This window comes from Mesorhizobium sp. ISC11, from assembly GCF_037162595.1.
Lineage (GTDB): Bacteria > Pseudomonadota > Alphaproteobacteria > Rhizobiales > Rhizobiaceae > Mesorhizobium > Mesorhizobium ciceri.
Window position 1 is genome coordinate 444,123 of sequence record NZ_JAVSPW010000001.1, and the last position, 112,435, is coordinate 556,557.

The 112,435-nt window shown below is 64.1% G+C and carries 109 protein-coding genes (2 of these 109 only partly in view); 63 read left to right on the forward strand and 46 right to left on the reverse strand.

The genetic code is table 11. The annotated features are described in order from the left end of the window. A protein-coding gene (locus RPF88_RS02330) for a serine hydrolase (protein ID WP_013530657.1) crosses the window boundary here: on the forward strand, positions 1-124 show its final stretch. 1,433 nt of this gene lie to the left of the window's left edge; the window shows 124 of its 1,557 coding nt (coding positions 1,434-1,557); its start codon lies beyond the left edge, outside the window; it ends in the stop codon at positions 122-124. 28 nt (positions 125-152) lie between these two features. Here the strand turns inward: RPF88_RS02330 and RPF88_RS02335 are convergent, their stop codons facing one another. Next, positions 153-1,088: a hypothetical protein gene (locus tag RPF88_RS02335; protein ID WP_013530658.1), complete on the reverse strand. Its 936-nt coding sequence runs from the start codon at positions 1,086-1,088 to the stop codon at positions 153-155. 159 nt (positions 1,089-1,247) lie between these two features. On the opposite strand from RPF88_RS02335, the gene RPF88_RS02340 reads away from it, so the two are divergent. Beyond that, positions 1,248-2,360 carry a KamA family radical SAM protein gene (locus RPF88_RS02340; protein WP_013530659.1) on the forward strand — a complete coding sequence of 371 codons (1,113 nt, stop codon included), beginning with the start codon at positions 1,248-1,250 and terminating at the stop codon, positions 2,358-2,360. A gap of 9 nt (positions 2,361-2,369) precedes the next feature. Here RPF88_RS02340 and RPF88_RS02345 read toward each other — a convergent pair whose 3' ends face one another. From RPF88_RS02345 to RPF88_RS02355, 3 genes are read right to left on the reverse strand one after another with little or no spacing between them, the layout of a single operon-like run. Continuing rightward, on the reverse strand, positions 2,370-2,975 hold the full coding sequence (locus RPF88_RS02345) for a 4'-phosphopantetheinyl transferase family protein (RefSeq protein WP_224621825.1): 606 nt from the start codon (positions 2,973-2,975) through the stop codon (positions 2,370-2,372). Between the two features lie 47 nt (positions 2,976-3,022). Then, positions 3,023-3,472 carry a GNAT family N-acetyltransferase gene (locus tag RPF88_RS02350; RefSeq protein WP_337121629.1) on the reverse strand — a complete coding sequence of 150 codons (450 nt, stop codon included), beginning with the start codon at positions 3,470-3,472 and terminating at the stop codon, positions 3,023-3,025. Beyond that, positions 3,469-7,581, reverse strand: a complete 4,113-nt coding sequence (locus RPF88_RS02355; protein WP_337121630.1) for a Pls/PosA family non-ribosomal peptide synthetase — start codon at positions 7,579-7,581, stop codon at positions 3,469-3,471. The genes RPF88_RS02350 and RPF88_RS02355 overlap by 4 nt, the downstream gene beginning before the upstream one ends. 248 nt (positions 7,582-7,829) lie before the next feature. On the opposite strand from RPF88_RS02355, the gene RPF88_RS02360 reads away from it, so the two are divergent. The 3 genes from RPF88_RS02360 (at position 7,830) to RPF88_RS02370 (ending at position 9,671) form a co-directional block, all read left to right on the forward strand. After that, a complete protein-coding gene (locus RPF88_RS02360) occupies positions 7,830-8,435 on the forward strand; it encodes a BA14K family protein (protein WP_063172622.1) in 606 nt (201 codons plus the stop codon). Positions 8,436-8,531: 96 nt separating this feature from the next. Further along, on the forward strand, positions 8,532-8,876 hold the full coding sequence (locus RPF88_RS02365) for a DUF2934 domain-containing protein (RefSeq protein WP_337121631.1): 345 nt from the start codon (positions 8,532-8,534) through the stop codon (positions 8,874-8,876). 645 nt (positions 8,877-9,521) lie between these two features. Beyond that, on the forward strand, positions 9,522-9,671 hold the full coding sequence (locus tag RPF88_RS02370) for a hypothetical protein (protein ID WP_086081318.1): 150 nt from the start codon (positions 9,522-9,524) through the stop codon (positions 9,669-9,671). Positions 9,672-9,754: 83 nt separating this feature from the next. On the opposite strand, the gene RPF88_RS02375 is transcribed toward RPF88_RS02370, so the two are convergent. Continuing rightward, positions 9,755-10,702 (reverse strand): DMT family transporter, encoded by a 948-nt coding sequence (locus tag RPF88_RS02375; protein WP_337123842.1) that lies wholly within the window; start codon positions 10,700-10,702, stop codon positions 9,755-9,757. Between the two features lie 300 nt (positions 10,703-11,002). Continuing rightward, on the reverse strand, positions 11,003-14,635 hold the full coding sequence (locus RPF88_RS02380; RefSeq protein WP_337121632.1) for a tetratricopeptide repeat protein: 3,633 nt from the start codon (positions 14,633-14,635) through the stop codon (positions 11,003-11,005). A 456-nt stretch (positions 14,636-15,091) separates the two neighbouring features. Here RPF88_RS02380 and minC point away from each other — a divergent pair, with 456 nt between their 5' ends. The 4 genes from minC (at position 15,092) to RPF88_RS02400 (ending at position 18,880) form a co-directional block, all read left to right on the forward strand. Further along, complete coding sequence (gene minC, locus RPF88_RS02385; RefSeq protein ID WP_337121633.1) at positions 15,092-15,892, forward strand: septum site-determining protein MinC; 801 nt, start codon at positions 15,092-15,094, stop codon at positions 15,890-15,892. Between the two features lie 65 nt (positions 15,893-15,957). Further along, positions 15,958-16,773: a septum site-determining protein MinD gene (gene minD / locus RPF88_RS02390; RefSeq protein WP_013530671.1), complete on the forward strand. Its 816-nt coding sequence runs from the start codon at positions 15,958-15,960 to the stop codon at positions 16,771-16,773. Continuing rightward, positions 16,770-17,042: a cell division topological specificity factor MinE gene (minE, locus tag RPF88_RS02395; RefSeq protein ID WP_024501686.1), complete on the forward strand. Its 273-nt coding sequence runs from the start codon at positions 16,770-16,772 to the stop codon at positions 17,040-17,042. The genes minD and minE overlap by 4 nt, the downstream gene beginning before the upstream one ends. A 371-nt stretch (positions 17,043-17,413) precedes the next feature. Continuing rightward, a complete protein-coding gene (locus RPF88_RS02400) occupies positions 17,414-18,880 on the forward strand; it encodes a hypothetical protein (RefSeq protein WP_337121634.1) in 1,467 nt (488 codons plus the stop codon). 282 nt (positions 18,881-19,162) lie between these two features. Here RPF88_RS02400 and RPF88_RS02405 read toward each other — a convergent pair whose 3' ends face one another. The 6 genes from RPF88_RS02405 to RPF88_RS02430 all read right to left on the reverse strand — a co-directional run bounded on the left by RPF88_RS02405 (position 19,163) and on the right by RPF88_RS02430 (position 26,805). Beyond that, on the reverse strand, positions 19,163-20,947 hold the full coding sequence (locus RPF88_RS02405; RefSeq protein ID WP_337121635.1) for an ABC transporter ATP-binding protein: 1,785 nt from the start codon (positions 20,945-20,947) through the stop codon (positions 19,163-19,165). Positions 20,948-20,956: 9 nt separating this feature from the next. Beyond that, on the reverse strand, positions 20,957-21,991 hold the full coding sequence (locus RPF88_RS02410) for a glycosyltransferase family 2 protein (protein ID WP_337121636.1): 1,035 nt from the start codon (positions 21,989-21,991) through the stop codon (positions 20,957-20,959). 3 nt (positions 21,992-21,994) lie between these two features. Next, positions 21,995-23,101, reverse strand: coding sequence for a glycosyltransferase family 2 protein (locus RPF88_RS02415; protein ID WP_127369752.1), 1,107 nt, complete (start codon positions 23,099-23,101; stop codon positions 21,995-21,997). Next, a complete protein-coding gene (locus tag RPF88_RS02420; protein ID WP_024501681.1) occupies positions 23,098-24,267 on the reverse strand; it encodes an acyltransferase family protein in 1,170 nt (389 codons plus the stop codon). Before RPF88_RS02420 ends, RPF88_RS02415 begins: the two co-directional genes overlap by 4 nt. A gap of 571 nt (positions 24,268-24,838) precedes the next feature. Further along, on the reverse strand, positions 24,839-26,080 hold the full coding sequence (locus tag RPF88_RS02425; RefSeq protein ID WP_337121637.1) for an ATP-binding protein: 1,242 nt from the start codon (positions 26,078-26,080) through the stop codon (positions 24,839-24,841). Beyond that, positions 26,077-26,805: a response regulator gene (locus tag RPF88_RS02430; RefSeq protein WP_013530679.1), complete on the reverse strand. Its 729-nt coding sequence runs from the start codon at positions 26,803-26,805 to the stop codon at positions 26,077-26,079. The genes RPF88_RS02425 and RPF88_RS02430 overlap by 4 nt, the downstream gene beginning before the upstream one ends. Before the next feature lie 239 nt (positions 26,806-27,044). Between RPF88_RS02430 and RPF88_RS02435 the strand changes: the two genes are divergently transcribed. From RPF88_RS02435 to RPF88_RS02500, 14 genes are all read left to right on the forward strand, one after another. Next, a complete protein-coding gene (locus RPF88_RS02435) occupies positions 27,045-27,725 on the forward strand; it encodes a hypothetical protein (protein ID WP_337121638.1) in 681 nt (226 codons plus the stop codon). Between the two features lie 160 nt (positions 27,726-27,885). Then, positions 27,886-28,092 carry a hypothetical protein gene (locus RPF88_RS02440; RefSeq protein WP_013530681.1) on the forward strand — a complete coding sequence of 69 codons (207 nt, stop codon included), beginning with the start codon at positions 27,886-27,888 and terminating at the stop codon, positions 28,090-28,092. Positions 28,093-28,337: 245 nt separating this feature from the next. Next, positions 28,338-29,609, forward strand: a complete 1,272-nt coding sequence (locus RPF88_RS02445; protein WP_337121639.1) for an efflux RND transporter periplasmic adaptor subunit — start codon at positions 28,338-28,340, stop codon at positions 29,607-29,609. 3 nt (positions 29,610-29,612) lie between these two features. Next, positions 29,613-32,756, forward strand: a complete 3,144-nt coding sequence (locus tag RPF88_RS02450) for an efflux RND transporter permease subunit (RefSeq protein ID WP_337121640.1) — start codon at positions 29,613-29,615, stop codon at positions 32,754-32,756. 12 nt (positions 32,757-32,768) lie between these two features. Beyond that, positions 32,769-34,259: an efflux transporter outer membrane subunit gene (locus RPF88_RS02455; RefSeq protein ID WP_337121641.1), complete on the forward strand. Its 1,491-nt coding sequence runs from the start codon at positions 32,769-32,771 to the stop codon at positions 34,257-34,259. A gap of 132 nt (positions 34,260-34,391) precedes the next feature. Beyond that, positions 34,392-35,477, forward strand: coding sequence for a sensor histidine kinase (locus tag RPF88_RS02460; RefSeq protein ID WP_337121642.1), 1,086 nt, complete (start codon positions 34,392-34,394; stop codon positions 35,475-35,477). Between the two features lie 224 nt (positions 35,478-35,701). Beyond that, positions 35,702-36,832 (forward strand): ROK family transcriptional regulator, encoded by a 1,131-nt coding sequence (locus RPF88_RS02465; protein WP_027160785.1) that lies wholly within the window; start codon positions 35,702-35,704, stop codon positions 36,830-36,832. After that, on the forward strand, positions 36,829-37,632 hold the full coding sequence (locus RPF88_RS02470) for an ABC transporter permease (protein WP_082827448.1): 804 nt from the start codon (positions 36,829-36,831) through the stop codon (positions 37,630-37,632). The genes RPF88_RS02465 and RPF88_RS02470 overlap by 4 nt, the downstream gene beginning before the upstream one ends. Positions 37,633-37,643: 11 nt before the next feature. After that, positions 37,644-38,402, forward strand: coding sequence for an ABC transporter ATP-binding protein (locus RPF88_RS02475; RefSeq protein ID WP_337123843.1), 759 nt, complete (start codon positions 37,644-37,646; stop codon positions 38,400-38,402). 27 nt (positions 38,403-38,429) lie between these two features. Next, the gene (locus RPF88_RS02480; protein ID WP_395316700.1) at positions 38,430-39,398 is read left to right on the forward strand and encodes an aliphatic sulfonate ABC transporter substrate-binding protein; all 969 of its coding nucleotides are present in this window, start codon (positions 38,430-38,432) and stop codon (positions 39,396-39,398) included. 91 nt (positions 39,399-39,489) lie between these two features. Beyond that, the gene (locus RPF88_RS02485; protein ID WP_337121643.1) at positions 39,490-40,986 is read left to right on the forward strand and encodes a sulfatase; all 1,497 of its coding nucleotides are present in this window, start codon (positions 39,490-39,492) and stop codon (positions 40,984-40,986) included. 126 nt (positions 40,987-41,112) lie between these two features. Then, positions 41,113-41,994, forward strand: a complete 882-nt coding sequence (locus RPF88_RS02490; RefSeq protein ID WP_013530691.1) for an EamA family transporter — start codon at positions 41,113-41,115, stop codon at positions 41,992-41,994. Positions 41,995-42,199: 205 nt separating this feature from the next. After that, entirely contained in the window at positions 42,200-43,159 is a 960-nt protein-coding gene (locus RPF88_RS02495; protein WP_013530692.1) for an AraC family transcriptional regulator, read from the forward strand. A 214-nt stretch (positions 43,160-43,373) separates the two neighbouring features. After that, a complete protein-coding gene (locus RPF88_RS02500; protein ID WP_164754653.1) occupies positions 43,374-44,081 on the forward strand; it encodes an outer membrane protein in 708 nt (235 codons plus the stop codon). Between the two features lie 388 nt (positions 44,082-44,469). On the opposite strand, the gene RPF88_RS02505 is transcribed toward RPF88_RS02500, so the two are convergent. Genes RPF88_RS02505 through RPF88_RS02520 form a run of 4 tightly spaced genes read right to left on the reverse strand, consistent with a single transcriptional unit; the run spans position 44,470 to position 49,370 of the window. Continuing rightward, complete coding sequence (locus tag RPF88_RS02505) at positions 44,470-45,393, reverse strand: ABC transporter permease (RefSeq protein WP_013530694.1); 924 nt, start codon at positions 45,391-45,393, stop codon at positions 44,470-44,472. Positions 45,394-45,407: 14 nt separating this feature from the next. Continuing rightward, entirely contained in the window at positions 45,408-46,466 is a 1,059-nt protein-coding gene (locus tag RPF88_RS02510; protein WP_013530695.1) for an ABC transporter permease, read from the reverse strand. Then, positions 46,459-48,009, reverse strand: coding sequence for an ABC transporter ATP-binding protein (locus RPF88_RS02515; RefSeq protein WP_013530696.1), 1,551 nt, complete (start codon positions 48,007-48,009; stop codon positions 46,459-46,461). Before RPF88_RS02515 ends, RPF88_RS02510 begins: the two co-directional genes overlap by 8 nt. Then, positions 48,009-49,370 (reverse strand): BMP family ABC transporter substrate-binding protein, encoded by a 1,362-nt coding sequence (locus RPF88_RS02520; protein WP_164919906.1) that lies wholly within the window; start codon positions 49,368-49,370, stop codon positions 48,009-48,011. The genes RPF88_RS02515 and RPF88_RS02520 overlap by 1 nt, the downstream gene beginning before the upstream one ends. Between RPF88_RS02520 and RPF88_RS02525 the strand changes: the two genes are divergently transcribed. Together RPF88_RS02525 and RPF88_RS02530 are read left to right on the forward strand one after the other, a co-directional pair. Further along, the gene (locus tag RPF88_RS02525) at positions 49,346-50,305 is read left to right on the forward strand and encodes a LysR family transcriptional regulator (protein ID WP_013530698.1); all 960 of its coding nucleotides are present in this window, start codon (positions 49,346-49,348) and stop codon (positions 50,303-50,305) included. The genes RPF88_RS02520 and RPF88_RS02525 overlap by 25 nt on opposite strands. Beyond that, on the forward strand, positions 50,302-51,363 hold the full coding sequence (locus RPF88_RS02530) for an isopenicillin N synthase family dioxygenase (protein ID WP_164919907.1): 1,062 nt from the start codon (positions 50,302-50,304) through the stop codon (positions 51,361-51,363). Before RPF88_RS02525 ends, RPF88_RS02530 begins: the two co-directional genes overlap by 4 nt. Positions 51,364-51,433: 70 nt before the next feature. Here RPF88_RS02530 and RPF88_RS02535 read toward each other — a convergent pair whose 3' ends face one another. The 7 genes from RPF88_RS02535 to RPF88_RS02565 all read right to left on the reverse strand — a co-directional run bounded on the left by RPF88_RS02535 (position 51,434) and on the right by RPF88_RS02565 (position 59,679). Further along, complete coding sequence (locus tag RPF88_RS02535) at positions 51,434-51,769, reverse strand: hypothetical protein (RefSeq protein WP_127224178.1); 336 nt, start codon at positions 51,767-51,769, stop codon at positions 51,434-51,436. Between the two features lie 123 nt (positions 51,770-51,892). Beyond that, positions 51,893-54,190 carry a xanthine dehydrogenase family protein molybdopterin-binding subunit gene (locus RPF88_RS02540; protein WP_337121644.1) on the reverse strand — a complete coding sequence of 766 codons (2,298 nt, stop codon included), beginning with the start codon at positions 54,188-54,190 and terminating at the stop codon, positions 51,893-51,895. Then, the gene (locus RPF88_RS02545; protein ID WP_337121645.1) at positions 54,187-55,170 is read right to left on the reverse strand and encodes an FAD binding domain-containing protein; all 984 of its coding nucleotides are present in this window, start codon (positions 55,168-55,170) and stop codon (positions 54,187-54,189) included. The genes RPF88_RS02540 and RPF88_RS02545 overlap by 4 nt, the downstream gene beginning before the upstream one ends. Next, a complete protein-coding gene (locus RPF88_RS02550; RefSeq protein ID WP_013530702.1) occupies positions 55,167-55,646 on the reverse strand; it encodes a (2Fe-2S)-binding protein in 480 nt (159 codons plus the stop codon). The genes RPF88_RS02545 and RPF88_RS02550 overlap by 4 nt, the downstream gene beginning before the upstream one ends. Positions 55,647-55,878: 232 nt before the next feature. After that, on the reverse strand, positions 55,879-58,137 hold the full coding sequence (locus RPF88_RS02555) for a xanthine dehydrogenase family protein molybdopterin-binding subunit (protein WP_337121646.1): 2,259 nt from the start codon (positions 58,135-58,137) through the stop codon (positions 55,879-55,881). After that, entirely contained in the window at positions 58,127-59,185 is a 1,059-nt protein-coding gene (locus RPF88_RS02560; RefSeq protein WP_337121647.1) for an FAD binding domain-containing protein, read from the reverse strand. The genes RPF88_RS02555 and RPF88_RS02560 overlap by 11 nt, the downstream gene beginning before the upstream one ends. Then, positions 59,182-59,679, reverse strand: coding sequence for a (2Fe-2S)-binding protein (locus RPF88_RS02565; RefSeq protein WP_013530705.1), 498 nt, complete (start codon positions 59,677-59,679; stop codon positions 59,182-59,184). The genes RPF88_RS02560 and RPF88_RS02565 overlap by 4 nt, the downstream gene beginning before the upstream one ends. Positions 59,680-59,966: 287 nt before the next feature. Here RPF88_RS02565 and RPF88_RS02570 point away from each other — a divergent pair, with 287 nt between their 5' ends. Beyond that, positions 59,967-60,587: a TetR/AcrR family transcriptional regulator gene (locus tag RPF88_RS02570; RefSeq protein WP_337121648.1), complete on the forward strand. Its 621-nt coding sequence runs from the start codon at positions 59,967-59,969 to the stop codon at positions 60,585-60,587. Positions 60,588-60,643: 56 nt separating this feature from the next. Next, on the forward strand, positions 60,644-61,642 hold the full coding sequence (locus tag RPF88_RS02575) for a bestrophin family protein (RefSeq protein WP_063168584.1): 999 nt from the start codon (positions 60,644-60,646) through the stop codon (positions 61,640-61,642). 62 nt (positions 61,643-61,704) lie between these two features. Here the strand turns inward: RPF88_RS02575 and RPF88_RS02580 are convergent, their stop codons facing one another. The 3 genes from RPF88_RS02580 to RPF88_RS02590 all read right to left on the reverse strand — a co-directional run bounded on the left by RPF88_RS02580 (position 61,705) and on the right by RPF88_RS02590 (position 63,846). After that, positions 61,705-62,709 carry a zinc-dependent alcohol dehydrogenase family protein gene (locus tag RPF88_RS02580; protein ID WP_063172591.1) on the reverse strand — a complete coding sequence of 335 codons (1,005 nt, stop codon included), beginning with the start codon at positions 62,707-62,709 and terminating at the stop codon, positions 61,705-61,707. Between the two features lie 40 nt (positions 62,710-62,749). Further along, positions 62,750-63,010, reverse strand: coding sequence for a hypothetical protein (locus tag RPF88_RS02585; protein ID WP_013530709.1), 261 nt, complete (start codon positions 63,008-63,010; stop codon positions 62,750-62,752). An 83-nt stretch (positions 63,011-63,093) separates the two neighbouring features. Beyond that, a complete protein-coding gene (locus tag RPF88_RS02590; protein ID WP_013530710.1) occupies positions 63,094-63,846 on the reverse strand; it encodes a DUF899 domain-containing protein in 753 nt (250 codons plus the stop codon). A 300-nt stretch (positions 63,847-64,146) separates the two neighbouring features. Here RPF88_RS02590 and RPF88_RS02595 point away from each other — a divergent pair, with 300 nt between their 5' ends. The 3 genes from RPF88_RS02595 (at position 64,147) to RPF88_RS02605 (ending at position 67,025) form a co-directional block, all read left to right on the forward strand. After that, a complete protein-coding gene (locus RPF88_RS02595; RefSeq protein WP_337121649.1) occupies positions 64,147-65,367 on the forward strand; it encodes a helix-turn-helix domain-containing protein in 1,221 nt (406 codons plus the stop codon). A gap of 33 nt (positions 65,368-65,400) precedes the next feature. Beyond that, positions 65,401-66,033 (forward strand): Vgb family protein, encoded by a 633-nt coding sequence (locus RPF88_RS02600; RefSeq protein ID WP_337121650.1) that lies wholly within the window; start codon positions 65,401-65,403, stop codon positions 66,031-66,033. A gap of 143 nt (positions 66,034-66,176) precedes the next feature. Beyond that, positions 66,177-67,025 (forward strand): aldo/keto reductase, encoded by an 849-nt coding sequence (locus tag RPF88_RS02605; RefSeq protein ID WP_013530713.1) that lies wholly within the window; start codon positions 66,177-66,179, stop codon positions 67,023-67,025. Positions 67,026-67,121: 96 nt separating this feature from the next. On the opposite strand, the gene RPF88_RS02610 is transcribed toward RPF88_RS02605, so the two are convergent. Continuing rightward, a complete protein-coding gene (locus RPF88_RS02610; protein WP_013530714.1) occupies positions 67,122-67,427 on the reverse strand; it encodes a hypothetical protein in 306 nt (101 codons plus the stop codon). A 208-nt stretch (positions 67,428-67,635) separates the two neighbouring features. Between RPF88_RS02610 and RPF88_RS02615 the strand changes: the two genes are divergently transcribed. Then, on the forward strand, positions 67,636-69,138 hold the full coding sequence (locus RPF88_RS02615; RefSeq protein WP_013530715.1) for an ATP-binding protein: 1,503 nt from the start codon (positions 67,636-67,638) through the stop codon (positions 69,136-69,138). Positions 69,139-69,270: 132 nt separating this feature from the next. On the opposite strand, the gene RPF88_RS02620 is transcribed toward RPF88_RS02615, so the two are convergent. Together RPF88_RS02620 and RPF88_RS02625 are read right to left on the reverse strand one after the other, a co-directional pair. Further along, the gene (locus tag RPF88_RS02620) at positions 69,271-70,053 is read right to left on the reverse strand and encodes an SDR family oxidoreductase (RefSeq protein ID WP_224621184.1); all 783 of its coding nucleotides are present in this window, start codon (positions 70,051-70,053) and stop codon (positions 69,271-69,273) included. Between the two features lie 169 nt (positions 70,054-70,222). Continuing rightward, complete coding sequence (locus RPF88_RS02625) at positions 70,223-70,501, reverse strand: usg protein (protein ID WP_084015824.1); 279 nt, start codon at positions 70,499-70,501, stop codon at positions 70,223-70,225. A gap of 332 nt (positions 70,502-70,833) precedes the next feature. Here RPF88_RS02625 and groES point away from each other — a divergent pair, with 332 nt between their 5' ends. The 11 genes from groES to RPF88_RS02680 all read left to right on the forward strand — a co-directional run bounded on the left by groES (position 70,834) and on the right by RPF88_RS02680 (position 81,921). Continuing rightward, positions 70,834-71,148: a co-chaperone GroES gene (gene groES / locus RPF88_RS02630; protein WP_013530718.1), complete on the forward strand. Its 315-nt coding sequence runs from the start codon at positions 70,834-70,836 to the stop codon at positions 71,146-71,148. A 55-nt stretch (positions 71,149-71,203) separates the two neighbouring features. Then, entirely contained in the window at positions 71,204-72,835 is a 1,632-nt protein-coding gene (gene groL, locus RPF88_RS02635) for a chaperonin GroEL (RefSeq protein WP_013530719.1), read from the forward strand. 70 nt (positions 72,836-72,905) lie between these two features. Next, on the forward strand, positions 72,906-73,133 hold the full coding sequence (locus RPF88_RS02640; RefSeq protein WP_337121651.1) for a hypothetical protein: 228 nt from the start codon (positions 72,906-72,908) through the stop codon (positions 73,131-73,133). 98 nt (positions 73,134-73,231) lie between these two features. After that, a complete protein-coding gene (locus RPF88_RS02645) occupies positions 73,232-73,525 on the forward strand; it encodes a DUF982 domain-containing protein (protein WP_337121652.1) in 294 nt (97 codons plus the stop codon). A 336-nt stretch (positions 73,526-73,861) separates the two neighbouring features. After that, positions 73,862-74,746, forward strand: coding sequence for an AraC family transcriptional regulator (locus tag RPF88_RS02650; RefSeq protein ID WP_013530722.1), 885 nt, complete (start codon positions 73,862-73,864; stop codon positions 74,744-74,746). A gap of 248 nt (positions 74,747-74,994) precedes the next feature. Further along, a complete protein-coding gene (locus RPF88_RS02655) occupies positions 74,995-76,083 on the forward strand; it encodes an ABC transporter substrate-binding protein (RefSeq protein WP_013530723.1) in 1,089 nt (362 codons plus the stop codon). Positions 76,084-76,179: 96 nt separating this feature from the next. Then, complete coding sequence (locus RPF88_RS02660) at positions 76,180-77,001, forward strand: ATP-binding cassette domain-containing protein (RefSeq protein ID WP_013530724.1); 822 nt, start codon at positions 76,180-76,182, stop codon at positions 76,999-77,001. Beyond that, positions 76,998-78,254 carry a sugar ABC transporter permease gene (locus tag RPF88_RS02665; protein ID WP_013530725.1) on the forward strand — a complete coding sequence of 419 codons (1,257 nt, stop codon included), beginning with the start codon at positions 76,998-77,000 and terminating at the stop codon, positions 78,252-78,254. Before RPF88_RS02660 ends, RPF88_RS02665 begins: the two co-directional genes overlap by 4 nt. A 22-nt stretch (positions 78,255-78,276) precedes the next feature. Next, on the forward strand, positions 78,277-79,005 hold the full coding sequence (locus RPF88_RS02670; protein ID WP_024501651.1) for an SDR family oxidoreductase: 729 nt from the start codon (positions 78,277-78,279) through the stop codon (positions 79,003-79,005). Positions 79,006-79,146: 141 nt separating this feature from the next. Beyond that, the gene (locus RPF88_RS02675) at positions 79,147-80,748 is read left to right on the forward strand and encodes an FGGY-family carbohydrate kinase (protein ID WP_337121653.1); all 1,602 of its coding nucleotides are present in this window, start codon (positions 79,147-79,149) and stop codon (positions 80,746-80,748) included. Between the two features lie 141 nt (positions 80,749-80,889). Further along, the gene (locus tag RPF88_RS02680) at positions 80,890-81,921 is read left to right on the forward strand and encodes a cupin domain-containing protein (RefSeq protein WP_337121654.1); all 1,032 of its coding nucleotides are present in this window, start codon (positions 80,890-80,892) and stop codon (positions 81,919-81,921) included. Between the two features lie 9 nt (positions 81,922-81,930). On the opposite strand, the gene dinB is transcribed toward RPF88_RS02680, so the two are convergent. Continuing rightward, a complete protein-coding gene (dinB, locus tag RPF88_RS02685; protein WP_337121655.1) occupies positions 81,931-83,178 on the reverse strand; it encodes a DNA polymerase IV in 1,248 nt (415 codons plus the stop codon). 121 nt (positions 83,179-83,299) lie between these two features. Further along, entirely contained in the window at positions 83,300-83,716 is a 417-nt protein-coding gene (locus RPF88_RS02690) for a winged helix-turn-helix transcriptional regulator (RefSeq protein ID WP_024501648.1), read from the reverse strand. 103 nt (positions 83,717-83,819) lie between these two features. On the opposite strand from RPF88_RS02690, the gene RPF88_RS02695 reads away from it, so the two are divergent. Further along, a complete protein-coding gene (locus tag RPF88_RS02695; protein ID WP_337121656.1) occupies positions 83,820-84,419 on the forward strand; it encodes a dihydrofolate reductase family protein in 600 nt (199 codons plus the stop codon). Between the two features lie 23 nt (positions 84,420-84,442). Here the strand turns inward: RPF88_RS02695 and RPF88_RS02700 are convergent, their stop codons facing one another. The 4 genes from RPF88_RS02700 to ada form a co-directional block, all read right to left on the reverse strand. Then, on the reverse strand, positions 84,443-85,186 hold the full coding sequence (locus RPF88_RS02700; protein ID WP_127368858.1) for a 2OG-Fe(II) oxygenase: 744 nt from the start codon (positions 85,184-85,186) through the stop codon (positions 84,443-84,445). Further along, complete coding sequence (locus tag RPF88_RS02705; RefSeq protein WP_127368857.1) at positions 85,183-85,737, reverse strand: methylated-DNA--[protein]-cysteine S-methyltransferase; 555 nt, start codon at positions 85,735-85,737, stop codon at positions 85,183-85,185. The genes RPF88_RS02700 and RPF88_RS02705 overlap by 4 nt, the downstream gene beginning before the upstream one ends. A gap of 151 nt (positions 85,738-85,888) precedes the next feature. After that, positions 85,889-86,116 (reverse strand): hypothetical protein, encoded by a 228-nt coding sequence (locus tag RPF88_RS02710; protein WP_127367766.1) that lies wholly within the window; start codon positions 86,114-86,116, stop codon positions 85,889-85,891. Positions 86,117-86,128: 12 nt separating this feature from the next. After that, positions 86,129-87,241, reverse strand: a complete 1,113-nt coding sequence (gene ada, locus RPF88_RS02715; protein ID WP_164766125.1) for a bifunctional DNA-binding transcriptional regulator/O6-methylguanine-DNA methyltransferase Ada — start codon at positions 87,239-87,241, stop codon at positions 86,129-86,131. Between the two features lie 130 nt (positions 87,242-87,371). Here ada and RPF88_RS02720 point away from each other — a divergent pair, with 130 nt between their 5' ends. Both RPF88_RS02720 and RPF88_RS02725 read left to right on the forward strand, forming a co-directional pair. Next, complete coding sequence (locus RPF88_RS02720) at positions 87,372-87,668, forward strand: type II toxin-antitoxin system HigB family toxin (RefSeq protein ID WP_013530736.1); 297 nt, start codon at positions 87,372-87,374, stop codon at positions 87,666-87,668. Beyond that, complete coding sequence (locus tag RPF88_RS02725) at positions 87,668-88,066, forward strand: helix-turn-helix domain-containing protein (protein ID WP_127367261.1); 399 nt, start codon at positions 87,668-87,670, stop codon at positions 88,064-88,066. The genes RPF88_RS02720 and RPF88_RS02725 overlap by 1 nt, the downstream gene beginning before the upstream one ends. 15 nt (positions 88,067-88,081) lie before the next feature. Here RPF88_RS02725 and RPF88_RS02730 read toward each other — a convergent pair whose 3' ends face one another. Next, the gene (locus RPF88_RS02730) at positions 88,082-88,774 is read right to left on the reverse strand and encodes a winged helix-turn-helix transcriptional regulator (protein ID WP_024501641.1); all 693 of its coding nucleotides are present in this window, start codon (positions 88,772-88,774) and stop codon (positions 88,082-88,084) included. A 175-nt stretch (positions 88,775-88,949) separates the two neighbouring features. Between RPF88_RS02730 and RPF88_RS02735 the strand changes: the two genes are divergently transcribed. Continuing rightward, positions 88,950-89,276, forward strand: a complete 327-nt coding sequence (locus RPF88_RS02735; RefSeq protein WP_013530739.1) for a DUF1330 domain-containing protein — start codon at positions 88,950-88,952, stop codon at positions 89,274-89,276. 121 nt (positions 89,277-89,397) lie between these two features. Further along, a complete protein-coding gene (locus RPF88_RS02740) occupies positions 89,398-89,934 on the forward strand; it encodes a hypothetical protein (RefSeq protein ID WP_174299061.1) in 537 nt (178 codons plus the stop codon). 60 nt (positions 89,935-89,994) lie between these two features. Here the strand turns inward: RPF88_RS02740 and RPF88_RS02745 are convergent, their stop codons facing one another. Then, positions 89,995-90,444: an ester cyclase gene (locus RPF88_RS02745; protein ID WP_013530741.1), complete on the reverse strand. Its 450-nt coding sequence runs from the start codon at positions 90,442-90,444 to the stop codon at positions 89,995-89,997. 255 nt (positions 90,445-90,699) lie between these two features. Here RPF88_RS02745 and RPF88_RS02750 point away from each other — a divergent pair, with 255 nt between their 5' ends. Both RPF88_RS02750 and RPF88_RS02755 read left to right on the forward strand, forming a co-directional pair. Next, a complete protein-coding gene (locus RPF88_RS02750) occupies positions 90,700-90,801 on the forward strand; it encodes a hypothetical protein (protein WP_013530742.1) in 102 nt (33 codons plus the stop codon). 137 nt (positions 90,802-90,938) lie between these two features. Then, positions 90,939-93,056, forward strand: coding sequence for an EAL domain-containing protein (locus tag RPF88_RS02755; RefSeq protein ID WP_337121657.1), 2,118 nt, complete (start codon positions 90,939-90,941; stop codon positions 93,054-93,056). Between the two features lie 54 nt (positions 93,057-93,110). Here the strand turns inward: RPF88_RS02755 and RPF88_RS02760 are convergent, their stop codons facing one another. Continuing rightward, a complete protein-coding gene (locus RPF88_RS02760) occupies positions 93,111-93,305 on the reverse strand; it encodes a hypothetical protein (RefSeq protein ID WP_337121658.1) in 195 nt (64 codons plus the stop codon). A 207-nt stretch (positions 93,306-93,512) separates the two neighbouring features. On the opposite strand from RPF88_RS02760, the gene RPF88_RS02765 reads away from it, so the two are divergent. After that, the gene (locus RPF88_RS02765) at positions 93,513-94,244 is read left to right on the forward strand and encodes a 3-keto-5-aminohexanoate cleavage protein (RefSeq protein WP_337123844.1); all 732 of its coding nucleotides are present in this window, start codon (positions 93,513-93,515) and stop codon (positions 94,242-94,244) included. 35 nt (positions 94,245-94,279) lie between these two features. On the opposite strand, the gene gcvA is transcribed toward RPF88_RS02765, so the two are convergent. Further along, positions 94,280-95,182 (reverse strand): transcriptional regulator GcvA, encoded by a 903-nt coding sequence (gene gcvA, locus RPF88_RS02770; protein WP_337121659.1) that lies wholly within the window; start codon positions 95,180-95,182, stop codon positions 94,280-94,282. Between the two features lie 127 nt (positions 95,183-95,309). Here gcvA and RPF88_RS02775 point away from each other — a divergent pair, with 127 nt between their 5' ends. Both RPF88_RS02775 and RPF88_RS02780 read left to right on the forward strand, forming a co-directional pair. Continuing rightward, a complete protein-coding gene (locus RPF88_RS02775) occupies positions 95,310-96,014 on the forward strand; it encodes an SDR family oxidoreductase (RefSeq protein WP_024501629.1) in 705 nt (234 codons plus the stop codon). 49 nt (positions 96,015-96,063) lie between these two features. After that, positions 96,064-97,122 (forward strand): Gfo/Idh/MocA family protein, encoded by a 1,059-nt coding sequence (locus tag RPF88_RS02780; RefSeq protein ID WP_127366159.1) that lies wholly within the window; start codon positions 96,064-96,066, stop codon positions 97,120-97,122. 166 nt (positions 97,123-97,288) lie between these two features. Here the strand turns inward: RPF88_RS02780 and RPF88_RS02785 are convergent, their stop codons facing one another. Further along, positions 97,289-97,888 carry a DUF922 domain-containing Zn-dependent protease gene (locus RPF88_RS02785; protein ID WP_027160753.1) on the reverse strand — a complete coding sequence of 200 codons (600 nt, stop codon included), beginning with the start codon at positions 97,886-97,888 and terminating at the stop codon, positions 97,289-97,291. Positions 97,889-98,006: 118 nt separating this feature from the next. On the opposite strand from RPF88_RS02785, the gene RPF88_RS02790 reads away from it, so the two are divergent. Beyond that, entirely contained in the window at positions 98,007-98,501 is a 495-nt protein-coding gene (locus tag RPF88_RS02790; RefSeq protein ID WP_244506842.1) for a hypothetical protein, read from the forward strand. Positions 98,502-98,572: 71 nt separating this feature from the next. Here the strand turns inward: RPF88_RS02790 and pdxR are convergent, their stop codons facing one another. Continuing rightward, positions 98,573-100,009 carry a MocR-like pyridoxine biosynthesis transcription factor PdxR gene (gene pdxR / locus RPF88_RS02795; protein WP_337121660.1) on the reverse strand — a complete coding sequence of 479 codons (1,437 nt, stop codon included), beginning with the start codon at positions 100,007-100,009 and terminating at the stop codon, positions 98,573-98,575. 35 nt (positions 100,010-100,044) lie between these two features. Between pdxR and RPF88_RS02800 the strand changes: the two genes are divergently transcribed. The 3 genes from RPF88_RS02800 to RPF88_RS02810 all read left to right on the forward strand — a co-directional run bounded on the left by RPF88_RS02800 (position 100,045) and on the right by RPF88_RS02810 (position 102,690). Beyond that, positions 100,045-100,797, forward strand: coding sequence for a pyridoxamine 5'-phosphate oxidase family protein (locus RPF88_RS02800; protein WP_063168570.1), 753 nt, complete (start codon positions 100,045-100,047; stop codon positions 100,795-100,797). Between the two features lie 64 nt (positions 100,798-100,861). Continuing rightward, a complete protein-coding gene (locus RPF88_RS02805; RefSeq protein WP_337123845.1) occupies positions 100,862-101,314 on the forward strand; it encodes a GNAT family N-acetyltransferase in 453 nt (150 codons plus the stop codon). Positions 101,315-101,490: 176 nt separating this feature from the next. Continuing rightward, positions 101,491-102,690, forward strand: a complete 1,200-nt coding sequence (locus tag RPF88_RS02810) for an aminotransferase-like domain-containing protein (protein ID WP_032807972.1) — start codon at positions 101,491-101,493, stop codon at positions 102,688-102,690. On the opposite strand, the gene RPF88_RS02815 is transcribed toward RPF88_RS02810, so the two are convergent. Continuing rightward, complete coding sequence (locus RPF88_RS02815) at positions 102,667-102,969, reverse strand: hypothetical protein (protein ID WP_245268623.1); 303 nt, start codon at positions 102,967-102,969, stop codon at positions 102,667-102,669. The genes RPF88_RS02810 and RPF88_RS02815 overlap by 24 nt on opposite strands. Positions 102,970-103,286: 317 nt before the next feature. Between RPF88_RS02815 and RPF88_RS02820 the strand changes: the two genes are divergently transcribed. From RPF88_RS02820 to RPF88_RS02845, 6 genes are all read left to right on the forward strand, one after another. Continuing rightward, positions 103,287-103,715: a VOC family protein gene (locus RPF88_RS02820; protein WP_013530756.1), complete on the forward strand. Its 429-nt coding sequence runs from the start codon at positions 103,287-103,289 to the stop codon at positions 103,713-103,715. Positions 103,716-103,902: 187 nt separating this feature from the next. Beyond that, a complete protein-coding gene (locus RPF88_RS02825) occupies positions 103,903-104,418 on the forward strand; it encodes a hypothetical protein (RefSeq protein WP_013530757.1) in 516 nt (171 codons plus the stop codon). Positions 104,419-104,651: 233 nt separating this feature from the next. Further along, positions 104,652-105,269, forward strand: a complete 618-nt coding sequence (locus RPF88_RS02830; protein ID WP_013530758.1) for a C39 family peptidase — start codon at positions 104,652-104,654, stop codon at positions 105,267-105,269. Between the two features lie 24 nt (positions 105,270-105,293). Continuing rightward, entirely contained in the window at positions 105,294-106,382 is a 1,089-nt protein-coding gene (locus RPF88_RS02835; protein ID WP_337121661.1) for a D-alanine--D-alanine ligase family protein, read from the forward strand. A 152-nt stretch (positions 106,383-106,534) separates the two neighbouring features. Continuing rightward, positions 106,535-108,520: an AI-2E family transporter gene (locus tag RPF88_RS02840; RefSeq protein ID WP_337121662.1), complete on the forward strand. Its 1,986-nt coding sequence runs from the start codon at positions 106,535-106,537 to the stop codon at positions 108,518-108,520. A gap of 79 nt (positions 108,521-108,599) precedes the next feature. Beyond that, entirely contained in the window at positions 108,600-109,088 is a 489-nt protein-coding gene (locus tag RPF88_RS02845; RefSeq protein ID WP_027160744.1) for a GNAT family N-acetyltransferase, read from the forward strand. 57 nt (positions 109,089-109,145) lie between these two features. On the opposite strand, the gene RPF88_RS02850 is transcribed toward RPF88_RS02845, so the two are convergent. From RPF88_RS02850 to RPF88_RS02865, 4 genes are all read right to left on the reverse strand, one after another. Next, positions 109,146-110,147, reverse strand: coding sequence for an aldo/keto reductase (locus RPF88_RS02850; RefSeq protein ID WP_337121663.1), 1,002 nt, complete (start codon positions 110,145-110,147; stop codon positions 109,146-109,148). 79 nt (positions 110,148-110,226) lie between these two features. Then, complete coding sequence (locus RPF88_RS02855) at positions 110,227-110,472, reverse strand: DUF982 domain-containing protein (protein WP_013530762.1); 246 nt, start codon at positions 110,470-110,472, stop codon at positions 110,227-110,229. A gap of 130 nt (positions 110,473-110,602) precedes the next feature. Next, positions 110,603-110,782, reverse strand: coding sequence for a hypothetical protein (locus RPF88_RS02860; RefSeq protein ID WP_024501614.1), 180 nt, complete (start codon positions 110,780-110,782; stop codon positions 110,603-110,605). Positions 110,783-110,892: 110 nt separating this feature from the next. After that, complete coding sequence (locus tag RPF88_RS02865) at positions 110,893-111,777, reverse strand: LysR family transcriptional regulator (protein ID WP_013530764.1); 885 nt, start codon at positions 111,775-111,777, stop codon at positions 110,893-110,895. A 103-nt stretch (positions 111,778-111,880) separates the two neighbouring features. Between RPF88_RS02865 and RPF88_RS02870 the strand changes: the two genes are divergently transcribed. Next, positions 111,881-112,435 carry the 5' portion of an NmrA/HSCARG family protein gene (locus RPF88_RS02870; protein ID WP_027160742.1) on the forward strand. Its footprint extends 315 nt past the window's final position, so the window shows 555 of its 870 coding nt (coding positions 1-555); its start codon is at positions 111,881-111,883; its stop codon lies off the right edge, out of view.

Consider the following 112,435-nt stretch of genomic DNA (forward strand, 5'->3'; position numbering starts at 1 on the left):
GGAGACGCCGGACAGCCCCTCGGGTGTAAGTTTCGTGGTCGGCGCTGACGGTAAGGCGTCGGCCATGACTGTAGGTTTTCTCGACGACAATCATCTCGGCACGCTGCAACGTGTGGGGGACTGACTTCCAAATCGACCGGTCCCGCCGGGAGTCAGGATGCCGGGCCGTATCGGAGCAGTTTGAAGCAATCGCCGTTGCCCGATTTCGTCTGTGCCAGCGAGGGCTTCGATCTGTCGATCCATTCCTGATGTGACCTCGCGTCGGCTTCGATCGCGTCGACCGGTGCAAGACTGACAAAGCTGCGTCCGTGGCTGAGAAGCCAGCACGCACGGCCGAGAAATCGCCTGCTGCGCTGGCGCAAGAGGTCGGCATCGTAGAAGATGTCGAGCACCTCGTGCTTGATCTTGCGCTCGGTTTCAGGATTGGCGATCGCAACCTCGATCGGCTCGCCGCCGATCGCATCCTGCAGGTCCTTGTAGTCGAGGGTGAGTTGGGTGATGGCATATTTGATCTCGCTCTCGTCGCGCACGATGTCGAACCATAGCGTCGGATCGAGCTGGTTGACGACGAACGACGACTCGAAATCGCGCGACAGGTTGAGGATGTCGAAGTCCCGGATGTCGACGTCGCGCTCAACCAGCAGGATTTCGCGGATCTGCTTGCCAAGCTCCGCTCCCTGCGCGCCGATGGCGGCGTTGGTTCCACCAAGTTCGGGACTAACGTAGGCCCCGCCGTCATCCAGCAGCGCGTCGAATTCGCCAAGTGACTCGACGAGGGGAGCGCCGCGAGCGATGCGCGCCGCCAGCTTGGCCAGAACCTGCTGGAGATCCGTTTCGCGTCTGCGCTGGTCCTGGTAATTCTGCTGGAAAAAGAAGATGAACAGCGACACGCCGATGCCGATCAGGATCACGCCCAACTGCGAGAAGATGTTACGGTAGTATTCCAGCAGCTTTTCGCGATGACGCACGTCGTCGCGCACACTGTGGGCGACGCGCAGATTGACGATCAGCGACAGGATGAGCAGCCCAGTACCGACGAGGATGAGGCCGCCGATGAGCAGGTAACCATGGCCTGTGCTGAAGTCCATTCGTTTTCCCTGAAGCCCAGACTGCGCAGAATAGTGCCATTTTGGCTAAATACCTACGGATTTGCAGGCGGTGGATTTGATGGCGGCGACCACCCCAGAAGGTTGACCCGCCTGGCCATCCGGCCGATAGCTCCGCCAGAAACTGCCCCGAGAACCCTGATGACTTCAGACACGAACCTCCACGATGCACGCTCCGCCGATCCTGACACCGCCTGGCAGGCGGACGTCCGCGCCGGGGTGCGCCACGTCCGCGACCTTGACCGCCTCCCGCTGTCGTCAGCCGAGCGCGCAGCCGCCCAGGCCGCGGCGGCGAACCACAAGGTGCGCGCGCCCAAAGCCTATCTCGACCTGATCGACTGGAACGACCCGGCTGATCCGATCCGGGCGCAGGTCATCCCGTCTCCGCAAGAACTTGAGGAAGCGGAAGGCGAACTCGACGATCCGATCGCCGACCATGACTTCAGCCCGGTGCCGCGCTTGACGCATCGCCATGCCGACCGGGTGCTGTTGTTCCCGACCTACCAATGCGCGGTCTATTGCCGGTTCTGCTTCCGCAAGGAATCGCTGACCTCGATCGGCAGGGGTTATACGCGCGAGGCGCTGGAGCCGGCGCTGGCCTATATCGCGGATCACCCCGAAATCCGCGAGGTGATCCTGACCGGCGGCGATCCGCTGTCGCTGCCCGAGAAGGCGCTGGCCGAAATCCGCGCGCGCATCGAAGCGATCGCGCATGTGCGGCTGCTGCGCATCCACACGCGCGTTCCGGTGGCGCTGCCGTCGCGCATCACGCCGGGGCTGGTTGCGGCCCTGCAGGGCCGGCTGATGGTCACCATCGTCACCCATTTCAACCACGCGCGGGAAATCACTCAGGCCACGGAAACCGCCTGCCGCACGCTGCGGCAAGCCGGCTTCGTGCTGCTCAACCAGAGCGTTCTGCTCAAAGGCGTCAACGACAGCGTCGAGGCGCTGGAGGAGCTCTGCCGCGAGCTGATGTATCGCCTCGGCGTCAAACCCTATTACCTGCACCATGGCGACCTCGCGCGCGGCATGGCGCACCGGCGCACGACGATTGCGCAGGGGCAGGCGCTGGCTGAAGCGCTGCGCGCGCGGCTGTCGGGCATCTGCAACCCCGTCTATGTGCTCGACCTGCCGGAAGGCGGCGGCAAGGTGCCGATCGGGCCTTGCCATGTCGAGGGACGGGACGGCGAGAACTGGCGGCTGCGCGGGCTCGATGGCGAGGTGAGGGCGTATACCGAGATCGTTGGCGAATAGGGCTGCGCGCTAACCCCTGTCTTTCTCGATAAACGCCAGCACCACCACGCGCGGGACAACGCAGTAGGCGAGCCTGGCCTTGCGGCCTGTCTTCGTCGTCGCGCGGCCTGCGTTCAGGTCGACGGTGATGTCCTCATAGCCCAGCACCTCGCGATCGAGCGGATAGACGGCCTTGTAGACGGCTTCCTTGGCGGCAAAGAGGATGCGGCCGGCAAGATGCCGGTCGGCTGCGTCGGTGCGGTCCGCGGGTGTTGTCACGAGCGCCAAAATGTCATCCGGGAGAGGCTGCGCGGGCTCGACGTCGATGCCGAGCGAGGCGATATCGCCAACCGGTGCAACCGCCGCTACCGCCATGTCGTCGTCGTGCGCGAGCGAACCCATTATTCCCTCGGGCCAGACAGGCGCGCCGGACGGCGTGCGCAGGATGGCGGCGTCGCCGACGCCAAGCTCCGCCAGCAGTCCGTGCGCGATCCACCGGGCCGCGCCGCTGGCGCGCCGCATGCCAGGCTGGCGCGCGGGGATGGAATGCGCTTCCCCAGGCAGCAGATGGGCTTCATCGCCTTCGCGGATCAGGCGGCATCCGATCCGGACACCGCTCGGCGCGATCGCGGCCATCGCCTCCAGCAGGGTCGTTTCCGCCGATGAATTCGCAACGGGCGGCGTCAACGATCGACCATCGGCAGGACGGCGATCATTTCTCCGTCCTCGTCGATGCCTTGTTCCACGAAGCCGGCTGCGCGATAGAGGTGGCGTGCGGCCTCGTTCTCGGGCTCGTAGCAGATCGAAACCTCCCTGATATGGTCGAGATTGCCGATCTCGTCGAGCAAGGCGCGCAATGCGGCCTTGCCATAGCCTTTGCCCTGGTGGGCGCGGTCGATCATGAAGCGGTAGACCAGCGCCTCGTTGTCCGACGCATCGTACATCAGGAAACCGACGACACGGGTCCCGGCCATGATGGCGCGCGGCCGCGCGTCTTCGTCGGTTTCGGCTTCTTCGAGGGACTCCGAATTGCCGGCGACGAAATCCCTCTGCTCCGGAGCCAGTTCCAGGGCCGCGACCAGGGCGCGGTTGGCCCTGGTCACGGCAACGAGACGGATGTCCTCGGTGTTCAAGCCGATGCCTTGGCCGAGGACTCGGTGATCGGCTCGACGAAGCGATGCAGCTTGGCCGGGTTGCCGCGCCAGATCGAGTTGGGCTCCAGCTCTTCGCCCTTCATGACGAAGGAGTCGACATCGACCACCGAGCCTTCGCCCATGACGACGCCGTAGTGGACAAAGGCGGAGGGTCCGAGCGTGCAGCCCTTGCCGATGCGGATGAAGTCGGACTTGAAGGCGCCTTCCTCCAGCGAATGGGCCTGGATGACGCAGCCCTCGTTGAGGGTGGCGTCGTCGCCGATCTCCACCAGCGAGCGTTCGGTCAGATTGCTGCCGCCGTCATAGACACGGCTGCCGATCCTGACGCCCAGCATGCGCAGGATCATCGGCCGGAACGGCGTGCCGGCGAACAGCCGCACGATCGGCGAATCCGCCAGCTTCCAGTGGCGTTCATGACGCCAGAACGCGACGTCATAGATCGTCGTCATCTGCGGCTTCAGCCTGCCGAAACCAAGACTTGCCCGTTCCACGAAGATGTAGAACGGAATGGTGATCGCCGAGGTCAGCAGCACGGCGACGAACAGTGCGACTTCAGCCCATTCGGTGTAGTAGTTCAGCGCCCGGTCCCAGATCGCCAGCGTGGCGAACAGCATGACCCATTGCGTTGCCACGAACAGCAGGATCGTCACCAGATTGTGGCGGTTCTTCAACGGGATGCGCCGGCGCCGGTCGTCCTCGTCGATGCCGGCGATGAGTTCCTTGTCGCGGTTCACCATGCGCGGGATTTCAAAGGCAGGCGAACCCAGAAGCCCGACATTCTCGCGCAGCGGCCCGTCGATGGGGATCATCACCTTGGTGCCGAGCAGGACGTTGTCGCCGGTGCGGCCGTCCGGCGGATAGTAGATGTTGTTGCCGAGATAATTGCGCTCGCCGATTCTCGTCGGCTCGAGCCTGAAGGCGGCGGCGGATTTGTGCATGTTGATCATGAACAGCCCGTCCGACACCATGGTCTCGGTGCCGATCTCGCACAGAAGCGGGTTTTCGTGCTGCTGGTTGGAGCCGAAATTGGAGCCGGTCTGCACCACCTTGTTGAGGTTCCAGCCGATCGCTCGCATGTAGTGCACGATGGCAGAGCTGTCGCCGGCCAGCAGCCCGAGCACGCGCGAGTTGCTGGAGAATTCAGCGACGGTCTGCAGCCAGTAGCGGAAGCCGTACAGTGTGTAGGTGCGGCCTGGCTTCAACAGCAGGCTGACCAGGCGCGGCACCAGCGTCGCCGCCAGGAAGGATGCGGCCATGTAGCCGAACAGCGTCACCGTGGTGCCGATCGCGACGACGCCGATGGTTTCCTGGTAGTCGTCGCCGACATTTTCCCAATAGCTGTGGAACAGGAGCGGCAAGGGGGTGACGATGGCAAACAGGCCGATCAGCTGAACCGCTTCGAACAGGAAGCGCCGGATGTTGGACGGATCGACATTGCGCACCTTGCAATAGTCGGCCGTGGTTGGCACGGCCGGCGAGCCATGCCAGCGTTCGCCGTCGGGGATGCTTTGGCCGCGGTGCAGCGAGGACGAATGGCCGAGCTGGGCGCCGTCGCCGATCCTGGTGTCGATGTCGAGCGTCGAGCCGACGCCGACAAAGGCATCGCGGCCGATGGTCAGCGGCCCGGTGTGGATATAGCCGGACTGTGCCCGGAAGCCGAGGATCATCGATTCCTTGCGCAGGATGGTGTTGGCGCCGATCGAGATGAGATCCGTGCAGACGGGCACGGATTTCGATTCGATGACGGCGTTCTTGCCGAGCCTGGTGCCGAGAAGCTGCAGGTAGATGCTGTAGAGCGGGCTGCCGCGGAACAGCACGACGGGCGCGGTGCGGATCAACGTCTTGACCACCCAGAAGCGGAAGTAACGCACGCCCCAGATGGGAAACGCCTCCGCCTTCCAGCGGCCGACCAGCACCCATTTGGCGAGGACGGCAAAACCCGACATGCCGAAGAACACGGCGGCCGAAAGCGCCACGCACCTGATGTAGAGCTGCAGCGGATCGTCGAGCGCGTCGTACATCCAGTTGAGACCACCATTGATCGCCCACAGGGCGCCATAGCTGTAGAGCCCGTAGAACATCAGCTGTGCGGCGCCGCAGGTCCAATAGGCAAGATTGGAGGCCCGCCGCGTGAGGACGGGCTCGTTGGTGGCCGTCGTCATCTCGTCCGCTACGCCCAGATGCAGCGCCAGCCGCGCCACGGTCGGGTGGAGGTAGATGTCGCGCATCGACGCCGTCGCCCATTCCTTCCTGGTGCGCACACGGGCGCAGAAATGCGCCATCAGCAGCGAGTTGGCGCCGAGATCGTCGAAGAAATTGTCCTCGACGGACACTTCGTCGAATTTCAGCACCGCGGCCAGCGCGTCGGCCAGGAAACGCTCGTCGTCATTGCTGGGCGCGACCATGGCGCGATCGCCCGAAAGCCGCACGCTTGTCGGCTTCGGCAGCTGGCGCAAATCCACCTTGTTGGAAACGGTCATCGGGATCGCCGGCAGTTCCTCGAGATAGGAGGGCACCATGTAGTCCGGCAGCCGCCGCTTCATCGTCCTGGCGAGGTCCGCGCGCGAGATCGCCGTCTGGCCGGCCTTGGCTGCGAAATAGGCGACGAGTTCGACGCGGCCGGGCTCGATCTCCCAGGTGGTGACGGCGGCTTGCGCGATCTCGGGCTGGTCGAGCAGCACCGCCTCGATCTCGCCGAGCTCGATGCGGTAGCCGCGGATCTTCACCTGGGTGTCGATGCGGCCGTTATACTCGATCTCGCCTTGGTCGTTGATGCGGCCAAGGTCGCCGGTGCGGTAGATGCGCTTCGACGGGTTGTTCGGCAGGCCGACGAAATCGGCGATGAATTTCTGTTCGGTCAGGTCGGGCCTGTTGAGATAGCCGACCGCGAGCCCGATGCCGGCAATGCCGATCTCGCCCAGTTCGCCCGGCTCGGCAAGCTGCGGCAGCGAAGCGTCGAGAATGACGATCGAGTAGGTCGGCAGCGGCGCGCCGATGGTGACGGGACTGTCCGGCGTCAGCGCGCCCATGGTGGCGGTGACGGTCGCCTCGGTCGGGCCGTAGGTGTTCAGGATCTGCCGCCCCGGCTTCGACCAGCGCACCACCAGATTGTGCGGACAGGCCTCGCCGCCCACCAGCAACGTGCGCAGGCTGGGCACATCCGATGTCATCGACGACAGCAGCGTCGGGCTGCAGGCGATGCAGGTGATGTCATGGAGCCGCAGGAAATCGGCGAGTTCCTCGCCCACCAGCGGCATCTGGCCAGGAGCTGGCACCACCGTCGCGCCGGCGACGAACGGCACCCAGATTTCTTCGGAGGAAAAGTCGAAGGCGATCGTCATGCCCTGGTAGACGCGGTCGCCCGGCCGGTAGCCGTAGGAGGCGGCGGCGACGCGGATGAAATTGACGAAACTCTGGTGCTTGATGACGACGCCCTTGGGCTTGCCGGTGGTGCCCGACGTGTAGAGGATGTAGCAGGTGTCGTCCGCTGAAGCGGCCTTCGCATGCGGCTGCAGCGGCGCGTCGGACTGTTTGGTGATTTCGGCAGCAGTGCTGTCGATCAGCAGATGCGGGACCGGCAGTTGACCGGCCCGCGACGCATAGGCGGCGATGGTGACGATCAGGCTGACGCCGGCATCTTCGATGATGAGCGCCATCCGCTCCTCGGGGAATGCGGTCGCCAGCGGCACGAAGGCAGCGCCCGCCTTCATCACGGCGAGCAGCGCGACATAGGTCTCCGCCGAGCGGTCGAGGATGAGCCCGATGCGGTCGCCCGGCCGCACGCCGCGCTTGACCAGCAAGCGGGCGAACTGGTTGGCCCGCCTGTCCAGCTCACGATAGGTCCAGACACGCCCATCGGAGATCACCGCCGGCAGCGCTGCGAACATTTCGGCGAGCTGTTCGAAGACGGTGTCGAGCCGCTCGCCGGGCAGGCCATGGCGGGCAAAGTCGGCGCCCGTCAGGATTTGCCCGCGCCTGGCTGTCGCGGGAGCCGTTTTTACCAGCGCAGCGACACCTGCCGGGCCGCTTTCCAGCCCCGATCGTTCCGCGTCCAGTTCGGCGATATCGACACCGTGATCCATTTCCATACTTTCCCGTCCAGGCCGGGCATTGCCCGGCACGGCCATTTTTCCAGTTGTTGTGGGATGCTTATGCCATCCGATCTTTTCGGCAGTTTTTCCGAACTGTTGAATATTGTTTCTGAACTGTGTCTGGGCGGGGTTTGAGCCTCCCTTGGCGGCTGCGCCCGGCGGCAACGCCGGCGCGCGCGCCAGCGTTTTTCTGGAACCAGCCTTGAGGCCCCGCATTCTATGAGCAGGGACTGAAGGAGCGTGTCGTGAAAGCGGTTTTGGGACTGGTCTGCGGCTTCGTGCTGACCCTTGCGGTCTTCGGCAGCGGACTGGGCTTCGCCGCCTGGCTGCTTGCCGCAAAGCCGCCACGCCAGGCAACGGCCACCGTCAGCGTGGCGGAGCTGTGGACCAAGAAGGCGCGGCCGGTGAACAAAGCCGGGCAGGGCCTCGAACGCCTGCCGGCCGCCCAGCCGGCGCCGCCCGACATCCCCGCCAAACCGCAGGAAACACCGCCCGACCCGACGGTCACCGGCGCCATCGCGCCCAAGGCAACCGACCTGCCGCGTCCGCATCTCGCCTGGTGCGCCAGCCGCTATCGCTCCTACCATCCGGACGACAACAGTTATCTCTCCTACAGCGGGCAGCTGCGCCCCTGCATCTCGCCCTATCTCGAAGCCGCCGGTCAGGCCGGCCAGCCGGCCGCCGATGGCGGGGAAAACGGCGCTGGCCTTGGCGTCTACCTTGCCGACGATGACGGCGAAGCGCTTTCGGCCGACCATGTCGATTCCTGCTTCAGCCGTTACCGCTCCTACCGCCCGGAAGACAACTCCTACCAGCCCTATTCCGGCGGCCCGAGACGGCAATGCCAGTAGCCCCGCGCGCCGCCGGCATGGCGATCCGATCGCGCGGATTTTCCGGAGCGTCCGCATTGGCGCGGCGTTCAACCCTGACCCGAAGGAGGACTGACCATGAGCGACGACCGGGACGACAGAATTCGTGAGCGCGCCTACCAGATCTGGGAACGGGAAGGCCGCATGCAGGGCGACCCCGAGCGGCACTGGCACCAGGCCGAGGCCGAGATCGACCGCGAGGGAGCCCTGCCGCTGCTGACGGCGGACGATGCGCAAACCGGCGAGATCGCCAGCTCCGACGTGCTGGAGGTCGAGGCGCTGGCGGTGCGCACCGGCATCTCCGGCGACGAGGCACAGGAACTGCTCGACCGCCTGGGCAACGACCGCGCCGCGGTCGAGCAAGCCGCGCGCAGCCTGAAGGCCAAAGGGCGGCGAAACCCCGATGAGGGACTGGCGAAATAATCGGAGGACGAAAAATGCCGGCCAGGCTGCTACGGCTGATCGGCACGAAAAGCCCGCGCCTCTGGCGGAGGACGCGGGCCGATCGGAGGGCCGATCTTCGGCAGGCGATGGAGGGCACCACCTGCCGCATCCACTAACAATTAGCTTTGGCTAATGTTCCGTCAAGTTGGATCTGAATTTACTGCGTTGGAATGTCGGCTGCCACCGCAATTGCGCCGCTAACTTCGTGGCCGGGATGCATGTGTCCGGACAGGGAGCTTGTGTCGATGGGATAGGAATTTTTTCTTGACGGGGTGAGGGCAGCTATGCTACATTTTTGCCTATGGTGCTGATTTGCGCCAGTGACCCGCCACCCAGGCGGGTTTTTGCGTTTTGGCTGGCGCTCGCCGAATTTCGACGTTGCCAGAAAGCGCCGACGCCAAAGCTGCCAATCTCCCCACTTGTGGGGGAGATGGCCGGCAGGCCAGAGGGGGGCGCCGTAGAGTGCCGCCTTCGAACGGGTGGATCATTTGGATCGGAACGGCGTTGATCCCTGACACAACCGGGGGATGAGCATGGCGACAAGGCGCAGGCGCTGGTCGGCAGGCCGGGCCGCCCGGCAAGCGGAAACCTCGATCAGGGCCAATCCTAGCCAGGGAGAGCGAGATGATCCGAAAACTCAAGGACGGCAAATACCGGCTGTATTCGCGCAAGAAGGACGACAAGACCGGCAAGCGGCGCAACCTCGGAACGTTCGATACGCGCGAGGCGGCGGAGAAGCACGAGAAGGAGGTGCAGTATTTCAAGCGGCATTGAGAGGGGGCCTCTGGCTGTCGCGATGGTGACTCACCAAACGCCAATGCGGCCGGCGCTGAATATAGCCGTCACCCGCAAGATGTCTACGCCACGCGTGGTTGAGCTGGCCTGACCACGGTGGCAAGGACGATGCCGGCGACGATGAAGGCCGCACCGACCAGATCGTAATCGTGCAAGCCCTCGCCGAGCAGCAGATAGGCGAGCACGGCCACGAACACCGTCTGCAGGTAGAGCAGCATGCTTGCCCGGCTCGCACCCAGCGTTTGCACGCTTTTGTTGTAGAGGTAGTACATCAGGGCGCCGCCGGGGCCTGCCAGATAGGCGAGCGCGAGAAGGCTGTGGAGGTTCATGGCGGAGCGCTCGTCGTTGAACAATTCCCACAGATGGAAAGGCAGGGCGACCAGCGCACCGGCGCCGAGCAGCAGCACGACCATCGGCAGGAGTTCGATGCCGAATTTGGCACGGCGCAAAAGCACGGTGTAGAGGCCCCAGCAGAACGCGCTGCCGACGATCCACAGTTCGCCGGCGTTGACCTTGAGTTGCAGCAGCGCCGTCAGGTTGCCGTGGGCAACGATGAAAATCATCCCGGCAAGCGCAACCAGCGCGCCCAGCGACTTCCACAGCCCGAGCGGCTCGCCAAGCACGAAACGGGCAAGCACCATCGTCATGACAGGCGACAGCGCCATGATGATGCCGGCCGTGGTGGCGTCGGTGTGGTTGAGGCCATGGTAGATCATACCCTGGCAGAGCGTGAGGCCGATCGCCCCCACGGCGACGACCTCCACGGCGCGTGTTCGCAAAAGCTCGATCATCGCGCCGTGATGACGGTGCACGATCGGCAGCAGGATGGCGCAAGCCAGCGTCAGCCGCCAGAAGCAGAGCCCCCAGGGCGGCATTTCAGGCGCCACCCATTTGGCCGCGATGTAGACACCGGCCGAAAGCAGCCAGCACAGGACGGCTGCCGGATAGCCGGCCAGGGAAGAGCCGGCCACGGGTTGCGCGGCTTGATGCGCTATCGGCATTGCCTGCATGTCATGCCCCCCTTCGATGACCTCGGCCGGACGGGACAACATAACCTGTGTCGTTGGGTCGTGCATCCGTTTTGAAAGGGTGAGGAGGGATCTGGGCTCGGCCGTCTTATGTCTTCGATGGAGGCAAGAAGGACGAAAAGACCAGTAAGCGGCGGAATCTAGGGACGTTCGATACGCGTGCGGCGGCTGAGAAGCATGAGCGGGAGGTGCGGTATTTCAAGCGGCATTGAGGGGGAGGGCCCAGCCTGCTGCATCAAGCTTGCGGATGTATATGCCTGAGCCTATGTTGCGGCAATGACCTCAAGAAGCCGACTTGGCGCCAGGCAGGGGTTCTGTGGAATGCAAAAAGTGACCTCGCTTCCAGCGGGCCACATATTCGTTAAACCGAGATCTACTAACTTCGATCATAAGTCGGGCGAGTATTCCGTTCGAATCCCGATCGCGAAATCTGGTAATATTTTCTAGCAGCAAGCCCGTAGCAGATGTCTCCGGCAGGCCAATTTTGGAGCGACTCCAAATCGACTGAAGGAATTTTGCCGAAACACCTATGTGAGATTCAAAATCAGCATCTTTTGTTCCGAGATAATCAGCAAGTTTTTCGTATAGCGTACCCGAAATAGTATCTCCCGTAGGAAGCAAGGCTTCTAGTGAAAGCGGCTCAACCGATACAAACCCGTGCCGTCGTTCTGCCAACTTGGCAGAGAGTTCCGAATATCTCTCCATATTAATCAACCCTCGCCGCTGGGCATACATGAAGACTGGCTGCAACCATGTTGTTGGAGTCTTGAAATACTCGTATGCCAACGTACGGTAGGCTAAGTCGTCCGACAAAAGGATCATGCCGTTTTCAGCTGCAACCGCCGCGCTTCCAACAAGATCGATTCCTAGTTGCGCTAGGCGTTCTTCAATTGCCGCTGGTAAATTTGAAGGGAGGCGTACCGCTGAAACCCGTATTTCATTCCGGATAACACTTTCGCGTTCTTCTAATAGGGTCCGTCGCTTTTCAATAATCTCAGGCGTATTTTCAACTAGATAGAATTCCCCATTGTAAAAAGTCGCTGACCCAGTTTTTCTGTCAGCATCTGGTAAATAATCTTCTTTCAGCTCTCCGATATCATCGACTGAGCTTCTTGCTAGCACCAATTCCCCAAAAACAGATTTGAGAACGTCTATCGCGTTAATGTCAACGACCGTCCAAAACGTGAGAGTGTCGAGCACTACGCCGCGGGACTCACTTCTAGCAATCCAGCAAAGAGCGCTCTCCCGCTCCGGTGACGTGCCTCTGCAACTTTTAATCTCACCGCCGGTTGCTCTTACCGCCTCCATGAATGCGATGACGTTCCCGCCACCCGTTTCAGCCATCAACTGTATGGGAAGTAAACCCTTTTTGTAGGCTTCGAGGGTCCGGTCGCGACGTTCTCCGTGCTTGCGCGTCACGTCCAAAAATTGGGACACGTCACCATCACGGGTCGTGATGGTCCAAAATCCAGGATGATCTGGGAAGCGCTCGTTGAATTTCGCGGTGATATCGTGAAACGCATGAAGGTAGCGGCTTTTGATCTGGGAGACTTGCCATACTTGGTCTCCAGCAGGGTGGCTCACGACTATCTCGTCGCCCACAGCTTTCCCTAGTGTTTGTTGCGCATAGCGATGGGAGAGCCCGTAAATGCGCTCTACCGGTCGATCTGGACCTTCCTCAATCAGAAATGAGTTAACTTGCTGATCTGGACCGGTTATCTCCACCCAAGCGCCATTGCCTGCCGTACCTGGAGAGCGCAATACGTCAGCTGTCTCAGCGATAAGAATTAGACCTACATAGTGAAGATTGGTGGAGGGATCGTTGCGCCCTTCTTTGAGCACTTCGTATCCGAATCTTATCGCCTCGTTAGTTCGCCCCATTCGAAGTATCAGTTGCGCAACGCGCATCTTGTCGAGCGGGGAGCCTTCAAGAATTCCGGTTGACAACGACTCTATAAGGTCAGCTATCGACTGGTAGCTGCCTGATTTACGTCCCGTTGTTTGAGCTAGTAGGATCAACGCGCGGCAATCGTTGGGTGCTAGCTCCAAGTAAGAGCGAAAGCACGTCTCCGCCTCATCCAAATCTCCGCTATGATAGTGGTATATTCCTTCTAGAGGCAGGTATCGTTTTGCCCTTCTGAGAGAAGGTTCTAGTGATTCGAAGAACTTTCCTCCGCTTGCACGCGATGGAATTGCATAGGCATGTGCGTTAGCCAGCATCCGAAGTTCTGAGTTGTCTTGACTTAAGTCGACGCGACCGTCGAGCATCCTGATAACGATGCCGTACAGGTCCTTCGCCATGGCGTAGTGTGCAATCATAGCTCGGGAAGAGAAATCGGCGCTGTCGTTTGCCGCACTGATGGCGTTCTGGAATGCCTGGGTTTCCAAGTTCTCGGCGTCGAGATCTCGTGCCAATCCTGCTGCAATAATACTGGCTCTCGGATTGTTTTCCGTTTCCGCAACCAAGTCCGTGGCCATTGTCCACGCGGCTGCACTATCGACGTTCTTTGCGTGCGCGCACTTGATTAGTGCTGCAACGACATCCCTTTCGGTCTCTGGCAGCGTCTCGGTTTCGGTAAGTGTTACGCTGCGAAGGAAGGCCCAGTCGGATCTGCGTGCCGCGATCTGGGTTGCCAGCAGGAGCGAATTCCCAGAGCGCTCTAACTTTGGGAATGACACATCAAGGAGATTGGTATCATTTACTTCGAAGCCGATTTGGGCGCCTAAGGCCAGCAAGTTCTGATCGGTAGGCGCAATCCTTAGCGCCTCTTGAATGACCGTGCTGGCCTTCTCCATGGCCCCCATTGTGTGCAGGGACACAAGATAGTTGGTAATGTACGCTAGGTGGTCCCGTCTTGCTGGAACGTCATGTTGTCGAATGCTCTCATACTGCTCTTCGAGCACTTTGGACGCGGCCATTGCCTCTGCGCGTTCATCGTCGCTCAGTCGAACCCAGTCTCGGACCTTTCTGGTTAACCTGTCGACGGTGGCATCAGCCGAATTAAGTCTTAACTGTCGGCTTTCAGGAAAACTGATCGCAGATGCATGAGCCACTTCCCACCATTCCGGCACTTGTTCACGGTACCTCAGATGGTCGATGTAGGTGATGGCAACCTGCTCCGTAGAGCGTAATTTTTCCGGCAACAGATCAAGCGGTGAGCCCTTCAATGGGCGATCCCTGCAAGCCTGGATCAGATAAGCTCCTACCAATTCCGAGTCAGGAAATTTTTCCAGTGACGAACTTGCGAATTCAAATGCCTCCGGAAACTGCCCCTTAAGCGATAGCGCGAGAATTTTGTTCGCTACCGATTTTTCATCCTCCGGCCAATAGTCGGCCGCATTCAAAAGATCATCTGCACCTTGTTGCTCGTCGCCGAGTTGGACACGGCAATGCCCTATATTGGCTTTGACTCGAAACCGAATTCGACCAGTTGTTTGTTCTCCTAAATCCTTCCAAAGACCTTCTAATAGCTTCAACGCGTTACGTGGATTGCCTTCGTCGATCATTTTTCGATATCGATCGATCTCACGATCGAGCGGGGCTTCCAGCGCGGTGTCCGTGGCGGAGGGATCGGCTGGTAGTCGCGCCAATACCGCGTCGATGCGGATACTTAGGCGTTCAAATCCTTGCTGCGTTTCACGGTTGCCTGCTTCCACGGCATCGCGGGTTCCTTCGGCAAAGAGGCCGACAGTTGGGTCAAAAGCACGCATGCCAACATCAGAGGTGGCGATGCGTTCTTGGAGCGTTCCCCACCCCCAAACGCGAATGATTAGGTTCCGGCCGAGTTTAGCCTGTTCTTGTGTGAGTGCAGTGGCCAGACGGTCGAGGCGGCCATCATTTGGTCCGGTATGGGTGACAAAATACTCGGCGATGTCGAACCCGCTGGCCAAAACTTTGCGGACTTCTGCGCGCACCGTTTTCTCGTCTAGCCGTCGATTTCGGTCGACGCACTTACACTGGATTCCGACCAGCCGCCTCGCGTCGCCGTTTCGGTAGCCTGTTAGATCGAGTCCATATTGCTCTTGGCCGCCTCGTCCGAACCTATGGATTCCCTCATCCTTTAGGATGTCAGACCAGAGGATAACCGAAGCGCGTTCGAATGCCTCCCAATCCGCTGGAGGCTGAATTTGCGTTTGAGATAGGGCCATTGATCTGTTCTTGCAGTAAATTTCAGTCGCTGTTCAAGCACAAATTCCGAATTCCCCTGTTTTATAAAAATATACCGCCGCAGCGAAGTAGTTAGATCATTACAGAGCACGCGAAAGTCGCGAATAGGGCGCTGCTCGCGCAGCCTACTCCACCCCCTCGCATTAACCATTCGTTAACCATTCCCTCGCTAGCGTTTACCTCTCAGTAAGGATTCGCCAGCCGTGACCTTTGCCGCCCCCCTCGAGGCCAAATCCATTCGCTTTCGCGCCCGCTCTTTCGTCGCTTTCACATTGACGCCGGAGGCGCCTTTGGACGTGTGGCTGGAGGGGCTGGATCACTGGATCGGCAACTCGCCCGGCTATTTCGCCGGCCGTCCGGTGGTGCTTGATCTCAACACCTTGAAGCCCGATGTCGCGGCGATCGAATCGCTGGTCGGCGTGCTTGGCCATCGCGGCATCCGCGTCTACGCCATCGAGCTCGACGGCCACACCGCACTCGAGCCCAACCTGCCGCCGGTGCTGGTCGGCGCCAAGGAGGCGACGACGGATGGGTTGCTGCCCCGCGAGGCGCGGGAGGATGTTTCCGGAGAGGGCAAGGCCGAGGGCAGGGCGCCTGAAGCCGGCCCCAACAAGGACAAGGTCGGCAAGGTTGACGCAAGCAAGGCGGGCGATAGCGAGCCGCAGGTCGAAGCTTCGGGCACGCTGATGATCAAGGCGCCGATCCGCTCCGGCCAGGCGATCGTGCATCCGCATGGCGATGTCATCGTGCTGGGTTCGGTCGCTTCCGGCTCGGAGATCATCGCGGCGGGCTCGATCCATGTCTATGGCACGCTGCGCGGGCGCGCTTCGGCGGGTGCGCTGGGCAACAGGGGCGCGCGCATCTTCTGCCGCAAGAACGAGGCGGAGCTGCTGGCGGTCGACGGCTGGTACGTCACCGCCGAGGAGATGGAAGGCGTTTCGCGCGGCAAGCCGGTGCAGGCGTTTCTCGACGGCGACGCGTTGCGGGTTTCGACGCTGAGCTGACATTCGTTTCGATATTGGAGCGGCCGGGCCGCTCGACCAAGAACAACAACAACGGAGGCTTTTCAATGGGCAAGGTAGTGGTGGTCACCTCGGGCAAGGGGGGCGTCGGCAAGACGACCTCGACGGCGGCCCTCGGGGCGGCCGTGGCCAAGACCGGCAAGAAGGTGGCGCTCGTCGACTTCGACGTCGGCCTGCGCAACCTCGACCTGATCATGGGCGCTGAGCGGCGCGTGGTGTTCGACCTCGTCAACGTCATCCAGGGCCAGGCGAAACTCTCGCAGGCGCTGATCCGCGACAAGCGGGTCGAGACGCTGTTCCTGCTGCCGGCCTCGCAGACGCGCGACAAGGATGCGCTGACCGAAGAGGGCGTCGGCGAAGTCATCGACAAGCTGCGCTCGGTGTTCGACTACGTGTTCTGCGACAGCCCGGCCGGCATCGAGCGCGGCGCGCAGCTCGCCATGCGCTTTGCCGACGAGGCGGTCATCGTCACCAATCCGGAAGTGTCGTCGGTGCGCGATTCCGATCGCATCATCGGCCTGCTCGATGCCCGCACCTTGCGGGCCGAGCAGGGCGAGCAGATCGCCAAGCATGTGCTGGTCACCCGCTACGATGCGGCGCGTGCGTCGCGCGGCGAGATGCTGTCCATCGACGACGTGCTGGAAATCCTGTCGGTGCCGCTGCTCGGCATCATTCCGGAAAGCCAGGACGTGCTGCGCGCCTCCAACCTCGGTTCGCCGGTGACGCTGTCGGAGCCGCTCAATTCCGCTGCCAAGGCCTATATCGACGCCGCCAGGCGGCTGGAGGGCGAGGAATTGCCCGTCATCGTGCCCTTCGAGCGCAAGGGCTTCCTCGATCGTCTTTTGGGAAGGAGGGCGGCATGAACCTGCTCGACATCTTCAAGCGGCGCTCCAGCGCCCCGGTGGCGCGCGAGCGGCTGCAAGTGCTGCTCGCCTATGAGCGCCGCAACCGCAGCCAGCCCGACCTCGTCTCCATCCTGCGCGAGGAGATCATGGCCGTCATCGCCAAGCATGTGCAGATCGACCAGGACTATCTGCAGGTCTCGATGGACCGCGGCGAGACCATGTCGACGCTGGAAATCGACATCCAGATCCCCAACAAGAGCGCCGTGCCGCTGGCCATGGCGGGGTGAGGGCAACTTAGGGGGAGCCGCGATCCTTCGCGCCCCCCTCTGTCCTGCCGGACATCTCCCCCACAAGTGGGGAGATTGGCAATTTCTGCGCTTCAGTTCTTCTTGCAACGTTGGCGATTGGCGAAAGCCCGCATGACGTCCAATCTCCCCCCATGTGGGGGGAGATGTCCGGCAGGACAGAGGGGGGCGCTGTCCCGCCGGCAGAACCGGCATCGCACCCTCGCACCGCATCGCTCGCGCCGTCCAAACCCCTAAAATGTCCCAAATTTACCTTTGTGCCGACGGGGCTTCCCCTGCGCAAGCAGCGGATGTAAGGATATATTAGCAATTTGTTAAGTTCTAAGCGAGGTATGCGTAAGGGGAGTTTGGTGATGAACTTCAGAGGCCTGATCAAGCGTGCTGAAGACGTGGATAAAGCAATCCAGGACCTGCAGATCGATTTGGCGGACGCGCTGGATGCAAGTCTCGACGCCGACGACCTGGCGCCGCCAGAGAGCGACGATGTGCCGGATGCCCAGGCGGCATCCGATGACGGGCCACCCCAGGCCGATGCGGCAAATGACGACAATGCCGGGAATGCCGAGGATGCGGGCGCTGCGGACAGTTCCGAAACCGCGCCAAGACTGACCGCCCATACACAGACCCGGCTGGCTGCATTGAGCGCCTTCGAGGGGCTCTTCCACGACGCCAGGGACTATCTGGAGGAGATCAACGACAAGCTGTCGGAGATCGGCACCTCACACCATCTGACGCGCGAATTCCTCAACATCCTGCACAGCGACATCCTGCGCGCCAACGAGCTGGAGGTCGCCAATGCCGCCCTGGCCGCCGAACAGAGGGCTCTGTCGGAGAAGCTGCACGACGCGACGCGAAAGTTGCGCGAGCGTGACGGCGCTTTCGAAGCGCTGCAGCAGCGCGAGACAAGCCTGGTCCAGGACCGGGAGACGCTTCGTGCGGCACTTGCCGCGGTCAGGCTGGAACTCGTCGAGACAGCCAATGCGAGCGCCAAACGCGAGGCGGAGTTCGGCGACATCGCCAAGCGGCTGACCGCCAGGACGGTCGAGGCCAACAGGCGCTTGCGCGAAAGCAAGATGCTGCGCGAAAAGCACGTCAACCTGTCGATCGAACTCGACAAGGCGCTGAAGCGGGAATCGCAGGCGCGCCACAGGCTCGACGAGCTGTCGGCGGTCCATGCCACCGAAGCAGCGCGGCTGGCGGAGCTGCTGGCGGCGCTCGGCAAGAGCGAGAAAGAGGAGATGCGGCTGCAGAAGTCGCTCGAGGCGGCACAGGCGAAACTGTCGGAAACGACCGAAGCGGCCCACATGATGGAAGGCGACAAGGAAGCCGAGCTGGCTCGCAGCCAGGCGGAAATGCGCGGGTTGAGCTCGGAGATCCAGAACCTGCAATCGCGGCTGGAGCAGGTGTCGAGCGAAAACAGCGAAGCCGCAGGCGAAATCGCCAGGCTCAAGAGCGAACTGAACGATGCCCTGGCCGAAAAGAAGATCGCCGATGAAAGATTGTCCGCGCTGAGCCAGGAGAGCGAAAGCGACAAGATGAGTCTTTCCAAGGTGAACGCCAACCTTTCTCAGCTGACGCTGCAACAGGCGTCCGAACAGATACAGTTCGACGTGCAGAGGCAGGAGTGCGAGGACCTCAAGGCCGAAATCGCCTCGCTCAATGCCCGGATCAAGGAACTGCTGCCCTATGAGCGGCTCCACAAGGCCACCAATGGCAGGCCGCGCGAGGACGGCGTGGTCGAGATGGCCGGGGCGATGGCGAAGAAAGCACGGACGACGGGCAGGCGGCGCATGCGCAGGAATGTCGGCGCCGCCACCTGAAGCGTGTCGCGCCTGAAGGGGTTCAGGCTACCAGATCTTTGTTTGTGCATGGGAGGCCGGCACCTCACCCGGAGAGTAAGTCCAATGGGGCACCGGCCAGGCGGATCGACAGGTCCGCCGCACAGGCAAGGTAGCGCGCCTCGGTCCCGCACGGCATTGGTGCGATCACGGAAGGTGCCAGCGGCAATTCCCCTGGCTTGTGATTCGAACCCTTGCGACGACCCGCCGGCCGGAGGCTGCAGACACGCCCAGGATAAGATCGCGGGCCGGCCCGGCGCCTTCTCAGTCGAGCGGTTCGTGCTGGTAAAGCTCGTCCATGCTGAGCGAGGCCAGGGCGCCGAAAGGGGCCTGCTTTTTCACGCGGCCGCCGCTCAGGATGACCACGTCGTCGCAGAACGAGATGGTGCTGTGGTGATGGCTGATGACGATGGTCGTGCGGCGGCCGGCTCTCGACTTCAGGGTCTCGACGATGGCCGCTTCCGACAGCCCGTCCACGGCATTGGTGGCCTCGTCCAGGATGAGGAGATCGGGATCGCGCACCAGGGCTCTCGCCAAGGCGATGCGCTGCCTCTGTCCCGCCGACAGATTGACGCCCCTGTAGCCAACCAGGGTCTCGTAGCCCTGAGGCAGCCTTTCGATGAATTCATGCGCTTCGGCCAGTCTCGCGGCGGCCTCGGCATCGCTGGCTGTCGCGGCATCCTGGCCGTAGATTATGTTTTCAAAAATGCTGCCGTCGACCAGTTCCAGTTCCTGGCTGGCCAGGGCGATGTGCCGGCGCCACTGGCTGGCGTCGATCCGGTCGAGCGGCGATCCATCGACGAGGATGCTGCCGGTGTCCGGTTCGACGAAGCGGCACAGGAGATTGACGATCGTCGTCTTGCCGGCGCCCGAGCGGCCGATCAGCGCCGTCGAGCGGCCACCGCGGATCTCGAATGCCGCCGCATGCAGCACAACCTCGCGCCGGTCCGTGCCGGAATAGGTGAATGTCACATCGTCGAACTTGATGCCTTGGCGCAGGCCGTGGAATGGCCCGTCGCCTTGCGGCGGTTGCGGCTTGCCTGTGGGATCCAGCAGCCATGTCACCTCCTCAAGCGATCCGCTCAGGCCTTGCATCTGGCTCCACGACCCCTGCAGGGCCCGCATATGCGGCTGCAGCCTGTAGAGCAGGATGACGAAGGCGATGATCAGCGGGAAACTCACCTGCGCCAGCCAGGCGCCGATCACCACCGCCAGGAACAGCATGGCGTGGAGAACCTCCGTCAGCGGCGGCAGCGCTCCCTGGCGCACCAGCAGCGCGAAGGAGGCGCGGCGAACCGCATCCGACGCCGTGTCGAATATCGCCTTTTCCCGGTTCTCCTGTCCGAAGATGCGGATCAGCCGTCCGGCATGCACAAGGTGAAGCATCTGCGAGGCGAGGTGGCCGTTGCGCGAGGCGACGCTGCGGCTTGGCTCCTTCAGATTGGCTGAGAGGATGGCGTGCGCGATTTGGACGAGCGCCAGTCCGAGCGTGACCAAAAGCGTCATGCGCCACGAAAGCAGCAGCAGGAAAGCCAGGAGGATGATGGCGGCCGATGCGCTGACGATGGCCGACAGCATGATCTGGATCGCATCGGAAGCCCGCCAGGATTCGTTGGAGATGATGTTGAGCAGGCGTCCGGGATTCTGCCGCAGGAAGAAGGGGTAGCCGACCCGCAACAGCTGCTCCGACAGGGCGCTGCGGATGGAATGGCTTGCCTTGCCGGAGATGAAGGTCGTCAGCAGCGTGTTGGCGAAGGCGAAGACGTTCTTCAGGATGATCGAGCCGAGGATGGCGGCTGAAATGACGACCAGCCGGTCGCGCTCGCTCAAGCCCGATCCGACGTGCTGGAGGACAGCGGAGAAGCCTGCCATTCCGGCGGCATCCCCGTGTCCCATGATGATGCCCAGCAACGGGATGATCAGGCCGATGCCGAACCCTTCGAGGACGGCGCTGACCAGGCCGAGAACCACCACCGCCGGAAGCAGGCGCAGTTGCCGCTTTCCGAACGCCCGGAACAGCATCGGCAGGTTTGGCGGCAGCATTGGCATTACAGCGTTTCACCTCGCCTGGGCATTGGCTTGTTGATCTTGCCGCACCGGTTCGGCTCGCGGCCGTCTGACCAGCAGGAGAACCGCGAACCTGGCCGCGCCGAGCAAATTCATGGCGACGATCGGCCAGTGCGACAGGTTGAGTTCACGATCGAAGGCGGGTCCTCCCGCCAATTCCCGGAAAGCCCCTCTTGCGGCCCAGTAGAAATGGCGAAGCAGCCAGGGCGCGTGGCGAACATGCTTCAGGCAGAGCCCGCCATTGCCCAGGCTGTAGTCGCGATGCAGCTTTTCGATGGCTTTGCGATCCCGCCGGCCGTGATGGTGGAAAATCGTCATGTCAGGCACATACTCGACCGCGATGCCGAGCAGCATCGCGCGCACGAGATAATCGGTATCCTCGGCCGACCGCAATGGTCCGCCGGCGCCGAAGCGTTCGTCGAAATAGCCGATGCGGGCCGCGACATCGCGGTGCATCGTCATGTTGCAGCCCAGCACGAAACCGCCGGGATGAACATCTGGCGTCAGGCGTTCGCGCGCCCACGACCGCTTGATGGTGAACGGCAAATCCCGGGGATCGCCAAGCTCGACACGGCCGCCCCGGATGAGCCATTGTTCCCCGGACGCATAGTGTCGCTCCAGATCGCGCAGATAGTCGCGATGGACCGCGCAGTCGTCGTCGACGAAGACCAGCACACGGCCGCGCGCGCGCCTCAGCCCGGCGTTGCGCGCAGCCGCCAATCCGGGGCGCGGCTCGCAAACGGGCGTGAACGGAATTTCCGACGCAGCCGCGATGCTGGCCAGGCGTTCGGCCGTGCGGTCGCTCGAACCGTTGTCGACGACCACGAGTTCGGCGGCGAAGCCGGCATGTGCGCGGCATGCGGCTTGCACCGACTTGATGCAGGCATCGAGCACGGCGACGCGGTTGCGCGTGCAGATGATGAAGCTGACTTCCGGCGCCGCTCGTTCCGGGCGGGGACCGGCCGGGGCGGGGCCAAGCGCCGTCGAACGATCGCGCTGCAGGGGTTGGTTGGCTTTGACGATCATGCCTCAGCCCGCCTGATAAGGTGCCAGAACCGCCGCGGCGGGCGCAGATTTGAAGAAGTATGCCATGGCATCGGCCTGCCTGGCGGCCGACAGCGAAGCGCGGCTGAGCCAGGGCGCCCAGGCGCCGGGCCGCAGGGCATATTGTTCGCGGCGCCGGATGACGTTCCATTTCGCGGTCCGCGTCAGCAATTCATGCGTCAGCGCGGGCTGCTTTTCGTCGGCGACGAGCTGGTAGAGGAAATAGAACAGGTTCAGCGCGCCGGCCTCGAAGCTCGGCCGCGTCGCCGCCGACAGCGAGCGGATCTCCTCCTCCAGCGCGACGATGAAGTCGGCCGCACGGGCGACGGTGCCGTGGCTGACCGCATCGCCAATGTCGCGCAGGTCCCGCGTGGCCTGCGCCAGGCCCTCGCGCTCGAGGTTCTCAGCCACGATCCGCAAATGCGTCCTGCGCATCTCCTTGACGTGCCGGCTCGTCACGCTTGCCTGATGGACGCGGTAGACGACCAGGTTTTCAGGCATCATGGCTGCCGGGTAACGGCCGGCCAGCCGCCTGAAAAGATCGAAATCCTCGGCATGCCGGTAGGCCTGGTCATAGTGCAGGACGCTGTCGTCGATGACCTTCCTGTTGTAGACGACCGTCGGGTGCATGAAGATCGTGAAGAACATCGCCAATACAGGGATGCGGCCGAACTGGAACACCGGATCGGGCCTGCCCCTGGCGATGCGGCCGCGGATCAACATGTCGACGCCGGCGCCGCAGAAGCCCAGTTCGGGCCGCCGCTCGAACAGCGCCACCTGGCGCGACAAACGCCAGGGATAGGCGACGTCATCGGCGTCCATCCGCGCGACCAGTTCGCCCCGGGCGATCGCCAGCCCTTCGTTGAGCGTCGCGACAAGGCCGCGGTTTTCGCGCGAGATGATCGAAATGCGGCTGTCGGCCTTTTGGCATCGCTCGAGTATCTCGAGCGAATTGTCGGTCGAACCGTCATCGATCGCGATGATCTCCAGGCGACTGTGATCCTGCCGCAGGATGCTTCCCAGCGCGGTGGCGAGATAGGGACCGGCATTGTAGACCGGCAACAGGACGGAGACGAGCGGTGCGGCAGTCATCGTCTTGCATCCGTGCGCTGGAGTTCGAGCGCCGGTGTGCGGCCATCGGGCGATCCGCCAGCCGCCGTCGCGAGCCAGCCGCCATGGCTGCCCTGTGCGGAGCGGGTGCGCGCGACATAGGGGAAGTGGCGCTTCAGGCTGTTGAGCGGCCTCTCGAAAACCACCCAGGAAATCGAGGCCGCGACAATCGTGGCGGCGCTCGCAACCAGGAATCGCCCTGGCCCTTGCTCCGAGACGTTGAGCGGAATCCAGGGTTGCGCCTTGACGGCGAGCGACAGCAATATCGGATGATAGAGATAGACGCCGTAGCTGATGCGGCCGAGGCCAAGCAGCGGCGGCAGTTCGGCAAGCTTTCCCAAAGTGCCGCCAAGGCCGCGCGAACAGGCTGCGACGATGACCATCAGCGGCACCAGCGGCAGGACTTGCCGCACCAGCCAATGGGTCCATTCGAGCATCGGATCGGCGGGCGCAGGCACAAACCACTCGATGACAAGGAATGCGGCCGCGAAGGCAGGCCAGCTGAGCCGCATCCAGTGCGGCAGGGCCGCGCCCCTGGATCGCCAGCAGGCAAGCAGCGCGCCCGTCGCCAGCGCATCCATGGATGCCGGCGGCAGCAGGTCGCGCGCCAGCGTCGTGTTGGCGGTGAGCGGCCAGTAAAAGCGATAGGCCAGCGACAGTGCGATGACGCCGATGCAGATCTGTTCGAAGCGGCGGCGCGGGGCCAGCAGGACGACCAGCGGCCAGGCAAGATAGAACTGCTCCTCGATGCTCAGGCTCCAGAAATGGCACAGCACCCAAGGGTTCCAGTCATTGCGCAGCGCATACCAGAAATTCGACAGGTAAAGCGCATGCCAGACCAGCGATCCCCTGGATTGGTCCAGGTCGACCAGCCAGACGAAACCCAGGACGGCGAAATAGGGCGGAAATATCCGCAAGCCTCGCCTGATATAGAAGGATCGCAGCGCGGGGCCGGTCTCGAATTCGGCGGCCGAACGCGCTTCCAGGAGCAGGCGCGTGATCAGGAAGCCGCTCAGCACGAAGAACAGCCGCACGCCGATATGGCCCCAGAATGAAGATCCTCCAGCGGCGAAGAAATGGGAATACAACACCATCGTCACGGCGATGGCTCTCAACGCATCCAGTTGGATGTCGCGTGCGCTTCCCATCAGCGGCATCCGCCAGCGTGATGGCCGCGACCAAGCCGCCACCCGGCCGTTTCGAGCGGCAGGCCAAGGCGGACGAGACCCGCCAGAGCGCAGGCATCGTCGAACCTACGCTCGAAATCGACGGACGGGTGGCTCAAGCTGGTCAACCTGGCGGGATCCTCCACGGCGCATATCCAGTCGCAAACGAGTCCCCCAGGAGATCGTTCGGCTACGGCATTGTGCGGCGCAACACAAAAAATCTACCCAGCTGAAATACTTATGTGAGCAAGCGCTAAAAAATTGAGAAAACCGAGCGTTTCTCGTCAATTCTGGCGATTTTTCTCAGAACTTAAACGCTGTGGTTTAAATTTTGCCGATGTTCCCGCCTCGGTTGATTTGCGAGCTCGTGGCTTGAGAGCCTAGTTCTTTGTTAGACCACAGGAAATTCCGTAATCTATATTTTGTCTATATGGATCCGACCCTGGCTCCGTGAAGAAATGATTTGGAACCATTAGCTTTGCGCGGTGCAGCATCGTCTCTGTTTTTCGTCGTTGCCACGCGCAACGCCCATTACTCGGCTGACCGCCAACCCTCACACCGCGTCGAACACCACCGTCTGCTCCAGCCCGCCGCCCCGGCGGTTTTCCAGTGTTACCGTGCCTCCGTAGCGCTCGATGATTTCCTTGGCGATGGCGAGGCCAAGACCAGCTCCGGGGATCGATTGCAGGCGGCCGGGGTCGACGCGGAAAAAGGGCTCGAACGCCTTGTTCAGGAGTTCCGGGGGGATGCCCGGCCCATGGTCCGATATGGTCAGCACGGCGCGATTGTCGGTCGCGGCCAGGTCGATGCGGCACGCCTTGCCATGGGTGGCGGCGTTGACGATCAGGTTGCGCAAGGCGCGGCGCAGGCCGAGCGCGCCGGCGCGCACGCAAACCCTTTCCAGGTGCCCGATCGAGACGGCATGGCCGAGCGACACCATCTCGGCTTCGATATCGCGCACCGTCTTTGCCAGGTCCACCGCTTCGACGGCGTCCTGGTTGACCTCTTCGCGCACCAGGCGGATGGCGCTGTCGGCGATGCGATCGAGTTCGTCGAGGTCGTGAAGCCATTTGTCGCGTTCGTCGTCCAGGAATTCGGCGCGCAGCCGCATGCGCGTCATCGGCGTGCGCAGATCATGGCCGGCGGCCGCGACCAGCCGCATGCGGCTTTCCATGGCGGTCCGCAGCCGCGACGAGAGCTGGTTCAGCGCATGCGCGGTGGCCTTGACCTCGGCCGAACCCACTTCCGGCACCGCCGCCAGCACGCCGTCCGATCCGATCTTGGAGACGGCGGCCTCCAGCATTTCGAGCGGTCGGATCAGCACCGAGGTGAAATAGACCGATACCGCCGTGGCGCCGGCGACGATCAGCGAGATCCAGCCGGCCAGAACCAGCCATTCTCGCCGCGGCGGCTTGAGGTGCGGCACCTCAATGATCGCCCATCGGCTGTCGGGCAGGTGCATCGATGCGATCTGGCCGGGTTCGTCCGGCTTCTCGTTGACGACCGCGGGAAAGTCGAGGCCACGGCGGTGCAGGATGTCGTTGAGCATCGCCGTTTCCGCACGAGCCACCTTGCCGCCCGCTGGATGGTCGGCGAATTGAACCCGCAGGACGTCGGGGATCGGCCCCGGCAAGAGCCGCACCACCAGTTCCATCTGTTGGGCAATCCAGGGCACGGTCAGTTCCGGCGGCGGTCCGCCGCCGCGCACGCTGATGACGGCGGCCGTCGCCAGGCCGACGACGCCGACGATCGAGGCGACCAACAGCAGGATGAGACGGCGGCGCAGCGAATTCACGCGTGGCTCTCCACGGTCTCGACACGCGCCGTGAGCTGGTAGCCGCCATTGCGCACGGTCTTGAACAGCGGCCCGTCGCCGGTGTCGGAAAATTTGCGGCGCAGCCGGCTCACCAGCACATCGACCGAGCGTTCCAGCGGATCGCGTTCGCGGCCCTGCGTCAGGTCGAGAAGCTGGTCGCGCGACAAAAGCCGGCCGGGACGGTCGAGAAACACCTGCAAAAGATCGAACTCGGCGCCGGTGAGGTCGACGGCCACGCCTCGCGCATCCGTCACCTTGCGGGTCTCCGGTTCCAGCCTGTAACTGGCAAAGCGGTAGATGCGCGCGCGCGGCGGCGCGGGCGCTTCCTCGGGCGTCGAGCGCCTGAGCACGGCGCGGATGCGGGCAATGAGCTCACGCGGGTTGAACGGCTTGCCGAGATAGTCGTCGGCGCCGAGTTCCAGGCCGATGATGCGGTCGACATCTTCCTTCAGCGCGGTCAGCAGGATGATCGGGGTGTGCGGCTTGCGGTCGCGCAAACCGCGGCAGATATCGAGCCCCGAGCCGTCCGGCAGCATCACGTCGAGCACGATCAGGTCGAATTGGCCGGAGCCAAGCCGTTGCTCGCATTCGCGCCGGTCCGCCGCCGCCGTGACGCGAAAGCCCTGGCTGTCGAGGTAACGCTGGAGAAGCGTCCTGATCTCGCGGTCGTCGTCGACGACGAGGATATGGGGTTGTGACTGCATGACCGTGCCGTTGCCGATGAATATTGGGACCCGTGATTGCAGGGGCTTGCCGCGATTATAGGAGAGCCGCGCCCGAGCGGCATGGAAAATTGCAACCGAACGTTTCCGGCGGGCCATGGGAAACATTCGGAAACAAATTGCCCTTTTGCGGAAACCTTCGGCAACACGCCGACGCGAAGCGGACAAAGACGCTTCCTATCCTCTGAACCGTCCGAAGCATGAGAGAAAGGAACATGTTTATGCCAAGCAGACTTCTTGCGCTCGGCCTGTTTTCCCTCGCCGCAATTCACCCCGCGCTGGCGGCGCAGCCCGACCCCGGCGCCGGACCCGGTGAGCCGCCCCCTGTCATGGCCATGCAGGATGGGGCAGGCCACGGCCGGAATGGACCCGGCCCACATGGACCGATGCGACCTGGTTCGCAGGGTTTCGGCCCGCAAGGCTTTGGCCCCCGCCGCATGGGTCCGCCGCCGGAATTCATGCTGGCCGCCCGGCTCGCCGCGCTGGAGACCCGCGTCGGCATCCGCACCGAACAACTCGACGCCTGGCGCGACTACACCAGCGCGCTGCAGGCGGTGCTTTCGCAGCCTCGGCCTGACCGCGGGCGGCCCGTTGGTGCTGAAGCGAAGGACCCCGACGCAGCAGGCCCGGGCGGCAAGCCCGATCCCTTCGCCTTCCAGGAAAAGCTGGCCGACGACGTTACCGCCCGCGCGGTTTCGGCCGGCAGACTGAAGGAGGCGATCTCTGAACTGCGCGCCAAGCTGACGCCCGAACAACTCGAACTCCTCGCTTCGGCGGAACGTGCCCATGGATCACCCCCCGGTCCCTGGGGCGGTCCGCCGAACGATGCAGCCGGCCCCAGAGGCCTGCCCAACGATGGCAGGCAGCTCCCGCCCCAGCCCGGGAACGACGAGCAACTCTGACCGACTGCACCGGCCGGCCCGGTACCCAACCCGTTCTCGGGTCGGCCGGTTCTCCGGGGATGGCGGGCGTATCTCCGCCATCCTCGTTTCAATCACGCCCAGTTCGAATCGCGCCAATTCGAACCATGCCCAATTCGAACCCTGCAATGGAAGCACGACAATGTGGGAAGCCATGATCATGCTGCGGCTGCTCGCGTCCGCCAGCCCGAGGCTCTCGTTCGGTCCTGTCGGGCGAGGCATGCCGCTGGCCCCGCCGGCCGACACGCTGAAGGGCGCGATCCGCCTGAGTTTCGCCGGCTGGCGGTTGTCGCTCCCGCTGTCGCAGCCGCTCGACAACCATGGGCATGATGACCGCAAGATCGCGTGAATTCCGGCAAGGCGCTTGGCATGTCCTCGCTGATCGGCATAATGATGCTGGTGGGCATCGCGGCCGGCTACTCGACCTTCGAGCAGCTCTGGCCGCCGAGAAGGAGCGCGACATGAGCCGCTTCGAAGCATTGCTCGTCGCCGCCCGCAGACCGGCGCGGCCCACCATCAAGATATCGGCCGGCATGCCTCGACCAAGCGGTCGATTGCCCGCGCCCGCAACTCCAGCGAAAGATCATTCAGTCCATGTCTATCCAGCCTAGCCCGTCTTTGCAGCCGGCACGCCGTCTGGCGCCCTGGGCCGCGATGTTCGCATCCGCCTTTCTGCTGGCGGCCTGCTCGCAGGAGAGCAGCGCCCCCGCAGGCATGGGCGCGCCCGGCAAACCGGAAGTCGGCGTCGTCACCCTGCATCCGCAATCGGTGGCGATCACCGCCGAACTGTCGGGACGCACGGCGGCCTCGCTGGTTGCCGAAGTGCGCCCGCAGGTGAACGGCATCATCCAGCAGCGCCTGTTCAAGGAGGGCAGCGAGGTGGCGGCTGGACAGCCGCTCTACCTCATCGATCCGGCGAGCTACAAGGCGTCCTACGACAGCGCGGTCGCCGCACAGCAGAAGGCGGAAGCGGCGGTGCCTACGGCGCAGGCCAAGTTCGACCGTTATGCCGGCCTGTTGAAGCAGAACGTTGTTTCCAAACAGGATTATGACGATGCCGCCGCCACGCTGGCGCAGGCGCAAGCCGATGTCGCATCGGCCAAGGCCAGTGCCGAGACGGCGCGCATCAGCCTCGACCGGACCTCCATCACGGCACCGATCGCCGGGCGCATCGACAAGTCCACGCTGACGCCGGGCGCGCTGGTGACCGCGAACCAGGACACGGTGCTGACCACCATCCGTGCCCTCGATCCGATCAATGTCGACGTCACGCAGTCGAGCACCAACCTGCTCAATCTGCGCCAGGCGATCTCGGAAGGGCGGCTGAAGTTCAGCGGGCCCAATGTCAGCGTGAAGCTGAAGCTCGAGAACGGCACCATCTACACGCAGACCGGCAAGCTGGAATTCGCCGGCGCCAATGTCGACCAGACCACCGGCACCTTTGCGCTCAGGGCCGAGTTCCCCAATCCGGACCGCCTGCTTCTGCCCGGCATGTATGTGCGGGCACTGGTCGAGGAGGGCGTTGCCCAGAACAGTTTCCTGGTGCCGCAGCGTGCCGTCAGCCGCAACACCAAGGGCGAGGCCACGGCGATGGTCATCAACGCGCAGGGCAAGGTCGAGACGCGCGTGCTTGCCGTGCGCAACAGCGTCGGCAACAACTGGCTGGTGGATTCGGGTGTCGGCGACGGCGACCGCGTCATCGTCGAGGGCATGCAACTGGTGCGCCCCGGCGGCGATGCGACGGGTGTCGAAGTGACGATCGACGAGACGACCGGCGAGGTCAAGGACCGCGGGCAGAGCACTTCCGCCGCACCGGCCGCGTCCAATGCGGCGAAACCGGCGCCTGCCCCCGCCACCGGGAACTGAGCGATGTCACTATTCTTCATCAACCGGCCGATCTTCGCCTGGGTGATCGCCATCGTGATCATGCTGGGCGGCCTCCTGGCGCTCACCTCGCTGCCGATCTCGCAATATCCGCAGATTGCGCCGACGACAGTCAACATCAGCGCCACCTATCCGGGCGCCGACGCGCAGACGGTCGAGAACTCGGTCACCAAGGTCATCGAGCAAGGCATGACCGGTATCGACAATCTCGACTACATGACGGCGACGTCGACCTCGACCGGTTCGGCCTCGATCACGCTGACCTTCACCACAGCGGCCGATCCCGACACCGCCCAGGTGCAGACGCAAAACAAGCTGCAGCTGGTGCAGTCGCAGCTGCCGCAGGTGGTGCAGAGCAACGGCATCACCGTCTCCAAATCCTCGACCGGCTTCCTGATGGTCATCGGCTTCGTCTCGACCGACGCCAAGATGAACTCGACCGATCTCGCCGACTATGTCGACGCCACCGTCAACGACACGCTGAAGCGCGTCGAGGGTGTCGGCTCGACGCAGCTGTTCGGCTCCGGCTATGCCATGCGCATCTGGCTCGATCCGGACCAGCTCGCCAAATATGCCCTGATGCCGAGCGATGTGGCGACCGCCATCGAGGCACAGAACACGCAGGTTTCGGCCGGCCAGCTCGGCGGCCTGCCGGCGCGCAAGGGTCAGCAGCTCAATGCCACGGTGACGGCCAAGAGCCGGCTGCAGACCGCCGAACAGTTCCGCAACATCATCCTGAAGAGCCAGACCGATGGCTCTCTGGTCCGCCTCAACGATGTCGCCACCGTCGAGCTCGGCGCCGAAAGCTATACGACGCAGGCCAATTACAACGGCAAGCCGGCGGCCGGCGTCGCCGTCAATTTGGCGACCGGCGCCAACGCCATCAACACCGCCGAAGCGGTGCGTTCGACGATCGCCCGGCTGAGCTCGACCTTCCCGCAAGGGGTCGAGGTCGTCTATCCCTACGACACCTCGCCTTTCGTGCGGCTGTCGATCGAGGAGGTGGTCAAGACGCTGGCCGAAGCGATCGTGCTGGTGTTCCTGGTGATGTTCATCTTCCTGCAGAATTTGCGCGCCACCATCATCCCGACGATCGCCGTGCCGGTGGTGCTGCTCGGCACGTTCGGCGTGCTGTCGCTGTTCGGCTATTCCGTCAACACACTGACCATGTTCGCCATGGTGCTGGCCATCGGCCTCTTGGTCGACGACGCCATCGTCGTCGTCGAGAATGTCGAACGCGTGATGCAGGAGGAAGGCCTGTCGCCGAAGGAGGCGACGCGCAAGTCGATGCACGAAATCACCGGCGCGCTGATCGGCATCGCCACGGTGCTTTCGGCCGTGTTCGTGCCGATGGCTTTCTTCGGCGGCTCAACCGGCATCATCTACCGGCAATTCTCGGTGACCATCGTCTCGGCGATGGTGCTGTCCGTGCTGGTCGCCCTTGTGCTGACGCCCGCACTTTGCGCCACCATCCTGCGGCCGCCCAAGGACCATGCGACGCAGACCGGCCCGTTCGGCTGGTTCAACCGTGTCTTCGACCGCGGCACGCTTGCCTACCGCGACGGCTCGCACGGCATCATCAACCGATCCTGGCGCTTCCTCGTCGTGTTCCTGGCCATCGTCGTTGCCGTGGGCTGGATGTTTGCCCGGCTGCCGAGCTCGTTCCTGCCGGAAGAGGACCAGGGCATCCTGATCACCAGCGTGCAGCTGCCGGTCGGCGCGACGCAGGATCGCACGGAGCGCGTGCTGGCAGAAGTGACCGACCATTATCTCAACCAGGAGAAGGACGTCGTCGACGGGGTGTTCACCGCCTCCGGCTTCGGCTTCGGCGGCGCAGGGCAGAATGTCGGCATCGCTTTCGTGCGGCTGAAGGATTTCGACCTGCGCAAATCGCCGGCTTCCGCCGCGCAGGCCATCGCCGGCCGGGCGATGGGCGCGTTTTCGAAGATCAGGGACGCGCAAGTCTTCGCGCTCGCGCCTCCCGCCATCCAGGGCTTCGGCAACACCAACGGCTTCGACTTCTACCTGCAGGACGTCAACGGCGCCGGCCATGACGCGCTGATCCAGACGCGCAACCAGCTTCTGGCCCTGGCCGGGCAGAGCAAGGTGCTCGCCAACACAAGGCCCAACGGCCAGGAAGACCAGCCGCAATTCTCGGTCGACATCGACCAGGAGAAGGCCAGCGCGCTGGGCGTCAGCCTGGCCGACATCAACAACACGCTTTCGACCGCCTGGGGCAGCGATTACGTCAACGACTTCATCGATCGCGGGCGGGTGAAACCGGTCTATCTGCAGTCGGACCCGAACTTCCGCATGCAGCCGGAAGATTTGGACAAATGGCAGGTCCGCAACGCCAGCGGCGCCATGGTGCCGTTCTCTGCCTTTGCCTCCAGCCACTGGACATTCGGCTCGCCCAGGCTGGAGCGCTACAATGGTTCGGCGGCGGTCGAGATCCAGGGCGCGGCGGCCACGGGGGTCAGCTCGGGTGCCGCCATGGACGAGATCGACAAGCTCGTCGCGCAACTGCCTGCCGGCTATTCGCACGAGTGGACCGGGCTGTCGCACCAGGAGAAGCTTTCCGGCAACCAGGCGCTGTCGCTCTACGCGATTTCGGCGCTGGTCGTGTTCCTGTGCCTGGCCGCACTCTACGAGAGCTGGTCGATCCCGTTCGCGGTCATGCTGTCGGTGCCGATCGGCATCTTCGGCGCGCTGCTGGCGGCCAGCCTGTTCGGCCAGTCCAACGACGTTTATTTCAAGGTCGGCCTTTTGACCACGATCGGTCTCGCCGCCAAGAACGCCATCCTCATCGTCGAGTTCGCCATCGAGCGGCAAGCCGCCGGGATGGGGCTGGTCGAGGCGACGCTGGAGGCGGCGCGACAACGGCTGCGGCCGATCCTGATGACGTCGCTGGCCTTCATCCTGGGTGTGCTGCCGCTGGCGATCGCCAGCGGTGCGGGCTCGGGCGCGCAGAACTCGGTCGGCATCGGCGTGATGGGCGGCATGATCGCGGCGACGGTGATCGGCGTCTTCCTGGTGCCGCTATTGTTCGTCACGGTGCGGCGCATCTTCAAGGGCAGGGCGGCCAAACCAGATACGGGCGAGACGCTGGTGACGGCCACCCAGCAATAAGGAAAACTTCACATGACAGGTTTGGAACGTGGCTCGGTGGCCGCGAGGCGGCTTCTTGCGCCTATGCTCACCGCTGTCCTGCTCGCGGGATGCGTCGTCGGTCCGGATTATCAGACACCGATAATGGCAATGCCGGCGAATTGGAGCGGCCAGAAGCCGACAAAGCCTGCCCAGCCGGCACGACTGTCAAAATGGTGGCAGCGGCTACGCGATCCCGAGCTGAACACGCTTGTCGAGGAAGCGGTTGCCGGCAATCTCGATGTCGCCACCGCCAAGGCAAAAATCCGCGAGGCGCGCGCCAGCTATCGCCAGAGTGCCGGCACATTGCTGCCTTCGGCCGACGGCTCCGGCTCGGCCTCCCGCAACAAGTCGGCCGAGACCACATCAGGCTCTGACGCCACCTACAGCGAGTACCAGGCCGGCTTCGATGCAAGCTGGGAGCTCGACCTGTTCGGCGCCAACCGGAGGGGCGTAGAGGCCGCGCGCTACGGGCTGAACGCCTCGCAGGAGGAACTGCGCTCGACGCTTCTCACCCTGGTCGGCGATGTCGCTTCCTATTATACCCAGGCGCGCGGCTACCAGGCCCGCATCGCGCTCGCCCGTCGTTCGGCCGCGTCGCAAAGACAGACCGCCGAACTTACCCGCACCATGGCGCAGGCGGGCACGGCGACCGCCGCCGATGTCGCCAAGGCAATGGGGCAGGCAGCGAGCACCGAAGCCGCCGTTCCGACGCTGGAGGCAAGTTATACGCAGGCCGTGCATCGTCTCGCGGTGTTGGCCGGCCGGCCGCCTGCCTCGCTCAACGAGCGGCTGAAGCGGGTCGCGCCCATTCCTGCACCGCGCCTGCCGATGCCCGCCGGAATTCCCGCCGACCTCCTGCTATCGCGGCCCGATTTGCGCATGGCGGAGCGCCAATATGCGCAATATACCGCCAAGATCGGCCAGGCCGAAGCCGCCCGCTATCCCTCGGTCAGCCTGACGGGAGACATCAGCACGGCGGCGCTGAAGCTTGGCGATCTCGGCAAGAATTCGTCGATCGGCTGGTCGTTCGGGCCGACGCTCAGTGTGCCGCTGTTCAATGCCGGCCAATTGCAGGCGGCCGTCGAGGTCGCCAAGGCGCAACGCGATCAGTATTTCATCGCTTACCGGTCTTCGGTGCTGACGGCGCTCGAGGATGTCGAGAACGCGCTGGTGCTGTTGTCGCAGGAGCGCATCCGGATCGCCAAGCTCGCCTCGTCCGCGAAGTCCTATGGCGAGGCGGCAAGTCTCGAAGGCTCGCTCTACAAGGCCGGCGAGACAAGCCTCCTCGACGTGCTCGACGCCCAGCGCTCGCTCTATTCGGCCGAGGACTCGCTGCTGCAAAGCCGCGTCCTGCTGGCGACCAACTACATCGCCCTCAACAAGGCACTCGGCGGCGGCTGGGATGGCGCGGTCGACAGCGCCAAGCCGGAGATCGTCGACGTCAAGACCGGTCCACGGCTGGCGTCGAAGCCGGCCTCCTGAGGCACTCTCAGGCAGCGGCGTCAGTTCGGCAGACACGCCGCCATCGCCGATGCGGGGCGTGAAAACGTTTGGCGATGGCGGGGTGATCGCATCGCTGTTATTGATGGTGCCCACACAGCACAGGCGCCGCAGATGACATCCGATACACAAAAGGCCGAAGCGGTCGGGCAGCTGCTCGAAACGCCGGACCTTGCCAGCGCGCTCGAAAGCGAACAGTTCAAGAAGTTCCTCGACCAGGTGCCGATCGCCATTGCCGTCTCGGACCTGGGTTCGAAGGAGCGTGTCGTCTATGCCAATCCGGAATTCGAGAAACTGTCCGGCCTCAAGGCGGCGATGCTCGCTCGCCAACACTGGGCGGCGCTTTCCGGCACCGGCCTGCACAAGCAGAAGGACCGGCCGCTGTTCGAGGCCGTGGTCGAGGACACTGATTTCATCGGCACGTTCCGGCTGGAGCGGAAGGAAGGCCAACCGACTATCGTCGACGTCTATTCCAACGTCATCGAGGACGACAATGGCAAGGCCTGCTTCCGGCTGGTGGCGCTGGTCGACGTTTCGGCCCATGGCGAAACCGAAGATGCGCGATCGATCGACGAGCGCATCCGTGAGAAGGACACGCTGCTGCGCGAACTCCAGCACCGGGTGAAGAACAATCTGCAGATGATCACCGCGCTGATCCGGATGGAGACGCGCAACGCGGCCGAACCGGACCAGAAGCGTTTCGAGAGGCTGGCGGGGCGCGTCGATGCGCTGGCGATCCTCTACCAGACGCTGTCGGGGGACGATGGCAAGGATGAGGTCGATCTTGGTGTCTATCTCAGCCAGATCGCGTCGGCGGTCATGAACTCGCATGCGGTCGAGGGCATCCGCCTCGACATGAAGGTTGACACCTATCCGGTGTCGATCAATGTCGCCATGCCGACCGGGCTGGTGGTGAACGAACTTTTGACCAATGCGCTCAAACATGCCTTCCAGGGACGTGACGGCGGCACGATCACGCTGCACAGCATCGTTGACGGCGATGGCTGCCGCATCGTGATCGCCGATGACGGCATTGGCTTGCCGGACGGCGAGAGCTGGCCCAAGCGCGGCAAACTCGGCGCGCTGATCGCCCGCTCGCTGACCGAGAATGCCAAGGCGGAGTTCGACGTGACGTCGAGCGCCGGCGAGGGCACGCGGGTGACCATCCTGTTCAAGCGCTCGGCTGCCACCGCCGCTTAGCGCGCGGGAGCCAAGCGGCATAGGTGGCCGTCTCCGCTTGGCTGATCTTCGACCTGCTCATGCCGGCCTTGCCTTCCCCGCTATCTCCCTTCGCGTCAATGCCCCTACTCCAGCGGCAGGGTAGGGTGAAACCCAGGTGCATCGATGCCAGTCGCAAGCCGCGCTTTGCCGTGCTTGACAGGCTTAATTAATTTATTAACATTAGAAAATAATAGGGAAGAAGAATGGGCGCGCACCACGGAGCGATCCTGCGAATCCTGCGCGACGACGGTCCGCAGTCGCGCGCCGAACTGGCGCGGCGCACCTCGCTGTCACCCACCGCCCTGACCCATCTGACGGCCCATCTACTGCGGGAAGGCACCGTGGTCGAGCTCAACCAGGCCACTGCCGGCGATGCACCCGTCGGCCGGCCGGCGATCGGCGTCGCGCTGGTGCCCGACGCCCTGTCCGTGGTTGGCGTGCACATTGGCGCGGGAACGATCGACGCGACCATCACCGACCTCAGGGCCGCCTCGAAAGCCATGGCCTCGCAGCATTTCGACACCGCCACCAGCGAACCCGCCGCGGTGATCGGCATGGTGGTGCGGATCGTCGAGCAATTGATCAAGAAGACCGGAGTCGACCGTTCGCGCCTGATCGGCCTGGGGCTCGGCGTGCCGGGACCGGTGGACACCAAGCGCCGCCGCAACCTGCAGTCGGTCAATTACGACTGGAAGGACGTGCCGTTCGCCGACGAACTCGAAACGGCGCTGCGCATGCCGGTGGTGGTCGAGCACAATGTCAGCGCGATGGCGCTGGCGGAATCGCGCTACGGCATCGGGCGCGACACGACCGCGCTGCTCTACATCTATCTGCGCACCGGCCTCGGCGCCGGCCTGGTGATCAACGGCATGCCGTTCCGTCCCGGCGGCTACGGGGCCGTCGAGCTCGGCCATGTCCAGGTGGTCGAGGATGGCGAGCGTTGCGCCTGCGGCAATGTGGGCTGCCTGGAGACATTCCTGTCCGAACGCGCGCTGGCCCGCGCCGCCCATATCGACACGCCTCATCCCAGGCGCCTGCTGGCCGCGGTGGAGAAATATCCCGACGTCTGGAACGCGGCGCTCCGGCATCTGACGACGGCCATAGCGACGGCGACCAATTTGCTCAATCCCGATCTGATCGTCTTTGGCGGTCACCTGGCCGAAGCCCCGGAAAGCTTCATCGATCATATAAGGCGGGGCGTTCCGCCACGCGTCCTGCCGCCGATGCGCGACGTGCTGCGGGTCGAGCGGTCGAGCCTCGGTCCTGGTGCCGGCGCCATCGGTGCTGCTGCGGCGGCGCTCGACCATTTTTTCTATTCGGGGGTGTCGCGATGAGCGAAGCGTCGAAGACGACACGCTCCGGCGGCGGCTCGAACGAGGATCGGGGTATCGACTATCGCGGTCTCGCGCTCAATCTCTGCGGGCTCGTCGCCGGCATCGCCATCTGGTGGGTGCTGACGGCGGGCGGCGCGGTGGGCCTGCCGCCACCGCCACAGGTTGCGTCCAGGTTTATCGATCTGATCGCAAACGGGCAGCTCGCCACCGACATCATGTCGAGCCTTGCTCGGGTGATGACCGGCTTTCTCCTCGGCGTCATCCTGGCGATCCCGGTCGGCTTCGTCATGGGCTGGTACAAGGTCGCGCGCTCGCTTATCGAGCCGTATCTGCAGTTCTTCCGCATGATCCCGCCGCTGGCCATCATTCCGCTGGCGATCGTGACGATGGGCATCGACGAGACGCCGAAGGTCTTCGTCATCTTCCTGGCGTCCTTCCTGGCCAGCGTCGTCGCCACCTATCAGGGCGTCATCAGCGTCGACAAGACGATGATCAACGCCGCGCGCGTGCTCGGCGCCAAGGACATGACCATCTTCCTGCGCGTCATCATTCCCGCATCGACGCCGTTCATCCTGGTCGGCGTGCGCATCGGCCTCGGCTCGGCCTGGGCGACGCTGGTGGCCGCCGAACTGATCGCCGCGCAGACCGGCCTCGGTTTCCGCATGCAGCAGGCGCAACTCTACTACGACCTGCCGACCATCTTCGTCAGCCTGATCACCATCGGCCTTCTCGGCCTTGCCATGGATCGCATCCTTTTGGTGATCGAGCGCCGGCTGACCGTCTGGCAGGAGCGCGTGTGATGCCGCCCAGGATCGCCCCAAAGATCGTCTTCGACAAGGTCACGCGCCGGTTCGACCTCAAGGACAATGCCTTCGTCGCGCTTGACCGGCTGTCGCTCGATATCGCCGACGGCGAATTCGTCACCGTCGTCGGTCCGTCCGGCTGCGGTAAGTCGACCGCGCTCAACATCGCGGCCGGCCTGCTGAAGCCGAGCGAGGGCACCGTGCTGGTCGATGGCAAGGCGGTCGAGGGGCCGGGTCCGGAGCGCGGCATGATCTTCCAGCAATACGCGCTGTTTCCCTGGCTCACCGTACGCCAGAACGTCGAGTTCGGGCTGCGCATCAAGGGCGAGGAAGCTTCGCGCCGCCGGCAGATCGCCGAGCGTTTCATCGATCTCGTCGGCCTTGGCGACTTCGCCGACGCGCTGCCGAAGACGCTTTCGGGCGGCATGAAGCAGCGTTGCGCGATCGCCCGGGCCTATGCGGTCGATCCCTCGATCCTTTTGATGGACGAGCCCTTCGGGGCGCTCGACGCACTGACCCGCGTGCAGCTCCAGGACCAGTTGCTCGACACCTGGAGCCGGGAGCGGCGCACCGTGATGTTCATCACCCACGATGTCGACGAGGCGGTCTACCTCGCCAACCGCGTCATCGTCATGGCGGCGCGGCCCGGCAGGCTGCAGGAGATCATCGAAGTCGGCCTGCCTTACCCAAGAACCGAGGAAATCCGGCTTTCGGCGGAGTTCATGAGCATCCGCAACCGCGTCTGGCAAGCCGTTTACCACCAGTAACAGTGACAGGAGGAGAGTATGGTGACACTGACAAGACGTAACCTCATCGCATCATCGGCGGCACTTGCCGCGTTCGCTGCCTCTGGCATCCGTGCCGGAGCGGCGGGAACGGCGGCACGCATCGGCTACAACGGCGATTTCTGGGGCGCCAGCGTGGCCGGCGTCGCGGCCGACCAGGGCTTCTATGCCAAGCACGGCGTCGATGCCGATATCAAGGTCTTCACCAACGGCCCCATCCAGGTCCAGGCGCTTGGCGCCAACAGCCTGGAATTCGGCTATCTCGGACCGGGCGCGCTGTGGCTGCCGGCGAGCGGCAAGGCCAAGATCATCGCCGTCAACGATGTCGGCTTCTCGGACCGGGTGATCGCCCAAGCCGGCATCACGTCCATCGCCGGCCTCAAGGGCAAGAAGGTCGCGATCGCGGCCGGCACCTCGGGCGACATGCTGTTGCGGCTGGCGCTGCGCAAGGCCGGTATGGCGATGACCGACCTCGACATCGTGCAGATGGACCCGAGCACCATCGTGGCGGCCTTCGCCTCCAAGCAGGTCGACGCGGCCGGCATCTGGTATCCGTTCGTCGGCATCATCCACAAGAGCGTTCCCGATCTGATGGAACTGGCCAAGAACGACGACTTTTATCCGCAGACCACATTTCCGAGCGTCTTCATTGCCCGCAACGATTTGGTCGAGGGCAATCCCGATCTCGTCCGCAACGTGGTGCGCGCCATCAAGGACGCGCAGGATTTTCGCGCCGCCAACCAGGACAAGGCGATCGAGATCACCTCCAAGCTGCTCGGCATTCCTGCCGACCAGCTGAAGACGGAAGCCGGTTATGGCCGTTTCATGACCTCGGCCGAACTGATCAAGCTAACCAAGGACGGCACCGTGAACGGCTGGTTCTCGACGATGAACGACCTGTTCAAGACCTTCGGCAAGCTCGAGACCTCGCTCGATCCCAAGGACTATTATCTGGGCGATCAATACATTTCGGCCTGACGGCCTTCTTGAAATCGCCCCTTGCAAACCGCAAGCCCCGGCAGCGAACCGGGGCCTGTTTCCTGACAATCACAGCAGCGACGAGCCATCCATGAACGTTCTCTATATCGACATCGACAGCCTCAGGCGCGACCACCTCGGCTGCTACGGCTATCATCGCAACACCTCTCCCGTCATCGACAGCCTTGCCGGCGAGGGCATCCGCTTCGAGAACGTCTATGTGTCCGATGTGCCTTGCCATCCGTCGCGCACGGCGCTGTGGAGCGGCCGCCACGGAATGCGGACCGGCGTGGTCGGCCATGGCGGCACCGCCTGCGAGCCGTTCCGCGAAGGCGCCGAGCGAGCCTGGGCCGGCACCTTCTACGAGGAAGGCTGGATGCGGGCGCTGCGCGATCTCGGCTACCACACCACGACCATCAGCAGTTTTGGCGAACGGCATGGCTGCTGGCATTGGTATGCCGGCTTCAACGAGATCATCAATCCGGGCAAGGCCGGCATGGAGAACGCCGACGAGGTTTCGGGCCTGGCGATCGACTGGCTGAAGCGCAATGGCTCGGCAAAAAAATGGTTCCTGCACGTCAATGTCTGGGACCCACACACGCCCTATCGCGCGCCGGACGCTTTCGGCGACCCCTTCGCCGACCAGCCGCTTCCCGACTGGATGACCAGGGCGGTGTTCGAGAAGAGCCATGCCGGCTACGGCCCGCACAGCCCGCAGGAACCCTCGGGCTTCGACGTCGAGCCGGGGGGATCGAAATACCGGCGCATGCCGTCGCCGATCAGCGGCATGGACACCGTCAAGGCCTGGTTCGACGGCTACGACACCGGCGTGCTCTATGCCGATTATCATGTCGGTCTCATCGTCGAGGAGTTGAAGCGGCAAGGCCTGTTCGACGACACGATCATCGTCATCGGCGCCGATCATGGCGAAAACCTCGGCGAGCTCAACGTCTGGGGTGATCATCAGACGGCCGACGAATTCACCTGCAACGTGCCGCTGGTCATCCGCTGGCCCGGCGCCGAGGACATGCGCGGCGTCAATGGCGGCCTTCACTATCATTTCGACTGGGCCGCCACGCTGATCGACCGGCTCGGCGGCAACGTTCCGGCGCTTTGGGACGGGCGCTCCTTTGCACCGGCGCTTGCCGCGAAGGAGGAAGGTGGCCGCGATTTCCTGGTGCTGAGCCAGGGTGCGTGGGCGGTACAGCGCGGCGTGCGGTTCCGGCTCGGCGGGGCCGACTGGCTGATGCTGCGCACCTATCATGACGGCTACAAGGATTTCGGCCCGGTCAGCCTGTTCAATCTGAGTGAGGATCCGCATGAGCAGCATGATCTCTCAGGCTCCCGAAGCGATGTGGTCGATCATGCCAGCCGGCTGCTCGAGGACTGGCGCAGCGCCATGGCCATCCGCAGCGACAGCGATGTCGACCCGCTGGTGACGGTGATCCGGGAAGGCGGGCCGTTCCATTGCCTTGGCGAGTTGCCGGGCTATCTCGAAAGACTGCGCCGGACCGGCCGCACCGATGCGGCAGCGGCCCTCGAGCAGCGCCACCCGGCACCGCCGCCACGGCGCAAATCGCTGAACTGACCGGCCGGCGGCACTTGGCCGTGCCCTAGCAGCCAGTTGCCGCTGCCTCACGACAGGCCGGCCGGTTCGCCCTATCTCCATGCCGCCGGTCGGGTTTGGACCCGGCGATATGGAGGATGGGATCACGTGACATCGACGCCGATTGCCCGTCGCGAAGCGGCGCCCTTGCCTGTCGCAGCACTGATGGGCGCCATGGTGTCGATCCAGATCGGCGCCACCTTCGCCAAAGGCCTGTTCCCGCAGATCGGCGCGCAAGGGACGACGACGCTCAGGCTGGTCATCGGTGCGCTGATGCTGATCGCGGTGCTGCGGCCCTGGCAGATGCGGCCCTCGCGTGCCACCATGCCGTGGCTGGTCGCTTATGGGGTGACGCTCGCCGCCCTCAACCTCCTGTTCTACGCAGCGCTGGCAAGGATTCCGCTCGGCATCGCGGTGGCGCTGGAGTTTACCGGCCCGCTTCTGGTGGCGACCTTGACTTCGCGGCGCGCCAGCGACTTTGCCTGGATCGCGCTGGCGGTGGCCGGCATCCTGCTGTTGTCGCCCTTCGTTCGTTCCTTCGCGCCGCTTGATCCGATCGGGGTGATGCTGGCGCTGGCGGCCGGCGGCTTCTGGGCGCTCTACATCGTGCTGGCCCAGAAGGCCGGCGCGGAGCTTGGCACCCGCACCACCGCCTACGGCATGGCCATCGCCGCCGTGCTGGTGCTGCCCTTCGGTGTCGCCCAGGCGGGATCCGCGCTGCTGGCGCCGTCGATCCTGGTCAGCGCGCTGCTCGTCGGCCTGTTTTCCAGCGCATTGCCGTTCTTCCTGGAGATGGTGGCGCTGACCCGCATGCCGGCGCGCATCTACGGCACGCTGACCTGCCTGGAGCCTGGGCTGGGTGCACTGGCCGGCTTCCTGTTCCTGCATGAAAGCCTGACCGCGACGCAACTGGCCGGGATCGCTGCCGTTGTTGTCGCCGCCTTCGGCACGGCGCTGACATCACGGCCGCCGGTTCCATCGCCGGAGTAGGGGAACGATTCGTCGGCACTGGGTATTTTCGAGTAATCCGAAATTCAGCCAGCCAGATCCGCGAAATCAGGCCAATCCTTGTCCAGGACGGCACTGAAATTGTCGCCTGGCGCACAAGTATTTCCGGCTCTGGACAGACCGTGATCTGGTCCAATACGGTGCGTGTCGAAATGAAGACGCGATTGTAGAAAAGGCCGGTCGTCCCTTGCAAAAGAACGTCTTCTCATCGGCGGATCTGCCGCCGCATCTGGATCATCGCGCACGCTTCGCGCTCTGGCAGGACATCCATGTCGCCGAGATATGGTCGGTCGAATACACGATTTCGGAAAGACTGTCGTTCGAAGCCGCGATCGAAGCCACCGCTGTCGGGTCGCTTGTGCTTGGGCAGATGGCCGGGACGATACGTCATGCCAGCCGCAAGGCGGGCAATATCGCCGCCGACGGTCGCGACGGCTATCTGCTGCTGGTCAACAATGGCGATACGGTGCTCAGCGGCACGCAGATTGGCCGCGATTATCACGTCGGCAAAGGCGAGGCCGCCCTGGTCTCGGCTTCGGAAGCGTTGCAGATGACCGGCGGCGACAACAATGTCTGGGCCAATGTGGTGCTTCCCCGTGCCGTGCTGGAAAATGCCTTCGCTCATATAGAGGATCGGCTGGCGTTGACCGTCGGCGCCGACAATGAGGCGCTCGGCATGCTCAAGCGCTATTGCAGCTTCCTGGAAGCAGGCCCGGCCCTGGTCTCGCCCGACCTCATCGGCCACGCCACCGAAACCATCGTCGACCTGATCGGCCTGGCGACCGGCGCCAAGGGCGAAGCGGCCGAACTGGCGGGCCTGCGCGGTCTGCGCGCGGCAAGGCTGCAGGCCATACTGCAGAAGATGCGGGACAATTTCGCCGATCCCGCCATTTCGGCGCAGGGCGTTGCCGGGCAATTGCGGCTCTCGGTCCGCTATGTCCATGACCTGCTGCAGGAAACCGGGGTGAGCTTTGCCGAGCGCATTCTCGAACTGCGCTTGCAAAGGGCGCATCGGATGCTGTCCGACAGGCGCAACGACCGCATGCGGATCAGCGAGATCGCGCTGCTCAGCGGTTTTTCCGACGTGTCCTATTTCAACCGCTGCTTCCGCCGCCGCTTCGGTTCGACGCCGGGCAGCGCCAGATAGTTTCCGACAGCCACCGAATGCACGGCGCGCCGATCGACTGAGGCTGAAAAGCCACACCGACCGGGAAAGCGCCGTGGTGCTTTCCCCGACAATTCGGGTGCGGCCCAGCCCAAGACGCGGCCGGCGGACAATGCAACACCGGATTTCTCGACAACAGCTGGATCTCCGCAGCTCATTTGTGCGGCGGGGAAGCAACATGGGGCAGCACACAACAATGAAAATTCTTCTTCTCGCTACAGCCATCATTCTCGCGCCGGCCGGCATGGCATGCGCGGCGGATATTGCTGAAACCTCGCCTACCTCAGCCTACGACTGGTCCGGCCTCTATGCCGGCGTCGACATCGGCTACGCGGCCGGAAAATCCAATCTGTTCATCGCCGGCGGCGGACTGGGCGGGGCCACCGATCTCAACGTTGGCGTCGATCCGAACGGATTTATCGGCGGCGTCCATATCGGCGCGAATTACCAGATGGAGAACAGCTTCGTGATCGGCGCCGAGGCCGACATTGCGTATGGCAACATAGATGGGCTGACGGCCCTCGACGCCGGCGGCGGCGGCGTCACCACGTTGCTCAAGAGCGAACTCAAATGGTCCGGGTCGGCGCGGCTGCGGGCCGGCTATGCTTTCGATCGGACCTTGCCCTACATCACTGCAGGCGTCGCTGCGGCCAAGTATGAGCTTATTGCGGTCAGCGCCGGTGGCCCTGCCGCCGAAGTAACGCTCCACAGCGACAGCCATGTCGGCTGGACGGTTGGCGCCGGCATCGAGCACGCCTTCACCGACAGGTGGATCGCTCGAGCTGAATATCGCTACTCGGACTTCGGCAGCCAGGACCTCTCGGTGGCCGCCGGCCTGCCCACGGAAACCCATGTCGACCTCCAGACACAGGATATCCGGGTCGGGCTCAGCTACAAGTTCTGATCCGCTGAAGCTGCTGATCTCCCCTTGAGGGGGGGGTGAGGAGTGGTCCGCGCAGCGGACGGAAAGCCAATCGCTTGGCTTTCCGAACGACGAACGCCTGGAGCGAAAGCGAAGGGCCGGTTCCGGCAGGCCAGAGGGGGCGGTCCGGCTGGGCTCGGCCTGCTGTTGCGGATGACGTTGGCGCTTTACGCGCGGCGACCCCCTCTGTCGTCTCCGTGGCGCTTTGTTCTTGATCTCACGGTTAGTGGCACGCGAATAGGCGTCGAGCGGAGCCGCAGGGTCAGCGCCGGGCGAGCGGGACGGCACAGACATCGGCGGTCCTTGATGCTTGTCCATGAAATCCGCGAAGTCCAGAAGGATGCGGGCGGCGGTGAACCGGGCAAGTTCCTTATTGTTTGTCTTGTCGTAGATAGACCCTGCCGAGGAAGGCCGGCTCGCCGGAGCGCCGGCCGCCCAATGAGCCTGCCACCAGCACGACAAGCGTCAGCAAGTACGGCAAAGTCATCATGAGATAGACAGGAACGTCGGCGCCTATGGCTTGTAGTCTAGGCACAAGCGCATCCGCGCTTCCGAAAAGAAGCGCACCCCAGAGAGCTCGAGCCGCGTTCCAGCGCGAAAAGATGACGAGCGCAACGGCAATCCAGCCGCGCGACGCGACCATTCCCTCCACCCAGACATGACTTGTGGCGACTGAGAGATAGGCTCCGGCGAGACCACAAAACAGCCCGGACGCCAGGACAGCCCCGAACTGAACCAGTTGCACGTCGATACCCGCGACATCCGCGGCGGCCGGGTTTTCCCCGACGGACCTCAACCTGAGGCCATGTCGGCTTTTGGAAAGCCACCACCAGAGCGCGCCGACCAGGGTCGGCAGCGCCAGCGTAACCGGGTCCTGCACCGCGAAAATGCGGCCGAATGCCGAACCGCGGTCTATCCCGAAGAGGTCGCCAAGTGTGGAAATGCCAGAAAAGGTCTTCTGCACGTAGGGTCGCCCCACGACCCCGGTGATGCCCAGTCCGATTGCGACGACGGCTAGGCCGGCGAGCGTATGATTGGCGCGCAAGGCGACTGTCGATATTCCAAACAGCAGAGCGAGAGCCATCGCGGCCGCTGAGCCGGCGGCAAGACCAACCCAAGGATCGGCTCCGGAAAGCACCGTCATCGCGCCGGTCAAGGCACTGATCGCCATGAGCCCTTCCGCTCCAAGATTGAGAACGCCGGCTCTTTCGCAGATAATGAGGCCGAGGCTCGCCAGCAGCAACGGTGCCGCATAGCTCGGAATGATGGCAATCCAGCCGATCAGAAAATCCATGCAACTGTCCCTTCCTAGTTCTTGGGCCGTTTGAGCGAATAGGAGCTGAAGAACTGCGCCATCAAAATCGACATCAGTACCGCGCCTTGCATCAGCACGATCATCGCTTCGGAGATCGAGTAGAAAACCTTCAGGACATTCCCGGCGGTGAACACCGCGCCGAGCGCGAAAGAGATCACGACCACCCACAATGGCTTCGCGCGGGCCAGGTAGGCGATCACGATCGCGCTGAAGAGATAGCCGTTGCCGACGGACTGGTTGAGGCGGTGCTCCGTCCCCGCCACGATCATCATGCCGGCAACGCCTGAGAGAGCGCCGGAGAGCAGCACGAGCCCCACGGCTATGCTGAGCACCGGCAGGCCCGTGGCGAGCGCGGCCTTGGCGTTGAAACCTACAGCATCCGCGTAGAAGCCGACCCGGCTGTGTTCCATGACGAACCAGATGGACAATGCGATAACGGCGACCAGGAAGATTCCGGCATGCAACTGCCCCCATCCCAGAACGAGAAACCAGCTCGCCTCGGGAAAGGTGGCGGTCACGGGAAAGCTGTTGGAAGGGTCTCTCCAGACCCCGAACAGAAGATGCTGCACGAGCAGAAACGCGACGCTTCCCAGCAGCAGGGTCGAAATAACCTCGTTAACGCCCCACTTGAGTTTCAGAAAAAGCGGAATCGCAATCCAGGCGGCTCCCGCAAGCGCCGCCAGAACGAACATCGTCGGCAACCTCAGCACTTCAGGCCCGCTGCCGTTCAGCGCCACCCAGGTTGACGCGATCGCGCCGAGCCATAGCTGGCCCTCCACGCCGATGTTCCAAAACCGCACGCGCATGGCAACGCCGGAGGCGAGGCCGACTAGCACCAACGGTAAAGCGGCCGTCGCCGTCTGGGAGAGGCCGTCCGAGGTCAGAAAAGTTGCAATCAGGAACTCATCCACAAGAGCGCTTGCCGGCACGCCCGCATGCACGAGCAGCACCGCCGAAACCGTCAGCCCGACCAACAGTCCGCCAACATAACTGAGACTGGTCAACAAGAAGCCGGGATTTTGCCTGCGAACAAGGAAAGCTGTGTCAAGCATGGCCTGCTAAAAGGCCTCCTATCCATTCAGGCGTGACGTCGCCGGTCTGACGGCAGCCGGCGATCCTTCCTCTGTTCATGACGGCCACCCGATGGGACAGGGACATGACCTCCTGGAGATCCTCGCTGATCAGAAGGCAAGCCGCGCCGGCTTCCACAGCTCTGCGGATCGCCGATCGGACGAACTCGGCCGCTTTCATGTCCAGCCCGCGAGAAGGGGAATGCGCTATGAGAACCTTCAGGCCGTGATCGAGCTCCCGCGCGAGCAACACTTTCTGCGCGTTTCCTCCCGAGAGCAAAGAGGCCGGCCGTTCCGGCGTCGCGCCGCGGATATCGAACGCATCGATGGCCTCGGCGGCCTTCTCGCGCATCGCCCGCCGGCTCAGGAGAAACGGGCCGCCGAAGCTACCGCTGGCGACGGTCGTGAGCGCGAGATTGTCGGCAATGGAAAGCTCCCGGATCAACCCGCTGTCAAAGCGGTCGGAGGGGATGACGCGCAAGCCGGCCTCGCGGCGCTGGTCTGGCTTGGCGGTGGATATGTCCTGGCCATCCAGTACGATCGCGCCGGCGCCGGCACGGTCGAGTCCGAGAAGGCAGGCAACGAGTTCCTCCTGCCCGTTCCCGCCGACGCCGGCGATGCCAAGGATTTCGCCTACATGCAGCTCGAACCCGAGATCGTTCAGGCTTTGCCCGTGAGCGGTCGCCCGTGCGGAAAGCCTTTCCACGCTCAGACACACATCACCCGGCCGAGATAACGGCCTGCCCGCAACCGTCAAGGCATCGCCGACCATCAACCGCGCCACCTCCGCTTCGGTGACGTTCGCAACCCGCGCACCCTCAAGTACGGTCTCGCCGTGCCGCATGATCGTTACCCGGTCGCAGAAAGCGGCAACCTCCCGGAACTTGTGCGTGATCAGAACCACGGCGTGACCTTGCCTCGACAATCGTTGGGCAAAAGAGAGGAGCGTGCGCGCTTCCTCGTCGGTCAGCACCGCCGTCGGTTCGTCCATGACCAGAATTCGGGCGCCCAGAAGCATGACCTTGATGATCTCGGCGCGCTGGCGTTCGGCGATCGAAAGATTCGCTACCAGCTTGTGCGGATCGACGGGCAGGCCGATCTCGCTCGACTTGGCGGAAACGATCGCCGCCGCATCGGTCAGCGTTTTCACAGCAGCCTTGCGGCCGAAGCCGAGGAGAACATTTTCGGCAACCGTAAAACTCTCGACCAGCCGGAAATGCTGATGGACCATGCCGAGACCGGCGGCGGCGGCTTCCAGCGGGCTGCGCAAACTGATCGCTTCGCCGTCGATCGATTGGTCGCCCCCGTCTGCTACATAGACGCCGGCCGCCACGTTCATCAAAGTGGACTTGCCTGCACCGTTCTCACCGACAATGGCATGCACCTCCCCCCATTCGAGACAGAAGGACGCATCGCGGAGCGCGGCTTTGCCGTCAAACGACTTGCCTATGCCGCGCATCAACAGAGCCGCCGGCGTGCCCAGCGGTTGTCGCATGTCGCCCGCTTGCTGAAGCGCCGTCGTCATTACTTCGCCGGCATGGTGCCGATGACACCGTCGACGAAATAGTCCATCGACCAGAGCGCCGCATCGTCGACCTTCCCGCCGACATCGACAACGATGGTGCCGTCTTGCTTTTTCAGAGGGCCCTGGAATGGATCAAGCTTGCCGGCGATGATCTCCTGCTTTGCTGCCTCGACCTTTGCCTTGGTCTCCTCGGAAACCGAGGGGCCAAAAGGAGCAAGCTCGACCACGCCGGTTTCAAGGCCTTCGAAAGCGCCGTATTCCTCGGGTTTCCAGTTGCCGTCGATGATCTCCTTGATCGTCGGCACAAGATATTTCTCCCAGCGGAAGATGACGGAGGTCTGGATCGTCCGCGGCGCGGCATGCGACATGTCGAGCTGAAAGCCTATCGAAGGAACGCCTGCCTTTTCGGCGGCGTCGAGCGCCGAGGTCGCGCTCAGATTCGTGGCGAGCACGTCGGCCTTCTGGTCGAGAATGGCCTGGGCGATCTGCCCTTCCTTCACCGGGTCCCACCAGGAGTTGGCGAAGACCGCGACCGTTTCGATCGTAGGATCGACCGAACGGGCCCCGAGTGCAAAACTGTTGATATCCCAGTTCACCACGCCGACCGGAAAGCCGGCGAGGATGCCGATCTTCTTTGTCTTCGTCGCCTGTCCTGCCGCGATGCCTGCAAGGTACCAACCCTGGTAAGTGCGGGCATAGAAGCTTTCCATGTTGGCCCCATTCTCCGTGCCCGAAGCACTGAGAAACGCCACATTCGGATAGGCTTTGGCCGCTTCGGCCATTGGGGCGCTGTAGCCATAGGTGGTGCCGATTATGATGTTGAAGCCGCGCTTGACGTAGAGATCGATCGCCGCGCGCAGCTTCGTGGCCTCTTCCGGTATGTTCTCCGTCACCGAGACGGGCACCTGTAGCTGTTCCTCCAAGGCCTTGCGCCCGGCCTCGAGGGCTTCGTTCCATCCGCCGTCTTGCGCTGAACTTGCGTAGATGAACGCGACCTTGGGCGCCCCTTCCAGAGTAAAGGCATAAGCGCCGGACGTAGCACAGAATACGAAAACCGTGGCCGCCGCCGCGAACAGGCGAACTGAGTCGGACGGCTTCGTGTTGCGCTCTTTCATTTCGTGGTTCCCCTTGTTTTTCTTTGATTTTCTCAGCCGGAAGCACGCCGCGCCCATGCAGCTTCCCTGCACGGTGACGATTGCCGCCGGAGCGTCTTTTTTGATTTGGCAAAAGCGAATTGGCTCTTGTGCAGTGCATAACAGCCGATTACGTTCGTTCATGCAACAAAAATAATCATGCTCATTTTTTGGGCACTTTGTGCAGAAATGTGAACGATCAAATGAACACCGATGCTCTGGCATCATTTGTAAAAATCGCGGAACTGCGGTCATTGTCGGCCGCGGCGAAGTTGTACGGCCTGCCCAAATCCACGCTCAGTCTCCGGCTCAAGCAGCTTGAAGACGATCTGAAGGTCGCTCTGTTCGAGCGCTCCGGCCGTGTCCTGTTGCTCACGGAAGCAGGGCAAACCCTGCTCGGGCACGCGCGGCAGATCCTGCAAAGCTGCGATACGGCGCGGGCCGCCGTGACGGAACTGAGCGACGACGTGACGGGAACCTTGCGGATCGGCGCCACGGGGGAGTTCGGCACGGCCTACTACACCCAGATGCTCATGGCGTTCAGAAAGCTCTACCCCAAGGTGGAAATCGAACTCACCTTCTTTTCGCCGCACGTTCTCTACGCGCCAGAGAGCCTCGATATGCTCGACGCCGTGATTTCATGGGACGAAGGTATCGAAGTCGGCGAAACGCTCTCCACCGCAAAATTCGCACTCTTTGCCAGCAAGAGTTATGTCGAGCGTGCCGGGATGCCACGAAAACCCGCCGATTTGGCGGAACACCAGGGCATTGTCTATCGCACCTCGGCGGGCCTGCAGCACTGGCGGCTACAGAAAGGTACCGCGCAGGAAAGTATCTTGCCGCGCAGCAACCTGATCGCCAACGAATACTGGACTATCAAGTACTTCGCCGTTGCGGGCGAGGGCATTGCCTATCTACCGCACTTCTTCACCACGATCGAGTGTGAACGCGGCCACCTCATTCCGTTGCTCGACACATGGGAGTCCGCGGAAAAGCGGGTCAGCATCCGCATATCGCGCCCGCACGCCCCATCGCGTAAGATGACCGCGTTCATGGATGTCTGCGGCCGCTACTTCTCGCCCGGCTTCGTTTTCACGGGGCCGCGCTACTACGTCGAAACAATCTTCGATGCAAGCCAGCAAGAAAAGGGAACAGAAAAATGAAGGTCCTTGAAACCGGTAATGGCGCGCGTGCAATGAAAGGGGGAGGGCTCGACCCGCAGCGTGTCAGCTTCGACAAGATCCCGATCATCGATCTCGAGCCCATGTTCGCAGGCAACGAGGCGGCCAAGCGAAAGCTCGCCCAGGAACTACGCAAGGCCTGCACGGAAGTCGGCTTCCTCTATATCAAGAACCATCACGTTCCGAAGGATGTCATCGATGCCACGTTTGGGGTGGCGGAGGTGTATTTCGCCGAATCCGATGACGTGAAGATGGAGAATCACGTTTCCAAGTCAAAGAATAATCGCGGTTATGCGGCAATATTGGAAGAGAATACGGATCCGACCGCGCGCGGAGACCTGCACGAATCCTATGATATTGCGCTGGATGTGCCAGCCGACGATCCGGACGTGAAGGCCGGCAAAGTACTCTACGGTCCCAACCAGTGGCCAGCGGGCAGGCCGGAATTCCGAACGGCACTGGAAGCCTACCATGCCGAGATGCTGACGCTGAGTGGCCACCTGCTCCATGCCTTTGCTCTGGCTCTTGGGTTGGAGGAGACATATTTCGACCTGCTGGTCGGCAAGCCGCTCGCAACTTTGCGGGTGCTCCACTATCCACCGCAGTTTGGCGAGATCGATGACCGCCAGATCGGCATTGGGGCGCATTCGGACTATGAGTGCTTCACGATCCTGGCCCAGAAGGATGGTATTTCAGCCTTGCAGGTACTGAATGCAACTGGCGAGTGGATTGCGGCCGATCCCGTCCCCGGCTGCTTCGTCGTCAATGTGGGAGATCAGATGGCGCGTTGGACCAATGACCTTTTCGCCTCGACCGTCCACCGCGCGGTGAACCGTTCCGGCAAAGAACGCTATTCGATCCCGTTCTTCTTCGGTCCAAACTATGATGCCGTGATCGAGGTGCTTCCCAGTTGCATTGATGAGGATCATCCTGCGAAGTACCCTCCGATCACGTCGGGCGAATACGTCAACGGCCGCTTCAAGGCGACATTTGCGCACTATGCCGCGCAAAGCGAGGCCGGCGCCGAAACCGCGGCTTAAGCGGATAATCCTGTCATGCGCGGCCGCTCCTGTGGCCGCGCATCGCATACCCGCCGTCCGTCGACCGAGATCAATATGATAGCACCCTCGATGGGTAGCGTCGGGTTAACTGATTAGCCATGGCGTCACCAGAAGAACCCATTTCGGTTTGACGGTGGATGTGGCTAATTTTTCGGCTTTGAGGGCTTGGTGGAGCGCGGTCTTGCCGATTTGGGCTTTGAGCAGCAACGGAGCAGAAAACCTGCATAAGGAAGTCACGGCTCGTCGTCCGGGTCAGCGGTTTTCGGATCGCGTGGCGGGCCTCGGTTTCGGCTATGGCCGCGGCAAGGCACAGCCAGTCGGCGATGCTGAGGGGGGTAATGTTTTCAGGGGGCATTTTGCCGGTGCCAAAATGGATGTCGCTCATGGTCTTACCCCTCGATGGTTGCGCGAGTGCTGAAGGTGAAAGTGTGGAGGGAGCACCACCGCCCGAAGCTGCGGCCTGGCCTCCCCACAAGGCGACCCTCAAGGGGGAGATCGGCCACCGCCCTTAAATCAGCTTCTCCAGCGTGATCGGCAGATCCCTGATCCTCTTTCCCGTCGCATGGAACACCGCGTTGGCAATCGCCGGCGCCACGCCGACAATGGCCAGTTCGCCAACGCCCTTGCCGCCGAGCACCGAGGAATGCAGGTCGGGGATGCCGACCGAGATCACCTCGATGTCGGGGATGTCGGCATTGGTCGGCACGAGGTAGTCGGCGAGGTTGTCATTGACGATGCGGCCGTGGCGGCGGTCGACGATGCCTTCTTCCAATAGCGCCTGGCCGATGCCCATGATGATGCCGCCCTTCCATTGGCTTTCGGCAAGTTTCGGGTTGTAGAGCCGGCCCGAATCCAGCGCCGACACCACGCGCGATACACGCACCGTGCCAAAGTCCTCGTCGACGCGCACTTCGATGAAATGCGCGCACCAGGAGTGGCGGGAATAGTCGCCCTCGGTGTGCGGCACCGACATGGCGATGGTGGTGTAGTTCTTGTAGCGATCATCTGGCGTCGAATTGGCCGGCATGGTGTCGCCGGTGGCTTCGATGTGGTCGCGGCCGACGCACTTGAGCAGTTCGGCGACGGAGACATCGGGGCCGTCGCCGCGCGGCGAAGCGATACGGCCATTGGCGACGACCAGCGTGTTGGCCTGCAGCGCGTGGAAGGGCGAGCGTGGATCGCTGATGGCGAGGCCCACCAACTGGTCGAGGGCCGAGGTTGCCGCCTTGTAGACCGCACCCGTCATCACGCCGGCCAGCCGCGAACCGCCGGTGACGCCGGCGCGCGGAAAGCGGGAGTCACCGAGCTTCACCACCACGTCGTCAGCTCGCACGCCGAGCGTTTCGGCGGCGGTCTGCGCCAGGATGGTGTAGGTGCCCTGGCCCATGTCGATCGAGGAGCTTTCGACCTCGACCGAACCATCGGCCAGGATGCGCACGAGCGCCTCGCCATAGGCGCGTCGCACCGGATAGGTGCCGGCGGCGACGCCCCAGCCGATCAACTGGTTGCCGTCGCGCATCGAGCGCGGTTCGGGTGTGCGCCTGGACCAGCCGAAGCGTTCGGCGCCTGCAGCAAAAGCCTCGCGCAACTGCCTGGTCGACCAGGCTTTTTTGGCATGTGGATCCTGCTCGGCATAGTTTCGGAGCCGGATCTCCAGCGGATCGATGCCGACCTCGTAGGCAAGCTCGTCGATGGCGCTTTCGATGCCGAAGGCTGAGGGGTTTTCGCCCGGCGCGCGCATGGCGCCCGGCACCACCGAATTGACCCGTACGACATTCTGCTTCGAGGAGAAATTCGGCGTTGCGTACATGATCGAGGTGACCGATCCGAGCGGCTCGACCCACATGCCGTCGATGGATGTTTCATTGACGCCGCGATGCACGATCGACTGGATCTTTCCCTGCACGTCGGCGCCGATCGTCACCGTCTGGCGCGTCGCCGCGCGGCCGCCATAGCCGGTAAAAGTCTGCGGCCGGGTCATCACCAGCCGCACCGGCCGGCCGAGCATTTTGGCCGCACAGGCGGCCACCGCGCCATGGCTGAGCGCCAGCGCCTTGGAGCCGAAGCCGCCGCCAATATAGGGCGACACCAGCCGCACGTTCTCGAACGGCACACCGAACCACTCGGCATAGGTGCGCGCCATGCCGTCCAGCCATTGGCTCGGCTCCCACACGGTGAGCCGGTCGCCCTCCCAGCGGGCGATCAGGCCATGCGGCTCCATCGGCGCCTGGTACTCGCGCGGCGTGTTGTAGGCGGCGCAGATGCGGACCGGCGCCGAGGCGAACGCACCTTGCGCGTCGCCCCACTCCTTGGTCATGGCGTCGATCGCGATGCCATCGCCGGCCTTGCCGTCGCTGAGGTCAACGATGGCAGGCGTTTCCTCATAGCTGACCTTGACCAGTGCCGCCGCCGCGACCGCCCGCTCTAAGGTCTCGGCGACCACGGCGGCGACATGCTGACCCGAAAAGGTGATGTCGCGCGCGAGCGGGCAATACGGCTTGTCGGGCGGCGGCGTGCCGAACCAGTCCGCCGCGGTTTTCAGGCTGATGATGGTGTCCGGCGTCAGCACCTGCAGCACGCCGGGCGCCACCTCGGCGGCAGTGGTGTCGATCGCGCGCACCTTGCCCGATGCAATCGTGCTCTCGACCAGGACGGCGTAGGCGAGGCCTTCGAGCTGCTGCTCGACGGCGTATTTCGCCGCACCGGTGATCTTGGCCGGGCCGTCGATGCGCGACAGCCGGCCGCCGACGGCTTCGGCAAAAGCGCCGTCGGACGCATCCCCATGCCTGATGTTGTGAACGGTCATGCCGTCTCTCCCAATTTGCGGATGGCGCGGGCGACGACGCGCGGCGCCAGTTCGACCTTGTAGTGGTTGGCGCCATGATCGACAGAGCCTTCGACGGCGAGCAGGCTGGCGGCGCGCACAGTGTCCGGCTCCAGCACCTTGCCCTTCAGCGCGTTTTCCACGGCCCGCGCACGCCACGGCTTGGTCGCGACGCCGCCAAGCGCGACGCGCAAATCGCGGATCGTTCGGCCGTCGGGTTCGAACTCTATGCCGACCGCCGCGCTCGCGGCGGCAAACTCATAGGATTGCCGGTCGCGGATCTTGAGATAAGTCGAACGCCGGGCAGAGGCCGAGCCGGGGATCTTGATCGCGGTGATCATCTCGCCCGGTTCGATCGCATGTTCCCGATCCGGCGTGGTGCCGGGCAGCAGGAAAAAGTCGTCGACCGGGATGTGGCGCTCGCCCAGATGCACGATCGCATCGAAGGCGACCAGCGCCACGGCGAGGTCGCCCGGATACATGGCGATGCAGGCGTCGCTGATGCCAAGCACCGCATGGCCACGGGTAACGCCGCCGATCGCCGAACAGCCAGAGCCGGGCTGACGCTTGTTGCAGGCGGGGAAATTCGCCGGGTCGCGGAAATAAGGGCAGCGCGTGCGCTGCATCAGATTGCCGCCGGTGGTCGCCATGTTGCGGATCTGCGCGGAAGCCGCCTGCCACAGGGCTTCCGATACCGCAGGAAAGCGGCTTTTGATGTCGGCATGGTCGGCGACATGGCTCATCCTGGCCAGTGCGCCGATGGTGACGCCGCGCTCGTTCACCTCGATCCTGTCCAACCCCTTGAGATGAGCGATGTCGACCAGCGTCTCGGGCTCGGCGACGCCGCATTTGGCGAGGTCGATCAGCGTGGTGCCGCCGGCCAAGAGCATGGCGCCGGGCAGGGCGGCCGCCTGGCGTGCCGCATCGAGCGAATTGGCGCGCACATACGAAAAATCCCTCATGATGCGGCCTCCAATGCTGCCTGGCGGACAGCGGCGACGATGTGCGGATAGGCGCCGCAGCGGCAGAGGTTGCCGGCCATATACTCGCGGATTTCTTCGTCGGAGCCGGCATGGCCTTCGCGGATGCAGGCGACCGCCGACATGATCTGGCCCGGCGTACAATAGCCGCACTGGAAGGCGTCCTGTTCGAGGAAGGCAGCCTGCACGGGATGCATTTCGCCCTCCCGTGCAAGCCCCTCTATGGTGGTGACGGTGCGGCCCTCGACTTGTGCGGCCAGCGTCAGGCAGGCCAGCACGCGCTCGCCGTCGATATGCACGGTGCAGGCGCCGCACTGGCCGTGGTCGCAGCCCTTCTTGGTTCCGGTCAGGCCGAGGCGATCGCGCAAGGCATCGAGCAGCGTGACGCGCGGCTCGAGTTGCAGATCGTGATCACGGCCGTTGATGTCGAGATGAACTGGGATCGTTGTTTTGGTCATGGGCGTCGGGCTCCAGTTGCTTGACGCGAAGTCGTTGATTTCATCTTTGGCAGCCGGCGGGGACCTGGCGCCGGCTGTGCGGCCCTTCGCTGCCGCTCCCCGCCTTCGGGCGTTCAGCCCCTTAAAAAGGTCCACTGGACTTTTTGGTGCGCCCGAAGGCGGACCGGGCCTTCACCATTCGTCGTTCGGGAAGCCAAGCAATTGGCTTCCCATCCGCTAGGTGGACCACTCCTCACCCCAGCAGGTCCTCGATGCGGACCGGAAAGCGCCGCGGCCGCACGCCGGTCGCATGCCAGACCGCATTGGCGACGGCGCCGGCCGTGCCGGTGATGCCGATTTCGCCGACGCCCTTGATGCCGAGCGCGTTGACGTGAGGGTCGTCCTCGTGGACCAGCAACGCCTCGACCGATGGAACGTCGGCATTCACCGGGACATGATATTCGGCGAGGTTGGCATTCTGGATCCGGCCAGAGCGCCGGTCGGTGATGGCTTCCTCATGCAGCGCGAACGAGACGCCCCAGATCATGCCGCCATAATACTGGCTGCGCACCAGCCTGGGATTGATGACCCGTCCGGCGGCGAACGCGCCGACCAGCCTTGTGACACGGATCTGGCCAAAATCCGGATCGACCTTCACCTCGGCAAACACGGCGCCGTGCGCGTGCTTGGCATAGGCCTCCTGAGACGCCGGGTCGGGAGCGCCCTTGCCGTGGCCCTCGATCTCGGTGAGGCCCGCGCGCGTGAGGATCTCGGCGTAGCTTTCACCGCGGCTTTCATCGTCGCGCCGATAGAGGCGGCCGCCGCGCGCCAGCACGCCTTCATTGCCGGCGCCGTAGAGCGGCGAGCCCTCGTCGCCGGTGGCGAGATCGGCGAGCCTGGCGATGACGGCGGCGCCCGCATTGTGGATCGCCATGCCGGCCGTCGCCGTGTGGCCGGAGCCGCCGGCAATGCCTGCATTGGGCAGATCGGAACTGCCGGCCCTGAAATCGACCTGGTCGATATCCAGTCCCAGTCCGTCGGCGGCGATCTGGGCGAAGGCGGTCCAGGCGCCTTGCCCCATGTCCTGCGCGCCGGTCTCCATCAGGCCGCTGCCATCGGCTCTCAGCACCGCCCGCGCTTCGGCCTGGAACATGATCGCCGGGAAGGTCGCCGTGCCCATGCCCCAGCCGGTCAGGAAACCGTCGGCGTCGCGCATCAGCCGAGGCTGAATGGGGCGGCTCGCCCAGCCGAACGTCTCGGCCGCTTGCCTGTAGCATTCGCGCAGCGCCTTGGAGGAAAACGGCTTGCCGGTCATCGGCTCGATCTCGGCATAGTTCCGCAGCCGGAATTCCAGCGGGTCCATGCCGCAGGCGTAGGCTGCCTCATCGATAGCGCTCTCCAGCGCGATCGAGCCGGTGGCTTCGCCGGGCGCCCGCATGAACAGCGGCGTACCGGTATCGAGCCGCACCGCATCGTGCGAGGTGGCGATGGCCGGGCTGGCATAGAGCGTGTGCGAGGCATCCGCCGCCGGTTCGAAGAAATCGTCGAACGTGCTCGACGCGGTCTTGGCGTGATGGTCGAGTGCCGTCAGCCGCCCTTCGCCATCCATGCCCATGCGCAGCGTCTGGCGCGTCGGCGCACGGTGGCCGACCGGCCCGTACATCTGCTCACGCCGCAGCACCAGCTTGACCGGACGGCCGACGAGACGCGCCGCCAGGATGCCGAGCACCTGCGGTCCGGAGATCATGCCTTTCGAGCCGAAGCCGCCACCCAGGAACGGGCTGCGGATGTGGATGTTCTCCGGCGCGATGCCGAACAGGCCGGCGATGCGGCCCTGCGCCATGGCAAGGCCCTGGCTCGGTGTGTCGATCGACAGTGTGTCGCCTTCCCAGGCGACGACGATCGCATGCGGCTCCATGGCGTTGTGGTACTGGGCCGGCGTCTCGTAGGTGGCTTCGATCCGCGTCTTTGCCGATTTGAGGCCGGCCTCGACATCGCCCTTGTGCTGCACGGCCGGACCGCCGACGCCGACAGCACGCGGCACGATACTTTCGGCGCCGTCGAGGCCAACGCGCGCCGGCATCACTTCATAGCGCGGCGACAGCAGCGCCGCCCCCTCGGTCGCCGCCTCCAGCGTCTCGGCGATCACCACGGCGATGCTCTGATTGGGGTAGCGGACCTGGTCGTTCTGCAAGAGGTCGAGCCGGAACATGAAGGGATGGTCCTTGGCGTCCGGATCGGCGGCGAGCGCTGGCCGGTTCTTGGGCGTCATCACCTCGACCACGCCCTTGTGTGCCTTGGCCGCCTCGACATCCAGCGCAGCGACGCGGCCGCGCGCGATGCTAGAGACAGCGAGCACGGCGTAGAGCATGCCGGGCGGATGGTTGTCGGCGGCATAGCGCGCGGCTCCGGTGACTTTCAGAAAGCCGTCGCGGCGGGTCAGCGGCTGGCCGATGCTGGAGCCTTGCCGGGCATGGGCGGGTTGCTGGTTGAGGCTGAGTTCAAGCGTCATGGCGCGCTCCGGGAATGTTCGAGAACGGGGAGGCAGGAAGGGCCGGCAGACGCTCGGGCGTTCCCGAAAGCGCAGAGATCAGCGCCCTGATCACGATGCGGCGGGCAAGCTCGATCTTGAAGGCATTGTCGCCGGAAGGGCTGGCATCGGCCAAGGCAGCGTCCGCGGCGCTGGCGAAGGTCGCCTCGCTGGCATCCGCGCCGAGCAGGACGGCTTCCGCCGAGCGTGCCCGCCACGGCTTAGCCGCGACGCCGCCTAGCGCCAGCCTTGCGGCGCGGATCTTGCCGCCGTCGACGACAAGCGCTGCTGCGGCCGATACGACGGCAAAGGCATAGGAGGTGCGCTCGCGGACTTTGAGGTAACGGGCATTGGCGGAGAAGGAGGCAGCCTCCGCCGGAAGGCGCACCGCCACGACCAGGTCGCCGGGCTCCAGCGCATTCTCCCGCTGCGGCGTTTCGCCGGGAAGCCGGTGAAATTCCTCCAGCGAAACATGGCGCCGGCCCTTCTTGCCTTCGATCTCGACCACGGCGTCGAGCGCCACCAGCGGCACGCAGAAATCCGACGGGTGGGTGGCGATGCAGGCGTCGCTCCAGCCGAGCACGGCGTGCAGGCGGTTTTCGCCGCCCAGCGCATCGCAGCCGGCGCCTGGCTCGCGCCTGTTGCAGGCGCTGGCTGTGTCGTAGAAATAGCTGCAGCGCGTGCGCTGCACCAGATTGCCGCCGACGGTGGCGGCGTTGCGAAGCTGCGCCGAAGCACCCGACAGCAGCGCCTCGGCCACCGCCGGATAGGATTTGGCGAACGCCGGATCGTAAGCAAGCTCGGCATTACGGACCAGCGCGCCGATGCGCAGGCCACCATCGTCCAGCCGTTCGATGCGGTTGAGCTCCGGCAGCCGGGAGATGTCGACGATGCGCTCGGGACTGGTGATGCCGCCTTTCATCAGGTCGAGCAGATTGGTGCCGCCGGCGAGATAGGCCGAGCCCGGCTCGGCTGCCGCGGCGATGGCGTCGGGAATGGTGGCGGGCCTGATGTAATCGAAGTCTCTCATGCCGCGGTCCTCCGGTCGGCTTTGACAAGCTGTTGCTGGGCTTCCAGGACGGCCTCGACGATGCCGCCATAGGCCGCGCAGCGGCATATGTTGCCGCTCAGCCCCTCGCGGATGCGTTCGGGATCGTCGCCGGCCTGTCCCTCGGCGATCAGGCCGAGCGTGCTCATGATCTGGCCGGGTGTGCAGAACCCGCACTGGAAGCCGTCATGGGCGATGAAGGCGGCCTGCACCGGATGCAGTTCCTCGCCGTTGGCGACGCCTTCGATGGTCAAGACCTGGGCGCCGTCATGGCTGACCGCCAGCGCCAGGCATGAGTTGATGCGCTTGCCGTCGACCAGCACCGTGCAGGCGCCGCATTGGCCGCGGTCGCAGCCCTTCTTGGTGCCGGTGAGATCGAGCCGCTCGCGCAGCAGGTCGAGCAGGGTTACGCGTGGATCGACCTCCAGTTGGTGTCGGTGGCCATTGATGGTGAGGGTAATGGGAAGGCTGGTCATGGGCGTCTGGCTCCAGTTGCTTGACGCGGATGGGATTGAACTGGTGCCTTGCCGCAGAAGGGCAAGGTAACCGTTGGGTCAGGTCTTGACGGCGAAAGCGGAGATGGCGGATCTCCTGCGAGGCAGGCGGGCAGGGGAGATGTCGGCTTGCGTGTTCGAAAGACGTGACATACCGGTTCCCCTGATTATATGATAAAGGTGCTCCACTAAAACGGAGGCGCCTCCGTTTATTACGTGGTGGCTGACCCTGCCGGATTCAAGCCCCCTGACGCGATGTGGAGAAAAAATTGGCCAGCGAGCCGTCCGCCATTGCTGAACAGAAGGCCGAGGCCGTAGACGCAAAGCCGCTGCGCGCCGATGCGCGGCGCAACCGCGACCGGCTGGTCGAGGTGGCGGTGTCAGTCTTTGCCGAGCGCGGCATCGATGGCTCGCTGGAGGAGATCGCGCGCCGCGCCGGCGTCGGCATCGGCACGCTCTACCGGCATTTCCCGACGCGCGAGCATCTGGTCGAGGTGGTCTATCGTCGTGAGGTGGAGGCGCTGTGCGCGGCCGCCGGCGAGCTTGCCCAAAAACATCCGTCCGATGTCGCGCTGGAACAGTGGATGCAGCGCTTCGTCGACTACATCGCCACCAAGCGCGGCCTGGCGACCAGCCTGCGCATTGTGCTCACCACCAATTCGACGCTGTTTTCCGACACGTTCGGCCGGGTGTCGCAAGCCTTGCGACGCCTGGTCGAGGCGGCGGTGGCCGACGGCACCATTCGCGGCGACGTCGACGCTTCCGACGTGCTGCACGCGCTGGGCGGCATCTATTCAGCGCCCGACACCCCCGAATGGCGCGACCGCTCGCGCCGGCTGGTCAAGCTGTTGATGGACGGGTTGCGGTTCGGGGCTGCAAAGGCAAAATGAGGCGACCAGATTCCGGCCGTGCAAAACCAGACCTATCGATGAGTTGAGGGGATACGATGTATGTAGGCCGTTCCTACAAACTGATCGATTTCGCGCTGTGGTCGCGGCGCAGCGTCATCTACATGGTGGTGGTGAGCGGTCTGGCTGTGGCGGCCTACCGTCTTCCAGGCATCGCCGGGTTTTCGGTGCCATGGTCGGTGGTGCTGGTGCTTGGCACCACCGTGTCACTCGTCGCCGGGTTCAAGAATTCGCAGGTGTTCACCCGCAGCAGCGACGCGCTGCAGGCTTTTACGCAAATTACGGCCAGCAGCCGTTTGTGGTCCAATTTCTGCAGGGATTTCCTCGACGCGCCGACGGCCAGACAGCTCATCTATCGCCACATCGCCTGGATGACGGCATTGCGCTTTTCTCTGCGCCGGCCGATGCCATGGGAGTCCATGGCGCGGGCCGCCAATATCGAATACCGGCGGCGCTACCGTATCCATGAGGATGCGAGCTCGGTCGGCGACGAATTGCGTCCGCTGCTCGCCGAACAGGCCGAGGACGTCCTGAAATCGCCCCAGCCGGCGATAGCCCTGCTCGAACTGCAATCTGTCCAGGTCAATGCGCTGTTCAAGGACACAAAGCTCCCTCCTCAGATCTATGGCGAACTGACCAAGCTGATCCGCGACTTCCATGACCAGCAGGCGCGCTGCGATCGCATCAAGAACAATCCCTATCCCCGGCAATACGCCATCGTCAGTTCGATGTTCGTCATGATCTTCTGCACACTGTTGCCGTTCGGGGTCGTTCCCGTCTTTGCCGATATGGGCAAACTGGGTGGCGCGCTCGGGTCGATAGCGATCTGGCTGACGATCCCGTTCAGCACGCTGCTCGGCTGGGCCTACATGTCTCTCGACCAGGTCGGCGAAAGCAGCGCCAACCCGTTCGAGGGCAATGCCAACGACGTTCCGATCTCGCAGATTTGCCGCGACATCGAGATCGAGTTGCGCAGCGGGCTCGGCGAGAGCGACCTTCCCAAGCCCCTGCTGCCGGTCAACGACATCGCGACCTAGGCAGGATCACGACGAGGCGCGGCCCCGGCGGTCCCCTTCATCGTGCTGCTGGCGGAGGACGCTCAAACGTCAAGGCAGACCTTGCCGAAATGCTTTCGGGATTCGTAATGCGCGAAGGCGGTGGCGATGTCCTGCAGCGGAAAGTGGCGGTCTATGACGGGCTTCAGCCTGTTGGACTCTATCGCGCGGATCATATCCTCCTGGTCGGCCCGGCTGCCGATGGAAATGCCGCTGATGCGGATCTGGTTGGAAAACAGGGCTGGGATAGACACTTCCGCCGCAAAGCCGGTCAGGACGCCGACCAGCGCGATGTGACCGCCCGTGCGGCAGGCGACAATCGACTGCGCCAGCGTGGCGGGTCCGCCGACCTCGATCACGTGATCGACGCCGCGCCCGCCCGTCAGATCCTTGGCCTTGCGGCCCCAGTCCGGGACGGACTTGTAGTTGATGACGGCGTCGGCTCCGAGGCGCTTGAGCCTTTCCAGCTTCTGCTCGTCGGATGAGGTGGCGATGACCCGGGCGCCGGCGGCCTTGGCGAATTGCAGCGCGAACAGCGATACACTGCCCGAACCGAGGACCAGCACTGCGTCGCCCGGCTTCACCTTGCCGCACACAACCAGGCCGCGCCAGGCAGTAACGCCCGTGCAGGTGAGCGACGCCGCCTCGACATGCGTATAGCCTGCCGGTGCCCTGGTGAAAGCGTGCGCCGGCATGCAGACATACTCGCTGGCGAAGCCGTCGAAACTGTCTCCCGGAATATCGCGCCGGGTGCAGGGCGTCATGTCACCGCCCAGCCACCAGGGATAGAAGACGCTGACGACGCTGTCTCCGGGCCTGAGTGCATCGACACCGTCGCCGAGGGCAATCACTTCGCCGGCGCCGTCGGAGAGCGGAACGCGGCCGTCGGCGAGAGGCATCTTGCCTTGCACGGCAAAGTCGTCGCGCATGTTCAACGCGCAGGCCCGGATCCTGACCAGCACCTCGCCCGGCCCTGGCTGGGGCGGATCTTCCTCGACCAGGTCGAGATTGCCCAAGCCGCCCGGCGCTCTCAGCCTGACCAGTCTCATTGTCTTCTCCGATGTGTGGGGTGTCTAGAATTGGAAGGGCCTAGCGGGCCTGCCGGCCGGAGATCACCCGCAGCCAGGGCGCCAGATGAAAGGCGCTCATCAGCAGATACATCGCAGCCATGCCCGTGAGGGGCGAGGCGTCGGTGCCCATGCACTGCATGGCCGCATCGCCGCTGAAGATGCAGGTGAGCAGCGCCATCACGGCGAAGGTCGGTGCCGCGGCAAGGCAAACCCAGTCGGCCAGCCCGAGGGTGGTGGCTTCTGGGATCGTGCCGCCGGCACCTGTGTGGATATCGCTCATCGCCTTGATCCTTGATGATCATGCCAGTCACGACAGGTTCCTCTCTCCAGGGAGTGGGGAGAGGAACCCAGACTGGACAACCGTTACTGCTCGCCCTTGTCCCTGAACGCGGCCTCGCCGGCAGCAGACACTTCTTCCCATTTCTTGTCGGCCCCGGCGTCGTAATTGTCGTGCCAGTTCCACCAGGAGTAGAGTGGAGTCTGCGGATAGCCTTCGGGCGAATCCTCCCAGATTTCCTGGCGGCCGAGCGGCGTCGCGTCGAGATAGCTCCAGACGGTGCCCATCGCTTCGTCGCCGCGGCTGTTAATCAAGTAGGTGCGGAAGATGCGATCGCCGTCACGGATGAAGACGTTGTGGCCGTGCCATTCGTCGACACCGAAGTCCTTGTCGAAACTGTCAGTGATTGTGTACCAGGGCATCTGCCAGCCCATCCGCTGCTTCAGCCGCGCAATGTCGGCCTGCGGGGCACGCGAAGCGTAGGCAAGCGTGGTGTTGCGGGCGTTGAGATGGGCGAGGTGGCCGACCTGGTCGGCGCCCAGCGAACAGCCGCGGCAGGCGTGATCGGGCCAGCCATGCACGCCGGGCTCGAAGAAGGCGCGATAGACGATCAGCTGGCGGCGGCCTTCGAACAGATCGAGCAGGCTCGCTCTGCCGTTCGGCCCCTCGAACACGTAGGCCTTGTCGACTTCCATCCACGGCATGCGCCGGCGCTCGGCGGCCAATGCGTCCTTGGCGCGCAGTGTTGCCTTTTCCTTCACCAGCATCTGTTCGCGGGCGGCTTCCCAGTCCTGCCTCGAAACGATGGGCGGGGTCTTCATTGCGATGTGCTTGGTCATTGGTCGTCTCCTTTGCCAGTCTGTTGTCGCTTGCTGTCAGCCAGAATAGGGCGGTGAAGCGGGAGGGTGGGAGTTACAAGTGTGACGGGATTTGCAGGAGCCGGCCCGTCGCAGCAGGGGTGGCGCATCCTCACGGTGCCTTCGGCCGGGTGGAGAGGAGTGTCGGTTGGCATTGTCGGTTCTCCCTTGGCGTGCCGTGCGTTGCCGATAGTTGCCGATGCGGCTTGCCGGTTGACGGTACGGATTTAAGTTAGGGCGGCGACGCACAAGGGTGGGAGTTACAAGTGTGACGGGATTTGAATGGATTCGCTGATCACCGCGGCTGCGCTGGCACTGGCCGGAGGCGACCCGCTCGGCGCGCTGGATCGCGTCGCCTTGCGTGAAGACCCGCCGGCGCTGGCGCTGCGCGGCATTGCCATGGCGCAGCTCGGCGATCTCGATCGCGCCAAGGCGCTGCTGCGGCGTGCCGCGCGCGGCTTCGGCCCGAAAGAGGCGGTAGCGCGTGCCAGATGCGTCGTTGCCGAGGCCGAGATCGCGCTGGTCTCGCGGGATCTCGGCTGGCCGGCCAAGGCTTTGGATGCGGCGCGGGCGACGCTGGAAAAGCATGGCGACCGGCTGAACGCAGCGCATGCCGGCCACCTCAAGGTGCGGCGCCTGCTATTGATCGGCCGTCTCGACGAGGCCGAAGACGTGCTGGCGGGGCTCGACCCGGCACCGCTTCCGCCGGCCTCGCGCGCCGCCCACGAACTGGCCGTCGCCGGCATCGCGATGCGGCGCCTCAAGACGAAGCCGGCGCGCAGGGCGTTGGAGTGGGCACGCCACGCCGCCCGCCAGGCCGGCATTGCGGGGCTCATCGCTGAAGTCGACCGCGCATTCCTGGCGCTGGACACGCCGGCGGCGCGGCTGGTCGCGGCTGGCGAGCAGCGCCCGTTGCTGCTTGAGGACGTCGAGGCGTTGCAGGCGTCGCCGGCGCTGCTGGTCGATAATTTCCGATATGTCGTGCGCCAACAGGAGAAAACGGTCTCGCTGGCCACGCGCCCGGTTCTGTTCGCGCTGGCCCGTACGCTCGCCGAAGCGTGGCCAGGCGATGTGTCCAGGGCGACGCTGATCGCGCAAGCCTTCGGCGGCAGGCACGCCGATGAATCGCATCGGGCGCGGCTGCGGGTCGAGATCGGCCGGCTGCGCACCGAATTGCGGAGCCTGGCCGACATCGGCGCCACCAGCCAGGGCTTCGCGCTGGCGCCGCGCCAGGCACGCGAGGTGCTGGTGCTGGCGCGGCCGATCGAGGAGCGGCACGCGGCGGTGCTGGCTTTTCTTGCCGACGGTGAATCCTGGGCGAGTTCGGCGTTGGCGCTGGCGCTTGGCACCGGGCAGCGCAGCGTGCAGCGGGCGTTGGAGCAGCTTGGCGAGGCCGGCAAGGTGCAGTTTTTCGGTCACGGCCGGGCGCGCCGCTGGATGACGCCTCCACTGGTGGGATTCACGACCACCTTGTTACTCCCGGCCCCGCTGCCGAACGGTTAGGAAGTGACATCGGATCTCAGTGAGGACAAGGACATGAAACAGTCAACGGCCGAAATCCTGCGCGAATACGGGCCCTTTGCCGATGTGGAGAGGGTGCATGGGGTGAGCTTTGACGGCAACAATGTCTGGTTTGCCTCGGGCGAGAAGTTGAACGCCTTCGATCCGGAGAGTGGGCAGAACCTGCGCTCGATCGATGTCGCGGCGCATGCCGGCACCGCCTGGGACGGCCAGCATTTCTTCCAGCTTGCCAACGACCTGATACACAAGATCGACCCTGATACCGGCCAGGTGCTGGCGACCATTCCGGCGCCCGGTGGTGGCGGCGATTCCGGGCTGACCTGGGCCGAAGGAACGCTCTGGGTGGGACAATACCGCGAACGCAAGATCCACCAGGTCGACCCGGAAACCGGTGCGATCCTGTGCACCATCGAATCCAACCGCTTCGTCACCGGGGTGACATGGGTCGAGGGCGAGCTGTGGCACGCCACCTGGGAAGGCGACCAGAGCGACCTGCGCCGCGTCGACCCGAAATCAGGCAAGGTTCTGGAGAAGCTCGACATGCCGGCCGGGATGGGTGTGTCGGGGCTGGAATCCGATGGCGGCGACCGCCTTTATTGCGGCAGCACATCCGCCGGGGTGGTGCGGGCGGTGCGCCGGCCGCGGTGAGGATGCGGCCGACGCCGAAGTCACACTTGCAGGCGCACTTCACACGGCAATTTGTCCGCTGTCGGCTGGCCGTTGCCCCTTGTCGGACCTAGATAGGCTGTGCGCCGGGCGGACGCCCGGCCCAGCTTTGCAAAGGATCCCTCATGCCTGAACAGCCCACCATGCCCGAACAGATTGCATTGAACGACGGCTCCGCCATTCCCCAACTCGGCCTCGGTGTGTGGCAGGTCGACCAGGACATCACCGCCGACGTGGTGGGTTGGGGCATCGAGGCCGGCTATCGCCTGATCGACACCGCCGAAGGCTATCAGAACGAGGAAGGGGTCGGAGAGGCGATCCGCAGTGCCGGCGTGCCGCGGGCTGAGCTGTTCATCACCTCGAAACTGCGCAACGGCGCGCATCAGCGCGATGCCGCGCTGCGGGCCTTCGACGAGACGATGGAGAAGCTCGGCGTCGAACAGATCGACCTGTTCCTGATCCACTGGCCTGTGCCCAGCCAGGACAAATATGTCGAGGCCTGGAAGACGCTGGTCGAACTCAGGCAGGCCGGCCGCATCAAATCGATCGGCGTTTCGAACTTCAACCAGGACCATCTGGAGCGGATCATCGGCGAGACCGGCGTGACGCCCGTCGTCAACCAGATCGAGCTGCATCCCCAGTTCCAGCAGCGCGGTGTCAGGGACTTTCATGCCAAGCACGACATCCGTATCGAAAGCTGGAGCCCTCTGGGCAGCGGCCGGCTGCTCGGCGATCCGACCATTGCAGGCATCGCCAAAAAACATGGCAAGTCCGTCGCACAGGCGATCATCCGCTGGCATCTCCAGGAGGGGCTGATCGTCATTCCAAAGTCGATCCGCAGGGATCGCATCGCCGCCAATTTCGATGTCTTCGATTTCGAACTGGATGCGCAGGACCTGCAGACGATCCGCGGCATGGATTCGCCCGAGGGCCGCAACGGACCCAACCCCGCCACAGCCGCGTTCCTGTTCTGAGAGGCAAGTTTTAACGAGCTGGCAACGAAACTGCCAATCTCCCCCACGAGGGGGGAGATTGGCAGCTTTGCGGCTTTCGCCAATTTCTTGCGCCCCTCAAATCCCGGACCCATCCAACTGCTGGGCGTCTTCGCCTTCCCAGGGCGCCGGCATCGACGCGCGGCTGAGGTTGGCGGTGGGCAGCGGCATCCAGCATTTCAGTTCCGGGTCGGCGTATTCGATGACGCGCCCGGGCGAAGAGTCCGACGCGCGCCAGCCTTCCGAGGCGAACTGGTCGGCACGCGACCAATAGGCAAGGTCGACTTCCGCCGGTCCCTGCTCGGACGGACGCACAGTGACCAGGATGCGGCTGCCATCCTTCGGCGCCGTCGACATGTGGCGCCACCGTTCGGGCTCGTCCATCGCATTCCTCCTCGCACTCGTAGCGTTGGGAGGAGTGTCGCCTCGTGGTCCGAAGGGGTCAACCCAAAGTTTGCGCCAGGCATCGGCTGATGACCCCTCCAGACGGTGCCTGCACAGTTGTGCGCAACACGCCGCGGGCGGTCATGCACGCTCGACGGGCCGTGACCCAGTTGATAAGCCCGTCTGCGAAAGGAGCGCCTGAGTCGAGATGACCGTTGCGATCGAGATGGGACAGACGACCGCAGGCGCCCCGGCGAAGCTGGATCTCGAGGAACTGCTCGCGACGCGCCTTTTGGTGCAGGGCAATTCGGGCTCCGGCAAGTCGCATCTGCTGCGGCGCCTGCTGGAGCAGAGCGCGCCCTGGGTGCAGCAGACCATCATCGATCCCGAGGGCGACTTCGTTTCGCTGGGCGACCGTTACGGCCATCTGGTGATCGATGCCGAGCAGCATACCGAGCGCGGCCTGCAGGCGGCAGGCGAGCGGGCGCGCATGCATCGCGTCTCCACCGTGCTCAATCTCGAAGGGCTCGACGCCGAGAACCAGATGCGGCGTGCCGCCGCCTTCCTCGGCGGGCTGTTCGAGGTCGCCCGTGACCACTGGTACCCGATGCTGGTGGTGGTGGACGAGGCGCAGCTGTTCGCGCCGGCGGTGGCCGGCGAGGTTTCCGACGAGGCGCGAAAGCTCTCGCTCGGCGCGATGACCAATTTGATGTGCCGTGGCCGAAAGCGCGGGCTGGCCGGCATCATCGCCACCCAGCGGCTGGCAAAGCTCGCCAAGAACGTCGCCGCCGAGGCGTCCAACTTCCTCATGGGCCGCACCTTCCTCGATATCGACATGGCGCGTGCCGCCGACCTTCTGGGCATGGAGCGGCGCCAGGCGGAGGCGTTTCGCGACCTGGAACGCGGGCAGTTCATGGCGCTCGGCCCGGCGCTGTCGCGCCGTCCGCTGGGCCTGCGCATCGGCCCGACGGATACGAGCCCGCGCAACGGAACGCCGCGGCTGATGGCGATGCCGGAAGCAGCACTCGAGGATGCACGCGCGATCATCCTGGCGGCGCCGCCGCCCGAAACGGTGCGCACGCCGCGCCGCCCGGCGTCGCCGGACCTGCTCGACCAGTTGATGGCGGCGAAGTCGGCGGCCTTGGAAATCCGCCCCGAACCGGCGGAGCCGCAAGTCAGCGCCGAGGATCTGGCCGAGCGCCGCGAGCGCGTGGACCGTGTGCTGCGCGCCATCCTGGCGCAGCCCGACGCCGGTTTTCGCGTGATCGGCGTGCTCTATCAGGAGTTCGTGGTCCGCTGCCGCATCGAAGGCCTGGCCTCGGTCGTGCCCGACCTGCCGGAGTTCCGCCGCATGCTGACGCGCGCCCGGGCCGGCCTTGGGTCAGAGACGACGCAGGACGACGCATGGCGGGACGTTTCCGTCCGCGCGTCGCTGCTGCCCGACGACATGCAGGGCGTGTTCATGATGATTGCCCGCGCGGCGAAGGAGGGCTGGCCTTGCCCGAGCGACGCCGCGATCGCCCGCGCCTACGGCTCGCACTCGCTGCGCCGCGCCCGGCGCCTCTTGACCTATATCGAGGAGCAGGGCCTCATCGTCTGCCAACTCGACGGGACAGGCCGGCGCACCGTGACACTGGTCGAATTGGCCTGGGCCACCGCACCGGGAGATCCGAATGCCGAGGAGGTGGAGCAGGGAAGCCTGGCGCTGTGAGGCGGCGCGGGTGCTTTGAGCGAATGATGCGATAGGCTTTTCAGTCACCGTCATCGCGACAAATTTCTGATGGCAACCGTGAAATCGCCGACGGCGAGATGCGTCATGCAGGCGCTTGCGTTTCGATGGCGCTCACCGGTTCGCCCCAATCACCCACTGTTCCTGATCGACGAGCGTGCCGGTCATCGGCCCGGCAGCATCCGAAAGCAGGAAGACGGCGAGGTTGGCGATATCGCTGGTCGAGAACAGGCGGCCGAAGGGTTGCGAGGCGTTGGCGGCATCGAGCCAGCCCGGCCCGTTGCCCAGCGTGTCGGCTTGCATAACGCGTTCGGCCGGCGTGTCGGTCCAGCCGACATTGATGCCGTTGACGCGGATGCGATCGAAGCGATGGGCGTTGGCGGCGTTTTTGGTCAGCGTGGCCAGCGCGCCCTTGCTTGCGGAATAGACGGCGAGCTCCGGCGAGCCGCAATGGGCGTTGATCGACAGGATGTTGACGATGGCGCCGCGCTCTCCGCGCTTCTTCATGTCGGCGATGGCCGCCTGCATGAGGAAGAACGGCGCCCGCGCGTTGACCGCGAACAGCGAGGCCCAGCCGTCGAGATCGGCATCGAGGAACGAGGCCCGGTCGGTCAGTCCTGCGGCGTTGACCAGCGCATCGATGCGGCCGAAGCGCTCGATGCAGGCTTGCGCCAAAAGGGCAGGGGCTGCCGGGTCGGCGAGGTCGGCGGCGACGAAAACCGTCGGCGTGCCGAGCAGCGAAAGCTCTTCCGCAACGGCATCGCCGCGCGTCTTCTCGCGCCCGGTGACGAGCAGGCCGCCGGCGCCGCAGCGCGCCAGCGTCTCGGCGATGGCGCGGCCAATGCCTTGCGTCGAGCCGGTGACCAGCGCCACCTTGCCGTTGAGTTGGAGCTCCATTCCTCTTCCCCGCCTCGCATCTGATTTCAGGCTAGCGCGGCGCGATCGTTTTACAATACGGAAATTGGAAATCTTGGAGTGGAGGTTGTTGGCTATCGCGCTGCGTGGGGCCGGCGGGAGCCTGCCCCAATGTCGTGACCCCTACGTAGCGGAGGCCGTCGCAAAGACGCTAGTGGACCGTGATGATGCCCTCGACGGCCCGCCATTCCGAAGGCTGGATGAGCCGGTGATGAGCAACGCGAACCGAGTGGAGCGGACCATCGAGTTCGCGCTCCCAATATTGGAGAAAACCCTTGAGTTCGGGAAAGGCCGGAGCGAGATCATAGTCCTGCCAGACATAGAGCTGAAGCAGGCTTGGATGATCGGGCAGGTAATAGTGGATTTCGGCCGTCGTCAGGCCATAACCTTCCATTTGCAGGCGGAATTCGTTGCTGACCGTATCGGCCATGTCTTTCTCCTTCTCCGCTGAGGCATCGAGCCGGCGGCATTTGTGTCGAACCCGCCCAATGCCGGGCCGGGGCGATCGGTTCTGTCCCTCTTCAAACAACGCCGCGAGAAGCTCGCGGGTTCCGAAAATAGCCACGCCATAACAGTGTCTTGGCGCTCTTTCTTGTCGAATATAAAAATTTTTGCGCTGGTCTCTTGAAACCGAAAAAGGGCAAAACTAGCTCGATATGCGCCGCGATGCCTGACGAAGGGTCGCGGCGTTCCGCACCGGTCCGATATTGCCGGTTCGGTGCGGAGGAACCTCAAAACCTGTTTGTCCACGAGGAGAACGACATGGCGTTCCGTCCATTGCATGACCGTATTCTGGTCCGCCGCCTTGAAGCCGAGGAGAAGACCTCCGGCGGCATCATCATCCCCGATACCGCAAAGGAAAAACCGCAGGAAGGCGAAGTGCTCGCCGTCGGTCCCGGCGCGCGCGACGACAGCGGCAAGCTTGTCGAACTCGATGTCAAGGTCGGCGACCGCATCCTGTTCGGCAAATGGTCCGGCACCGAGATCAAACTCGACGGCGAGGACCTGCTCATCATGAAGGAGAGCGACGTGATGGGGATCATCGATGAGATCGCCGAAGTGAAGAAGGCCGCCTGACGGCTTCTTGTATCCAACCAGTCAACGAATGCTGCCTAGATAAAGGAGTGATCCAATGGCTGCCAAAGAAGTGAAATTCCATACCGAAGCGCGCGAGAAGATGCTGCGCGGCGTCGACATCCTTGCCAATGCGGTGAAGGTGACGCTCGGTCCCAAGGGGCGCAATGTGGTCATCGACAAGTCGTTCGGCGCGCCGCGCATCACCAAGGACGGCGTCACCGTCGCCAAGGAGATCGAACTGGAGGACAAGTTCGAGAACATGGGCGCCCAGATGGTGCGTGAGGTGGCCTCCAAGACCAACGACCTTGCCGGCGACGGCACGACGACCGCAACGGTGCTTGCACAGGCGATCGTCAGGGAAGGGGCCAAGGCGGTTGCCTCGGGTATGAATCCGATGGATCTGAAGCGCGGCATCGACAAGGCGGTCGATGCGGTGGTCGCCGAACTGAAGACCAATGCCCGCAAGGTCACTCGAAACGACGAGATCGCGCAGGTCGGGACCATCTCCGCCAATGGCGATGCCGAAATCGGCCGCTTCCTCGCTGAGGCGATGGAGAAGGTCGGCAATGAAGGCGTCATCACGGTGGAGGAGGCCAAGACCGCCGAGACCGAACTCGAAGTCGTGGAAGGCATGCAGTTCGATCGCGGCTACCTCTCGCCCTATTTCATCACCAACCAGGACAAGATGCGCGTCGAACTCGACGAGCCCTATGTGCTGATCCACGAGAAGAAGCTCTCCAATCTGCAAGCGATGCTGCCCGTGCTCGAAGCCGTGGTGCAGTCTGGCAAGCCGCTCTTGATCATCGCCGAGGATGTGGAGGGCGAGGCGCTTGCCACGCTGGTCGTCAACAAGCTGCGCGGCGGCCTCAAGGTCGCGGCCGTCAAGGCGCCGGGCTTCGGCGACCGCCGCAAAGCCATGCTGGAGGACATCGCCATTCTCACCGGCGGCACCGCGATCTCGGAAGATCTCGGCATCAAACTGGAAAATGTAACGCTGCAGATGCTGGGCCGCGCCAAGAAGGTGGTGATCGAGAAGGAAAACACCACCATCGTCGATGGTGTCGGCCGCAAGGAAGAGATCCAGGGCCGTGTCGCACAGATCAAGGCGCAGATCGAGGAGACCACCTCCGACTATGACCGCGAGAAGCTGCAGGAGCGGCTGGCCAAGCTCGCAGGCGGCGTTGCGGTGATCCGGGTCGGCGGCTCGACCGAGGTCGAGGTCAAGGAGCGCAAGGACCGTGTCGACGACGCACTGCATGCAACCCGCGCGGCCGTCGAGGAGGGCGTGCTGCCCGGCGGCGGCGTCGCCTTGCTGCGGGCGGCCAAGGCGCTCGATACCGTGCAGACCGACAATTCGGACCAGAGGACAGGTGTCGACATCGTGCGCCGTGCCATCGAAACGCCGGTCCGGCAGATCGCCGAGAATGCCGGCGCCGAAGGCTCGATCATTGTCGGCAAGCTGCGCGAGAAAAGCGAATTCGGCTGGGGCTGGAACGCCCAGACCAATGAATTCGGCGATCTTTTCGGCCAGGGCGTTATCGACCCGGCCAAGGTGGTGCGCACCGCCCTCCAGGACGCGGCATCGGTCGCCGGCCTGCTGGTGACCACGGAGGCCATGGTGGCCGAGAAGCCGAAGAAGGAAGCCGCCGCCCCGGCAATGCCCGCCGGCGCCGGCATGGACTTCTGAAGTCGCGGCCCAATCCGCCCGCTCCCCTGGCGGGGAGCGGGCGTCAGTCGAAGAGAGAGTGGAGGTAAAGATGGATGCAATGGCTGGCCTCGGATCCGTACCGGCTCCTACGCATCAAGCGAAGGAATTCCTGGCCTATGAAACAGAATGCAGGAACGTGCTGAAGCCGCTGCTGGCAGAGCTGCTCGACATGGCTGAAGCCGCCGGCTGGAACCGGCGAACCGCGGCGTCGGCACTGATGTTCCTCGCAGCGCAGCAAGTGTCGGCAACATCCGAGGTATCCGCCGGCAGCGGCTGAACGGAAATCGGCCAGTCCCTTCACCTATCCGCGGCGGGCCGTGCTTCCCGGTGTTCGGCCCGCTGCAGGCCCTGAAAAATCGAGAGGAGGCACAAGCCATGAATCGCGGGCAATTCGAGGAACCGGTCACACTTCTGGTCGGAATGGGCTTTCCGAGGAAGATCGACAGCGTGATGGAAGCCTATGCACTGCTGCAGGACTGGCCGAGCGCCGGCCGCAACGGCGCCCATGCCGTCGCACTCAACGCTTGCAAGGCGGGCATCGTCGGCGAAATCGATCCGGAGACGGTGCGGGCCACGCTGGTCAGCTTCGCGCGCCGCCACGACATACTGGTGCCTGACATGGTTACGCCGCTCGCGACGGTGGCGGGTGGTGCGCTGCGCACCAGCTGAACTACGATGACGGCGCTGCAACAGCGCCTGAACACGCTGTTCTTGCGATAGGCCAGGCGCCCACCGGACACGTTGGAATTCCGTTTCGGGCGGTAGTGTTCTCGTTGGTCAGTCGAGCGAACGCGTCAGCAAGACTGACCTGTTCTGCCCGAATAGCGCCTCTGAGCGCGCCCTTCCGGTTAAAAAAGTATCATCCGTTGTCTTGAATCGTGGTGGCGCCTGTTGTCACGAGCCGGTACCGTGGCTCTTGAAATGCAGAGCCGAAACCAATTCGGCCGGTTTAGGGAATTGGGCCGAACGCGGCAAATATCCGTGCCGGCCCGGGAGGAAACGGACATGGAACCGGACCTGGAAGTTGTCCAGATACGACGCGGTGAGTCCTTCAAGGCGTGGTCGCATGGCTACCCCTTCCATACGGTGCGCTGGCACTTCCATCCAGAATATGAACTGCATCAGGTAATCTTCACCAACGGCCGCTATTTCGTCGGCGACTTCATCGGCGAGTTCGAGCCGGGCAATCTGGTGCTGACGGGGCCGAACCTGCCGCACAATTGGGTCAGCGACATCCCCAAGGACAGCTCGATCCCGCTGCGCGGCCGCATCATTCAGTTTTCCGAAAGTTTCATCGGCGATGCCATGCATGTGCTGCCGGAGCTGGCGGGGCTTGCGGCTCTGCTCGAGGCGTCGCGGCGCGGCGTGCTGTTTTCCAACCGCACCAGCAAGGCGCTGGCGCCATTGATGGAAGAGATGATGCAGGCGCAGGGCGTGCGCCGCATCGAGCTGTTCATGATGATCGCCGGCCTGCTAAGCCGCGCCCAGGAATTCCAGCTGCTGGCCAGCGCCAGCTATCGGCCCGATCCGTCGGGCTACATGACCGCCGGCATGAACAAGGCGCTCGCCTATATCAGGGAGAACCTGACGCAGCTGTTCGACGAGGCGGATCTCGCCGCCATCGCCGGCCAGTCGACCGGGGCCTTCTCGCGCTCGTTTCGCCGCCACACCGGCATGTCGCTGGTGCAGTATGTCAAGCGGCTGCGCATCAATCTCGCCTGCCAGATCCTGATGAGCGACGAGCAGGCGTCGATCACCGACATCTGCTACGAGGTCGGCTTCAACAACCTGTCCAATTTCAACCGGCAGTTCCTGGCGGAGAAGGGCATGCCGCCCTCGCGCTTCAGGCGCCTGCTGGCCGACAACATCAACGCGGGAAAAGCCGCTTAACGGAGGAGCCAGGGAGGAACCAAGGGAGGATTTTTCTTTTGCATGACGGACGTGAGCCGCGTTGAGCGGTTCGCGATGGAGAACGCTTGTCTCGAATTCCTCCGTCGGCGGAGGACGTCGGCGCGGCTCGAAAGTCCAGCGCCGGACCCTGGTTCCCCTGCAGTTGGGGCGAGGGTGGATGGGTGTCTTCAGACCACCAAAGCAGTCAACGACCTTCTTACAACATATCCAGAAACGGAGAAGACCGAATGACCAAACTTTCAATTTCATTGAAGTCCACTGGCAAGTCCGCCGGCATGGCAGCGCTTGCGCTGTCGCTGCTGGCAGGCACCGCCGCTATCGCCAAGGCAGCCGAAGTCACCGACGCCACCGTGGCCTTCCTGATGCCTGACCAGGCCTCGACCCGTTACGAACAGCATGATTATCCCGGCTTCGCCGCCGAGATGAAGAAGCTATGCCCGGGCTGCAAGGTGCTCTACCAGAACGCCGATGCCGACGCCTCGCGCCAGCAGCAGCAGTTCAACTCGGTGATCTCGCAGGGCGCCAAGGCGATTGTGCTCGACCCCGTCGACTCGACCGCCGCCGCCTCGCTGGTCAAGCTGGCGCAGAGCCAGGGCATCAAGGTCATAGCCTATGACCGGCCAATCCCGACAGCGCCGGCCGACTTCTATGTCTCGTTCAACAATGAAGGCATCGGCAAGGCCATCGCCGATTCGCTGGTCGAGCACCTGAAGGCGCTGAAGGTCGATCCGGCCACCGGCGGCGTTTTACAGATCAACGGTTCGCCGACCGACGCGGCGGCCGGCCTGATCAAGAAGGGCATCCATGCCGGCCTCGACAACAGCGGCTACAAGATCCTGGCCGAATACGACACGCCGGAATGGGCGCCGCCGAAGGCGCAGCAATGGGCCGGCGGCCAGATCACCCGCTTCGGCCCGAAAATCCTCGGCGTGGTTGCCGCCAATGACGGCACCGGTGGCGGCGCCATCGCGGCCTTCAAGGCGGCCGGCGTCGATCCGGTGCCGCCGGTGACCGGCAATGACGCGACCATCGCAGCCTTGCAGCTGATCATCGCCGGCGACCAGTACAACACCATCTCTAAGCCGAGCGAGATCGTGGCGGCGGCCGCCGCCAACATCGCCATCAAGCTACTTTCTGGCGAGACGCCTAAGGCCGAGATGACGCTGTACGATACGCCCTCGCAGCTGTTCACGCCGGCTGTTGTGACGCAGGAAAACCTGAAGGCCGAGATCATCGACAAGAAGATCAACACCGCGGCCGAGCTCTGCGTCGATCGTTACGCGGAAGGCTGCAAGAAGCTGGGCATCGGGAACTGACCGCGACCCTTGCCCGCTCCGCTGCCTGGCCACCCGCGTGGTGGCCAGGCAGCGCTCATGCGAAATTTTTGAACCGGTTTTGAAAGGCTTCCTGGCATGACCGATACCTCGGACGAACCGGTTCCGGCAGGCGAGCTGGTGCTCAGCCTGCGCGGCGTTTCGAAGAATTTCGGCGCCGTTTCGGCGCTCACCGACATCGATCTCGATGTTCATGCAGGCGAAGTGGTGGCGCTGGTCGGCGACAATGGCGCCGGCAAGTCGACCCTGGTCAAGATCCTGGCCGGCGTGCATCAGCCGAGCTCAGGCACGATCAGTTTTCGCGGCAAGCCGGTGACGCTTGCCGATCCGAGTGCCGCGCTGACGCTCGGTATCGCCACCGTGTTCCAGGACCTGGCGCTGTGCGAGAACCTCGACATCGTCGCCAACATCTTCCTTGGCCGCGAACTCAGCCCGCTGCGGCTGGACGAGGTGGCGATGGAAGTGCGCGCCTGGACGCTGCTCAACGAGCTTTCGGCGCGCATCCCGAGTGTCCGCGAAGTGGTCGCTTCACTGTCGGGCGGCCAGCGCCAGACGGTGGCGATCGCGCGCTCGCTGCTGCTCGAACCCAAGCTCATCCTGCTCGACGAGCCGACGGCAGCGCTTGGCGTGGCGCAGACGGCGGAAGTGCTCAATTTGATCGAGCGGGTGCGCGACCGCGGCCTCGGCGTTGTCATCATCAGCCACAACATGGAAGACGTGCGCGCCGTCGCCGACCGCATCGTCGTGCTGCGGCTTGGCCGCAACAACGGCATCTTCTCGCCCGATGCCTCGAACCAGGAACTGGTCAGCGCCATCACCGGCGCCTCGAACAATTCGGTGTCGCGGCGCGCCGAGCGCAGGCAGGCCAGGCAAGACCAGACCCAGGAGCCACGCCCATGAGCCGCGAAGCCGAAGCCGCCCCCGTGCCGCCGCAGCTCGACCGCGCCGATGTGCGCGTCAAGCACGAGGCGGGGATCGGCGGCGCCATCCGCCGGTTCTTCGACCGGGTCCGCTCGGGCGATCTCGGCTCGCTGCCAGTGATTGTCGGGCTGGTCATCATCTGGACGGTGTTCGCCAGCATCAACCCGATCTTCCTGTCGAGCAGCAATCTGGTCAATCTGCTGTTCGATTGCTCCACCGTCGGCGTCATCGCGCTCGGCATCGTCTGCGTTTTGATGGTCGGCGAGATCGACCTGTCGGTCGGTTCGATCAGCGGCTTTGCCTCGGCCATGGTCGGCACGCTGTGGGTCAACCAGGGCTGGCCGGTGGCGCTCGCGATTCTGGCCGCTGTTGCCGTCGGCGGCTTCATCGGCGCCCTCTATGCGCTGCTGTTCAACCGGCTCGGCATGCCGAGCTTCGTCTCGACGCTGGCCGGCTTGCTGGCGGTGCTTGGCCTGCAGCTCTACATCCTCGGCTCGACCGGCTCGATCAACCTGCCCTACGGCTCGAACCTGGTGAATTTCGGCCAGTTGCTGATGATGCCCAAACTCGTCTCGTTCGCTCTGGCGGCCGTGCCGGGCATCGTCATGCTGATCACCGGCCTGCGCACCGTCGCGCGCCGCCGCGCAGCGAACCTGTCGGCGCCGTCGACCGGCGGGCTCGTCACGCGCGCGGTGGTGATTACGGTCATTCTCGAGCTCATCGTCTTCTATCTCAATCAGGCGCGCGGCATTCCGTGGATGTTCGGCCTGTTCGTCGGCCTGGTCATATCGATGCACTACGCGCTGACGCGGACCAAATGGGGCCGCTCTATGTCGGCGGTCGGCGGCAACCGCGAGGCGGCGCGGCGCGCCGGCATCAATGTGCGGCTGATCTATTCCAGCGCCTTCGTGCTGTGCTCGATGCTGGCGGCTTTCGGCGGCGTGCTGTCGGCGGCCCGCCTGGCCTCGGCCAGCCAGCAGGCCGGCACGGGCGACGTCAACCTCAACGCCATCGCAGCGGCCGTCATAGGCGGCACCAGCCTGTTCGGCGGCAGGGGCAGCGCCTATTCGGCACTGCTCGGCATCATCGTCATCCAGTCGATCGCCAGCGGCCTCACGCTGCTCGATCTGTCCTCGTCGCTTCGGTACATGATCACCGGCGCCGTGCTTGCCATCGCGGTCATCGTCGACTCGCTGGCACGCCGCTCGCGTGTCTCGCATGGCCGGGCCTGAACCCATCAACAGGAAGCAAGACATGAGCCAAGAACTGTCCGGAAAAGTTGCCGCCGTCACCGGTGCCGCGTCAGGCATCGGCCTCGAATGCGCCAGGCATATGCTGGCGGCCGGCGCCACCGTGGTGCTGGTCGACCGCGCCGAGGCGACGCTGAACAAACTGTGCGCCGAACTCGGCCCCAAAGCGATCCCGCTGGTGATTGATCTGATGCAGCCGGCAAGCGTCGCCACCATGATGCCGCAGATTCTGGAGAAGGCCGGCCAGCTCGACATCTTCCATGCCAATGCCGGCGCCTATGTCGGCGGCGAGGTGGCGACCGGCGATCCCGACGTCTGGGACCGTATGCTCAACCTCAACATCAATGCCTGCTTCCGCTCGATCCAGGCAGTGCTGCCGCACATGATCGAACGCAAGACCGGCGACATCATCGTCACCAGTTCGATCGCCGGTCTGGTCCCGGTGGTCTGGGAACCGATCTACACGGCCTCCAAGCACGCCGTGCAGGCCTTCGTCCACACGGTGCGCCGGCAGGTCGCCAAGCACGGCCTGCGCGTCGGCGCCGTGGCGCCCGGCCCGGTAGTGACGGCACTGGTCGACGACTGGCCAAAGGCCAAGCTCGAAGAGGAACTCGCCGCCGGCGGCCTGATGCAGCCACGCGAGGTGGCCGAAGCCGTGATGTTCATGCTGACCCGGCCGCGCAACGTCACGATCCGCGATCTGGTGATTTTGCCGCAGAGCAATGATCTCTAGGGGGAGTAGGGGAGTAGGGGAGTAGGGCAGTAGGATTGCTCTGCCGTTCAATGCCCGGGCCCGAGCCAAGCCACCATCTCCTATTCCCGTACTGCCCTACTGCCCTACTCCCCTACTGCCTTAAACCGAAGGTTTCCCCCAATGTCCCACTTCCTCGGCATCGACGTCGGCACCGGCAGCGCGCGGGCCGGGGTGTTCGACCACACGGGAAACCTGCTTGCCTCGGCCAAACGGGACATCGAGGTCTGGCGCGAGGCCGGCGACATTGTCGAGCAGTCGAGCAACGACATCTGGCGGGCGGTTTGCGCGGCCACGCGTGAAGCGGTCGCGCAATCGGGCGTGGCGCCCGAGGCGATCGCCGGCATCGGCTTCGACGCCACCTGTTCGCTGGTGGTGCTGGGCGAGGGCGGCGTGCCGCTGCCGGTAAGCAAGTCCGCCAATCCGGAACGCAACATCATCGTCTGGATGGATCATCGCGCGGTCGAGCAGACGCGCCGCATCAATCGCAGTGGCGAGGCGGTGTTGAACTACGTCGGCGGCGTCATCTCGCCGGAGATGGAAACGCCGAAACTCCTGTGGCTGGCCGAAAACCTGCCCGCCACTTTCGACGCCGCCTGGCAGTTCATGGACCTCGCCGATTTCCTCACCTGGCGGGCGACCGGCAGCCTTGCCCGTTCGGTCTGCACGGTGACCTGCAAATGGACCTATCTGGCGCATGAGAGCCGCTGGGACGAGACGTATTTCCGCAAGATCGGCCTCGGCGCTCTGGCCGACGAAGCATTCACGCGCATCGGCACCGAGATCGTGCCGGCCGGTGCCGCACTCGGCGGCGGATTGACCGCGCAGGCAGCAGCAGACCTTGGTCTCAACCCCGGCACCGCGGTGGCGGCCGGACTGATCGACGCGCATGCCGGGGGCGTCGGCACGGTCGGCGCGCGCGGCGATTTCGGCAGCGTGCTGTCGCGCATGGCCTATGTTTTCGGCACCTCGGCCTGCACCATGTCGTCGACCGCCGAGCCGGCCTTCGTCGACGGTGTCTGGGGTCCGTATTTCTCGGCCATGGTGCCGGGCCTGTGGCTGAACGAGGGCGGCCAGTCGGCAGCTGGTGCTGCGATTGATCATCTGGTGCGCATGCACCCTGCAGCCGGCGAAGCGACCGCCAAAGCGCAAGCCGAGGGGCTCAGCCTCAGCGCCTGGCTGTCGCTGCAGGCGCAAAGCCGCAATGGAGCCGCGGCCACGCCGGCCCTGGTCGGCGGCATCCATGTCGTGCCGGAGTTCCTCGGCAACCGCGCGCCTTTCGCCGACCCGGACGCGCGCGCGCTGATTGCCGGGCTCGATCTCGACACCAGCCTCGACAGCCTGGTCGGGCTCTATGTCGCCGGGGTCTGCGGGCTGGGCTACGGCGCGCGCCAGATCGTGCGGGCCGAGCATGACAAGGGCATTCCCGTCGACACCATCGTGGTCAGTGGCGGCGCCGGCCAAAGCCCGCTGGTGCGCCAACTGCTGGCGGACACCACAGGCATGGTGGTGGTGGCCTCGACCTCGCCGGAACCGGTGCTGCTCGGCTCGGCGATGCTGGGCGCGGTCGCCGCCGGTGCCTACAAGGATGTGGCGGCGGCGATGGCCGGCATGTCGGAACTCGGCGAGGTCTATCATCCCGACGCTACGCTGGCCGGCTGGCATGCCAAACGCTTCGCGGCGTTCGAATTGCTGCAGCAGGCGGGCAAGGCCATCCGAGGCTGAAGCGCGCGGCTTCTGTCCGGCTTTGTCAGGAGCGTAGCGAACACCGCTTGGCGGTTTAGCTGGAAGCTGGCAGCTTTGTCCTGTTGTGGACCCTCCAGCAGCATGCGACGAGGGGCAAGGCGACAGAACCAGGAGCCCCTAATGGTGGACGAAGCTAAACCGCCGCTACCATTCGCATCGGATGAGGTGCCGTGGACGGAATGGTCCGACGTGCCACGCTTCGGCCTGCGCTACCGGCATTTGTCGCTGGCCGCCCTTGGCGAAAAACACCGTGTCGGCGTGGCAATCGAGGAGCTTCCGGCTGGCAAGCAGTCCTCGCCGGCGCATTACCATATTTTCGAGGAAGAGCATGTCTTCATCCTCGAAGGGGCGCTTACCGCGTATGTCGGCGACGCGGCCTATGCCATGAAGGCCGGCGACTACATCTGCTTTCCCGCCGGTGCCGCGGCGGGGCATTGCCTGATCAATACCAGCGACGCACTGTGCCGCTATGTCATCGTCGGCGAGCGCAACCCGAATGAAGTGGTCGTCTACACCGCCTCCAACAAGGTGCTGGTACGCGCCCTGGGCCGCCGCGCGATCTTCGATCTCGCTGCAAACCGAAGCTACTGGGACGGCGAGAACACCGGCCTTACCGCCGGCGATCCGCTGCCGTCGGATGTGACGGCCGGTGTCACCAAACCCCCAGCCGCGCCGATCCCGCCGATCGCCAGCGATGCTGTCGAATGGAAGGTCGAGGGCGAAGGTCCGCGGTTCGGGGGCCGGTCCAGGCACCTGACTTATGCCGCGCTGGGACGCTCCGACTATCATGTCGGCATGCTGATCGAAGCGCCGGCGCCCGGCATGCGCTTGGCGCCCCGGCACTATCACATGCTGGAAGAGGAGCATGCGCTGATCCTGGAAGGGGAGGTGATGCTGCTGCTTGGCGAGGAGCGCCACGAAATGAAAACCGGCGATTATGTCTGCTTTCCAGCCGGCCTGGCGGTCGGGCATTCCTTCCTCAACAGCGGCACGGGGCCGTGCCGTTACCTGATGATCGGCGAGAAAAATCCCAACGAGGTCTGCGTCTATCCAGATTCCAACAAGATGGCGGTCGACGCCTTGCGCCGGCGCGACGGCATTTTCGACATGGGAGCGGTGAGGCGGTACTGGGACGGCGAAGAGATGGAGTAGCCCCCGGCTTCACAGCTCCTTCTCCGCCAACTCCCTGAATTCGTCGGGAACCGAGCGCGCCGCCTCCAGTGCCACGGTGCCGTAGCCGACCGCCTGTTTGCCGAAGCGCTCGCGGATCTTGTCGATGGCGCGATCGGCGTCGAAGCGTGCTAGGCCCTTCTTCGTGCCGGGCCGGCGCCTCTCGTCGGCGAGGCCAAGCGGCAGGTCGAGCTGCAACTCGAAGCTTTCCTCAAGATGCGAGACCGAGATCGCCAGCAGCGAGATCGTTTTCTCCTGTGGATTGTCGGCAAGCACGCCGCGCACCAGATCGCCGGCGATCTCGGCCAGCATCGCGGTTGCCGAGATCGGCTGGTCAAGCGTGATCGAGCGGGTGACGGCTCTGAGATCGGCAAAGCGCACGCGTACCGTCACCGTGCGGCCGGGCCTTGCCTTGGCGCGCAGCCGACTGGCGACGCGGTCGGCCAGATGCAGCAGTGTCGGCACGATGACCCGTGCCATAGCCGGCTTCTGGCCAAGTGCCGATTGGGCGCCGGCCGAATGCGCGCGGCGCTTCGTCTCCAGCTTTCGCGGGTCGCGGTTCCAGGACAGGGCGGCGAGCTTTTCGCCGGCGGCGGGACCGAGCAGGCGCGTCAGCGCGCCGCCATGCGCCCTGGCCAGTTGACCGATGGTCTCGACGCCGATCTCGGCCAGCCGCGCCCTGGTCGCCGGGCCGACGCCCCACATCAGTCCGACCGGCAGATCATGCAGGAAGGCGAGTTCGGTGCCGGGTTCGACGACCACCAGCCCGTCGGGTTTGGCGACCTGCGAGGCGATCTTGGCCAGATGCTTGGTGCGCGCCACGCCGATCGAGATCGGCAGGCCGAGTTCGGCCCGCACGCGGCGGCGGATGGTTGTCGCGATCTCCTGCGGCGAGCCGAACAGATGCGTGCAGCCGGCGACGTCGGCAAACGCCTCGTCGATGGAAATGCGCTCGACCACAGGCGTAAAATCGTCGAGCACCTTGATCGCCGCATCGCCCAGCCGCTGGTAATGGCTGAAATTGCCGCCGACGAAGATCAAATGCGGGCAGAGTTCGCGCGCCTTGCGCCCCGGCATGCCGCCACGCACGCCGAAGGCGCGCGCCTCATAGGAAGCGGCGAGCACGACGCCGCCGCCCACCGCGATCGGCTTGCCGCGCAGCGACGGATCGAGCAACTGCTCGACAGAGGCGTAGAAAGCGTCGAGATCGGCATGCAGGATGGTGGCTGTCGTTTCCATCGACCGCGCATCCGCAGTTGCTGATAGATTGGAACAAATAAAGAACAAAGATGGATCGTTGTCAAGCGAAGGGCGATTGGGTGCGGCAACAGCCATGCCGGTTCGGCTTGAACGCAACCGCCTAGACACTATGCTCCGTTCGCAGCGCCGCTTTCATCTTTTCCAGCGCTGCTTCGCCGCCTGCCGCCAACTGGTTGGCAATCCTGGCCAATCTCTCGTCGGCCTTGCGGTGCCTGCTGCCCCAGGCGCCGAGCGTCGCCAGCACCGGCAATAGGTCGATGCCTGCTTCGGTCAGCCGGTAGACCGTTCTCAAGCCATGCGTCGGGTCGTCGCTTCTGGTGAGGATGCCTTCGTCCTGAAGCGTTTGCAGTCGCTCGGCCAGCGTGCGCGAGGAGATGCCTTCGTCGGATTGCAGGAATTCGCGAAAGTGCTTTTTCCCGGCGAAGACCATGTCGCGGATGATGAGCAGCGTCCAGCGGTCGCCGATGAGTTCGAGCGACAGGTTGATCGGGCAGTCGGATTTTTCGCGCGTCGCCATCTATGGTTCCATTTCTAAATCACTTTACTATTGACATCTTTTTGGCCTTGCGTCAACAGTTCCAAATGTAAACTGTTTTGCGATAGCCGTGAGGAGAATGACGGTGAAAAAGCTGTTCCTGCAGATGCAGATGTCGGTCGACGGCTTTGTCGGCGCCACCGAGGACCATTCCTGGCAGCTCTGGGAGTGGGGTGACGAGAGCGCCTGGGACGATGAGCTGAAGCAGGACTTCAACGCTGTCTTCACAGGCGTCGATACCATCCTGCTCAGCCGCAAGATGGCGCAGGAGGGCTATCTCACCCATTGGGGCAATGCCGCCAAGAAGTTTCCGCACGATCCGTTCTACGCCTTTGCGCAACGCATCGTCGACGCCCGCAAGGTGGTGCTCAGTGATAAGCTCAAGCAATCGGCCGGGGAGCCGGTCTGGGAGCGCACGAGCGTGGCCAGCGGCGACCTGCCGCGCGAAGTCAATGCGCTGAAAGCGGGCGAGGGCGGCGACATGGCCGTGTTCGGCGGCGCCGGTTTCGCGTCGGCGCTGATCGCGGCCGGGCTGGTCGACGAGTTTCAGCTTTTTATCAACCCGGCGGTGCTGGGTGCGGGCCGCCGGATTTTTGATCAGGGCGGTCTTAGAAACCTGCGGCTGCTCGGCTCGAAGGCCTATGACTGTGGCATGGTGGTCAGTCGCTATGCACCGGCGGGGTGAGGGGACCTCCATCTTCTCCCTGCTCACTTCGCATCGTGAAAAATAATCCCGACCGTGTGGCGCATGCCTGAGCGCAGCCGGCTGACGCCATGACGCAGGTTGACGCGGTAATTGCCTTTGGTGCCCTGCACCGGCCGGTTGTGGACGGCAAAGACAACGGCGTCGCCCTGGCGCAGCGGCACCACCTCGACCCGGCTCTGCATGCGCGGCCGCTGCTCGGTCAGCGCGAACTCACCGCCGGTGAAATCCTGGCCCGGTTCGGAGAGCAGGATCGCCACCTGCAGCGGGAAAGCGAGGTCGCCATAGAGATCCTGGTGCAGGCAGTTGAAGTCGCCAGGCACATATTGCAGCAGCAGCGGCGTCGGCCGCGTCTGGCCGGCGGCATGACACTGATCGAGAAACGCGGCATGCGTCGCGGGATAACGCATGGCCTGCCCCATCCGCTCGTTCCACCGATTGGCGACCTCGGCCAGCCTGGGATAGAGCGCGCTGCGCAGGCCGCCCAGAAGGTCGGGCAAGGGATAGCGGAAATAGCGGTACTCACCCTTGCCGAAGCCGTGCCTGGCCATATGGATGTGGCTGCGGAAATGCTCTTCTTTGGGATAGAGGCCGGCGATCTCCCGGCATTCTTCGGGCGACAGCAGCTTTTCAATCACCGCGCAGCCGAAACCGTCGAGTTCGGCTGCAAGGGCGGGCCAGTCGTAACCGGCGACACGCGTCTGAGCAGCTTCAACCGCCGATGCGGCAACCCTAGCATGGGCATTCATATCGTAGCCTCCTTGTCGATCAGAGCGCGCTTGCGCTCGAGGCCCCAGCGGTAGCCCGACAGCGTGCCGTCGGCGCGGACAACACGGTGGCAGGGAATGCCCAGCGCAATCGCGTTGGCCGCACAGGCCGTCGCCACGGCACGGGCGCCGTCCGGCTGGCCGAGGCGCTGGGCCAGCGCGGCGTAGGTGATGGTGGCGCCGCACGGGATGCCTCGGAGCGCCTCCCACACGCGCTGCTGGAATGGCGTGCCGCGGCGCAGGTCGAGCGGCAGGTCGAGACCGACGCCAGGTATTTCGACGAAGCGCGCGATTGCCGCGAGATCGTCGCGCAAGGTGGCCCGGTCTTCGACCAGTAGCTTGCCCGGGAAGCGATGGCCAAGATCCCGCTCCAGCGCGTCGGCGTCCGAGCCGATCAGGATGGCGCAGACGCCGATCTGGCTGCGTGCCGCCAGGATTTTACCGATCGCGGATTCGCCGATGGCGTAGGTTATGATATCGAGGGCGGCGAGCTTGGTGACTGTCGCCGGAATATTGGTTTGTACGAGGTTCATTGCCTTCACTCCTTTTGTCTGTGCCTGAACCCTAGCCACCTACCAGCCGTGTCTCACTCCGGTGCTTGCTTTCAAATTCGAATCCCCAAGGCAGGTGCTCTACGGCGCCGTAGAGCGCCGATTTTGATCATTGGCACTTCGCCTGAGGATGTCATGCGACACGGGTGACGGAAATTTCGCCCAGCACGAACACTTCGCCTGATGACAGGCGCAACTCAACCTCGCCGGTTGCGGTGCGGCTCCATTCGGCTTTGCCATCATCGACCATCTGGCCGATGGCGGTCATCACCCGTGATTTCGCGTCAGGGGCGCGGCGGCTGCCGGCAGCTTGGGTCTGGATGTTCGCATCGGTGGTGGGAGACCTTGCCATCGCGCGCATTGCCGGTCCTCGTCAGGCCCGCACCGACCGGTTGGCATTGTCGGACGCTGCCTCGCGGTCGAGCAGCGCGCGCTTGCGCTCCGCGCCCCAGGCGTAGCCGGAAAGTGCGCCGTCCTTGCGGATGACGCGGTGGCAGGGAATGGCGACGGCAAGATTGTTGGCGGCGCAGGCGGCGGCGATGGCGCGGGTCGCCTTAGGTGCGCCGATGCGATGCGCGATCTCCGCATAGGAAACCGTTTGGCCGGCGGGGATGGCGCGCAAGGCCTGCCAGACGCGCTGCTGGAACGCCGTGCCGCGGACGTCGAGCGGCAGGTCGAGGCCGAGCGCCGGAGCCTCGACGAAACCGACGACGCGGGCGACCAGCGCCTCGTAGTCGCGGTCGCCACCGATCAGCCGTGCCCTGGGGAAACGATCCTGCAGGTCGCGCACCAGCGCGTCGGGATCGTCTCCGAGCAGGATCGAGGCGACGCCCTTCTGGCTGGACGCGACCAGGATGGTGCCGAGCGAGGTCTCGCCAACGGCGAAGCGGATCTCTTCGTCGGCGCCACCGGCGCGATAGCGCGTCGGCGTCATGCCGAGCATGCCAGTGGATTTCTCGTAAAAACGTCCGCTTGAGTTGAAACCGGCATCGTAAATCGCCGTCGTCACGCTGGCGCCGTCTTCCAGGCCCTGGCGGACCCTGGCGGCACGGTGCGCGGCGGCAAAATCCTTCGGCGTCAGCCCGGTGACGGCCTTGAAGATGCGGTGGAAATAACCGGCGCTGCGGCCGGCGGCATCCGCCAATTCAGCCAGCGAGGGTTCTTCCTCGCTCTGCTCGATCCTGCGGCAGGCAGCGGCGACCATCGCCGCGTTGCCGGCCTCGAGCGACGGGCCATGTGGATCGCAGCGCCGGCACGGGCGAAAACCGGTCGCCCTGGCCTGGTCCAGCGTGTCGTGCAACTGCACATTTTTCGGATTGGCGCGCCGAGACGGACAGGAAGGCCGGCAATAGACGCCCGTCGTCGCCACCGAATACCAGAATGCGCCGTCGGCGGATTTGTCGCGCGCGACGATGCGCGCCCAGCGCGGATCGTCGGTGATTTGCAGCGGCGCGGACTTCAGATTCTTGGCCAGGGTGATGAACATGACCGCATTGAAGCCACCACAAGCCGGCCCCGCCACCCGTTTCCTGACAAGTGCCTGGAGAACCTCACTTGCCTTTCCCAATTTGGGAAAATCCTCTTGTTCCCAATTTGGGAATTTGCTATATCAGGTCATGCAGATAATTGCCAAGAAGGCGCTGAAGGATTTTTGGGCAAAACACAATCAGGCCGAAGCTCCTTTGACGGCTTGGTATGTGGCTGTCGGGAATGCTGATTGGAAGACCCCGGCTGACGTCAAGGATGCGTTTGGAGCGACAGTTGATTTCGTCGGTGACAATCGCATCATTTTCGACATTAGCGGCAACAAGTATCGTTTGATTGTCCACGTCGCCTACAAGTTTCACCGCGTTCTGATCAAATTCGTCGGCACGCACAAAGAGTATGACAAGATTGATCCGGAGAAGGTGTGATGGAAAACATTCGACCCATTAAGACCGTCGCCGATTACGATTGGGCGATCGCCGAAATCACTAAATATTTCGAAAATGAGCCGGAGGTCGGCTCTCTCGATGGTGACCGGTTCGACGTTCTCGCAACCCTGATCGAGGCTTATGAGGATAAGCACTACCCGATTGAAGCACCGGATCCCGTTGAAGCCATTCATTCGCACATGGAACTGTTCAACCTGTCGCGGAAGGCGCTGGCCGAGGTGATCGGATCATCACCCCGGGCGACCGAGGTGTTGAACAAAAAGCGCGCACTCACCCTGGATATGGTCTTCAAACTGAACAAGGAATGGAAAATTCCCGCCGAAGTCCTCGTGCAACCCTATCACCTTGCAAATGACAGGGGCCGCAGGCGCGCCTAACATGCACCGATTCTCCTAAGCCGCGCGCTTGGGTTCCACCGCGAATGGGCTGAGGCCGAGCCAGGTCTGCATCTTCCTGCCGATGGCCTGGTCGCCGGTCAGGGCAACCCTGGCGCCGGCCTTCTCGACGGTCAGCACTCCCATCCAGATCGCCGTCATCGTGTGCAGGTCGGTCGAGACGTAGAGATCGACATCGAAGCCCGGATCGTACCAGCACAGATCGACCTCACCGTGCTTCTCGACGATCAGCCACCACGACCGTTTGGACGCCGGGAGATCCTGATACAGGAATTGTATCACCGTGCGCCCTTCAGGCAGCGGCGAGGGGTTTAGATTGCGCCGCATGTCCCACATCAGCAACGACGGATCGAGGTTCTTCAGCGACAGCCGGGACTCGACCCATTTCTGCCCCCAGAAGCCCATTGCCTCGACGACAGGACGCAAATCCCGGCCGGCTTCCGTCAGCCGATATTCGAAGATGCCTTTTTCGCCCGGCACTTCCTTGCGCTCGACGATCCCGGCGATCTCAAGTTCCTTCAGCCGTTGCGACAGAAGGGTCGGCGACATTTTGGGGACGCCGCGGCGAAGATCGTTGAAGCGGGTCGAGCCGGCCACCAGTTCACGCATCAGCACCATGGTCCAGCGGGTGCACAGCACCTCAGCGGCCATCGATAGCGGGCAGAATTGTTTGTATCCGTGCTGGCTCATGATTGGTGCCTCTCCCTCAAACCTGACCGAATATTAGGCCTTCATGAATGAAGCGGCCAGTACGGAAACTGTACTGCCCGGTACAGATCGCGGACTGGTTGGCGAGGGTCCTGCCATGCGAGCCTTTTGGCCGGTTGCACGGGATACGCCTGTGCACCGCAACCAGGAGACCACCATGACCGCCTACGTTATCGCAGACATCAAGATAAACGACCCGCAGTGGGTGCCGGCTTACGCCGCCTCGGTGCACGATCTCGTCCACAAGCATGGCGGCAGATATCTGTCGCGCAGCGGCAATGTGAAAACGCTTGAAGGCAAGCCGCTCGATACCACGCTGATCGCGCTGATGGCGTTCCCGTCGGAAGCGGCGGCGCGCGCGTTCACCACCGATCCTGCCTACGCGCCCTTCGTCTCGGCCCGTCAGGACGGCAGCGACAGCCGTTTCCAGATGATCGACAACACCGATCTGGCCGGAACGATCCCGTATCTGCCGAAGGGATGATCCTTTTCGGTAGCCGTTACATCAATTTCGGGATCTCCAAGCAACAACAGCCACAGCGCTTGCCTGCCGGGCCTCCGTATTTTCGGCGGCCGGCCAGCTGTGCTTTTTCAAGAAGAATGGAATGAAGATGATATCAAACTTTCGCAGCGGACTTCTTATGGCGGGGACCATGCTGGCAATCTGCACCACCCTCGCGCAGGCGCATCAGGAGCCGGCTGAAGCTGCCTCCGGCCCCAACCCGCTGGCCGACAAGGTGCGGGCTGTCAACAGCCGGTTTGTCGACGTCAAGGCAGCGGTATCAGAGGGCTATGCGCCTATTCCTTGTGCCAGCGGCATCACCGGCGGCGCCATGGGCATCCACTATGTCAACGGCCAGTATCTGAAGGACGACAAGATCGACATCGCCCGTCCCGAAGCTGTGATGTACGAGCCGATGGCCGATGGCACGCTGAAGCTGGTGGCGGTCGAGTACATCACTTCGAAAGGACCGGCATCGGTGGACGGCCAGCTGTTCAACTTCAACAGCGCCCCCAACCGCTATGGCCTGGGTGAATTCTACGAGCTGCATGTCTGGGCCTGGAAAGGGAACCCGACAGGCACGTTCGCCGACATGAATCCGAAAGTGTCATGCGAGCACGCAATGGCGCCGAGCCAATAAGCAATGAGGCCAGGCGGCATTGACGCCGCCTGGCCCGAACGATCGTTTTGCCTGATCGCCTCAGGCGGTCTTGATCAGACCGAGCTGGGTGAGGGCGGCGACGCCGTCATCGAGGCCGATTTCCTCGACGATCCTGCCGTCAACCACCTTCAGCACCGTGGTGCCGGTGAAGCGCATGGTGCGGCCGGTGGCGGCCGGCAGCGAACCGACGAGGAAGTCGCCGAAGGCTGGGCCGGTATGCGTGCCGCCGCCCTCCCACTGGCCGACGACATAGTCGCCCTCGGCAATCAGGTCGGCGGTGGCCCAGAAGTTGAGGTCCGGGAAGGCGGCGCGGAAGTCGGCCATGAAGGCCTTGATGTCGTCGCGGCCGCGGCGCGGCTCGTGCAGCGAATATTTCAGCAGCATGTCGGGTGCCGCGATCTCGTCGACGACCGACAGATCGCAACGTTCACCCCAGAAGTGGGTGAACCATCTGACGACGACGGCCTTGTTGTCTTCTTGCTTGGTCATTGGAAGGTCCTTGTTGTTGTCGTGCATGGGATCATCGGCGCCGCCGATGATCCAGGGGTCACCGGCTTGCGCCGCTGACCTGGGCAGCAGTAGGACGATCCGCCAGACACAAAACTCCGGTTCCTGCCGGCCAATCGAAAAGGCGGGTCCGGCGCCGGGCAGGGCCGCCTGGGCCGGAACCCGTTCCGCTGAGCCCAAGCATGGCTGCCCCGCCTCAGCTAGACCCTGGAAATCGGATGGCCACGGGAGAAGGCGATGGCAATGAAGAAGACCTATGAAAAGCCGAGGCTCGAGAAGCGCGAAAGACTGTCCGGCGTGACGGCGGGCAATGTCGTGTCGTCGACCTGGGGAAATTGACGGCTGCCTGGAGTAGTTCGGTACGGCCTTGATGAACAGGGGCTCCCAATCAGACGTCGAAACTCCGCCCGCGCGGTAACTGTTTCTTCTCTGGTTTTGCCGCAGATTGCGCCGCGGTGGAGCAGGCGAAGCAGACGATGGCGCGTCAGGGTAAGAAAAGTCGCAATGGAACGTTCTGGGCAAAAGCCCTGGAGCGCGCGCATCTTGGCGTCTGGGACTGGGATCTTGTGACCGGCGACTGCTTTTATTCCGCGACCTGGGCGCGGATGCTAGGCTACGATGAGAGCGAACTGGCCAACACCAGCGACCTTTGGCTGCAACTGACCCATCCCGACGACCGCGAGCGGGCGCTGGCCAGCGGCGACCGCCACATTGCCGGCCTGACCGACGCCATCGAGACCGAATTGCGGCTGAAGCACAAGCAGGGACATTGGGTGTGGGTGCTCGATCGCGGCGGCGTCGTCGAGCGCGACGCGATGGGAAAGCCGCTCAGGCTGATGGGTGTGCAGACCGACATCTCCAAGCAGAAGGCCGCCGAGGCCGAACTCGAGCAGGTCAATGTGCGCTTCCGCCTGGCGCTCGCCGCCAGCGGCACCGGCATCTGGCACCACGACCTCGCGGGCGGCAAAAGTTATTGGGACGAACGCACCAGGGAGATTTTCGGGCTCGTCTCCGACACCGCCGAAGTCGAGCGCGACCACTGGTTCGGCTATCTGCATCCGGACGACAAGGAGGCCGCGTCGCGCGCGCATCTGGTGCCGCTCGAAACGGACAAGGTCACCGCCGTGCAATACCGCATCGTGCGGCGCGACGGAGAGGTCCGGCACATAGAATCCCTGCTGCGTTTCATCGCCGACCCGCAAATCCGGGACCGCCGGCTGGCGGGGCAGATCCTGGGCACGGTGCGCGATATCACCGAAGACAAGCAGCGCGAGCAGGAGCTTGCCTATGCGGCCCGCCATGACGCGCTCACCGGTCTCTTGAACCGCGCCGCGTTCGACCGGCTGCTGGCCGATCATATCGCGGCCGCGCAGTTGCTGCCGCTTTCCGTGTTCTATGTCGATCTCGACTACTTCAAGGCGCTCAACGATTTTGCCGGCCACGCGGCCGGCGACCTGGCACTGAAAAGCGTTGCGCAAGGCATTCTGGGCTGCCTTCCCGCGACGGCGCATGCCGCGCGCCTGGGCGGTGACGAGTTCGCGCTGCTGATGCCCAATTGCGATGCGGCGCAGGCCGGGCGGCTGGCCGACGCGGTACTTGCCGCGGTTCGCGATGCCGAACTTGGATCGACGGCCACGTCGCGCAAGCTGGCGGCCTCGATCGGTATCGCTTTCGTCGATGACGTCGACACGACGGTGGCCGACGCGCTGGCCTGTGCCGACGACGCCTGCTACGCGGCCAAGGCCGCCGGGCGAAACCGATTTGCCGTCTTCTCCACCGATACGGCATCGGGTTCGGGTGGCCTCAACGCGGCGCGCATCGTCGCCGATACGGTCGATGCCATGGAAGACGGCAGGCTGAAGCTGTTTGGCCAGGAAATCCATCTTCTGGGCCGCCCCTGGCAGGAAAGCCGCCATGTCGAAGTCTTGGCCAGGCTCGCCGCACGCAACGGCCGGCTGGTGCCACCCGGCGAGTTCATTCCGGTGGCCGAGCGGTTCGGCATCGCGTCGCGGCTCGATCGCTGGATCATCCGCACCGCGCTGTCGCGGCATGGTGCCGCCTTGCGTTCGGGGGCGCTGACGCTTGGCTTCAATCTGTCGGCGCAGACGCTGAGCGATCCGCAGCTTTGGGACTTCGTCGACAGCGTCATAGAAGAAACCGGGGCGCCGCATTCGGGCATCGGCTTCGAGATCACCGAAACCGCCGCCGTCACCAATTTCGATGCCGCCGAACAGTTCGTGCGCAAGGCGCGCGAGCGGCGTTGCCGGGTCGGCCTCGATGATTTCGGAGCCGGCATGAGCTCGTTCGAATATCTCCGGCGGTTCCCCGTCGACACGATCAAGATCGACGGTTCCTTCATCGAGCACATCACGCAAAGCCGCTTCGACCGCGAGATCGTGCTGGCCATCACCAGCATTGCCCGTAGCCTCGGCTGCGACGTGGTCGGTGAGAAGATCGAACGGCAGGACACGCTGGCCATGTTGAGCGACATGGGGGTCGCCTTCGGCCAGGGATTTTTGCTGCACCGGCCGGAGCCGCTCGAGCGAATTGTCGCGCGCGCAACCAAGGGAGCGACGGCCCGCAAGGCATCGTGATCCGGGTGCGGCGAGTTTCAGGCCAGGCCGGACTGGCCTGAAACTCGACACTTTCTATCCGGTTCGCCGCGCCGTCGATTGCGGGAACTCCAGCACTCCAGCCTCGGGTCGCCTGTGCTGCGCCTCCGTCACCGCTTCGATCAACAGATCGAGCGCGTCACAGGCGGCACGGCTCGTCCCGTCATTGCCCTGCAGATAATGATAGGCGCGTTCGAGGTGGATGCGGGCGGCTGAAAAATCGCTGGTCAATGGTCCCTCCATGATCCCGCCCTGAAAAGAGCTTGCCGGAGACGAGGGAACGCCGGGTAAATGTCCACAAGCGGCTTTTATTCAAATGCCGCCGAATGTTGTGAGCAGGCGCGCGGCGTTGAAGCTGCCGATCTCCCCTACGAGGGGGAGATTGGCAGTTTCAACGCCGCACAGCTACACTGCGGCCCCTTGCGCAAGGTGACATCGATGATCGTCCAGGCCTGCATCAACGGCGCGCGTCCGCGCGATTTCCACCCGAAGCTGCCGCTGACTGCCGAGGCAATGGCCAGCGATGCGGCAGCCTGCGTCGCCGCTGGAGCGGCCGAACTGCATATCCATCCGCGCGGCACCGACCGACGCGAAAGCCTGGCAGCCGTCGACGCCACGGTGCTGGCGGTGCGCCGGACCTGCCCGGGAACACTGGTTGGCGTGTCGACCGGCGCTTGGATCGAGAACGACGTCGAGCGGACCCGAGCGGCGATCGCCGGCTGGCGAGACCTGCCTGACTATGCTTCGGTCAACCTGTCCGAACCGGATGCGCCCGCCGTGATGGAGTTGCTGCGCCAGCGTGGTGTAGGCATCGAGGCGGGGCTAGCCGTCGTCGCCGATGCCGAGCGCTTCGTAGCGCTTCCTGGCCACAACCAGGTGCTGCGCATTCTGATCGAGATCGATATCCCCGACCTGTCCGCTGCACTCGATGAAGCGCATGGCATCGCCGCCGTACTCGAGCGCGCCGGGGTAGGGCGGCCGATCCTGCTGCATGGCGTCGACACGACTGTCTGGCCCCTCGTCGAGCTTGCGCATCGCCAGCGCTGGTCGACACGGGTCGGTCTGGAAGACGGCAAGACGCTCGCCGATGGCAGGACGGCCAAGGACAATGCGGAAATCGTCGCTGCCGCCGTGGCGATCTTTCGCGGTGCGCCCGTCGTTGCCTCATAGGCAAGCGGCTTGACGTCTCCGTGCGTGCGAAGGTCTCACGACAAAGATCGTCGCTCTCCGGCATCCAGCAACCATTGCCGCACGGCTTGCGTCGGCTCGGGATGGCGCTGTTTTCTCGGCATCACGACATAAAAATCCTGCGTGCCGCGCATTTCGCCGCTGACGGGCTGAACCAGACGGCCGGCGGCGAGGTCGGCGGCGACGAGAAAGCGGCTGGCCAGCGCAATGCCCTGGCCGGCGACGGCCGCGTCGATGGCGAGGCCGGTCTGGTTGAAGCGCATGCGTTTGAGTTCGGTCGTCATCTTCAGGCCGATCGCCTTTTCCATGAATTCCGGCCACAGATTGTGGGCATCGTGCAGCAGTACGTGGTGCTGGATTTCGGAGGCCGCGATCTCGATCGCGCCGGCCGGCAGCAGGGCCGGGCTGCACACGGCGACGATCTGCTGGGGAAACAGCAGGTCGACGACCAGCCCGGCGCCGAAGGGTGGGCGGCCCTGCCTGACCGCGATGTCGACGCCATCGGCCTGGAAGCTCGACAGGCTTTCGCTGGCCAGTACGCGCAGGTCGACCAGCGGGTGGTGCGCGACGAAGTCGTGCAGTCTCGGGATAAGCCATTTGGTGGCGAAACTCGGCGTCACGCTGATCGTCAGCCGCGCCGGCTCGGGACGAAGCAGCAGCGTCGCCTCCGAGATCAGGTCGAAGGCGCGGCGGATGTTGGGGACATAGGCGCGGCCCTCATCGGTCAGCGCCAGGCCGCGCGGCAGCCGCTCGAACAGCTTCGTGCCGAGATCGGCCTCCAGCCCGCGAATGTGCTGGGCGACCGCCCCTTGCGTGACGTTGAGCTCTTCGGCCGCGATGCGGAAGTTGAGATGACGCGCCGAGGCTTCGAAGGCGCGCAGCGCATTCAACGGCGGCAAGCTGAGGAAGGTTTCGGGCATGCAGTAGTTTTTCTACAGGTTGATTTCAGGCATTCTGGTTCGAACCGCCGGGGAAAACCAGCTATATCGACGCTCAACTCCCGAAAACACTGCTTGCGGTGCCCGCAAACCCTGAGAGGAAAATCCGATGAGTGTAGAAAAAGTAGCTGTGGTGGTGGCCGGCGGCAGCGGCATGGGGGCGGCGGCGGCCAAGCGGCTGGCGGCGGACGGCTTCAAGATTGCCATTCTTTCCTCTTCGGGCAAGGGCGAGGCGCTGGCCAAGGAGCTTGGCGGGCTCGGCGTCACCGGCTCCAACCAGTCGAACGACGATCTGCAGCGCCTCGTCGACCTGACGCTGGAGCGCTATGGCCGCATCGACGTGCTGGTCAACAGCGGCGGCCACGGGCCGCGTGCGCCGATCCTCGAGATCACCGACGAGCAATGGCACACCGGCATGGACGTCTACCTCCTCAACGTCATCCGGCCGGTGCGCATCGTGGCGCCGCAGATGGTCAAGCAGAAGGGTGGGGCCATCATCAACATCTCGACGGCCTGGGTGGTCGAGCCGAGCCCGATGTTCCCGACGTCCGCCGTGTTCCGAGCCGGCGTTGCCGCCTACACCAAGATCTTCGCCAACACCTATGCCGCCGACAATGTGCGCATGAACAATGTGCTGCCCGGCTGGATCGACAGCCTGCCGGCCACCGAAGAACGCCGCGACAGCGTGCCGATGCAGCGCTACGGCACTTCGGAAGAGGTCGCCGCGACCATCGCCTTCCTGGCGTCGGAGGGCGCCGGCTACATCACCGGCCAGAACATCCGGGTCGACGGCGGCATTATACGCGCTATTTGAGGGCGTCGGCCGGGAGGGGATTCCGGCATCTCACCCCAAGGAGCAAATAATGCGGCTTTTGATACTCGGCACCGGCTGGATGGCGCAGGAACATGCCCGGCGCTTCAGCGCCATCGAGGGCGTCGACATTGTCGGCGCAGTCGATGTCGATCCGGCGCGGGTTGGCGAGTTCGCCGACAGCTTTGACATTCCCAACCGCTTTACCGCGCTGGAGGAGGCGCTGGCATGGGGCGAGTTCGACGCGGTGGCCAATGTCACGCCCGACCGCATCCACCACCCGACCACCATGGCGCTGATCGCCGCCGGCAAGCCGGTGCTGTGCGAAAAGCCGCTGGCCGAAAACTTCGGCAAGGCGACCGAGATGGCCGATGCCGCCGAGGCTGCCGGCATCGTCAACATGGTGAACCTCACCTATCGCAATGTGGCCGCGCTGCAGAAAGCGCGCCAGATGGTGCAAGCGGGCGAGATCGGCACCGTCAGGCATGTCGAGGCGTCCTATCTGCAGAGCTGGCTGGTGTCGAAATTCTGGGGCGACTGGCGCACCGATCCGAAATGGCTGTGGCGGCTGTCGCGCGGCCACGGTTCCAATGGCGTGCTCGGCGATGTCGGCATCCACATCCTCGATTTCGCCAGCTATGGCGCAGCCGTCGACATCGACCATGTATTCTGCCGGCTGCGCGCCTTCGACAAGGCGCCCGGCAACCGCATCGGCGACTACGGACTCGACGCCAATGATAGCTTCGCCATGACGCTGGATTTTTCCAACGGCGCCTTCGGCGTGGTGCATGCCAGCCGCTGGGCAACAGGCCATCTCAACGAACTGCGTCTGCGCATCTATGGCGAGAAGGGCGGCATCGAAGTGGTGCACAATCTCGACGGTTCGACGCTCAAGGCATGCGTGGGGGAGAATGTCGAGAACGCCATATGGGAAGAGCGCGACCCCGGCACGGTGGAGACCAACTACCAGCGTTTCACTGACGCGGTGCGCACGGGCGTGCAGGCCGAACCGTCCTTCCGCCATGCGGCCGAATTGCAGAAGGTGCTGGATCTGGCCGTGGTGTCGGACGAGAAGCGGGCGGAGCTGAGAGCGAACGCGGAAACGCGGTGAGGGCTCGCACCTCGCGCCCATACCGCAGTAGCTGGAAGGGGCCGAGTTCTGTCAGACTCCCCTCTGCCCTGCCGGCCATCTCCCTCGCAAGGGGGGAGATCGGCAGCTTCAATTGCTGCGCCTGGTAAGTCATCAGTGCCCGCCTCCTGATCCGTGTCAGGTGGCTTCAGGGGCCGGTCACGAGCGAAAAAACCAGTTTCTGCAAATTCCCGCCATTGCCGAATTCGATACGGTCGAAGTCGCGGCTTGCCTGCACCCGCGCCTTCGAGATCGCGTCGAGCCGCTTGACCACCTCGGCCCTGGTCTTGCTGCATTCGGGATCGTCGGCGACGGTCAGGCCGTCCGTCGCGGCTTGGATGTCGTGGACCATCTGGACCATGCTGGCGCCATGCACCTTCTCATGGGCGGCGACGCCGGCGATGAAGGTGTCCCAGTTCTTCTGGACGGCCGGCGGCAGGGAGCGGGAGGGTTTCGGCAAAGTGTAGGTGACGATCAGCTTCGGCCGCCCGGCCGTCAGCACGCAGTCCTTGCCGCTGGGCTTGTAATCCCTTAGCCCCCAGGTCAGCTTGAAATTGGTGTAGGCGATGGCGCGGGCAATGCCGAGCTTTGGCCCTTTCTCGCCGATCGAGCGGTAGAGTTCGGCGCCGGACTGGCCCGAGATCGCGTAGGGCTCGATCTTCTCGACCGGCTTCCACTCGGCATGAGCGGTGAGCGGCAAGGCCAGCAGGGCGGCAAAGGACAGACACAGGCGAATGCAGGCTCTCAATCCAACTCTCCGCGAAACAGGACCGGCTGCCGCAAGGGGCAATGCCATCGGATCGCTTTTTCCTATATGCTGGCGACGGGCGCTGCAAATGCCCTGAAGGCAGTCAATTGGGGGAGCCATGAGAGTTGCACATCTCGTCGTCGCCGGTGCGGTAGCGGTCCTGCAGGCCGCGCAACCGGCGTTTGCCGCGTCGTGCGGCGGCTGGAGCGCCAGGATGGAGGAAGACGAGGGCGGCAGCGTGCTGACGGCCTCGGTCTGCGGCGGGCCGAAAGGCGATGCGTATCTGATGCTGACCTGTTTCGACACGCCGGTGCTGAGCTACGATCTCGGCGCCAACGGCCAGCAATTGGAGCCTGGCATCAGCGGTTCGTTCGCGTTCAAGGCCGACGGCAAGACGGTAACTAAGGCGCTGCAGCTGGAGGCCATGTACAACTACTTCGTGGTCAACCTGGCGAAAGCCGATCCGCTGCTCGACCTGTTGCGCGGCAAGGGCGATGTGTCGGTCAGTTCAGCCAAATATGGCGAGATCAGCTTTCCGCTGAAGGGTTCAAGCGCGGCCATCGGCAAGGTGCTGGCGCAGTGCGGCAAGGCCCAGCCCGCCGATGGGGATTGAGGACTTCGTCATCCGAGGGCCTCCCAGACGGAGCTGCGCTCCTGCTTCGCCCTAGGATTGTTTGAGCAGGATCAGGTAGTTTGGCGGCCGGGACTGCGGCCCATCACCCCACCCAGTCGTACCGTCGCGGCCATCAGTTCCTCGTCCGAAAACCCGGAAAAACCCAGCACCAGGCCTTGCCGGGACGCCCCGCCGATGAACATCGAGGACAAGGCCCTGGCGCCGACACCTGCCGCCTTCGCCGCCTCGACGATCGCCGTGTCCGGCCCGGCGTGCTTCAGCGTCGCCATCAAGTGCAGCCCCTGTTCGGGCACGGTTACCTCGAGGGCATCGCCGCAATGCGTCTCGAGGCCGGCGACCAGCACGTCGCGCGCGGCTTGCACCCGGCGGCGCACGCGCCTGAGATGCGCGGCGAAATGGCCCTCGTTCAACAGGTCGGTCAGCGCGCCTTCGGCCAGCGTCGAGGGGAAGCGGTCGGAGCGCGCCCTGACCGCCATCACGGCATCGAGCAGCGCTTCGGGCACCACGACATAGCCGATGCGCAGGCCGGGGAAGAGGATTTTCGAGAAGGTGCCGAGATAGGCGACACGGCCCGAGCCGTCCATGCCCTGCAGCGAGGTCAGCGGCGGGCCGGCATAGCGGAACTCGCTGTCGTAATCGTCCTCGATGATCCAGGCATCGTTGCGCCGCGCCCAGTCGAGCAAAGCGAGACGGCGGCGCATCGTCATCGTCACGCCGAGCGGATATTGATGCGAGGGCGTGACATAGGCCGCGCGCGCCTTGGAGCACAGGCTTTCGCCGATCTCGGGATCGAGCCCTTCCGCGTCGACGGGTACGCCAAAAACCGTGGCCCCGCTGCCGGCCAGCACGGCGTGCGCCATGGGATAGCAGGGGTTTTCGATCCAGACGGCATCGCCGGGACGAAGTGCTGCACGCACCAGGAGATCGAGCCCCTGCTGCGTGCCCGACGTCAGCACGATCTGGCCGGCGTCGCAGCGCACGCCGCGTGCGGTCCTGAGATAGGTGGCAATTGCCGTGCGCAGCGGCAGGCCGCCGCGCGGGTCGCCATAGCGGAAATGCTCCGGTCCGGGGCGGGTGAGGTGGCGCGACAGAAGGATGCGAAACATATCAAGCGTGCGCGGATCGGAGACCGCAACGCCAAGGCCGCAAGGTAGCGACGCCGCGACGTCGATCTCCGCTGGACGCGGCTTGATCAGCGTCAGCGGCAGATGCGGCACATCAGGCGCGACGAAGGTGCCGGCGCCGACCTTGGCGACCGCAAACCCCTCCGAGATCAGCATTTCGAAACAGGCAACCGCCGCCGAACGCGACAGGCCGAAGCGCTGTGCGAGATCCCGGGTGGTCGGCAGTTTCGCCCCGGTGGCCAGCGCGCCGGTCTCGATCAGCCGCCTGAGCGCCGCATAGAGCTCGCGGCTGCGCGGGCCGTCGCCCGGCAGGACCGGGATCAGCGCCGACCAATCCGGAAAATTGGTCCTTTTTTTCTTCATAGAATTGGTTCTTTTATCGACCAATGTGATGGCGCATGGTTGGCAGACGACAACCAAGGATGCAAGCCGTGAACGACACGCCAGCCAGTTTTCCGACCACCAGCCGCAACCGCGTCAAGCGCCTGCACGAGCGCGGCAGCTACGACCATGCGGCAGTCTTCGCGGTGCTGGATGCCGGGCTGCTGTGCCATGTCGCCTATACGTTCGACGGCCAGCCCTATTGCACGCCGACCATCCACTGGCGCGAGGACGACATGCTGTACTGGCACGGCTCGTCGGCCAGCCGCATGCTGCGCAATCTGCGCGGCGGCACGCCGGCCTGTCTCACGGTGTCGCATCTCGACGGGCTGGTGCTGGCGCGCTCGGGCTTCAACCATTCGGCCAACTATCGCTCGGCGATGTGTTTCGGCACGGCGCGAATCGTCGACGAGCCGCAGGAGAAACTGAAGGCGCTGGCCGGCGTCGTCGACCGTTTCTATCCCGGCCGGAGCGAGACCCTGCGGCCGATCTCGGCGCAGGAGGCCAAGGCGACGACGGTGATCGGCATGCGTATTGAAGAGGCATCGGCGAAGGTGCGCGCCAAGGGCGTCGGCGACGACGAGGAGGATTACGGGCATCCGGTTTGGGCCGGCGTCATCCCGGTGCGGATGGTGGTCGGCGCCGCCGAGCCGTGTCCGAGGCTGATGCCTGACATGGAGCGGCCGCGGAACCTGGCTGGATATGCCGAGGGCGCGCGGCTCGATGAGGCGCTGACGCAGGCGCAGCGGGTTTATGAGGGCGAAGTTTAGCCCGCGCCTAGTGGGAACGTATTCAAATCTTGCCGCTGCCGCCGCCTCGCGATATCTCGACACCATGATCACCTTCCGCCGTGCGCAAGCCTCCGACCTGCCTGATATCGTGGCCATGCTGGCCGACGACCCGCTTGGCGCCGGCCGCGAGGACGCTTCCTTGCCGCTGGCGCAAGGTTATGTCGATACCTTCAACGCCATCGACGCCGATCCCAATCAACTGCTGGCGGTGGCCGTGGATGGCGGCGAGGTGGTCGGCACCTTGCAGATATCTTTCCTTGCCGGGCTCTCGCGCAAGGGCGCGTGGCGCGGCCAGATCGAGGCGGTTCGGGTTGCCGGCCGCCGGCGCTCGGACGGCATCGGCAGGCAGATGATCGAATGGGCGATCGACGCGTGCCGGGCGCGCGGCTGCAGCCTCGTCCAACTGACCACCGACAAGGGGCGGGCGGACGCGCATCGTTTTTACGAAAGCCTCGGCTTCACCGGCAGCCATCTCGGCTACAAGAAGAGCCTTTAGGCGGTCGGAAAACGCTGCAACACTTTTGTGGAACTGCTCGCGGCGTTCGAGCAGTGCGCCAGCGCTGGCGCATTCGGGAAACCGTTCAGGCACACTTCAATTCGCGGCCAAGAGGGGATATAGGTCAGTCAAGTTGACCTATATTGCAGCGTCCGGGGAGGCGTGCCGTGACCCTTATGAACCTGTTGGCTTCGCGCTCGTCGCGCATGAAAGCGTCCGAAATCCGCGAGCTGCTGAAGCTGCTCGACCAGCCGGACATCATCTCGTTTGCCGGCGGTATTCCCGATCCGGCGCTGTTCCCAGCCGAGGCGATCCGCGACGCCTATGCCGATGTGCTGGGTGGCGCCGAGGCGGGCGCTGCGCTGCAGTACCAGGTCTCGGAAGGCTATCTGCCGTTGCGGCGCTGGCTCGCCGGGCAGATGGGCAAGCTCGGCGTCGCCTGCGACGAGGCCAACATCTTCATCACCTCCGGCTCGCAGCAGGCGCTGGATTATCTCGGCAAGCTGTTCCTGTCGCCGGGCGACACCGCGCTGGTGACGTGGCCGACCTATCTCGGCGCGCTGCAGGCTTTCAACGCCTATGAGCCGCGCTACGACCGGCTGACCCCGGCCGGCGGCAACATGACGCCCGATGCCTATCGCGCGGCGGCGGCCGCCAATGGCGGCAAGGCCAAATTCGCCTATCTGGTGCCGGATTTCGCCAACCCGACCGGCAACACGCTGAACCGTGAGCAGCGCGAGGCGGTGCTCGACCTTGCCGGCGAACTCGACATCGCCGTCATCGAGGATGCCGCTTACCGCGCGCTGCGCTATGACGGCGAGGGCGAGCCGCCGATCCTGGCGCTCGATTGTGCCCGGTCCGGCGGCATCGACAAGGCGCGCACGCTCTATTGCGGCTCGTTCTCGAAGATCCTGTCGCCGGGCATGCGGGTCGGCTGGGTGTGCGCGCCGCGCCACATTGTCGAGAAGCTGGTGCTGATGAAGCAGGCCTCGGACCTGCACAGCCCGTCGATCAACCAGGTGGTGATGCATCGCGTCGCCGAAGCCGTGTTCGAAGGCCAGGTGGAAAAACTCATCGACGCCTATCGCGAGCGCCGCGACGGGCTGCTCTCGGCACTGGAAGCCCACATGCCCGAAGGCGTGACCTGGAGCCGCCCGGAAGGCGGCATGTTCGTCTGGGTGACACTGCCGGAAGGGGCCGACGCCACCGAGCTTCTGGCTCGGTCGGTGAAGGAAGCGCGGGTCGCCTTCGTGCCGGGCAACGCCTTTTATGCCGATGGCACCGGGCGCAACACACTGCGGCTGTCCTTCACGCTCGCCGACCGGCGCGCGGTGAGCGAAGGCATTCCAAGGCTAGCCGCCATCCTGAAGGGATAGGCCGGCGCTGGAAGCCGGCTTTTCCTCCGCCGTTACAGTCACCAGCCGCTCAAGCTTTGAAAGCCTGGTGCGAGCGAGCTTGCGGACCGGCCTTTCGAAACCTTCTTCGCCGTTTTCGACGACGAAGACCAAGGTCATGAAATCGAGCATGAATTGGTCGATGGCTGCCGCGACCTCGCGCGACCTGCCCTTGAACCGGCGCAGCAGAGCGGTTGCTTCCTCGATATCGTCGACAGCGGCGCTGTCGACCAGCGCTTCGAGCCTCTGAAAACAATCCAATCGCAATTCCTCCCACCGCGCCACCAAACCCGGTTGCGAGCGGAAAGTTCCAAACTGTGAGTGGTCTCGCGAAGAAATCGCCTCCATTGCTTGAATTCCGCGGACGGGCCATCGGCAATTTTTTTGTTCGGGTGGAACCTCCGCGGCCAACAAAGGTTCTTACCAGTCTGATCCCCCCTCAGACCCCTGAAGGCTAGACATGCTTTCCAAAGGCCCGCCGGATCCCCTCCCGGCGGGCCCTTTGTCTGCTGGGAAGTATCCGCATTGACGACGCCCTATCCCAACCTAAATTCGAACCCACACGAGGAGGCGTTTTCATGGAAACCCAGGAATTGCATCGCGGCCGGCTCATCGACCACATCCAGCTGGTGGTCAGAAACCTCGCGGCCAGCCGGCGTTTCTACGAGGCGGTCCTGCAGGCGCTCGATGTCCCGATCGGCGGTAGCGGCGCCGACTTTTTCTGGGCCGACGAGCTGTTTGTCTCCACTGCCGACAGCCGGGCCGCACAGGGAAAACTCACCGGCCGCCATCACCTGGCTTTCCAGGCAAGGGACCACGCCATGGTCGACGGCTTCTACAAGGCCGGGCTGGCGGCCGGCGGCACGGACAATGGCGCGCCGGGCGAACGGCCCTATCACCCCGGCTATTACGCCGCCTTCCTGCTCGATCCGGACGGCAACAACATCGAGGCCGTCCATCACGGCCCGCATCGTCGCAGCGCCGCTTCGGTGAAGATCACCTTCTAAGCTGCCGATATTCAGCCGGCCGGGATCGCGGACGCATGGGCGATGCTGGAGAGAGGCTGCCTTGCGTTGCCAGATCGGTGGCCCCGATGCTAACCGTGCAAATGGCGGGTGGGAATCGGTCCCGAAGCAACGTCCGCCACAAATTTTCAATAAAACTCCCCTTACCCCCCGTGGAGATATTTTTTTTATGCAAAACCCAGCAAGGGCGATCTGTGCCGCCACGCTTCTATTTGCGATCGGGGCCGTTGGCCTCACAAGTATATCATCCTTTGCTTATATTTCATCGGCGCAGGCCCAGGAGGAATATCTTCCGACCGAGAAGGATTTTGTCGGCAAATGGAAACTCAACGGCGGAGCCATCCGGCCGCCGCGCGATATGAAGGATGCGCCGACACCGGAACAGGAAGCGGCCGCCAGTGAGTTCCAGCAGACGGTGACCGCGTTTTACGGGGCGTTCGACTATCTGGAGATCACGGCAGACGGCCGCTACAATTTTCACCAGCCCGGGGATCCGACGTCGGGGCCTTGCGTCTGGTGCGGAACCTGGTCGTTCAGCAAGAGTTCGGCGTGGCTCGAGCTGGATACGGCGCCCCGGCTGGATATCTACGCCAAGGACGGCGACATGCAGATGACCTACACTGTCGAACCCTACGAAAAATCGAAATATGCGTGGCTGGTTTTCGGCTGGGCGAAGGCCGAGTAGGCGGCGCGCAGCATTCACCACGTTCGTCATCCTCGGGTCTCCGCGACGGAGCTTCGCTCCTGCTCCGCCTGTGGATGACGAAAGCGGGAGAGGCTTCCGCTAACCCCGGATGTCAGCGATGGTTGACCGAAACGGAAGATGACATCTTCTGGGTCGCGCCACTGAACGTCACGGCTTTTCATCCATCTCGTATCCTCGTATACGAGATGGAACCAGCCGACCGAGGAGACCGCATGAGCCCGCCGCCTGAAACCGTGCCGTTTTTCAGCCAGTGGGAAACGCCTGACATGACGCTGGACGTGCTCGCCGACGGTGCGGATGTTGCGCTCAGGCGCGATCCGCTATGGAGGCGATCCGGGGCGGAGACCCTCGACGAATACGCAATCTGGGCCGCCAACATCTGCGGCATGGCCTGCCTTAAGATGATCCTGGCCAGCCGCGGCGAGATCGTGCCGACGATCGAGCTTGCCAGGCGCTGCACCTTATATGGCGGCTATGTCGTCAATGAGAGATCGATCAAGGGGCTGATCTACGCGCCCTTCGTCAGCTTCGTGAAGGAAGCTTTCGGCCTGCGCGCCGAGGTGATGACCAATGTCGCCACATCAGACATTCCGACGATCATGCAGCGGACGCGCTTCTTCATCGCGTCGGTCAGCAGCTCGATCCGCTGGCCCGAGCGTGAGCCGCCCTCGAAGGGCGGCCATCTGGTGCTGATCACCGCGGCATCCGACGAAGGTTTCCGCTTTCACAACCCGTCCGGCCATGAGCCCGCCACACAGGCAGACGCAGTGTTGTCACCGGCCGATTTCGACCGCTTCTTTGCCAATCGCGGCATTGCCGTCGCCATTTGATTTTTTGACAGTCGAGGGATTTCGATGACCGACAAGACAAGAGTGGCCATCCTCTATGGCGGGCGTTCGGCCGAGCACGACGTGTCGCGCCTTTCGGCCGCCAATGTGCTGAAGGCGATCGACCGCACGCGCTACGATATCGTGCCGATCGCCATTTCGCGAGGCGGCAGGTGGCTGCTGCAACAACTCGATCGCGCCGCGGCGATCGGCGATGAGGCGGCAGGGGCGCCGGCCTCCGAAGACGGCCCGGAGGTTGCTTTGTTGCCCGGCGGCAAGGGCCGGCTGGTTGCGGTGTCGCGGGATGGTACGCAGCCTGAGCTGCCCCCCATCGACGTCGTGTTCCCGGTGCTGCACGGGCCGTTCGGCGAGGACGGCTCGGTGCAGGGCTATGCCGAGGTCGCCGATGTCGCCTATGTCGGCTGCGGCATTCTCGCCTCGGCCGCCGCCATGGACAAGGACGTCGCCAAGCGGCTGATGCGCGAGGCGGGACTGGCGGTTGCCCGCTCCGTCACCGTGCATCGAAACGGCAAGCATTCCTTCCAGGAGATTGCCGGGACGCTCGGCCTGCCTTTCTTCGCCAAGCCGGCGCGCCAGGGCTCGTCCTTCGGGGTCAGCAAGGTGAATGACAGGGACGGCTTCGAGCAGGCCATCGACACGGCTTTCCGCTACGACGGCAAAGTGTTGATCGAGGAATTCGTCGAGGGCCGCGAGATCGAGTTCTCGGTGCTGGAGCGCGCCGACGGGTCGCTGACGGTGTCGCTGCCCGGCGAGATCATTCCGGCCGGCAAGCACGGCTTCTACACCTATGAGGCCAAATATCTCGATGCCGACGGCGCGCTGGTCAAGGTGCCCGCCGATGTCCCGGCCGATGTGGCCGAAAAGGCCAGGGATATGGCGCGGCAGGCGTTCCAGGCGCTTGGCTGCGAAGCCATGGCGCGCGTCGATTTCTTCCTGCGCACCGACGGCAGCCTGCTTGTCAACGAGGTCAACACCATTCCCGGCTTCACCGACATCTCGATGTATGCCAAGGCGCTTGCCGCCTCAGGCATCGGCTACAGCCAGACCATCGACGTGCTGATCGAGCACGCGCTGGCCAGGCATGCGGCGCGCTGATCCGATCGGGCGAGCCTGACTTCCATTTAGCCCTTCGGGAGCGGCCGGTGCGGGCCGGATCATTGCCTGTGAGCGCGGCGTATTTCATCGTTGGCTAAAGTTGCACGTCCGCTCTATATGCCCGATCATGGCATTTGGCAGGGAGGCATCACGTGGCCAATCGTCGAAACGGCACGGCGTCTCCGGCTGATGGGCTGGGGGACGCCCTTTCAGCGGCCGCGCCCCATCCGCGAACCTCTTTGCCCAATGTGGCGGCCATCGTCACGACAGTGGCGGCACTGTATTTCGGGCGCGAGGTTTTCCTGCCGATCGCCATCGCGCTGCTGCTGACCTTCGCACTGGCGCCGCTTGTCGCAGCGCTAAAAAAGGTCGGCATTCCCCGGATTGCCGCCGTCATCGCCAGCGTGCTCGGCGCGTTCGCGGCGCTTGGCCTGTTCTCCTTCATCGTCGCCACGCAGGTCAGCGAACTGGCGCAGAACATCCCGGTCTACCAGACCAACATCCTGACCAAGATCCGCTCGCTCAAGGAAACCGGGGTCGGCGGCGGGATCCTTGCCAGACTGAGCAAGGTGGTCGAGCGGGTCGGCCAGGAGATCGACAGGCAAGACCCCTCGCTGCCGGCCGCCACCCCGGAAAAGCCGCCGCGCGAGCCGGTGCCCGTCGAGATCGTCGCGCACGAAAGGCCGCTTCAGGTCCTGCAGAATGTCGTCGGGCCGCTGATCAGCCCGCTTGGGTCGGCCGGGCTGATCATTGTCGTCGTCATCTTCATGCTGCTCGAGCGGGAGGATCTGCGCGACCGCTTCATCCGGCTTGTCGGCTACGGCGACCTCCACCGCACCACCGAGGCGCTTCAGGATGCCGCCAAGCGGGTGGGCCGCTATCTCTTGATGCAATTGGTCGTCAACATCGTCTACGCCATACCGATCGCGATCGGGCTCTGGGCCCTCGGTATTCCCAATGCGCTGCTGTGGGGGCTACTGGCCCTGGCGCTGCGTTTCGTTCCCTATATCGGCCCGATCATAGGCATGCTTTTGCCGCTGTTCCTGGCGCTGGCCGTGGCACCGGGCTGGTCGCTCGTGCTGTGGACAGCCGCCCTGTTCGTGGTGATGGAACTGATCACCGGCAATGTCATCGAACCCTGGCTCTACGGTTCGCGAACGGGACTGTCGCCGCTGGCGATCATCGTCGCGGCGATTTTCTGGACGTGGCTCTGGGGGCCGCTCGGGCTGATCCTGTCGACGCCGCTCACTGTCTGCCTGGTGGTGCTGGGCAGGCACGTGCCGCAGTTTGAATTCCTGGACGTGCTGTTCGGCAACGAGCCCGTGCTCGAACCCCATGCGCGCCTGTACCAGCGGCTGCTGGCCGGCGATCCGGAAGAAGCCACCGATCATGCCGAGGAGATGCTGGAGGAGAAATATCTGGTCGAATTCTATGACAAGGTTGCCATTCCGGCGCTTCTGCTGGGCGAACAGGACCGTGTGCGCGGCGTCATGGGCGATTTGCAAAGGCGGCAGGTGGCGGCCAGTGCCCTGATGCTGGTCGCCAATCTCGACGACAGCGCGCAGGAGGAGGCAGGTGAGGAGGAGGGGCCGCCCGTGGCCGCAGAGGCGAGCGACGATGACGATCCCGGCGGGGAGGACGAGACCGAACTGCCCGATGGCACAGATATGTCCGTGCTTTGCGCCGGGGGGCGTGGCGAGCTCGACGACGCCGCTGCCGCGATGCTGGCGCAGGTGCTGGAGGTCCAGGGCGCGACGGTGTCGAAAGCCAGCTTTGCCGATATGGAACCCGCCGGCATTCGCCGCCTTGAGCTCGAAACCGTCGACACCGTCGTGGTCGGATTCCTGAACCGGGATTCCATCAAGCACGCCCGCTTTCTGGTCCGCCGGCTGAAGCGTGCGAAGGCCGCACTTCGGGTGGGAATCGTGTTCTGGTCGGAGGCCGACAGCGAGGACAAGGAGACGGCGGGCAAACTGGCGCGTGACATGAACGCGGATTTCGTGGCGCATGGCATGGTCGACGCCGTGCTGGGCGCGCTGTCAAACGAGCCGCCGGTCGCGCTCAAGCTTGTCGCCAAACGGCGCATGCGGCGACAGCGGGCCGCGTCCAAGAAGGTTACCGCGGCAGCGGCGGGTTGACCGAAATCGGCGGAAGGCCCATGGAACCAGGCGGCCCTCCGCGCGGCCTTACGGATTAGCTACCCGTCGGCGGTGAGAAATGCTCGAAATTCGCCCAGCCCAGGAAGCCGACCGGTCGGCGATCGTGCAACTGTGGCATCAGGGCTGGCATGATGCCCATGCGCATCTGGTTCCAGCCGAAATCCTGGCGTACCGAACGCCGGCGCATTTTGCGCTGTGGCTGGAGCAATCCACCGATGCCTTCCATGTGGCGGCTGCCGATGGATTGCTTGGCTTCGTCTCGATAAACGGGGCGGAGCTGGTCAAACTCTATGTAAGCCCGCAGGCACGGGGAAGCGGAACCGCCCGCGATCTGCTGTCTTATGCCGAGCATCTCTTGTGCGAACAGGGCGTGGCGGAGGCCGAGCTTTTCTGCACGGCGGGAAATGTCCGCGCGCAGAGATTTTATGCCCGCGAAGGATGGCGCTTGAACCGCAGCTTCGAAGACGCACTTTGGCTGCCGGATGATGTCGCCGGCAGGTTCACCGTGGAAACCCACTGCTATCGGAAGCATCTGGGCTTTCGTTAGCGTCACTATTCGGAACGAGCTTGGCGAGATTGTCGCGGACGCTGGAGCAGGCGCCCCCTACCGGTCGACCATCGCCATGCCCCGCTCGGTGTAGCGCGGGCCGGAGATTTTTCCCGGCGCGAGCGCTTCGTCGAGCGCGGCCATCTCGGCGGCATCGAGTTTGATCGCGGCGCCGGCGACGTTCTCTTCCAGGTATTTTCTGCGCTTGGTGCCGGGGATCGGCACGATGTCGATGCCAAAGCCGTCGCCCTTCGCCAGCAGCCAGGCCAGCGCGACCTGGCCGGGCTTGACGCCGCGGGCAGCGGCGATGTCGCTCACCTTGGCGGCCGCCTCGACATTGGCGTCGTAGTTTTCGCCCTGGTAGCGCGGGTCGTTGCGGCGGTAATCGCCGTCGGGATAGTCTTCCGCACGCTTGACCTGGCCGGTGAGAAACCCTCGGCCGAGCGGCGAGAACGGCACCAGGCCGATGCCGAGTTCGCCAAGCAGCGGGATGATCTCCGGCTCCAGATTGCGCTCCCACAGCGAATACTCGCTCTGCAACGCCGACACCGGATGCACGGCATGCGCCCGGCGGATGTTGGTTGCACCCGCTTCCGACAGGCCGAAGAAGCGCACCTTGCCTTGCGCGACGAGTTCGCCGACGGCGCCCGCGACATCCTCCATCGGCACCGCCGGGTCGACGCGGTGCTGGTAGAGCAGGTCGATACGGTCGGTTCCGAGGCGGCCGAGCGAGGCTTCCACCGCCTCTCGAATGTGCTCGGGCCGGCTGTCGGTTCCGGTCTGCTTGCCGTTTTCGATGCGGAAGCCAAATTTCGTGGCGATCGTCACCTGGTCGCGCTTGCCCTTCAATGCCCGGCCGAGCAGGGCTTCGTTGTCGTAAGGGCCATAGACTTCGGCGGTGTCGAGGAAGGTGCAGCCGAGGTCGATGGCACGGTGCAGCGTGGCGATGGATTCGGCCTCGTCGGCCGGGCCATAGGACTGGCTCATGCCCATGCAGCCGAGGCCGATGGCCGAGACCTGCAGCCCCTGGCTGCCGAGCTTGCGTGTTTTCAGGGTCATGGCAGGCGTTCTCCGGAGGGGGCGCAGCGATTATAGCGTCAGCAGGTTCAATCGATACGCCTATTCGATCACGATGTGGCTATTCGATAAGGATGTGGGCTTCGCGCGCTGCTTCGACGAGCGCCGCCCTGGCGACGTCGGGGGCAACATCGCCGCTCGTCGCCCGCTGGCAGGCGCGCAGTGCGGACCGATGCTTCGGGCTGCCTGCGTCACGCCAATGTGTGGTGAGCAAATCAATGGCCTGCTGTGTGTTGGACAGATGATGGATGGAACCGGTGACGCCGACCGAAACCGCCACAGGTTTGGAGAACCATGCCGTTTGCATTGGAACCACCTCAATTGGGCTGAAGCAATAAACGCTTACGTCCGCTCAAGGTTTCGTCGCTACCAATCAATCTGGCGTGATAGCTTGCCGATACCCCCAGCGGCATTGGGCCCCACATTGTCCGCGGGGCTCACATGTTCGAGGCGACGTCGCGGGTGGGCGGTGTTTTGGGTTTGTGGGCGGCGCGTTGCCGCGTCGCCTGGTGGGCAGGGCGGGGTTTGACCGTGTTCACGGTCGTGGGCGCCTGCGCCTTGCGGCGCTTGAGCCAGTTGGCTGACAGTTCGGCAAGGAGACTGCGCAAGTCTTTCACGACGTCCTCCTCTTGTAGGGCGACAAGGTAATTGCCGTCGCCCCAACTTGTTCCACCGCAAACTCCTTCCGCCAAAAATAAAAGTTCTTGCCGGCGAAAGCAGCCGGGCATCACCTGCCGATATAGGCGGCCAGTTCGTCCGGCGTCCCGTTCGGGAAGGCCTGTTTCAGAAAATCCAGGAACGCCGACACGCGCGGGCTGAGCAGCCGCCGGGAGGGGTAGAGCGTCCAAAGAGCGATCTCAGGGGCGTCGATGTCCCCCCAATTCACCAACGTGCCGTCAGCCAAATCGTGGGCCACCAACGAAATGGGAAGACGTGCCGCACCGACCCCCGCTCGCACCGCATCGCGCACCATAATGAGCGTTCCCAAAGCGAGGACCGGCTCGATTTTGATCGTCGACCGGCCACCCTCGGTCTTCACGTGCCATGTTTGCCGTTCGCCTTTCCCGCGCGCAACGGCAGGGGCCGGTCCACCGGTGCGAGGAAGGTGAGGGCTCGCCACGACGACCAGCCGGTCGCGGAGAAACGCCCGTCCGACCAAGCTTTCGTCGGGATCCGGGTTGACCCGGATCACCAGGTCGTAGCCTTCCTCGATCATGTCCACAGCCCGGTCCTCCGTCGTGACCTCCAGCCTCACCTCCGGAAATTTGAGGGCAAATCCCGCGGCGATCCTCCCCATCGCGGTCTGAGAAAAAAGCAGGGGCGCGCTGATCCGCAGTCTCCCCTTGGGTCTTTGACCGCCCGAGGCGATCGCCGCGGCCGTCTCGTCCAGTTCGGCAAGCAACGCCCCCGTCCGCTCGAAAAGCGCCCGTCCTTCCTCCGTCAGCTTCAGGTTACGCGCACCCCGTTCAAACAGGCGCAGGTCAAGGCTGCTCTCCAAGTCTCCAACGCGCCGCGACAGGGTTGCCTTGGGCCGGCCGGTGGCCCGTGCCGCCTTGCCGAAACCGCCATGGCGGGCAACGAGGTTGAAATCGGTGAGGGCCAGAATATCCATAGGTGTTCCACCAGTGAGACGGTGCGTCTAAAATTTCGGTCTGTTTGAGTGTTTGTGAGCCACACATATTGGGCCTGTCAAGCAACCCAACAGGAGAAATTCCATGACCATCCTCGTTACCGGCGCCACAGGCAATGTTGGCCGCCAAGTCGTCGAGCACCTCGTCAAACGCGGCGCGGACGTCCGTGCTCTCGTCCGCGATCCGTCGAAAGCCAGCTTCCCGGCTGGCGTATCGGTCGCGCAAGGCGACTTTCTCGATGTCGATTCACTGCGCAAAGCCATGTCCGGCGTTTCCACCCTGTTCCTCTTGAACGCCGTGGTGCCGGACGAATTCACCCAGGCTTTGGTCGCGCTGAACGTCGCCCGATCGGCGGGCATCGAGCGGATCGTCTATCTCTCGGTGATCCATGCCGACGTGTATGTGAACGTGCCGCATTTCGCCGGCAAGTTCGGCGTCGAGCGAATGATCGAGCAGATGGGCTTCCAGGCTACGATCCTGCGCCCGGCCTATTTCATCCAGAACGACCTGATGATCGAAGACGTCATCACCGGCTACGGCACCTACACAATGCCGATCGGCGCCAAAGGCCTCGCCATGGTCGATGTGCGTGATATCGCCGAGATCGCCGCTCTCGAGCTGCTGCGCCGCGAACGGTCC

What these genes read in the sequence shown, in the direction of transcription:
- minD (WP_013530671.1), top strand. Translation starts at nt 15,958, where the DNA reads ATGGGCAAGGTAGTGGTGGTCACCTCGGGCAAGGGGGGCGTCGGCAAG.
- RPF88_RS02580 (WP_063172591.1), bottom strand. Translation starts at nt 62,709, where the DNA reads ATGAGACTGGTCAGGCTGAGAGCGCCGGGCGGCTTGGGCAATCTCGAC.
- RPF88_RS02790 (WP_244506842.1), top strand. Translation starts at nt 98,007, where the DNA reads ATGAGAGTTGCACATCTCGTCGTCGCCGGTGCGGTAGCGGTCCTGCAG.
- RPF88_RS02625 (WP_084015824.1), bottom strand. Translation starts at nt 70,501, where the DNA reads ATGGCCGATACGGTCAGCAACGAATTCCGCCTGCAAATGGAAGGTTAT.
- RPF88_RS02600 (WP_337121650.1), top strand. Translation starts at nt 65,401, where the DNA reads ATGAAACAGTCAACGGCCGAAATCCTGCGCGAATACGGGCCCTTTGCC.
- RPF88_RS02455 (WP_337121641.1), top strand. Translation starts at nt 32,769, where the DNA reads ATGACAGGTTTGGAACGTGGCTCGGTGGCCGCGAGGCGGCTTCTTGCG.
- RPF88_RS02545 (WP_337121645.1), bottom strand. Translation starts at nt 55,170, where the DNA reads ATGAGGGATTTTTCGTATGTGCGCGCCAATTCGCTCGATGCGGCACGC.
- RPF88_RS02705 (WP_127368857.1), bottom strand. Translation starts at nt 85,737, where the DNA reads ATGAACCTCGTACAAACCAATATTCCGGCGACAGTCACCAAGCTCGCC.
- RPF88_RS02500 (WP_164754653.1), top strand. Translation starts at nt 43,374, where the DNA reads ATGAAAATTCTTCTTCTCGCTACAGCCATCATTCTCGCGCCGGCCGGC.
- RPF88_RS02865 (WP_013530764.1), bottom strand. Translation starts at nt 111,777, where the DNA reads ATGGATATTCTGGCCCTCACCGATTTCAACCTCGTTGCCCGCCATGGC.
- RPF88_RS02680 (WP_337121654.1), top strand. Translation starts at nt 80,890, where the DNA reads ATGGTGGACGAAGCTAAACCGCCGCTACCATTCGCATCGGATGAGGTG.
- RPF88_RS02780 (WP_127366159.1), top strand. Translation starts at nt 96,064, where the DNA reads ATGCGGCTTTTGATACTCGGCACCGGCTGGATGGCGCAGGAACATGCC.
- RPF88_RS02605 (WP_013530713.1), top strand. Translation starts at nt 66,177, where the DNA reads ATGCCTGAACAGCCCACCATGCCCGAACAGATTGCATTGAACGACGGC.
- RPF88_RS02505 (WP_013530694.1), bottom strand. Translation starts at nt 45,393, where the DNA reads ATGGATTTTCTGATCGGCTGGATTGCCATCATTCCGAGCTATGCGGCA.
- RPF88_RS02575 (WP_063168584.1), top strand. Translation starts at nt 60,644, where the DNA reads ATGTATGTAGGCCGTTCCTACAAACTGATCGATTTCGCGCTGTGGTCG.
- RPF88_RS02345 (WP_224621825.1), bottom strand. Translation starts at nt 2,975, where the DNA reads ATGGCCGCGATCGCGCCGAGCGGTGTCCGGATCGGATGCCGCCTGATC.
- RPF88_RS02530 (WP_164919907.1), top strand. Translation starts at nt 50,302, where the DNA reads ATGAAGGTCCTTGAAACCGGTAATGGCGCGCGTGCAATGAAAGGGGGA.
- RPF88_RS02370 (WP_086081318.1), top strand. Translation starts at nt 9,522, where the DNA reads ATGATCCGAAAACTCAAGGACGGCAAATACCGGCTGTATTCGCGCAAG.
- RPF88_RS02400 (WP_337121634.1), top strand. Translation starts at nt 17,414, where the DNA reads ATGAACTTCAGAGGCCTGATCAAGCGTGCTGAAGACGTGGATAAAGCA.
- RPF88_RS02410 (WP_337121636.1), bottom strand. Translation starts at nt 21,991, where the DNA reads ATGATCGTCAAAGCCAACCAACCCCTGCAGCGCGATCGTTCGACGGCG.
- RPF88_RS02735 (WP_013530739.1), top strand. Translation starts at nt 88,950, where the DNA reads ATGACCGCCTACGTTATCGCAGACATCAAGATAAACGACCCGCAGTGG.
- RPF88_RS02615 (WP_013530715.1), top strand. Translation starts at nt 67,636, where the DNA reads ATGACCGTTGCGATCGAGATGGGACAGACGACCGCAGGCGCCCCGGCG.
- RPF88_RS02745 (WP_013530741.1), bottom strand. Translation starts at nt 90,444, where the DNA reads ATGACCAAGCAAGAAGACAACAAGGCCGTCGTCGTCAGATGGTTCACC.
- RPF88_RS02640 (WP_337121651.1), top strand. Translation starts at nt 72,906, where the DNA reads ATGGATGCAATGGCTGGCCTCGGATCCGTACCGGCTCCTACGCATCAA.
- RPF88_RS02520 (WP_164919906.1), bottom strand. Translation starts at nt 49,370, where the DNA reads ATGATGCCAGAGCATCGGTGTTCATTTGATCGTTCACATTTCTGCACA.
- RPF88_RS02610 (WP_013530714.1), bottom strand. Translation starts at nt 67,427, where the DNA reads ATGGACGAGCCCGAACGGTGGCGCCACATGTCGACGGCGCCGAAGGAT.
- RPF88_RS02405 (WP_337121635.1), bottom strand. Translation starts at nt 20,947, where the DNA reads ATGCCAATGCTGCCGCCAAACCTGCCGATGCTGTTCCGGGCGTTCGGA.
- RPF88_RS02655 (WP_013530723.1), top strand. Translation starts at nt 74,995, where the DNA reads ATGACCAAACTTTCAATTTCATTGAAGTCCACTGGCAAGTCCGCCGGC.
- RPF88_RS02660 (WP_013530724.1), top strand. Translation starts at nt 76,180, where the DNA reads ATGACCGATACCTCGGACGAACCGGTTCCGGCAGGCGAGCTGGTGCTC.
- RPF88_RS02340 (WP_013530659.1), top strand. Translation starts at nt 1,248, where the DNA reads ATGACTTCAGACACGAACCTCCACGATGCACGCTCCGCCGATCCTGAC.
- RPF88_RS02415 (WP_127369752.1), bottom strand. Translation starts at nt 23,101, where the DNA reads ATGACTGCCGCACCGCTCGTCTCCGTCCTGTTGCCGGTCTACAATGCC.
- RPF88_RS02335 (WP_013530658.1), bottom strand. Translation starts at nt 1,088, where the DNA reads ATGGACTTCAGCACAGGCCATGGTTACCTGCTCATCGGCGGCCTCATC.
- RPF88_RS02850 (WP_337121663.1), bottom strand. Translation starts at nt 110,147, where the DNA reads ATGACCCTGAAAACACGCAAGCTCGGCAGCCAGGGGCTGCAGGTCTCG.
- RPF88_RS02820 (WP_013530756.1), top strand. Translation starts at nt 103,287, where the DNA reads ATGGAAACCCAGGAATTGCATCGCGGCCGGCTCATCGACCACATCCAG.
- RPF88_RS02590 (WP_013530710.1), bottom strand. Translation starts at nt 63,846, where the DNA reads ATGACCAAGCACATCGCAATGAAGACCCCGCCCATCGTTTCGAGGCAG.
- RPF88_RS02365 (WP_337121631.1), top strand. Translation starts at nt 8,532, where the DNA reads ATGAGCGACGACCGGGACGACAGAATTCGTGAGCGCGCCTACCAGATC.
- RPF88_RS02560 (WP_337121647.1), bottom strand. Translation starts at nt 59,185, where the DNA reads ATGAGAGACTTCGATTACATCAGGCCCGCCACCATTCCCGACGCCATC.
- ada (WP_164766125.1), bottom strand. Translation starts at nt 87,241, where the DNA reads ATGTTCATCACCCTGGCCAAGAATCTGAAGTCCGCGCCGCTGCAAATC.
- RPF88_RS02430 (WP_013530679.1), bottom strand. Translation starts at nt 26,805, where the DNA reads ATGCAGTCACAACCCCATATCCTCGTCGTCGACGACGACCGCGAGATC.
- RPF88_RS02730 (WP_024501641.1), bottom strand. Translation starts at nt 88,774, where the DNA reads ATGAGCCAGCACGGATACAAACAATTCTGCCCGCTATCGATGGCCGCT.
- RPF88_RS02535 (WP_127224178.1), bottom strand. Translation starts at nt 51,769, where the DNA reads ATGAGCGACATCCATTTTGGCACCGGCAAAATGCCCCCTGAAAACATT.
- RPF88_RS02540 (WP_337121644.1), bottom strand. Translation starts at nt 54,190, where the DNA reads ATGACCGTTCACAACATCAGGCATGGGGATGCGTCCGACGGCGCTTTT.
- RPF88_RS02355 (WP_337121630.1), bottom strand. Translation starts at nt 7,581, where the DNA reads ATGGAAATGGATCACGGTGTCGATATCGCCGAACTGGACGCGGAACGA.
- RPF88_RS02650 (WP_013530722.1), top strand. Translation starts at nt 73,862, where the DNA reads ATGGAACCGGACCTGGAAGTTGTCCAGATACGACGCGGTGAGTCCTTC.
- RPF88_RS02740 (WP_174299061.1), top strand. Translation starts at nt 89,398, where the DNA reads ATGAAGATGATATCAAACTTTCGCAGCGGACTTCTTATGGCGGGGACC.
- RPF88_RS02470 (WP_082827448.1), top strand. Translation starts at nt 36,829, where the DNA reads ATGAGCGAAGCGTCGAAGACGACACGCTCCGGCGGCGGCTCGAACGAG.
- RPF88_RS02620 (WP_224621184.1), bottom strand. Translation starts at nt 70,053, where the DNA reads ATGGAGCTCCAACTCAACGGCAAGGTGGCGCTGGTCACCGGCTCGACG.
- RPF88_RS02755 (WP_337121657.1), top strand. Translation starts at nt 90,939, where the DNA reads ATGGCGCGTCAGGGTAAGAAAAGTCGCAATGGAACGTTCTGGGCAAAA.
- RPF88_RS02585 (WP_013530709.1), bottom strand. Translation starts at nt 63,010, where the DNA reads ATGAGCGATATCCACACAGGTGCCGGCGGCACGATCCCAGAAGCCACC.
- minE (WP_024501686.1), top strand. Translation starts at nt 16,770, where the DNA reads ATGAACCTGCTCGACATCTTCAAGCGGCGCTCCAGCGCCCCGGTGGCG.
- dinB (WP_337121655.1), bottom strand. Translation starts at nt 83,178, where the DNA reads ATGGAAACGACAGCCACCATCCTGCATGCCGATCTCGACGCTTTCTAC.
- RPF88_RS02565 (WP_013530705.1), bottom strand. Translation starts at nt 59,679, where the DNA reads ATGACCAGCCTTCCCATTACCCTCACCATCAATGGCCACCGACACCAA.
- RPF88_RS02810 (WP_032807972.1), top strand. Translation starts at nt 101,491, where the DNA reads ATGAACCTGTTGGCTTCGCGCTCGTCGCGCATGAAAGCGTCCGAAATC.
- RPF88_RS02825 (WP_013530757.1), top strand. Translation starts at nt 103,903, where the DNA reads ATGCAAAACCCAGCAAGGGCGATCTGTGCCGCCACGCTTCTATTTGCG.
- RPF88_RS02765 (WP_337123844.1), top strand. Translation starts at nt 93,513, where the DNA reads ATGATCGTCCAGGCCTGCATCAACGGCGCGCGTCCGCGCGATTTCCAC.
- RPF88_RS02720 (WP_013530736.1), top strand. Translation starts at nt 87,372, where the DNA reads ATGCAGATAATTGCCAAGAAGGCGCTGAAGGATTTTTGGGCAAAACAC.
- RPF88_RS02510 (WP_013530695.1), bottom strand. Translation starts at nt 46,466, where the DNA reads ATGCTTGACACAGCTTTCCTTGTTCGCAGGCAAAATCCCGGCTTCTTG.
- RPF88_RS02440 (WP_013530681.1), top strand. Translation starts at nt 27,886, where the DNA reads ATGTGGGAAGCCATGATCATGCTGCGGCTGCTCGCGTCCGCCAGCCCG.
- RPF88_RS02460 (WP_337121642.1), top strand. Translation starts at nt 34,392, where the DNA reads ATGACATCCGATACACAAAAGGCCGAAGCGGTCGGGCAGCTGCTCGAA.
- RPF88_RS02420 (WP_024501681.1), bottom strand. Translation starts at nt 24,267, where the DNA reads ATGGGAAGCGCACGCGACATCCAACTGGATGCGTTGAGAGCCATCGCC.
- RPF88_RS02800 (WP_063168570.1), top strand. Translation starts at nt 100,045, where the DNA reads ATGGTTGGCAGACGACAACCAAGGATGCAAGCCGTGAACGACACGCCA.
- RPF88_RS02485 (WP_337121643.1), top strand. Translation starts at nt 39,490, where the DNA reads ATGAACGTTCTCTATATCGACATCGACAGCCTCAGGCGCGACCACCTC.
- RPF88_RS02555 (WP_337121646.1), bottom strand. Translation starts at nt 58,137, where the DNA reads ATGACGCTTGAACTCAGCCTCAACCAGCAACCCGCCCATGCCCGGCAA.
- RPF88_RS02515 (WP_013530696.1), bottom strand. Translation starts at nt 48,009, where the DNA reads ATGACGACGGCGCTTCAGCAAGCGGGCGACATGCGACAACCGCTGGGC.
- RPF88_RS02375 (WP_337123842.1), bottom strand. Translation starts at nt 10,702, where the DNA reads ATGCAGGCAATGCCGATAGCGCATCAAGCCGCGCAACCCGTGGCCGGC.
- RPF88_RS02835 (WP_337121661.1), top strand. Translation starts at nt 105,294, where the DNA reads ATGACCGACAAGACAAGAGTGGCCATCCTCTATGGCGGGCGTTCGGCC.
- RPF88_RS02645 (WP_337121652.1), top strand. Translation starts at nt 73,232, where the DNA reads ATGAATCGCGGGCAATTCGAGGAACCGGTCACACTTCTGGTCGGAATG.
- RPF88_RS02750 (WP_013530742.1), top strand. Translation starts at nt 90,700, where the DNA reads ATGGCAATGAAGAAGACCTATGAAAAGCCGAGGCTCGAGAAGCGCGAA.
- RPF88_RS02670 (WP_024501651.1), top strand. Translation starts at nt 78,277, where the DNA reads ATGAGCCAAGAACTGTCCGGAAAAGTTGCCGCCGTCACCGGTGCCGCG.
- RPF88_RS02725 (WP_127367261.1), top strand. Translation starts at nt 87,668, where the DNA reads ATGGAAAACATTCGACCCATTAAGACCGTCGCCGATTACGATTGGGCG.
- RPF88_RS02525 (WP_013530698.1), top strand. Translation starts at nt 49,346, where the DNA reads ATGAACACCGATGCTCTGGCATCATTTGTAAAAATCGCGGAACTGCGG.
- groL (WP_013530719.1), top strand. Translation starts at nt 71,204, where the DNA reads ATGGCTGCCAAAGAAGTGAAATTCCATACCGAAGCGCGCGAGAAGATG.
- RPF88_RS02445 (WP_337121639.1), top strand. Translation starts at nt 28,338, where the DNA reads ATGTCTATCCAGCCTAGCCCGTCTTTGCAGCCGGCACGCCGTCTGGCG.
- RPF88_RS02690 (WP_024501648.1), bottom strand. Translation starts at nt 83,716, where the DNA reads ATGGCGACGCGCGAAAAATCCGACTGCCCGATCAACCTGTCGCTCGAA.
- pdxR (WP_337121660.1), bottom strand. Translation starts at nt 100,009, where the DNA reads ATGAAGAAAAAAAGGACCAATTTTCCGGATTGGTCGGCGCTGATCCCG.
- RPF88_RS02465 (WP_027160785.1), top strand. Translation starts at nt 35,702, where the DNA reads ATGGGCGCGCACCACGGAGCGATCCTGCGAATCCTGCGCGACGACGGT.
- RPF88_RS02595 (WP_337121649.1), top strand. Translation starts at nt 64,147, where the DNA reads ATGGATTCGCTGATCACCGCGGCTGCGCTGGCACTGGCCGGAGGCGAC.
- RPF88_RS02830 (WP_013530758.1), top strand. Translation starts at nt 104,652, where the DNA reads ATGAGCCCGCCGCCTGAAACCGTGCCGTTTTTCAGCCAGTGGGAAACG.
- RPF88_RS02710 (WP_127367766.1), bottom strand. Translation starts at nt 86,116, where the DNA reads ATGCGCGCGATGGCAAGGTCTCCCACCACCGATGCGAACATCCAGACC.
- gcvA (WP_337121659.1), bottom strand. Translation starts at nt 95,182, where the DNA reads ATGCCCGAAACCTTCCTCAGCTTGCCGCCGTTGAATGCGCTGCGCGCC.
- RPF88_RS02845 (WP_027160744.1), top strand. Translation starts at nt 108,600, where the DNA reads ATGCTCGAAATTCGCCCAGCCCAGGAAGCCGACCGGTCGGCGATCGTG.
- groES (WP_013530718.1), top strand. Translation starts at nt 70,834, where the DNA reads ATGGCGTTCCGTCCATTGCATGACCGTATTCTGGTCCGCCGCCTTGAA.
- RPF88_RS02775 (WP_024501629.1), top strand. Translation starts at nt 95,310, where the DNA reads ATGAGTGTAGAAAAAGTAGCTGTGGTGGTGGCCGGCGGCAGCGGCATG.
- RPF88_RS02665 (WP_013530725.1), top strand. Translation starts at nt 76,998, where the DNA reads ATGAGCCGCGAAGCCGAAGCCGCCCCCGTGCCGCCGCAGCTCGACCGC.
- RPF88_RS02855 (WP_013530762.1), bottom strand. Translation starts at nt 110,472, where the DNA reads ATGCAAACGGCATGGTTCTCCAAACCTGTGGCGGTTTCGGTCGGCGTC.
- RPF88_RS02700 (WP_127368858.1), bottom strand. Translation starts at nt 85,186, where the DNA reads ATGAATGCCCATGCTAGGGTTGCCGCATCGGCGGTTGAAGCTGCTCAG.
- RPF88_RS02450 (WP_337121640.1), top strand. Translation starts at nt 29,613, where the DNA reads ATGTCACTATTCTTCATCAACCGGCCGATCTTCGCCTGGGTGATCGCC.
- RPF88_RS02435 (WP_337121638.1), top strand. Translation starts at nt 27,045, where the DNA reads ATGCCAAGCAGACTTCTTGCGCTCGGCCTGTTTTCCCTCGCCGCAATT.
- RPF88_RS02805 (WP_337123845.1), top strand. Translation starts at nt 100,862, where the DNA reads ATGATCACCTTCCGCCGTGCGCAAGCCTCCGACCTGCCTGATATCGTG.
- RPF88_RS02550 (WP_013530702.1), bottom strand. Translation starts at nt 55,646, where the DNA reads ATGACCAAAACAACGATCCCAGTTCATCTCGACATCAACGGCCGTGAT.
- RPF88_RS02675 (WP_337121653.1), top strand. Translation starts at nt 79,147, where the DNA reads ATGTCCCACTTCCTCGGCATCGACGTCGGCACCGGCAGCGCGCGGGCC.